Origin of the sequence: Oxynema mangrovii CENA135 (assembly GCF_016632315.1) — a bacterium.
Lineage (GTDB): Bacteria > Cyanobacteriota > Cyanobacteriia > Cyanobacteriales > Laspinemataceae > Oxynema > Oxynema aestuarii.
On record NZ_JAEOXH010000001.1, the window covers coordinates 519,045 to 632,791 of the forward strand.

The following is a 113,747-nucleotide window of genomic DNA, read 5'->3' on the forward strand; positions in this document are numbered from 1 at the left end:
AGCCGTGAATTCCGGTTAAAATTCTCAACCCTCTTAAGATCCAAATCCCTAAAGTGAAAATTAGAAACGCCCAGAAAACATAAGAAAAAATAGTAGCTTTCGATTTTGTCAATTTCGTCATATTTGACTTCCTCTCAATTTTTATTTCAAAATATTTATACGATCTTCAACCGTCCTAACAGAGATCGCGATCGCCTTCAAGTTCGCCAGAGGCGATCGTCCCCCCGAACCCCCCATGAGTTAACTCCCCATTCCCCCCGAAACTTTACTTATGACCCGTCAACGTCACCGTTTAAAATTAGCCGAAATCGAGCTGTCTTATTTAGAGTGGAATCCTGGCGGCGAACCGATTTTACTGTTACATGGGTTGGGAGATTGCGCCGTCGTTTGGTCGCAGTTGGCGGAAACTCTGGGGAGTTCGTACCACGTGGTGGCGCCGGATTTGCGCGGTCACGGGGAAAGTTCCAAACCCGATCGCGGTTACACGGCGGCGGAAACGATCGCCGATTTGGAAGAATTGCTCGATCGCCTCGGGTGGGAGTCGGCGCATATTCTCGGTCATTCCTGGAGTGGCAAGTTAGCCGCAATTTGGGCGCGACAAGCTCCCCATCGCTTTAAAAGTGCGATGCTGGTCGATCCGATTTTTATCACGAAATTACCCGGGTTTCTCAAGTTGAGTTTTCCCATTCTCTATCGGACTTTAGCGTGTTTGAAATTGGGCGGACCGTTTGAAACTTACGAACAAGCGCGCCAACAAGCACGTCAGTTACCGCAATTTGGGGCGTGGAGTCCGTTACAAGAACGGGTGTTTGAGGCGGAAATTGAGGAAAAAGCGGACGGACGCTGGGGGAGTAAGTTTGCGATCGCCGCGCGCGATGGTATTTTTGACGACGTGATGCGAACCTCTGGATTGACCGAGACGATCGCCGTCCCGACCTTGTTCGTCCAACCGCAAGCTGGGGTGAATCGCAGTGAATGGCAGATGAAACCTTACCGAAAATATTTGCAAAATTTGCAAATTGTTCGCGTACCGGGGAATCACTGGCCTTTTTTGGTGGAAAGCGACGTTTTTAACCAGACGATCGCCGATTTTTTAAAGAACTTCTCCGAAGCGAGTCCGGCGATCGCCTAAATAAGCCTGGACAGGTTGACCGTTGGCTTGCTATGTATGGGGAAATTTCTGGGGTGAGGGGTGTGACCCATTATGCGCGATCGCTCTTGTTCGTTTGACTGACCCGCGATCGCGATCTGTTCTACTCAAGCACGGAGAGCGCCACAATGACAGGCACCAACCCAGGCTTTAGGATTGATGAAAATCGGCCTAAAGACAACCCGGAAGACCGAGAAACCACCTTCGAGGAAGCACAGACCCCTACAGAAGGGGAGGGGGAGAGGGAAGGCAAAGATCTTCAAAAAAGTAACGATTCTTCTGTGGAGACGCTAGAGGAAAGCGCTTGGGGCGATCGGCTGGCTGAAATTGGCGAACAACTGCAACAGACCCGGGAAAGACAAGGAATTTCAGCTTATCAACTGCACAGTTGGACGCGGATTCCCCTGCATCATATCGACGCGATCGAACGGGGTTTAGGAGATCGCCTCCCCCCGAAAATTTACGTCTGCGGCTTTATTCGTCGCATGGCGGATGCGTTGGGTTTGGACGGGGATGCAATGGCGGAGTCGTTACCAAAAACCGATCCGGTCAAAACGGCCCTTCGGGTTTGGGAAAAACCCCAAAATCGATTACCGTTCGCCCTCACCCGCGTTCAACTTTATTTAGGATATGCGATCGTTTTGGGACTGATTGCCGTGGGACTGACGTGGGTTTCGATCCGATGGCTTCCCGATTTTAACTCGGGAGAGACGATCGAGCGGCAAGAGTGAGTGCGCCGTGGCGAAGGGGGAACAAAGCCGTCCCGCGATCGCTCTTGCACCTTATCGTCCCCCAGGAGTTCGAGATCCGCGATCGAGGAGGTGCCAACCGGGGCCGTTTATCCCCATCGCCTCAGCTAAAAAGTCGCTTATTTTTGTCCTTAAATTAAATGGGGATCGGACTTCGACCCCAAAGAGATCGCTCGCCAATCCGTCGCGAAATCAAAACGGCCAAAGCCAGAGATTAACGAGCTATGGGCGATCGGTTCTTGTCTCTATCTTGACTCCAAACCGTTGAAAACACTTCTCAACTTTTACTTCTTTATTAGCCCTCTAAACGCTAAAATCTAAACGCTAAAATCCTTTTCACCCATCCGGATGTAAGGGGAAAAAATGGGAAAGCTAAAACTGAATTTCATTGAAAGCAGTTGTCACTGAGGTGAGCAATGCCGGGTTAGGTCAATTGCCGCGATCGGGTGCAAGATCGCTATCCGAGCAATTGCGACCGTTCGCCTCATTTTGGGGGGATTTGAGGCTCCGTACCCCTTGTAAAAGCAAAAACCGTCAGTGTCGGGCTTATCTCAGGCTTTAAAATTCCCATTGACCGATCGGTTCTCAGGCCGATTCTCGCTCAACGATTTGGATAACTTATTGATGATGATAGTGGTAAATGATTTCACGCGCCGGATCGGACGGTTGTCGTTGACAGTGACGAGCTTATCCCTGGCGGCGATAACGGCGATCGCTTCGAGCGCGATCGCGGCGTCTGTAGAGGAAAACCGCCAAACTGCGTTATCGAGTGGAGGATCCGAAAACACCGGATCCGTTCCGGCGATACGCCTTCGGGGTCGGGAAGTTAACGCCAATGACCCTTCCCAACGGTTGTTGGCGCAGCAGTCCGATTGTCCGGGAGGGTTGAAAGTCGAAACCGTGCGAGGAGAGGGTACGGCGACATTTGAGGGACGGGCGATCGCCCAAGGAGATTGCCTCAGCCCCGCGATCGGCACGATCGTCACCGAACCCGGCGTGCGATTGCGCTTGCGCCTAGATAACTATCGCGGCAGTTTGGAAGTTTCCGATGTCAGTCAATTCGAGGTCGCGACCCTCGGAGACGACCAAATCGATTTATTTGTCGAATACGGACAAGTGAGATTTTCATTAGGGCAACTGACCGGGGGACGGGCGGCGTTGCCACCGAGCAATCCCGTCGGCTTGAAAACCCTTGCCTTTTTTGACGATGGCGAGGGGGGACTCGCCCAAGAAGGGGGCGAAGAGTCTCCCTTTAGAGTTCGCACGCCGACGGGAGTCGCGGGGGTACGCGGAACCTCGTTCGGGATCGATGTCGGTCCGAACGGACAAACCGGGATTACCTCTCTCGATGGCAGCGTGTTCGCGATCGCCCAAAATCAAGAAGTGACCGTCGGGCCGGGTCAATATACCTCGATCTCCCCGGGAATGGCGCCGAGTGCGCCGGAAGATCTTCCCGCCGAGTCTAAATTCCGGGTCTTGGTCACGCAACAAAGCGGTTCGCGGACCGTTCGCATCGAAGGAAAAATCGATCGCCCCGACATTCTTCTACTCGATAACGAACTGGTCGAAACCGATCCCGACGGCAACTTCTCCCTGATGGTGCCGCGTCCGGCGTCGCGCAACCTCAAGTTTGTGGTGCGCGGTCCGGCAGTCCGCGAGCGCGTTTATATCGTGCCATTGCCTTAATTGTCGGCGATCGCGATTGGCGAGGCGATACTCCGAGGGAGTCGCTGTGCGATCGCGCCGGAAGTCTTCGAGAAACCACTCCCGAGAACCAGAGAGTTTCGCGAGCCGACTTCCGGCTTCGACTCGGGTGCAGCTCGACCCCTATTTCGGGGAAACCGATCGAACGAGTGAGGAATGATTTTGGGAGTTCGAGGCTGGCTTCGCCGCGCGTTAATACGGGATTATCCCTGGTGGCCCGGTGCCATTGCGGGGGCGGTTTCGGCTGCCATTGCCCTGTTGGGACTGTGGCAGCCTTTAGAACGATTTGGCTACAACCAGTTATTTAAACTGCGCGGTTCGCTCAGTTGGAACGAGCGGATCGTGACCGTGGCGATTGACGAGACCAGTTTGCAAGTGTACGGTCAATTTCCCTGGTCGCGCGATCGCTACGTACAACTGCTCGACGTGTTGAACGATGCCGATCCGGCGGCGATCGGGTTCGATATTCTCTTTCTCGATCCGAGTCCTCAAGATGCCCGCTTAGCGGAGGCGATCGCCCGTAACGGTCGCGTCGTCCTCGCCCGGGGCGCCTGGGGAGAGGAACCTTTACCGATCTTGCAAGACGCTGCCGCCGCCGTCGGTCAAATTCTCCACGAAGCCGACCGCGACGGGATCAGCCGTCAGGCAACCCTGTGGATTGAAGGGATTCCTAATTTGAGCTTGGCGATGTTGCAAGTGTCCGGGGACTTGCCCTCGTCCGACCTGTTAGCCGAACTACCTCAAGGGGCGATCGCCCGCCATCAATCCGGGGTTTGGTATAACTTCTGGGTCAATTGGCCCGGGAAAATGCAAGCGGTTCCCACCTATTCGTTTGTCGATGTGGTCGAAGGTCGTGTCCCGATGACGGCGTTTGCTAATAAACTCGTATTCGTCGGCGCGGTGGCGACGGGGTTAGACCGCAAAATTTCCCCATTCCAAGCGATCGCGGGGGTTTACCTCCATGCAGCCGTTGCGGACAATTGGCTCGAAGATCGGTTTTTACGTCGTTGGCCCGAGTGGGTGTCTCCGTGGGCGGCGATCGCGTTCGCCCTGGGGACCGGGTGGCTGTTGTCCGGTTTGGATTGGAAAAGTCGGGTGGGGCTGGTGTTGTTGTTGCCGTCGGTCTGGGCGGCGATCTGCTTGGGTGCCTTCACTTGGGTGAATTGGTGGTTACCCACGGCGATCCCCATCGGTACGATCGCCTTGAGCGCGATCGCGGTTCAAGTCCGCGAACAGTACCAAAAACAGCAACTGATGCGCTTGTTTGAGACCCAAGTCGCCCCGGAAACGGCCCGCACGATCTGGCAGCAGCGCCATGAAATTTTCCAACACGGATCGGTTCCCCCTCAAGAAGCGATCGCCACGATTTTGTTTATGGATATTCGCGGATTTACGACGATTTCCGAGCAGATGCCGCCGAAGGAATTGTTACCGTGGCTCAACGAATATCTCGACGTAATGTCGAATTGTATTATGAATTGTGGAGGGGCGATCGATAAATATATTGGCGATGCGATTATGGCCTGTTTTGGCGTTCCGTTCGTCCGCAGGACGGAAGCGGAAATTCAACAGGATGCGTTGAATGCGATCGCCGCTTGTTTTCAAATGCACGAACAATTACAAACGCTCAACCGCCATTTTCAAGCGACGGGCAAGCCGCCCATTCGGTTTGGGATCGGCATCCATACCGGCCCGGTCATCGCTGGCAGCGTGGGCGGTTCTCGGCGATCGAATTATTCGGTTTTGGGCGATACGGTTAATATTGCCGCTCGCTTGGAACCGATGAATAAAGAAATTCTTGACAATAATCCTTATAGTTTGCTGATTACCCGCGAGACGTTTGCTTACGTCCGCGATCGCTATCCCGGCCAAAAAGTCGGCGAGTTGCAGTTGAGGGGGCGACAAGAAATAACGGAAATTTATTCTATTCAGAATAGTAAATTTTAAGTTTTTCTGCTTGTAGATCTAGCTAAGGCGTTTCGGTTTAAGTTTTTGTTCAAAAGGTATAGATGTAAACAAGCGAGTCTTTCGATTGCCCACCGAATAACTTTTTCGGTTAAGTTATTCGGTGGGCAATCGAAGCAAAATTGCTCGTTTGATTCATGTCGTGTAAATATCTAATAGCTTATGCATTTAAAGTGATTGTAAGTTAATTCATTAGAGAGATTGAAAAAGACGAAATCAGCGTTCGAGCGTAGGCGATCGCCGATATGAAAACATTAGCGGTTCGAGTGGCGATCGAATTCAACGTCGATCGCCTCGTGACCCTTGCCCGCAAGATCGTCAAGGGGATCTCGACTGAGATAAGACCCATTCCGTTGATGTTGACGACGATCGCGACGGCGATCTACAGGAGCGACAAAAACTTCTAAAGTAAATATTCCCGAAAGAACAAGAAAAACGAGGGCGGCAAATAGATCCTGATAGGAGATTGAATTCACTAGCTTCCCCTGAATAATGGCAACAATCTTTATCCCTTTTCGAGAAAAATTTGCGGCGTTCGGGAAAGATCGAACAGGGAACGCAACAACCCCTCGAACGGTTCCCCCGGACGGCGCTAGTGCGTAGAGTGCGCTTCGCAAACGCGGCGAACCTCATTTATTCCTGAAGTTCCAATCCGGTCGGTGAAAACTCATAGGGAAGACCTGAGTTTGCTCCTAATAGCGGCTAAATTCCTAGCCCTTGGGTTGCTTTGCGTCGGTAGTTCGAACTCGTGCTGCTGGGGTCAACCGATCGACACAATGGCAATTTTTGTCACAGATCCGACAACAGCAGACAGGTGCGATGACGGGCTGGAAGTGGTACGAAGCATCGGCGATCGCGCGATTGGAGCGATCGCTCCCACAATGCAGCTCAAATCTTAGGGTCAATTCGGGTCTCGTTGGCGCCATTCGCCGCCGAAGGTGACTGTAGTCTCAGCGACGCCTTCGACGGGGCGAATGGATCGCCCAAGCCATTTCTAGCCGAGGTCAAGGTGGAGAGTGATTCTATGCAGAGATTTGTGTCGATTCCCGTGGTCGGGAACTTGTTAGCCGACCGCTATCAAGTCATCGAAGTGCTCGACGCGGATGCTTTCGGCAAAACGTACATCGCCGAAGATACGCACAGTTTGAGTCAGCACAAGTGCTTTGTCAAACAACTCTCGTTAGCGCTCGAACGCGCCAATTGCCCGAATTTTACCCGGCATTTATTCGCGATCGAAGCCCAAACTTTAGAACAACTCGGTCACCACGAACAAATCCCCCAACTGATCGATTGTTTCGAGTACGAACAAGAACTCTTTTTAGTTCAAGAGTATATCGAAGGAGAAATACTCAGCAATCAATTACCCACGGGAAAACACCGCACCTGGGCGCCAGAGGAATGCCTCACGATGCTGCAAGATGTCTTGGGGGTTTTAGATTTCATTCACGATCGCGGTCTGATTCATTGCGCGATCGCCCCGGAAAACCTGATCCGACGGCAATCCGATGGCAAATGGATGTTACTCAACTTCGGTGCCATTCGAGGGATTCAAAACACCCCCGCGACCAAACCGGGACAATTTGTGATTACCGTTCCCCTCGGGACGTTCGGCTATTTACCGCCGGAACAACTCACGGGCCATCCCCAACCCAACAGCGATATTTATGCCCTCGGTTTGATTGCCATTCAAGCGTTGACGGGGTTGCACCCCAGTCAAATCGAGATCGAGCCGACTCGGGGGGAGTTGCGCTGGCAGCACGCCGTCCGTGGGGAGGTCGAACCCAAGGCGATCGCGGTCCTCGCCAAAATGGTGAGCAATCACGCCAAACAGCGCTATCAATCCGCATCGGAAGTGTTGAAAGCGCTGCAACTCCCCCATGCAGTTGCGAACCCTACCCTCAGCGTGGTCGGGACGGCGATCGAAGAAACTGAGGAGAACGAACCGATCGAGGCGAACGCGCTTACATCCAGCCAGGTAGGAGACGATGCTCCGAGTGAAGAGTCTGCGGAAGTGGCCCCGGACGCCGCTAGCGAGGATGCGGCGCGACCCTCAAGGGCGAATTCGACTCCAAAGCCCGCTTTTTCCTGGTTTAAAAGCAATCGTCCGATGCCATCGTTGTTTGTGGTCAGCATTTGGGCGGCGATCGCCCTCAACGCTTTGGTGATTACGGGCGGCTTGACGGCTTTACTACATTTGTCTGCCACCGATGACGGCAACGAGGTTCTCGCCCGCGCCCGTCAAGAATACCATGCCGGAGACTTTGAAGACGCGATCGCCCTGGCGGAATCGATTCCGACGTTTAGTTCCGCTTACTACAACGCCCAAAGCGAACTCGAACAGTGGCAAGTCGATTGGCAAAATGCGGCCCGTCAGTACGCGATCGCCGAAAAAGCCTTTCAAGAACAACGATGGCTCGATACGATCCGCGCCGCGCAAACTATTCCCGAAATTATCTTTTGGCAGGAGAAAAGCGCCCCCCTGGTCACCCAGGCGACCGCCGCCGTAGCCGGGCAAACTCCCCAGTGGTTGCAAGAAGCTTACGATCGCGCCAACGAACGGGATTTTGCTGCCGCCTTGAAGCTACTCCAACAAATTCCGCCGGGAACCCCCGTTTACGATACGGCTCAGGCTAAAATTGCCGAGTATGGCGAGAAAGAACGCATCAAACTTAAAGCCGAAGCTCATCGACTGATTCAAAAAGCTTACCAACGCGCTCAAGCTAGAGATTTTGAGGGGGCAATCCAGTTACTCGAACAAATTCCGGAAGCGGCTCCTACTTATACCCTGGTGCGCCAAAAAATTGCGGAGTACCGCGAAAAACAGCAAATGAAGGCCAATCGACTGCTTCAAAGCGCTTACAATCGCGCTCAGGTGAAAGATTATGCCGGGGCGTTGCAGTATTTGAAGAAAATTCCCAAACATACTGCCGCTTACGACACCGCCCGCGTCAAACAGGTGGAGTACACGCGCTTGCGACGACAAAAACGCAAGCGGACTTCGACGGCGATGTTAGATCCTTCCTTCAGAGAGTCGCGTCCTTCCATGACATTCAATCCTGGAGAGCAGTTACAAGAAATCGACTTCTCGACCCCGATCGCCTAAAAATGCCTAAACGTTCCTAAAAATAAGGGAGCAGAACGATTGAGATCTCTTAGTCGATCGGTTCCCAACTCCCTATCTGGACATTGAAACTGATTTATTGCGCTTCGGCGCGATCGACGCTCAGATCTCCCGCCCCCAAGGTGAATTTAACGGGTAAACCCTCGGGATAGGCTTTCGCGACTTCCCGATAAACTTGATAATTTGTGGGTTTGGTGACTTGACGGTTGCCGATTTGGTAGGTCAGTTCGTATTCGACATCTTTTAATAATTCTGGGGTTCCCGGTTTTTCGTTGACTTCGGCGGCGGCTTCGACTTGGTCAACGGTCGGGCGCGGTGGGAGGGCGGGCCACCACAAGCCGCGATCGTCGGGTCCGGTGACGGCGCCGGGAGGTTTCTCGCCGTTGTGATTGACCAAGGTGTTGGAGGCAAAGGTTTCGATGCGGCGGTCTTTACTGGCGACTGGGGTGGTCGTATATTCGACTTTCCAGGTGTAGGTGACGGTGGCGGTGGCGTCGTAGCGTTCGGCGATCGTACTGTTACAACCGACGAGGGTGGTGGCGATCGCCGCGCCGAGCAGTTGGGTGAAGCGTTTGAGGACTGGAGGTCGGCTGTGGCGTAGCCTGTCGCCGCCCGATCTCGTTCGGGATTCTCTTTCGCAGACGCTTTGCGAACGATTCGACTGTTGGCTGTTGGTCGCTCGGGTTATCATACAGAACTCTTGAATCAATGTTAAAAATCTTTCGATGCAATTCGCGCCCCTGTACCCTATCTTATACCGCGTCCTCAAACCCTGTTTCCCGGGGTGTTTGTGGTCGGCGCCGACGGAGAGAACCGCTACAGATCGCTCTTCGGGCGTCGCGCTGACCTTTGACGACGGTCCCCATCCCGAATACACTCCGGCGTTGCTGGACCTGCTCGACTCCCTGGCGGTTCCGGCCACTTTTTTCTGTCTGGGGCGATCGGTCAGCCGTCATCCCCAATGGGTGCGGGCCATTGACGCGGGCGGTCACGGTTTGGGTTTGCACGGCTACGAACACCGTTCGTTCCCGAGCTTGGGTCGCGATCGCCTCCAGGAGAGTTTGGCTCGCACTCGCTCGGCGATCGCCCACGCTTGCGGATGGGATCTAGAGCAGGTCGCACGGCGAGTGCGCGACGTGCGCCCCCCCAACGGCGTGTTTACGCCGCAGGTCTTGCGTTGGCTGCGCGAGTGGAATTATCGTCCGGTGATGTGGAGTGTGGTTCCCGAAGATTGGTGCGAACCGGGGGTGAGTGTGGTGGTCGAGCGGGTTTTAGCTCAGGTGACGGACGGATCGGTAATCGTGCTGCACGACGGCTATTATGGCGGTCGCGACGTGGTGGCGACGGTCGCCGCACTGGTTCCCCAATTGCGCGATCGCGGTTACCAGTTTTGCCTAATCGAGGAGTTTTGGTCGCGCTGGGAGAGCACCCGGGATCGCCGGACTTAGAGTTTAGAGCGCTCTCGACGGGGAAAGAGGCGATCGGTGTGGGGAGATCGCGTCATTTTCCCCGCCCATGCGATTTGACGACCCATTACATCAGCTAACCTGTGTGTCTAGTGTACTAATCGGATTGTTAATCTGGTTCGAGGTTGGGGAATGTTAAGTTATGAAATCATCCCCCTGTCATCTCTAGAGTAGATTGACTAGAATAGCGGAGTGTACACTCATGTTCGTGCAAGCCAATTGTCTTTAAAACTTCAATAACTCCAATTGCGTTCCGCAGAGAACGTAAGTTGACTGAAGATGAGCCAGCCCGATCTATTTTCACATCGGACCCCAGCCCGGTCCACAACGGGGATTTTGGACAGATCGCCGATCGCATCGGTAGAAGAACCACTGAAATATGAGCATCAACAGTCAATCGATCCCCACTGATACGGCGATCGTTCTTGCAGGAAATATGAGTTTGCTAAAATCTCAAACTAAATTTGGAGTAAATCGACAGGATCGGAATCTGAATCGAATCTCTATCTTCATTCCTCCAGGTTAAAGGCCACACTGGACAAGGTGATGGCCTCTGGCGTGACAGTTAACTTATCGAGGAACATCGAATCACAATGGGTGCATTAACACAAACACGATTTTACAGAGGCAGTCCACTGACTAAATTGACCGAAAGCGGTTCGAGTTATCCGCGCATAACTCGATTCGATGGCTTCGCTAAGATGGTAATTGAGTGATTATGCCGAGCGGTAAATTCAAGCATTGTGGTGGATGGGTGAAGCGCTCAGATGATTTCAATGCAGAAAATTTGGAAATATCTGCGTTGCGTCCAATCCCGAGGGTAGGGGTTAACAGGGGAAACGAACGTGCAATATTTGTGAAAAAGGCTACAATCGGAAAAGTCTTTGCGCGATCGCACTAAGCAGATACCGAGAACGCCCTTCTCTTAACCCGTTCTTTTGTTGGGAATTAATGGATCGAATTGAGTCGTCCCATCTGTTGCTCCCCGCTTCCAGACAAGTTCTCAAGTGGGTGTAACCGAGACGATTCGCGTCGGACGCGCTACTCCGGAACGCTCCGGAACCGCCGCGCCGGGTCGATTGCCTTGCCTGTCAGTTGTCAAAGCTCTCAAAGCTAACCCTTTTTTAAGGGACTGAAAAGGAGGCGCGATCGGCTAAAGTTTTAAACCCATTGCCCAACTAAATTTATCCAGTTAGTTGATTGTTTCATAAAGGAGCACGAGGAACGCGGCATGACCCAGGCAAATAACGTACTAGCACCCATTGAAAAGTCCAAAATCGGACAAATTAGTCAATCTCAAAATGAGGTAGACTTGCTCATCGATCAATCGGAAGAAGATTTGGCGGACGACCGCGCCGAAGAAGTGGAAGGCTCGATCGAGGATTTGGACAACCAAGCTGCGGAGAAAGCGGATAAGCTTCGAGCAGCTCGTCGTCGCAATCAAGCCAAGAAAAAGCACTATACCGAAGACTCTATTCGCCTGTACTTACAAGAAATCGGTCGGATTCGCTTGCTGCGCGCGGATGAAGAAATCGAGCTGGCTCGCAAAATCGCCGATTTACTCGAATTAGAGCGCATTCGCGAGAAACTCTACGACGACCTCGATCGCGAACCGAACGATAAAGAATGGGCCGAGGCGGTCGATATGCCTTTACCCGCTTTTCGCAGTCGATTGCATTTGGGACGACGGGCCAAGGACAAGATGGTTCAGTCCAACTTGCGCCTGGTGGTTTCGATCGCCAAAAAATACATGAATCGCGGCTTGTCCTTCCAAGATTTGATTCAAGAAGGCAGTCTCGGTTTGATTCGTGCTGCTGAAAAGTTCGACCACGAAAAAGGTTATAAGTTTTCTACCTATGCGACTTGGTGGATTCGTCAGGCGATTACCCGGGCGATCGCCGATCAATCTCGCACGATTCGCTTACCCGTTCACCTTTACGAAACGATCTCCCGGATCAAAAAAACCACCAAGCTTTTATCTCAAGAAATGGGTCGCAAGCCGACCGAAGAGGAAATCGCAACTCGCATGGAAATGACCATCGAAAAGTTGCGCTTTATTGCCAAGTCGGCCCAACTGCCAATTTCTCTGGAAACTCCGATCGGGAAAGAAGAAGATTCTCGTTTGGGTGATTTCATCGAGTCCGATGGTGAAACTCCCGAAGATCAGGTTTCTAAAAACCTGCTGCGCGAAGATCTCGAAAGTGTCCTCGATACCCTCAGCCCCCGGGAGCGCGATGTCCTGCGACTGCGTTACGGTTTGGATGACGGGCGCATGAAAACTCTCGAAGAAATCGGCCAAATCTTCAACGTGACCCGCGAGCGCATTCGCCAAATCGAGGCGAAAGCGTTGCGTAAGTTACGCCATCCCAATCGCAATAGTATTCTCAAAGAATATATTCGCTAGCCCTCCGCGATCGAGCCTTCTGCTCGGCTCCGACGACACTACTAGGCTCGATCGCCGCATTTGCCGGGACATTTCCCGTGATTTAGACCATCGGGGCGATCGTGCATTCAGACTGAAAATTTTGATATAGAAAAAGGCTGGGAATTCCAATCGGGAACTCCCAGCTATTTTTATTCAGAGATTGACAGAGGTTGGGATGGAAAGTTTAAAGCTAAATTAAACCGAGAAAGTGTAAAATCCCTTGACCGGACACGAACTCGACGATTAAAGCAGCTACGAAACCGAGCATGGCCAAACGTCCGTTCCAGTTCTCAGCTCCGGCAGAAAAACCCCATTTCCAAGCATTACGGTTGTCGTTGTCCACGATCGCTTTACTCCTTTTGTGACTCGGATTTTGTTATTTGTAAATTAATGTAACAAGCATTTGCGAAAATGGCAAGGTTCTGCATGAGAGGAGGGAGGAGGCAAGAGGCAAAAGGTAAAGCTGGGGAGTACGCGGGGGTTCTGATTCCGATCGCTTCGAGACCGCCCACTCCCTCAATCTGAAATCTAAAATCTAAACTCTACAACGGTTCCGAGATTTTCCTGGGATAGATAGCGGTTCCGGTGCGCGAATCGAACAGGTGAATTTTTTCGGGGGCGATCGCCAACCAGATCGACTCGCCGGGAGTGACCAGCCAATCCGGTTCGACGCGAGCTTGAAGGGTTAAGGGGGGGTCTTCGCCCGCGAGATGGACCGTGAGGTAGGTTTCGTGACCGAGGGCTTCGACGAGATCGACCGTAACTTGAAGATTTTTGGTAGCCGCCGGACTGATGGTGAGATGTTCCGGACGAATGCCTAACATTAAGGTTTGACCGTCGAGTTTTTGTAAAACATCGGTCCAATATTCGGGAAGGGTGAGGCGGAAGGCGTTGTGAACGACGAGTAAGGGAGCTTTGAACTGAACGGGGATAAAGTTCATCGGGGGGGAGCCGATGAATTCGGCGACGAAGAGATTGGCGGGACGGTGATAGAGTTCGAGGGGTCGGGCAATTTGTTGAATTTGTCCGTGATTCATGACGGCAATGCGATCGCCCATGGTCATGGCTTCGGTTTGGTCGTGGGTGACGTAGATCGTAGTAATGCCGACCTGGCGCTGAAGTTGGACGATTTGGCTGCGGGTTTGCGCTCGCAGTTTGGCATCTAAATTAGAAAGTGGTTCGTCCATCAAGAAAACTTGGGGGTCGCGGGCCATTGCCCGTCCGAGGGCGACGCGCTGCTTTTGACCGCCGGAGAGTTGTTTGGGGAGACGGTGCAGGAGGGATTCGATTTGGAGTAAGGCGGCGATCGCGCGGACCCGGCGGTCTACTTCCCGTTCGCGTTCGCTGAGATAGCGCAAGCCTTTGGGCAGCGATCGCGTTACACTGACCAAAGCTTCCTCCAACCAAGGGGGAACGGTGCGATGTTCCTGGGAGGAGTGATTTTCGGCGAGACGGGGATTGCGTCGCAAACCGAAAGCGAGGTTGTTGTAGACGTTGAGGTGGGGGTAAAGGGCGTAATTTTGGAAAACCATGGCAATATCGCGCGCCTTGGGGGGCAAGTCGTTGACGCGACGATCGCCGACCCAGATATTGCCCGCACTGAGTTCTTCCAATCCGGCGATCGAGCGCAATAAGGTACTTTTACCGCACCCGGACGGACCGACCAAAACCATAAATTCGCCATCTTCAACGGCGAGGTCGATCCGGCGCAACACCGCGCGATCGCCGCGAGGGTTGGCTGCGTCGTCGCGATCGCCGTGACGAGTGCCGAAGCTTTTATAAACGTTTTCTAAAACAACCCGTGCCACAATACCTGTCCTAATTTTGATTCAAAATTAATTTTGGCTGTATGAATTATACTCTTTGGGCTTTTAATTTTGATTTGGGATTGAAAATTATCTGGTGGTAATTTTTTAAACCCTACGACTCTGGAAAATGCTTGAAGAGGGCGTTAACGACTCGGGCGATCGATTACATTTTTCAAAAGAAATTTACGGGTTATTTTTACAACCCGAAAGCAGGGGAAGCGATTTAGCACGTCAAAAATAGCGGCGATCGCCAACCATAATTTCCGGGGAGAATCGAGAGGATATTTTCGGGTTTACACCCCTGTTTTGCCCCCGAAATTCCGGAAGGGCGATCGGCTTTTGCGAATAAAATGGAACGACGATCGCCCTCTGGATCTCGTCAAGATTAACAAGGTCTTTTTACTTCCTCAGAAAAGTTTGCGATCCGCCCCCTATCGATTCCCCTTCGTGCGATCGTTCGTTTTACTTTTCCGGACATCGAAAAGGTTTTAAGAAAAACTTAGCAGATATTGCCCCCTTTTGATAAGGCTCGATTCAACGGACTTTTAGAGAAAAGTTCGTCAACCGATCGCGCATAAAAACAAGGGGGGCGATCGCGAAAATTTCGGGTAAAGGGAAGGTTCTTACCGTGGACAGTTCAATCGTACCCAATGCAGGGATGCCAGATCGTTTTGCCGGACTCGACCGGATGACCTTACCGGACGATAACAACGATCTTTCAGAAGTTTTAAGAATCCTGCGCAAACGCGCCGGATCTGCCGCCGCGATTGCGACTGCCGTATTTGCCGGGGTCGGACTGTCAACGGTGACTAAAACGCCCGAATATCAGTCAGAAACTCTGATTTTACTCGATAACGAAGCTTCGACGCCGCTAGTTCCCGGAGCGCCGGAGATCGCCACGCGCAAAGATCGTTCGACGGAAATTCAAATCCTCCAAAGTCATTCTTTAGTCGCCAAAGCGATCTCGCGCTTGGAAGATTCGACGAGTCAATTGTCGGTCAGCCAAGTGGTCAGACATTTGTCTATTCGACAAGCTGGGGAAGCCGACGTTTTGATCGTTTCTTATACCGATACGGATCCTTCGCGGGCCAAAGCGATTTTAGAAGCGCTCGGATCGACTTATGTGGACTACAGTTTAGAACGGCAACTGTCGCAAGCGACCAACGCGATCGATTTTATTGAAGAACAACTGCCCAAAGCGCAAGCAGAACTTAACGAAACGGCGCAAGCGATCCAAAAATTCCGGCAAGATTACGGGATCGTCGATCCGGAAAGTTATGCCAATCAAGTTTTAGAACAAAAACAATTATTAGAAAAAGACGGTCAACAACTCGAAATTTCTCTAAGTCGAACCCAGCGTCAGTATTCCGAACTGCGCCGCCAAATGGTTGCGGCGGGACAAAATCCCGATACGGCGTTGGTTAATTCGATGCTGGCGGAAGATTCGGTTTACCAACAACTCGCCAGTCAGCTCAAAGCGGTCGAAGCGAAATATATGGAAGAACGCGCTCGTTTTCACGACACCCATCCGGTGGTGAAAAACTTGCAAATGCAGCGCGACAACTTGTTTAATTTATTGCAATATCGCTCGGCGCGGGTTCTCGGGGATGCGGTGAGTCAGGTGGATTTGTCCGACGTTGCGGGATACGGGGCGATCCAACAGAGTTTGGCGACGCAGTTGTTGCAGTTGGAAACGGAACTGGAGGCGCAAAGGAGCCAATTACAAGAGATCCGCAACGCACAGGGGAAAGTGGCGGTTCAATTCGAGCAAATTCCGCAATTGCAGCAGAGATATGCGGATTTGCAACGGGAGTTTCAGGTGAAGTCTCAGGCGGTCAATCGCTTTTTAGAGAAGTTGCAGGAGTTGCAAATTGCCGAAGCGCAAGAAACGGCGCCGTGGCGAATTTTGGAGCCGCCTTACCAACCTCAAAACCCAATTTCGCCGAATATCAGGCGGAATTTGCTGTTGGGGTTGATTGCGGGAGGATTGCTGGGTGTGGCGGCGGTGATTTTGCTGGAACGCACGGATCAGCGATTGCAGCGCGTGGACGAGGCGAAGGAATTGACCGGGTTACCGTCGTTGGGGGTGGTCCCGAAGGTAAAAGTGCCGTTGGTGGAAGGATCGCGGATGGATGGCGATCGCTATCGGGCCCATGGTTCGCCATTTACGGAGGCGATCCGATCGCTGGCGTTGAATTTGCGCTATTTGGGGGCGAAAGATGAGGTGAAAACGTTAGCGCTGACGTCTTCGACGCCGAGTGAAGGGAAAAGTACGATTACGTATAATTTGGCCCGATCGCTCGCCGAGTTGGGTCAGCGCGTGTTGATTGTGGATGCGGATATGCGCAAACCGACGATTCACGAGTTTATCAAGCAGACGAATGCGTTGGGGTTGAGCAGCGCGATCGCCACCGATCGCCCGTGGCGTAATTTGATTCAGAGCGATCGCTCGGGTAATCTCCACGTCTTGACTTCCGGACCGATGCCGCCGAATCCGGTGGCGCTGTTGGAATCTCAGAAAATGCGGCAACTTCTGCACGAGTGGCGCCAAGCTTACGATTACGTGTTGATCGATACGCCGCCGATTTTGGGGGTGACCGACGCCCAAAGTGTGGCGGCGAATGTGGATCGGATGGTGTTGGTGGCGGCGATGGAGCGATCGACCCGTTCGTCGTTGGTGCAGACGATGGAAACGTTACGCCGCATTCAGTGTAAATTGGCGGGTCTGGTGGTCAATTTGGTCGATTCCACTCACGATGGCTATTACTATCATTCTTACTATACGTACTACCATCGCACGGATGACGAGGATCGCGGCAATGGCAACGGGAATGGTAACGGCAATGGCAACGGTCATAACGGTCACGGTTCGAACAGTCGTACCGAGCAGATTTTAAAAGATTTGCTCGATCGCTCTTGATCGATTTGGGGTTGGGGGCGAACGCCGGGAGCATCGAAAAAACGATTTTGTCCGTGACATCTTGAAACATTTACACCGGGCGATCGGGTCAGTAATGGTAGCTCGTCGCTCAAGCTGGGAATGGGAGAAAGGCGATCGCGGTTTTTCTTTTCTCAAAGTTTGTCCGGATTGTGGGGATCGTTCTTGTATCAGGGGGCAAAACGGAATGCTCTGGCAAGATAGGGACAACTGGGAGTGAGAATCGTCGGCGATCGCGGGTTCTCTGTTATTAGCTGCATCGATCGAATTGGGGTGCGATCGGGTTTTTGTAGATCTTCAGCCTGAAAATTGTGTTTAAAAAATATACCGTTATACCCGATGTAGATGGCTTGAGTTTCGATTTTGAAAATTTTTTGATAGAGATGTTTGTAGGTCATCATGCAAAATGCGATCGCCATCAATCCCATCCAAGACTATAAAAACGATACGGACTTCGCCGAACTCGGACGCACTCTAGTCAAACGCTGGAGTATTGTGGCGATCGTCATGACTTCGGTGTTTGCGACCGTAGCCGTTTCTACCTTGCGAACTACACCGCAATATCGCTCGGAAACTTTAATTTTAGTAGACGATCGCTCGTCCGTTCCGGTCGTTCCCGGTCTCGAATCTCCCTATCCCGGTCCTCAGAAAGATCTTTCTACAGAAATTCAAATTTTACGCAGTCATGCCTTAGTCGCCAAGGCGATCGCCGCTTTAGGCGATACCGACAATCCCATCGGGGTCAAACAAGTGGCCAGTAATTTGTCAATTCATAAGGCGGGAGAAGCGGATGTTTTAATTGTTTCTTATACCGATACCGACCCCGCGAGGGCGAAGGCGATTCTCGACGTTTTGGGCAAAACTTATGTCGATTACAGCCTCGAACGACAAGTTTCTCAAGCGAGTAATGCTATTGAGTTTATTGAAGAACAACTGCCTAAAGCACAACAAGAGTTAAGTGAATCGGCGTTGGCGATTCAAAATTTCCGCCAAACTTACGGGATCGTCGATCCGGAAAGCTACGCCAATCAAGTTCTCGATATTAAACAATCTTTAGAAAAAGACGCACAATCTTTAGAAATTGCCTTAACCCGCAGCCAAAGACTCTATGCAGAACTGCGATCGCAGATGGTCGAGGCGGGTCAAAATCCCGACACGGCGTTAGTTCATTCATTACTCAGCCAAGATAGCGTTTATCAACAACTCGCCTCGGAATTAAAGGCTGTCGAAGCTCAATATACTCTCGAAGCCAGTCGATTTTATGAAACCCATCCCGTGGTCAAAAATTTGGCCATTCAGCGCGACAATTTATTCCGAGAATTGCAACAGCGCAGCCGACGGGTGTTAGGGGATGCCGTTGCTAAAGTCGATCTCGATGAAGTGACCGGATCCGGGGCGATTAAAGAAAATCTGGCGACTCAGTTGCTGCAAGTGGAAACAGAAATGTCCGCCGGACTTTCTCAATTGGCGAGTATTCGTCAAGCTCAACAAGATGTGGCTATTCAATTCGAGAATATCCCTCAGTTGCAGCAACGGTATGCCGAACTGCAACGAGAGTTTAAGGTGAAATCGGAGGCGTTCAATCGGTTTTTAGAAAAACTTCAGGAGTTGCAGATTGCCGAAGCACAAGAAACGGCCCCTTGGCGAGTTTTAGAACCGCCTTACGAACCGCAACTACCGATTTCGCCGAATGTCCGACGCAATTTGTTGTTGGGTCTCATTGCTGGGGGACTGCTGGGGGTGGCGGCGGCGATTTTGGTCGAACGCAGCGACCAACGGGTCAAACATGTGGACGAGGCGAAAGAATTGACGGGATTGCCTTCGTTGGGCATGATTCCGAAGGTGAGTTGTCCGTTAGTGTCTCAGAGGAAGGGGGAAGGGCGATCGCTTCCAAGTTACTACACGGAACCGTTTACGGAGGCGGTGCGTTCTTTAGCCCTGAATTTGCGCTATTTAGGCGCCGAGGACGAGGCGAAAACGTTGGCGCTGACTTCCGCGACCAGTGGGGAAGGGAAGAGTACGCTTACTTACAATTTAGGGCGCGTGTTGTCGGAGTTGGGTCAGCGCGTGTTAATTGTGGATGCGGATATGCGTAAACCGACGGTTCACGAGTTTATTAAACAGCCGAATGTACTGGGGTTGAGTAGTGCGATCGCCACGGACCGCAATTGGTCCGATCTGATTCATCGTTCCGAGTCCGGTCGTTTGCATATTTTGACTTCGGGCCCGACTCCGCCGAATCCGGTGGCGTTACTCGAATCGCAGAAAATGACCCAAATGCTGACTCAGTGGCGTCAAGCTTACGATTATGTTTTAATCGATACGCCGCCAATTTTGGGGTTGAGCGATTCCCAAAGTATGGTGACGAAGGTGGATCGGGTGGTCTTGGTTTGCGCGATCGAACAGGCGAGTCGATCGTCTCTGATGCAGACGATGGAAACGTTACGGCGCACGGGTTGTACCTTGGCTGGGGTGGTGATTAATATGGTCAAGTCGTCCCGGGATGGGTATTACTACAATTACTATTCGTATTACGAACACGACGATCGCACCAATGGCAAGGTTGAGGAACCGTTCGAGGAGGCGATCGCGCGCACTCACTCGATGTTTGACGATTTTATGAATCGAGAGTGAGGAGATTTTTGATGTTTGATTGGGTCTGTTGCGTGGCGCAATGGTGATTTGGGATGTTCTCGACCGCACAGAAGAATGGGGTCATGAGGCGCGATCGGCACTGCAAAAGCGCTACAGTGTAACTTTTGAGAAGGGTAAAAACGATGACAACCGCTTTGATTTGCGGGGTTTCCGGTCAAGATGGGGCTTATTTAGCGAAATTACTGCTCGATAAAGGGTATGAGATTTGTGGGACTTCCCGCGACGCGCAAATGTCTTCTTTTAGCAATTTGGTGCGTTTGGGGATTCGCGATCGAGTCAAATTGCTGTCGATGTCCCTGACCGATTTTCGCAGTGTTTTGCAAGTTTTGAATAAAACTCAACCCCACGAGATTTACAATCTTGCGGGTCAAAGTTCGGTCGGCTTGTCGTTCGATCAACCTGTGGAAACTCTCGACAGTATCGCTACCGGGACGATTAATTTACTCGAAGCGATTCGTTTTATTCAGGCGCCGATTAAGTTTTACAATGCCGGATCGAGTGAGTGTTTTGGCGATACGGGCGATCGTTCCGCCGACGAACTGACCGCCTTTCGTCCCCGCAGTCCCTACGCCGTCGCTAAAGCCGCCGCCTTCTGGGAAGTGGCCAACTATCGCGAAGCTTACGGACTGTTCGCCTGTTCCGGGATTCTCTTCAACCACGAATCTCCCCTGCGTCCCGAACGTTTCGTCACCCAGAAAATCGTCTCTGCCGCCTGTCGCATCGCTGCCGGAAGCCAAGAGAAACTCCACCTCGGGAATATTTCGATCAAACGGGATTGGGGTTGGGCGCCGGACTACGTACAGGCTATGCACTTGATGTTACAGCAAGACCAGCCGGACGATTACGTGATTGCGACCGGGGAAAGCAATCGGCTGCAAGATTTTGTCGCGACTGCCTTCGACTGTGTCGGTTTAAATTGGCAAGATTGGGTGATTACGGATAAGAGTTTGTACCGTCCCACCGATATCGCCGTCGGTCGCGGTCATCCGGCCAAAGCCCGCGAATTTTTGGGCTGGCAAGCACAGTATAAGATGCACGATGTCGTGCGGATGATGGTGGAAGCCAAGCAAGCGCCGAATCTGACGGAATAATTGCTTGTTTTTTTATCTTTGAAGAAGGAATTTAAAGATTATGAAAATCTCCTGAAAGTGGAGATTTTTTTATTAGATTACTGCTAAGGTTTTTCTAGAATTCGGGAACCCGAGGCGATCGGCTGCGTCTGGTAAACAGAATTAGCTGCGATCGATGGCGATATTTGTTTTTATTTTGAAAAAATAAATATAGGCGATCGAAAAAAGACAAAATTTTTCCTGACGAAGCTAAAACCATTTGAAGAACTGAGAGATTGCCATCAATCCCTTGTTTACACGAGGCCATTGAGTCAGTCTAACGAATTTAATTTTGGGTGCAGCAAAAATCATCATCAGGTCGTCAATTCTGTAACCAGAATTACAAAAATCAGCACCCATATTTTATGGTTAACAGCTCGACTGAATTAGTTATTGAAGCAGGCCGTACAGAACGCCAATACTGGCAAGACTTATGGCGCTATCGGGAGTTATTTTACTTCCTCGCATGGCGAGATATCCTCGTCCGGTACAAGCAAACCATTATCGGCATGGCTTGGGCCTTAATTCGCCCCTTCCTAACCATGGTGGTATTTACAATTGTGTTCGGTAAGCTAGCCAAACTCCCTTCCGAAGGCGCACCCTATCCCATTCTGGTATTTGCTGCAATGCTCCCTTGGCAGTTCTTTGCGAATGCCCTTTCAGAATGCAGCAACAGCTTAATTACGAATGCCAATTTAATTTCTAAGGTGTACTTTCCCCGGTTAATTGTACCCGCCAGCGCCGTAGTTGTCAGCTTCGTAGATTTTATGATTTCCGGGATGATTTTGTTGGGGCTGATGGCTTGGTATGATTTTCTGCCAAGTTGGAGAGTTTTAACTTTACCTCTGTTTATTATCATTGCGGCTGCCGCAGCAATGGGTGCAGGTTTATGGTTAGCAGCCCTCAACGTAAAATACCGCGATTTTCGCTACATCGTTCCCTTTATCGTCCAATTTGGCCTGTACATTTCCCCCGTAGGTTTTAGCAGTACCGTCGTCCCCGAACGCTGGCGGTTGCTTTATTCCCTCAATCCAATGGTCGGCGTCATTGATGGCTTTCGTTGGGCCATTTTAGGTGGAGAAACAAAATTATCCTGGCCGGAGTTCAGTTTTTCAGTAGGATTAGTTGCCCTATTATTTGTCAGTGGCATCTGGTACTTCCGCAAGATGGAACGCACCTTTGCCGATGTCATTTAATCAACATGATTTTACGAAACAGCATCCCTATGACTCCTCTTGCAATTTTCAACGTTTTTATTGACTGAAACGAAATTTTCACAACCATTCCAAACACTCCTCATTTAAAACAGCCAATACATATCTATAAAATTTTGGTTTTCTGCGATCGTTTCTTCCTGATGGAATAGCTCAGTTAGGGTCTAAATAGTTAGTAACTTTTCTGAAGTATGTCAGATCCAATCATTCAGGTTGAAAACCTGGGTAAAAAATACATCATCGGTCACCAAAAGCAAGAACGCTATACAGCCCTGCGGGATATCATAGCAAATGGGGCTAAGTCTGTAGGACAGAAGCTGCTTACGCCTATGGGTAAAAAGGTATCTGACCCAACTGTTGAGGAGTTCTGGGCGCTGAAAGATGTATCCTTTGAGATTAAGCAGGGCGACAGAGTTGGGATTATTGGTCGCAATGGCGCTGGAAAATCTACCCTGCTAAAGATTCTCAGCCGCATCACCGAACCAACTACAGGCCGAATTTCAATTAAAGGCCGAGTTGCGAGTTTATTAGAAGTAGGTACGGGCTTTCACCCCGAGTTAACCGGAAGAGAAAATATTTTTCTCAACGGTGCAATCCTCGGAATGAGCAAAGTAGAGATTAAAAAGAAATTTGATGAAATTGTTGCCTTTGCAGAAGTTGAAAAGTTTTTAGATACTCCGGTCAAGCGGTATTCTTCGGGAATGTATGTAAGGTTAGCCTTTGCGGTAGCAGCTCATTTAGAACCTGAGATTTTAGTAGTAGATGAAGTGCTAGCTGTTGGAGATGCACAATTTCAAAAAAAGTGTTTAGGAAAGATGGAGGATGTAAGTCAAGAAGGTAGAACAGTTTTATTTGTAAGTCATAACATGGCAGCCGTAGAAGCATTATGTTCCAGAGGAATATTATTAAAGTCGGGAGAAATTCAAATTTTAGGTTCTATTCGTCAAATCACATCAGAATATCAAAAAAACATACTATCAGCTACAAAATTAAATGAAAAAAAAGAAAATATAAGTTTCAATCAAACAAGAAAAATAGGTATTAAAAATGCTAAAGTTGAAGTCATAAAGAAAGGAATTAAAAGCTACGATTTAAAAGTAGTATTTTATGCTTTTAGTACCCAAAACTTACCCAATATAGGAGTTGGACTCAAAATATCAACTCTGACTGGGGTTGTAGTCTGCAACTTAGCACCTTCTATGACAAATTATGTGATTGAATCTTTAAAAAATGAAATCAAATGTATTTTTTTCTGTCAAAACATAGAACAGTATCTAGCCGGAGGAGACTATTCAATCAGTATTTGGCTCTCCAGGCCAAAAGTTGAATATCTTCTTCAAGTAGAGGATGCTTTATTATTTACGATTCCACCATCCGATCTTTTTGAAACAGGAGTTTATTTCGAATCTAATAAACATGGAATTGTACCCCTACCAATAAGTTACACAGTCCAAGAGTTAAATCTAAGTGCTTAAGTTCAAGGAAGTATAATGATTGTTTGGTTAGCATCATATCCTAGATCGGGAAATACATTTTTTCGTATTTTACTAAATCAACTTTACGGAATAAAAACTTATTCTATTTATAACGATCCTTTGTTTGATAAACTTCCTGGGTCTTCTGATGTTATTGGACATCAAATACTAGAAGAGGATTTAGAAGAACTAAGTGAAAAATCCGAATTGACTTTTATTAAAACTCACGATCTTCCAAGTGATAACAATCCGGCAATTTATTTAGTGCGCGATGGACGGGATTCTTTGGTTTCATATGCTCACTATCTCATTTCATTTCATCAAAACTCAAGACGATTGTCTATTCAAAAAAAGATAAAATCTATTTTTGGTTGGAATGAATACAATGAAATTCTAAAAAAACTGATTATTGAAAATGATAAAAAACATGGAAATTGGAGTGAAAATGTTAAGCAATGGCAAAACCATGACAAAAAAACTCACACTATTAAGTTTGAAGATTTGATAAAAAACCCATTAGATCAACTGGAAAAAGCAGTTAATTCATTATCACCCGAACAAAAATTCTCATTAAATGGAAATGATATTCCATCTTTTGAAGAACTTCATGCTCGCTGGCCTAAATTTTTTAGACAGGGACAAAGTGGAAAATGGCAACAAAGCATGAATGATGAACTTCAAGAATTATTTAAAGTTCATCATGGTTCAGTAATGAAAGAGCTTGGTTATAAGGTATGAAAGTATTAAAACAACTTATTTCTCGCAGATTTATAGATCGCTACCGTCCTCAATGGAATCAAATTAGTTTAGAAACTAAGATCATATTAGCAAAAATAAAAAGACAGTTTTTACGACCTCCATTTCCTCAATGTAAAGAAATAAACCTACATCTAGGATGTGGAAAAATTGACCTTCCTAACTTCATTAATATAGATGGTTTACCGGGAAAGCACATCCATTACATTCGTTCATTAGATGATTTGCGACCTTTCAAAGATAATACTATAGATTTAGTTTATGCATCGCATTGTTTGGAACACTTTTCACATAAGCAGACTTCTAGAATCTTAGCAGAATGGTTTAGAGTTTTAAAAAATGATGGGATATTACGTATTTCTGTGCCTGATTTTGAATTGTTATTAAATATTTACAGGGAAAACGAGAATAATCTGAATACTATTCTAGATCCACTAATGGGTGGTCAAGACTACAAATTTAACTTTCATATGACGGCTTTCAATTATTCCAGTCTAGAGTTACTTTTAAAAAAGTCTGGATTCAGGCAAGTCCAAAAATGGCAACCAGAATCTTGTGAATTTACGACATTTGATGATTGGTCTAATCGCAAAGTCTTAGTCAATGAGAAATACTATCCTGTAAGTCTTAACGTTCAAGCAATCAAGTAGGATTACTGAAATTATTTACTATTTGAGAAATTAACTAGAGAAGATGAATTATCAACAACATTCATTATTTTTTGCATATACCTAAGACAGCAGGAACTACATTAAATGATGTAATTATTCGTCAATACAAATCAGAATGCGTTTTCCAAACTAATAATATTCGAGAATCAAAAAATGAATTAATTAAAATTAGTGATGTTAATAAACAAAAAATTAAAGTTATTAAAGGACATATGGAATTTGGATGGCATAAGCTTCTTCCTCAAAATTCGACCTATATCACAATGCTAAGAGATCCTGTTGAACGAGTAATTTCTTTTTATTATTACATTCTAAATTGTCCTGCACACTATCTCTACGAGATTGTTACACAGCAGAAGATTAGTTTAAATGAGTTCATCAATAGTGGTATGTCAGCAAAAATAGAAAATTGCCAAACCAGGCTTTTGTCAGGAAAGGAAGAATTACTTCAAAAGCCATTTGCAACTTCCCAAAAATGTACTTATGAATGGTTAGACAGCGCAAAAGAAAATCTCAGTAAGTATTTTATAGCTTTTGGGATTACAGAAAGGTTTGACGAAAGTTTAATTTTTTTTCAAGCAACAATTAAGATGGCAAAGCCCATTTTATATAAAAAATGTCAACAAAAATCGTCTTTCTATAAATACTTGTTCCAAAGAAAGTTTACTCTTGATACAGAAAAATAATCAATTAGATATTGAGCTTTATAGATATGCCAATCAACTATTTGATGAAAAAATCAATAACTCAACAGTGAATTTCAATCAAGAACTACGCCAATTTAGAAGATTAAACCAAATTTATGGAGTCAATGCAAATTTAAAACAATACTATTTTCTAATAAAAAATAAAATCAAATCAACGATTGGAAATGACAAATAGATAGTTAGCCAAACTTAGCAAATACAAATAATGTCTCTTTTTTTTGAGATAATTGCCGATAATTTTTTGACACTTTTTTTGTGATTTAATGTTTAGCAACTCTCCTAAGCTTGAAAAGAATCCATCAATTCATTTAATGTCATACATACGATCGCTGTATCATTCACTACAGTTCATCGCATTGCAGGCCACTGGAAAAATTCTCTCTCAGTATATTAGGAAACATCTCTATAGAAAATATTTCGGAATCAGTATCGGTGACAACTCGGTAATTTATAACAGTTGTCACATCAGATCGCCAAGAAATATCACCATTGGCCAAGATACAAGCATTGGCGACCATTGTATTTTAGATGGACGTTCGGGTTTAACAATTGGAAATTCAGTAAATCTATCAACAGGTGCGTGGATATGGACACTACAGCACGATCCAAGCGATCCAGACTTTGGGGTTAAGGGTGGTCATGTAGTCATAGAAGACTATGCCTGGATCAGTTCTCGAACATCGATTCTTCCAGGCGTCACGATTGGACGCGGAGCTGTTGTAGCAACTGGTGCAGTGGTTACTAAGTCTGTGGAGCCATTAGCAATCGTTGCAGGAGTACCAGCAAAAAAAATAGGCGAGCGTCATCGAAATTTAAACTACAAACTTAAATCTTACCAGTCTTTCTTTTGAGTACTTCAACTTCCTTAAACCCAACCTTTTGCCAGAAAAATCTGCGGTATGAATCCTAAAGTTTCAATTTGTCTCCCTAGCCTGAATACTCGTCCATTCTTACCCGAGCGCTTAGACACAATCCTCGCGCAAACCTTCCAGGATTGGGAACTTATCGTCGTTGATAGCTACTCTGATGATGGTTCTTGGGAGCTAATTCAAGACTATGCCAAACGAGAACCCAGGATGCAGATTTTTCAAGAACCTCGTCAGGGAATTTATGCAGGATTTAATTCCTGTATCCGTCGTACCAGTGGTGAATACATCTATATCGCGACTAGCGATGACACCATGACCCCGGATTGCCTAGAGAAAATGGTTGCAGCCCTTGAGCAAAATTCAGATTGTGATTTATGCCAATGTGCCCTGGAATTCATCGACGAACATTCCAAGCCATTGCCAGAAGATAGGCAATGGAATCAACTTGCTATTGGCAATTATTTTAAAGCTTGGTTAAGGTGCAGTCACAAAAGATTTGCACCACACGATGGAGTGCTGCATTTTGCCGTCTTGACCGTTTATACTTCTGTTACCCAACTTCTTATCCGCAAGCGGCTTTTTGATGCAATTGGGTATTTCGAGACTGACAGGGGATCGATGGCTGACTTTGAGTGGGAGATGCGTGCATCTTTGCTTTACAACACGATCTATATTCCGCACGTACTCGCTAGTTGGCGCATCCACTCAACCCAGGCTACGACAAATCCCTACACATCTACAAACCTTAAAATTTTGCTAGGTATGGCACGACAAGCGCTCAATTTTGCCAAAAAGTATGATGCACAAAAAGTCAAAAACATTTCGTTTAACGATCTATCTTTTGTCTACAAAATGTCAATAGTAACAGTGGGAATTAATGAGCGAAAAAGATTGACTGCCAAGCTTTTTTATTTACTGCGTTGCATTTTTGAGCTTCCCGAAGCTACCTCATATTATATCATTAGTAAGCTCTTTTTCAGTAAGAAAAATAGACAACGCGATCCTGTGGCCTGGATTGCAGCCAAGATAGTCCAATTGAAAATTTATGAGCCAATAAAACTGCCATCAGTATAACTAATTAGAGTAATCTAGTCGTGATTCCAAAAACAAAGAATTGTAGTTTTATATTATTAGTTCTTTTAAAGATTTAACTCTAATGTCACTTAGTGCTTTACATTCATGTCCTTATCCGATTAAATACCCTCCTCACGGTGGACTTCATCGCTCAGAGCAGATTGTGGATATTTTAGTAAAAAATGGCATTTGTGTAGCAGAACTACCGCAATCCTATCCTAGAAAAACGAGACCCATTGCCGATCGAATTGTTGGAGTTATTAATAGTATTCAAGATCGAGATTGGGATGCCTTTCGCTTACGCCGTTTAGGTGGAATTGGTCAGATTTTTCATTTGTACGAGAGTGAATTAGCGAAAGGAGATCGTTATGATGCGATACTTTGGGAGACTCTTGGAGAATCAATTACTCCGAAAATGGGGAAGAAATATGGAATACCAGTAATTGCTCTACCGCAAAATTTAGAATCTTTTTTTAAAGTCTATTTTTATCAGCGCAAACCTGAGGCAATTTTTGAATACCTGAGATGGGAAATATATGCACTAAAATTAGCAGATTTTGTTTTCGCTATTTCCGCAGAAGAACAGATTGTTTTAAGAAACCATGGTGTTGATGCCGATTATCTTCCTTATTATCCATCCAGACGACTCATAAGTCTATATTCTGATATTCGCAGAAAACGCAAAAAACACAAAAAAAACAGTTTCATAATATTGGGTTCTGCGAATAACCACGCAACACGAGAAGGGATTATTGAACTTGTAGATTGGCTTCATTACTTTAGAGATAACAGCTTACTTGAAGTAAAGCTTATTGGCAATAAAACTGAATCTCTCAAGGAGACATTGGACTATCCATGGCTAAAAATTTGTGGAACAGCTACACAGGAGGAAATCGAACAGTATCTTCTTGAAACTAAAGCGGTATTGATACATCAAAAGAAAGGACTTGGCGTGCTAACGAGGATTCCTGAGATGCTTATTGCAGGTATTCCAGTAATTACTAATCGTATTGGCGCACGCAGTGCTACCCATCTACAAGGGGTTTACGTTTACGATTCTCCTGAAGAGCTGCATTCCATGCTGGATAAGGAATTTGATGAAGTGCCACCACCACCGCCACCAACAAAGGCAGAGGAAAGATTTATCCGAGCAGTGTTAGCAGTGAAATAGATAAAGAGCGCGTGATAGATTATGAACATCTGGACTAGTCTTCTAAAGAGCCTTAATTCACCAAAATACCGATGTATGCACCCTCGCTCTTGGTTCTTTGAAGGAATTAGGCTAATTCTGAAAAATCGCGTAGCGACTGGCCCATTTCGGGGAATGAAGTATGTTAGGGGAAGCGTGGGAAGCACCCTCTTCCCAAAGCTACTTGGTACCTATGAAATTGAATTACATAAGTTAGTTGAAAACTTAGGTAATCAAAGGTTTGGCAAAATAATAGATGTAGGAGCTGCCGAAGGCTATTATGCTGTTGGATTTTCTTTGATCAGCCCAGTTTCTAACATTTTAGCATTTGAAATGGAATCAAAGGGACGCGAACTGCTATCAGCAATGGCATCCCTCAACGGAGTGGCAAATCGGGTTTCTGTAGAGGGTAAGTGCGATTTAAACAACTTTGCCACCGCTCTTGCAGAATTTGAATCTGCCCTAGTAGTTATGGATGTTGAGGGCTTTGAATCCGAATTACTGAATCCCGATGCTGTACCACAACTACGGCAATGTCATGTTTTAGTAGAGGTTCATGATTATGATTATGTAGTAAGGGAAATTGGAGATCTAATTAAAAAGCGCTTTCTTAATACTCATACAATTCAGCTTGTTCCAGTGAAGGAAAGGCAGATAGCAGATGCACCTGGTCTCCTGAAACGACTTCAGTTTTACCCATTTGATGCTTGGGTGCTTTCATCGCTTAACGAATGCAGACCCCTAAGTATGTATTGGTTATATCTCAAGCCGTTTGATTCTTTATTATTGCAATCTTCAAAGTAGTAGTTCTGTTGGCAAAAACTTCCTATATATTCCGGAACTGAATATTTTTATCCATGAGTTTCAGGCTGCTGGTACAAGTCTTATTTCAAGCCTTTTAGTTGACTAGTAAGTAAAAGTGCGATCGCTAATGAAAACACTTCATCTCCTTGGTGCTGGTGCTTATCTTCCTTGGAGCATCGGTGGAAGCATCGTCTCCTGTCACCGTTTGTGTCAAAATTTGCAAGCCTTGGGAACTGAGGTCAAGGTAGCTATTCATCAGCATCCCTCAGGTAGAGAACCTCTCGGGAATCATATCTATGAAGGGGTTCCCCTCCGTATCCTGCCGCCAATTCCAGATCTTAACCAACGCATTGCACTCTACAAGCGAGAAACTGAGGATGCCGTTGGTTTTCAGCAGTTTCTCGCGGAATATCAACCTGACGTCGTTCACTTTCACGACTTTACAGTCAGTGCGGGAATTACCCACATGCGTTTGGCAAAGGAGGTAGGCTGTAACGTGGTCATGACCTACCACACTCCTGGTAATTCTTGCTCTCAGCATGGCTTGCTTTACCAAGGAAAAAAAGTTTGCAATGGTCAGATTTTGCTCCACCGATGTTCGGAATGTCGCCTTTCTGATGCGGGAATGCATCCAACCCTGGCAAACTTGGCAGCACTCTGGTCACCTACCTGGTTAGAAGCCGAAAATTCTGGCAAACTCAATCGCCTCTTGACCACTCGGAGAATGACGGAGATATTTCGCGATGCTTGGCTGGGAATGGTGGAACTGGTGGATGCTTTGCATGTCCACACTGAATGGGTAGAACAACTTGTCAAGTTAAATGGCGTTCCGCCAAGCAAGGTGTATTTTTTCCGCACGGGTGGACCTAAGGCAATTCAAGCTAGCACCAAAAGGCTACAGACAGATGATTGTTTGCAGGTTGTTTTTGCCGGACGATGTTCTGCCATTAAGGGAATTCACGTTGTCGTTGAAGCGATCGAGCGGCTTCCGAGTGATTTGCCAGTAAAAGTTACCTTCTTTAGTCCGAATTGGGAGGAGGGAAATTACGGTCGCAGCCTGCAACAGCGTATCTCAGGGAACGAGCGCTTTGAGTTAAAGCATGATGTGCCAAATAGTCAATTCCTCGAACAACTGGCCGATTACGATTTATGGGTCGTTCCCTCACTATGGCTCGAAACTGGTCCCCTCACCGTTTTAGAAGCATTTGCCGCAGGCATTCCTATAATCGGTAGTCGCCTTGGTGGGATTGCGGAACTGATTCGAGACGGCATTGACGGTCTGTTGTTTGAGCCGGGAAATAGCCAGGAATTGGCAGCGATCCTCGAACGTTTTGTTTGTGATCGGGAGCAACTTAAAAGACTCAAGGCAAATGTGAAAGCTCATAGAACAATGGCTGATGTTGCTAGAGATTCTTTGAACCTTTATCGAAGATTGAAAAATTTGAATGAAGCTAAAAATTGCATCAGTTATTTCAATAAATAAAGTAGCTTTTCGGGAATTAAGCCAGACTACACCCTGCATTGATCTCTACTAACTCTAGAAATATACCAGAAAAAATGAAATCTCAATTATCTTCTACGAAGTTTTACAAGCGTTGGTTTAACCACAAATCCTGGTTAAACAGGGCTTCTAAATGCACAGCCTTAGTTAGAGGCGGTTTTAATTATTTCCCCGTTCAAAGTCTGCCAGATGTTAATATCCAGCTACCTTTATCTACTCACCGCCACTTTTGGTCGGGACTGCACAAAGACAAACACTTACTGCAATTTTTGCGCGAGGCAATACCAACAGATGGTGTCTTTTTTGATATCGGTGCAAATGTCGGTCTTTACAGTACAACTATGTGGTTGGCTAAAGATGAAAAGATTAAAATCTCTGCATTTGAACCCATTTCTTCTACAGTTGCTGAGCTTCGTAAAACCTTTGCCTTAAATAAGGTAGATGCTCGTATCGAATCCGTAGCTCTTTCCAGTGAAGCTGGAGAATTAGTTCTCTCTGCTTATGAGCAGGGTGCAAACAATTTTTGGATCAAGAATCCTGAAGGAAATAACTCTCCAACCATTTCCGTACCTAAAATGCGTCTAGATGATTGGTGTGTTCGAAATCCGGATTGGATTCCTAATGCTATGAAAATCGATGTAGAAGGTCACGAACTGGAAGTTCTCAAGGGAGCACAGCAAATCTTAAAGACTCATAAACCAGCCCTTGTCGTCGAATGTCATTGTGCATCATGGGCAGATTTAGAAATTTCCCCGACAGAATTTATCAAATTTATCCATTCCCTCGGTTACGCAAAACTACATGATGCTTACGGACGTACCATTAATTTTGAAACTCAAGCATCTACTATTCATTTACTCTGTTCCCCTTAATTGCATTAAAATATAGAGTTTCTCGAATAAATTAAATGTGGTAAGATCTAGAGATTAGTTTGATCACTCGATTAGAACATGAAAGCTTATTCCATAGATTTACTACAAAAAATCATAGATTTCTATCAAATAGAAAAGATTTCTAAATCTGATCTAGCCTTACGCTTTGGAATCTCGCTTTTGTCAGTAAACTTGTAAGGTAGTATCGAGAAACAGGATAAGTCGCACCAAAGCCTTTTAGGGGAAGGATCAAACTGACATTGTAACTGAAAAATCTAAAAATTCTTGCAGAATTAATACAAAATAACAATGACGCTATCTGATAGGAAGTCTGCGATCTACTTAAAGAAAAAACAGGAATTGCAATTAGTCTAGCCACCATGATGAGGATGACTAAAAAGCTAAATTTTACCTGAAAAAAGAAGACCATTCATCCAAGCGAAAAGGAAAGTAGTAGAATCCAAAAGCTCATAGTAAACTTTAATGAGTTCAGAGTTAACTTTATGTTTTTTCAAGTTAAATAGTCTTGTAAAAAAGAAAAAGAGATAGAAGAAACTGTCCTTAAAAGGGAGGAAAAATGTTTCCAGTATAGGGACAATTAGTCAGAAAAGTATTCTATTTTCTCTTAACCTCCTAGGGGCAGCAGATGGGTTAACCTTTGAAGAGTTTGTTGTCAATAAGCTAGTCCCAAAGCTTTGAAAAGGGGTTCATGTAATCGTCGAGAATAGTACCATCCATAAATGGAGAAGAAGTTAAAAAAGCAATTGAGAAAGTAAAAGTAGGAGCCAAACTGGTATTTTTCCCTCCTTACTATCCTGGGTTTAATCCGATTGAGAACTGCTGGTTTAAAGTGAAATCTAGTCTAAGGTCTCTGAAGCCCAAAACTTATCAAGAATTACAAGAAGCTATGGAAAAAGCTTTGTCGGCGGTTTCCGAAAAAGACCGGAAAAACTGGTTCATACATTGTTGTTGTGCTATTAAAGTTATTTGAGAAACACTATATGTGGTTTAAGCTCAATTTATTTCTTCGTCAACGCATCCCATATTTGCATAAGTTTCTCAAGGAAGCCTCTTTGCCTTGGCGTAAAGCAGGGGTTTATGCATTGCCAGTACCGGTTTCTATGGGCGGTGAAGTTTTTCTTTTGCATCCGTCTTTTATGACCCATGGTCAATGCGAACCACATGTGCAATCTTATTTAAGATCTATTCTGAAGCAGGGTGATGTAGTTCTTGATGTTGGAGCCAACTTTGGATTTCACACAATTTTGGCGTCTAGGCTGGTCGGCAGTACAGGCTGCGTTATGGCATTTGAGCCGTCTCCAGAAAATTTAAAGGTATTGAGATACCATTGTTATACTAATTTTATACGAAACGTCAAAATTTTCCCTGAAGCTGTAGGAAATGTCTCGAATTCCTCAGTTGATTTTGTCCTTGTCAATGGCGGAAAGCACTCTAGTAATTCTCTTACTATTACCGACGAAGTTCAGTATATATCGGAACACCAGAAGACAGTCATCCGCGTCCCAATGACCACAATAGATGCATACTGTGGTGCTGGTGGTATACGACCAAAACTAATCAAAATTGATGTTGAGGGAGCAGAGCTTTTTGTACTTGATGGCGCAAGGAAAGTCATTGCCCAGGATCGACCTATTATTCTCCTGGGTATTCATCCATTTTGGCTTGCAAAGGGTCAGACTCCCAGCGATATTGTTGATTTTTTTAATTCTTATGATTACTTGATTAACGACTTTGATGGAAATCTTGTTAATAAGCTTGATTATGGAGATTACGTTGCTACCCCGCGAAAAAGTTAAGCTGGTGAGTGCAGACATGACAAACTTATAAGCAAAACAATGTGACTTTCTTGATTCTCTTGATTGGAATTTCTGTGTAGTATGTTGACTCATCTAAAAAGATTAAATACGATTTGGCTTCATCCCTCAAATCGAGGCAACCGTCTTGGGGCTGTTTCAAGATCTGCCAGATGGTGGCTCGGACCTCAGAGAAGTGGGCGTACCATTGAAGTCGATGCATTTGGTTACAAAATGAAGCTTTATCCAGATGCATTCCAGACAAGGGGAATCATCTATTTCACTCCGTCTAAGGACTACGATATCACGCGATTCATTGAACGTTACCTTCGTCCTGGGGACTCGTTTATAGATATCGGTGCAAATATTGGCATTTATACATTACTTGCCTCTTCACTAGTAGGAAAAACTGGCAGTGTTCACGCATTTGAACCAGTCCCCCAAACTGTTAATCGATTACAAGAGAATGTTAATAGAAATGGACTGAGCCAGGTTGAAATTCATTCAATCGCATTAGGAGAAACTGATAGTGTAATCCAGTTCACCGTAGATTATGATGCTACCAACCATGTCATTTTATCTAATGACATTTCGATGCATAATTGTATTGAAGTCCCTTGTAAATGTCTAGATAATATAGTGGGAGAAAAAAATCATACTATGGCAAAAATTGATGTGGAGGGCTGGGAAATTCCCGTATTACGAGGAGCATACAATATGCTAGCTCGTCATAACCCACCTGTTTTAGTTCTTGAAATAAATGGCTCATTTTGCCGATATGGATTTGATTCTTTAGACGTAATCAAATATTTAGAAAAACTGGGCTATGATAGCGCTTTGTATGATGCTGACACTAATCAACTAACTTTTACGCGAGAAGTATGGGGTGATGTTTTCTTTATTAGTAATGAACATAAAAACTGGGTGCTTGAAAGAATTAATTAGATGTAAAATTTGTGACTAAATTTAAAGAATATCCTGCCAAAAAAATACTAATCGTCCTCACTTCCCTTTGTGCCGAGGGAACACCCGTGCTGGTTTTGGAAATGTGTCGCTGGTGGCACGATCGCGGCTTTCAACTCCTAGTAGTCACTCTCAATGCCACACCTACCGATCTGGCTCCAGAATTTCAACAACTGGGGATTCCAATAGAATGCCTTAACCTGCCCGATCGTGGCTATTGGCGCTACGGTCAGATGGTAACTGATTTTTACCGCCTCTCCCGGCAGTTTAAACCAGATGCCCTGCTTTCAATGCCCTTAGGGTGGCATACCTTTATCGCCTATGGAGCCTGTTTGGCTGGAGTGCGTCAGATAGCTGCTCATGTTGGTAATTACCCTCCCTATTGGACAGGCAGTACGTTTCGTAAATTTCGCTGGCAAATTCAACTAGGGCGTCCCGTGACTAAGAAGCTAATTTGCTGTAGCCATTATGTTCGCCAAGGTACGATCCAGCACTTCGGCGTCAGAGATTCTGAAAGCGTCACCGTTTATAATGGTTGTCCTGTTGAAAGGTTACTTGACCAAGTTGACTTAGGACGTCAGCAAAAACAGGGACGCCCCTTAAGGATTGGTATGGTTGCTCGCCTTGAAAAACATAAAGACCACCCTACACTGATTCGGGCTGCCCGATTGCTAAAAGAACGGAGGCTCGCTTTTAAAGTTCAGCTTATTGGTGAAGGTACCCGTCGCGCAGAATACGAAGCTCTGATCCGCGACCAGGATGTAGAAGATTGCGTTCAACTGCTAGGGATGCGTCGAGACATCCCTAATCTCCTGGAACAGATGGACGTCTTTGTATTTTCCGCCAAACCTGATGAAGGATTAGGCGTAGCTTTGATTGAAGCGATGGCTTCTGGTGTCCCTATTGTCGCTACGGCTGTCGGAGCCTGTCGCGAGGTATTGGAGGAAGGGAAGTTAGGTATTCTCGTTCCACCCCAAGACCCACAACAAATGGCAGAGGCGATTTGCCAGATTGCCAACCATCCGGAGACGGCACAAATCCGGGTGAATAAAGCCAAAGAAAGGGTGTTTCGTGATTTCACTATCGAAAAAATGGCGCACGAGTACGCTCGTCATCTGAACTTGGTGGTATGACAATCAGCAACCCAGGAGACAACCAAAAAGCAACGATTGTCCACGTCCTCAATGGTTTGGCTTTTGGTGGCAATGAAAATTTGTGTCTCCAACTGCTTCAGCACTCACCACCCAATGTAAACAAAATTCTCATTTATTTAGACCCACAGCGCCAGGACATGCTGCAACTATTCGAGCAGGTGCCAAATTTGCTGATTCTGGAGCAGCCTTATCAAAGAGATCAGCGGGTTAAATTTGTCTGGAGTCTCGCTCGGACTCTGAAAAAGCTTCAACCTCAAGCTATTCTCATCTATCCCTTTGGGGTTCATCTCTTTGTTAGCTTAGCTGCTCGTCTTGCTCAAATCCCCACAATTGCGGTACGGGCAGGCAATCCTGTTCCTGACGAACCCTCCATGCAGAGCAAGTGGAAAATACTTGTTATTCTTTCGCGACTATTAGGAACACCAATTCACCCCTGCTCTCATGCTGTCCAGCAGACTTTTCGGGCGTTAACCACACTGCCAAGAGGTTCTTTCCCAATCCCAAACGGCTGTGACGTGAGTGAGATCGCGGCACGGGCAAACATAAGCCGAGAAAATTGCCCTGCTAGGTCCGTTCAAGTAATCGGTATGGTGGCACGGTTGAATAAAATTAAGGATCACGAGACTTTAATCCAAGCTTTTGCACTGGTTCATGGCAAGTTTCCCAAAACTCAACTTTGGCTTATCGGTGATGGCGAAGAGAAAGAGCATTTGCAAAACCTAACCAATCATCTGAATCTACAAGAGGCTATTACTTTTTGGGGCAATCGCAAAGACATCCCGGAACTACTTGGACAAATGGATGTCTATGTCTTTAGTACAACCCAAAATGAAGGGTTTGGGATTGCTCTTGCCGAAGCTATGGCTGCCAGCTTACCTATAGTTGCCACTAATGTCCCTGCTTGTCACGAGGTACTTGGTGACGGTGAGGGTGGATTACTCATTCCCCCAAAGGCTCCTATGGAACTGGCTGAAGCTTTGGAAAAATTGCTCTGTTCCCCGGAGGAGAGAACTTACTGGAGACAACGAGCCTATAAATATGCGGTCACACATCATGGTATTCAACAGTGTGCTAAAAAATGGTATAAAATCCTCTTGAATGAAAAAATCTAGCTATATGGATGAAGTTAAAAGAATTCTAACTCTAGTTGGAGATCCAAACCAAGTTACAACCCGTGGAGGTCAGCCATTCTTTTTTCTCCAAGTCGGTAAGGAGATGGGATTTTTTACTTCTGGCTTAGAACTCAAACCTGAAAAGCTTCAAATTGAGCGTATTTTTTGGAATATATGGTCACTTTTAACCACTGGACAAAAAGGTGGATTTCAATATTCTGATTTTTTTTTAAACCGTCTAATCATGCAGGGAGAGTTGAGCGAACATAGTTTAGATTTGATAAGCTATTTTCCTTTACTTCCACCAGGAAAATGGACAAAAAATTGGAAGGTTAGTTATTACATAGATGCGACCCTGATGCAAAACTTTAAGGATTATGGTCTGGCATCTAAAATTTCTAAAAAAATTCAAAAAAAGGCACTAAAACAAGAGTGCAATCACTATTTATTGGCTCAACGAATTATATGTAGATCGCGGTGGGCTGCGACTTCTGTTATTAATGATTATGGTGTTTCTCCCAACAAAGTTCATGTGGTATTACCTGGTGCAAGCATTGATGAAAATATTATTAATAAGGTTGGAATGAATCCTTCTCCACCTCTAACTCCTCTTCGTCTTGGCTTCATTGGTATGGACTGGAAAAGGAAGAGATTACCCTTCCTTTTAAAAGTTGCAGAAGTGCTTGAAAAAAGAGGTATCTCTGTTGAAGTTGTTGTAATTGGACCAGATCGTCAGGATCTCCCAAGCCACCATTTAATGAAGCCTGTTGGCTTTATCAATAAGCAAAAGCAGATGGAGGAATTTATCAAGCTTGTGCAATCATTTCACTTTGGTTGCTTATTTTCCAGTGTCGAAGGACAAGGCCAGTCAATTTTAGAATCCTTGCGTTTAGGAGTACCCGTTTTAGGCGCTAATGCTAGTGGGATACCAGATGGAGTCCCGGAGGGTCTCGGTTTTCTCTTCGCACTAGACAGCCCACCAGCTGTAGTCGCAGACGTTCTGCAATTTCTTGTAGAAAATCCATCCATGTATTACAGCCTTCGGCAGCGAGTAACAGCCTGTGCTGAACAGTTCTCCTGGAAGAAAACTGTTATTAATTTTATTAACTTATGGCAAGGTTCTGAGAATTTTTTATATGACAAAATTGCTGCAAACTAGAAAATCCTCACTCCGTTTTGTGGTTATCCAAATGGGCGCACGGATGCACTATGCTGTACCAGCGCTACTAGAAAGAGCAGGAATGTTAGAACAGTTATACACAGATATATGTGGCAATCTGGGATCGACAATAGCTCTTCAATATCTCTGGCCAGAATCTATACGTCCTAAAGCAGTAAAACGCTTATTAGGCCGTAAACTCCCACCGGAAGTACCTCATTCTTCAGTTACTACCTGCGCTGGCACAGCTATATTAAACACTGTTTTGAAGAGATTTAATTCAACCGGGAAAACTATATTAAAACCCGTTGAGACTGAAGATAAAGTCAGGCAACAGGTACTTAAAGATCAATTTCTCAATGCTAATGCACTCTATACTCTTATTAATTCTGATATTGCAGTAGTTCGTAAAGCAAAAGAGTGTGGTTTGCTTGTCGTACATGAACAAATTCTCAATCCCAATGTTGGTCATATTATTAGAGAGGAACGCTCTGAATATCCTGGAATAGAAAAGCAGGACAGCCTTGAACTAATTGAGGAAGGCATACAAAGAGACCGCCAACAGTGGGCTATGTCAGACCTTATTTTAGCACCTTCTTCCTTTGTAAGTAAGGAAATTGTTAAAATGGGTGGTTCTCCCGAACGTATTGCTTTAGTTCCCTACGGAATTGATGAAGAATGGCTGGTTTATCAGCCAAATCCACAAAGAGGTCGCGTCCTATTTGTTGGAACTGTGGGACTACGAAAAGGGAATCACTATCTTGCAGAAGCCACAAGGATTCTCCAGAAACGAGGAGTCCAGTGTCAGGTTCGTGTTGTGGGTCCGTACGATCCAGAGGCAATAAAAAAACCAGAATTTCAAGGGCCAATTTATGTGGGTCAAGTTCCGCGAACTGAGGTAATGAAAGAATTTTTGAGTGCAGATATTTTTGTATTGCCAACCTTATCTGATAGTTTTGCATTGGTGCACTTGGAAGCACTAGCCTGCGGATTACCCGTTATAACAACACCTAACTGCGGCTCTGTTGTCCGCGATGGTATGGAAGGATTCATCGTTCCTATTAGGGATGCACAGACACTGGCTGACCGCATGGAACAGTTGCTAATCGATACACATATGCGTGAAAAAATGTCCCAAAAAGCTCGCGAACGTGCTCGGGAATTCACTTGGAAAAAGTATGGTGAACGTCTTATCAATGCTCTTAAAAACCTTGAAAATAAACTTAACTAAATGGGATTCGAGTTTTTTTTATTCCTAACCTTTTTAATCGCTCTAGTTACATTGGGCGGAATCATTATAGCTTATCGTAGAAGCCATGATTCTTTTCATCCGCTGATTTACTTAGGTTTAATGTTCTTTGCTCTTTATTGCTATATTCCCTTAGATCTCTTGTATTCCGATTTGGAGGGATTAAGGTCTTTTTTATCTATCGATCAACTAGAGTATGTTCAGGCTTTAAATCTTCTAGGTATCCTCAGTCTTTATGCAGGAGTTCTTTGCGGAGATGGTAGGATTAATCGTCTCGACTACTCCGGACAGTTATGGAGCTTGCCACCAGTAGTTTGTAAGCGAATTGACCGAGCTGCTATCATCTTGGGCGTCATTGGTGTTGTTTGTTATCTCTATGGAATAGTTAGTGTTGGTGGGATTACAGCGGCTTATGGTCGTTCATACGGTGGGGGCTGGTCTACTTCGGGCTATGCACGGGAAGCAATACTACTGACCCTACCAGCTCTACTATGGATCATGACAACTCACGTCCAACGCCGAATGTCAAAGCTTGATTGGGGGTGGATAACTCTGTTTACCCTGCCCCTATTGATACAGGGACTTTTGGGAGCACGACGGGGACCTACTGCAATGATTTTGGCAGCAGTCTTCATTGGTTGGCATCTTGTGAGATTACGTCGTCCGAGTCTCTCAAAACTAATCGCTGGTAGTATTGCCCTAGGAATGCTAATGCTTTTCCTGGTAACGAACCGTAGTCAAATTTACATCGGGTCAGACTTTAACTTTGAACGAGGGCTAAGTGATTCCTCTATTACTAAAGCCCATTCAGGAAATGAATTTATTTATGGTGGGGGGGTGATTCTGGATGCTGATATTCGGAATAGATATTTTTGGGGAGGACGCTATATTACCGTTTTCTTTATTCGACCGATTCCACGACAGCTATGGCCTTCTAAGTATCAAGATGCTGCTGATTTTTTTGGAATTCCTAATTTGGAAACATCAAATGCGGGTACTGGTGGAACAGCTTTAGCTGACACTGTTGGCTGGGCTGGTTCCGTAGGGGCAGCTCCAGGAATCGTAGCAGATATGTGGATTGAATTTTGGTGGTACTTTGTCATTGCTCTTTATGCGATCGGTTGGGTATATGGAATGTCATGGCGCAAAGTCATTATCAGTGGTGGGCTATGGATTCCTACTTACACCATTCTAACAGCACTCTCAGTCTATCTCATCATGCAAACCTTAGAGGCAATGGCATTTCGGTTTTTATTCACAAGTGCTGCTAACTGGTTGATTATGTACTATGGAACTCGAAATTTTTCCACAAGAAAAACTTTGAATCGAGGAAATTTTCTTCCGTGAAAAGCAGCAATAAAATAGCACTAATACATACTCAATTCGGCCCCTATCATTTTGCTCGTGCCAAAAATTTTATACAAAAATCTCCAGTACCTGTTCGACTCATCCAGTTGGCTTCGCAAGAGGCACAGCGAGAGTGGGTAGTTGATTTCGATACACCAGAGGTAATTACTGTAGCTAATGGAACTTTGGAAGCGTTTGCATCCAAGACTATTGTCCACAAGCTAGTTGAACACCTAAATAAAATTTCTCCTTCTCTAATTGCCGTTGCTGGCTACAGGCACCCTGCTATGCGTGCTGCAACTCGGTGGGCACGCCGTCACAACGTAGCCACAGTCTTACTGTCTGATTCCCAGTATCTCGACCGACCGCGCAATCCTGTGATAGAGAAATTGAAAAGTCTTTGGATACGTAAGAACTTTGATGCAGCTTTTGTTGCAGGAGCGAGCGCTAGTTTATATTTGAGCAATCTAGGTTTTCCACGAAACCGGATATGGCGTGGTTATGATGTCGTAGATAATAACTACTTTTTTAGTAATGCTGAAACTACTAGACAACAAGAAAAAGAGATACGGAAAAAGCTCAGTTTGTCAAAATATTATTTTTTATATGTGGGGCGGTTTTCACCAGAAAAAAACCTGCTGCGTTTATTAAAAGCTTATCAAGCTTACTGTCATAATGTTGAGCAGACAGCTTGGTCATTAGTATTAGTAGGAAGTGGACCCCAAGAGACGGAGTTAAAGACTAAAGCTACTGACTTAGGTTTGAAAAATGTTTTTTGGCTTGGCTTTAAACAGATAAATGAGTTACCCACTTATTACGCTCTAGCCTCTTCATTAATTCTTCCTAGTGTCAGTGAGCCGTGGGGTTTAGTTGTCAATGAAGCCATGGCTTGCGGCTTGCCAATTTTGATTTCAGATCGATGTGGTTGCGTACCAGATTTAGTTTTTCCTGGAATAAATGGCTATCTATTTGATGCCTTCGATGTAGATAGCATTGCTAGTGCAATGATTTCCATAAGTAGGCAGTCCAACGATCGGTGGAAGAAAATGCAGCACTCGTCTAGACAGATCATCGCTAACTATACTACAGAGCAGTGGAGTCAAGCCTTATTAGATGCTATTGAATCTACTTTGAACTCCTAGATTAAAAACGATCTACTACTAGCTCAAGGATATCCGTTGAAGAGGAATTTCAATAGAGAGTAATAAGAAAATGCAAGATTTCATTAATAAAGTCATCAAAGGAAATAAAGAAAAGCATCGAAAAACACGTTTTCATGATGAAAAAGGAAATTTAATCACCTTAGACAGATTTTTGTCTAACGGCCCAAAAGCCGCATTTACAAAAGCTCAAAGCATTATGTCTACTTCTATACTTGAAGTTCCGCAAATTCCCTATACGGCAGCTAAAACAATTCAAAAATACTTACATAAAAATAGTATAGTATTGGAATTTGGATCGGGAAGATCGACTATTTGGCTAGCAAAGCAATGTGCAACGATCTATAGTGTAGATGACAATGAATATTGGTTCAACCGAGTGCAAGAAAAACTCAAATTACTATCATTAAATAATGTTGTTTATGAATTTCGTCCTAGAATTCTTGACTATGTTAATTTTCCCAGTGATTACAACCTATCATTCGATCTTATCTTTATAGATGGTACATGGAGACAAAAATGTTTAGAAAACTCGATTAATCAGTTAAACCCAGGTGGAATAATTTATATAGATGATACTGACAAACACATTGCAGATATCAAACAAACAGAAAAATTGGTTAGAAATATAATTCATAAAAAAGGAGGTGAATTGATTGAGTTTACTGATTTTTCACCAGAGCAACTATTTGTGAAGCAGGGTATTCTTGCTAAAATTCCGTAGAGCAAAATTGGACTCTGGCTATGAAGATTTTAACAATCGCTCCCTATTTGGGTTCTACTTATGGTGGAATTTCTAAAATTGTCACCGAACTAGTGCAAACAATTGGCAATTTTGGTATTACTGTAGATCTGGTAGTAACTCATGCAAATGGATTTAATAACTTAGATGTTCCTCTACATGTTTGGATTCCTGAAAAAAATTATCGCGTACAGTATTTTTCTTGTTGGTATCACAATGATTTAATTATCAGTTCATCTCTAAGTAATTGGCTATTTCATCATGTGACTGATTATAATTTAGTGCATACTCATACTATTTTTGCCCCCCTGATTTCACTCACTCATTGGCTCTGTCAATTTCACCAAATTCCCTATATTGTAACTCCTCATGGAATGCTAGAGCCTTGGGCACTATCCTACAAAGCATGGAAGAAGCATCTTTACTACACTCTTATTGAAAAACAAGCTTTACAGCGAGCTAGCGCCATCCAAGGTACTGCGTCTTCTGAGGTAGATCATATTATGTCTCTTGGCTTTAAGCACACTATCAATATTCCTAATGGTCTTAATCTCAAAGAATTTGAAGTACTGACAGAACCACGAATTTTCTACCAAAATTTTCCAAATACTAAAAATAAAGTACTGATTCTATTTCTTGGGCGCATCGATCCTAAAAAAGGACTGGATTTACTTGCTCCTGCCTTTGCCAAAGTTCATAGTCAGTTTCCTCAGAGCCATTTAGTTATAGCAGGTCCAGACAGTATAGGCTTTCTTTCCACAGCTAAAAGCTACTTTGCTCGGGCAGGATGCTTTGATGCTGTGACTTTCACGGGAATGCTTTCAGGCAAATTAAAGTATGCTGCCCTTGCTGCCGCTAGCTTATATGTGGCACCTTCTTACTCCGAAGGCTTCAGTATGTCTGTATTAGAAGGCATGGCATCAGGACTGCCTTGTGTAATCACTAATGGTTGTAATTTCCCTGAAGCAGCAGGAGCTCAAGTAGCACATGTAGTGAATATTGATGCTAATGCGATTGCCTCTGCTTTGAGCCACTGCCTAGGCAATTCTCAAGAAGCTAAAGAAATGGGAGATCGCGCTCGCAAATTTATCTTTCAAAACTACACTTGGGAGCAAGCTGTACAAAAGCTACTAGAAGTTTATCAAACTATTCTTAAAAATAAAGAAATCAATAAAATACGACAAGCAATTATTAATAAAAAATCATTTGAATAAAATGCATAATAATCAATTTTGCTTACACATAGGTTCCGGATTAGTTGCACCCAAAGAGTGGATTAATATTGATGCTTCACCAAGTCTTTTGGTTGCTAAGATTCCAGTATTAGGTTCTCCTATTTTATCGGCTATAGGTGGACCAAAATGGCCAAATTCAGTCCATTATGGTGACATAGTAAAAGGTTTAAGAATTAGACAAGAAAGTTGCGAACTTATTTTTGCAGCTCACGTTCTTGAACATTTAACTTTATCTGACTTTCACCTTGCAATGAGCAATATTTATTCATACTTAAAGCCTGGAGGAATATTTCGCTCAATTGTACCTGACTTAGAGCAGTATGTGTCTTTATATCATTTTCATCAAAGAAATAATAGTATGTACAGTAAAGCGGCACATGAATTCATGAAAGAATCATCTATTGGATGCCAAGGAAGCAGAAGGAATCTTATCCAGCGACTTCGCCAGGCATTCTCTAATTCAAGACATCAATGGATGTGGGATGAGCCTTCACTTACAGAGGCCTTTGCTCAACATAGCTTTAGGAATATACGACGGTGTCATTATGGTGATTGGTCAGATGAGCGGTTTGCTTCTATTGAGAAAGAGAGCAATTACGTAAGTGCTATTTGTATTGAAGGAACTAAGTGATTAAAAAATGTCAATTTATACCAACTGCTGGCAAATTTTTATTTTATTGGTAATCTTGAGTGATAGCTTGGTATAGCTTGAGTACAAAATACAAATTTTAGTGTTATATATAAATAGACTATTAAAAGTACTAATGTACAAAAATCATCGAATACGGACACAGTCATTATGCTCAACCTCGATTTCATTGCCAAAATTATGGACGACCGTTTGTTGAGAATCCAACTCAACAGCCCATTGACAAAGCCACTCGTTAATTTATTGACAAATTGTTACTTGAGCGTTTGACTCTAGCCGCAATCTCAAATGGAAATGCTATTTTTTAAATAAATTATATTTTTTGCAAAATTTTATGTATATAAAGTAACTATATGCATTAATTTGAGGCAACCATTTTTGCTTGAAAAATAGCTTTCAGAGGTGTAGTATGCGTATGCATAAGCAGAAAAGATCTTGAGATTCAACACTTTTGCAGCTTACCATTCTCCTCGCTACCAAGAAATCGCGACTCTTGGCAGACGGATGGAAGGCGCAGGATTCCCAACACCCAATTTTCTCAAAAGCCATGAAAATACAGCTTTCCAGTGGATAGCTACCCGTTCGATCGCCCCCATCGCATTTTTAAGATGATAGGAATTCTAGACGAGTCAGTGTATATCTTGACTACCGTGCTGTGGATACTACCCACCTTTTTAGCTACTTTATCTGTTTAAATGCCGAAAAATTCAGAATTTTTAGGGAATGAGAGCTAACTTCAATTGGCTTCAAAAGTGGGCGATCCCCAGAAAATAAATAATTGCTAATACTGTTAAAATTATGACTAAATCCGGATTGTGCATAATTGAATAGAAAGATTGATTAGGTTTTGAGCGATCGCCTCTTCTAGAAGGTCGATCGCTCGTCTTTTTGTCGAACAACTCAGGTTTTTTATGCTCGTTTATATGGGTTCCGAACAGCTTCAGGAATCGATCGATCGCTTTGTCTTTGAACGTCGGGTGAAGTTAGCTGTGCGCTTTAGCACGCCGATTTTAATTTGGACGATGGGGAAGGTGGGAACGACCTCGATCGCGCGATCGCTAACGAAAGCTATTCCTCAATTGGGTACAGTCTTTGCAGTTCACTTTATCGACGATGGAACCTATCGATCGCGGATTTTGCAGGAAAAACTTGTGCAACAAGATCGACCGATTAAAATTATCACCCTAGTGCGAGAACCGATCGCTAAAAATATTTCCTCATTTTTTCAGAATTACCGACAGCATACTGGAAAGCCTTTTGTTGAAGATCGGTTCAGTGTACCCGAGCTGACCGATCTTTTTTTGAGGGCAAATTTTCATCACAATGTTTTGAATTGGTTCGATTACCAGATTTTAAATTATCTCAATATTGATGTTTACCAAGTTCCTTTTCCACGCCATCGTGGGGTAGCTCGATTCCAGAAAGATAATTTTGATTTGCTGATTTTAAAATCAGAATTAAATAATAGAGTAAAATCTCGTTATCTTGCATCTTTTCTGAATTTAGATAGAGAGTTTAAGATTACTAATTACAATATTGGATCTCGAAAAACCTATGGAAGAACTTACAACAGTTTCAAGCAATTTGTAAAACTTCCAGAAAGCTATATCGATGAAATGTGCGGATCTCGGTATTTTCAACATTTTTACTCGCCAACAGAAATTGCGAGGGTACGCGATCGCTGGATTCGTCGCTAGGAAAGCTAGGAAAATAAGGGTGTTCGGTCTAAATCACCAATCGATCTCTAATCGTTTCCAGATCCAAAGCTTAGCTGGAACTTTGGGTCTTAAAATTATTTATTTACTTTTATCTTTTCTAAGCAATATTTTACTAGCACGATATTTAAAAAGCAGCGATTATGGCAATTATGCTTACACGATCGCCTGGTTAGGATTACTCAATATTATCTCAGTTCTAGGATTGCCACTCATTATTGTGCGCGAAATTGCCATTTATCGAATGCGATCGCAGTGGGATTTAATTCGAGGATTTTTATTTCGGTTAAATCGTGTGGTTTTGCTGGTTTCTGTGGCTTTAAGTAGTATGGTGGCGATCGCAGCTTTGTATTTTGGGATGCTTGCGAATGAATCGATCTATTCTATCTTATCAATTGCCGCTATTTCTATTCCATTTACGGCATTAACAAGCCTCAGACAATCGGCAATGCAAGGATTAAATAAAGTTGTTACCGGACAACTTCCCGAGCTTTTAATTCGTCCGTTACTCTTCACTGTTTTTATTACAATTTTAGGCTCGTTATTTTCTGCACAGTTCAGTGCTAAAAATGCGATAATTTTGCATGTCGTTTCTACGGTATGCGCTTTTTTCTTTGGCTTTTTTTTGCTGATTCGTGTTCTTCCAAAATCGTCAGAAATCAAAGAAGTAAAATACGGATGGCGTGAATGGATATCTGGTGGCTTTCCTTTGACGATCGCCACTCTTATTAATTTTGTTCATTTGCGGATCGATACTTTAATGTTGGGTGCATTTTTAGGAATGCAATCGGTAGCTTTTTATGCCGTAGCGAGTCGGAGTGCGGAATTAGTTGCTTTACCCCTCGCGATCGCTCGACCTTTACTGATGCCGATCTTTTCTAGTCTATCTGCAAAACAAAATTATCAAAAACTAGAATCGGCGATCGCAAAAACGTCGATATTATTATTTTTATCATCTTTACCTATTGCTATTTTATTATTCCTTTGTGGTCGTTATTTTTTGTTGCTATTTGGTGCCGATTTCAAAATGAGCTATACAGCATTATTGATTTTAACGGTAGGTCAATTGATGAATGCTTCTCTAGGATGGATGAGCCAAGTATCGATCGCCATCGAAAATGAAAAAATAATTGCGATCGTTTATGGTTTGAGTAGTTTATGTAATCTATTGATGAATTTATTCCTTATTCCTCGATATGGTTTAGAAGGTGCGGCGATCGCCAATTGTAGTTCTTTGGTTCTCTCTCGTTGCTCGCTCTTGTTTTCAGTTCGACGATTGATTCAATCTAAATCTAGTTTAGAAGGCGATGAATAAGGATATTTTAGAGTCAGATCGACCAATTTTTATTGTTGGAGCTCCACGATCTGGAACGACTTTAATGCGATACTGTTTGAATCGGCATTCGCGAATTTATATTCCACCGGAAACATATTTTTTTGCAAGAATTTACGGGAACAGAAATTTAATCTTAGAGCAGAATATTCCTCGATATGCTGTTGACATTGTAGAAAGGTTTTTAAATTATCGTTTTTCAGAACAATCCGACCATCATTTAAAAGAATATTTTGAATTTAAATATGAATGGATCGAACAGTTGTCGGAAGGAAATTATTCTTATCGAGATGTAGCAACAATATTGTTTGGAAAGATTGCAGGAAAACGAGGGAAACTGCGTTGGGGGGAAAAAACACCGAGTCATATTTTTTATATCGATTTTATTTTAGAATTATTTCCAAATGCAATCATTATTAATATGCAGCGAGACCCTAAAAATGCGATCGCCTCATACCTTTATTGCTCTCATTTACCGGATAATTTTTTCTTAGCCTGTGGTATCTACGAACTCTCTAGGATCTTTGCACGAAAATATTCTCATTGCCTTTATACGGTGCAATATGAAGAGTTAACTCGCTTTCCCGAAAGAGTTCTAAGAAATCTTTGCAAACATTTGAGAGAAAATTTTGAGCCACAAATGCTAAAACCGGGAATGTGTGATTCTTCCTATAGCAAAAAAGTAATTGAAATTGATGAAAAAATAGGAATTATTCCGGATGAACCTGAAAAATGGAAAAAGTATTTAACTCAACAGCAATCAGAATTTATTGATATTTTATTGAATTTTAAATCTAGAGAAAATCAATGGGGTTACTGGTATGATTGGGTGAAAGTTAAAAGATGGCAGTTTTTATTTTTATCTCGAATTTATAAAAATAGATATGGATATGAAAATATTAAGCATTGGTTGAACTTATGACTTGTTAAGTGAATGGCAGTAACAAATATCCCTTATTTCCATTCAATGGAGCATGGAGCATCCCCCTAAATTCTTCTTAAAAATGGGAATCTTGAGATCGACATTATATCTAGAAATAGCTGTAAAAGATCGATTGTGAAATAGAAAAATATTGTGACTTATTCACTCGAAAAAACAATTAAAAAACTTTTTATTTTTTCAGAATCATTCTCTATTTTTCGATGGAGATGGTTGATTCTCAGTATTTTTCCGTTAGGTTGGTTGGGTTCCCTCGATTATTTTAAAGGAGCGAATAGATTAGAAAGTGAATTTACCGATTTAACTATTATTTCTTTTTTGGTTTCTATGTTGATTTTATGGAAATTACGTGGACGATTTCAATTAGAAGCTAATTTTTGGGTGATTTATTTACTTTTATCCATCGGTCATCACCTTCAACTATATGGGATGCTCTATTGGCATTCTCAAGGCAGTAAAACAATCAATATTTTCCCTTCTGCGTTATTTGATTGGCTCTTAAATCTAGAACATTCTATCGAACTTTATCAAATTTCGACATTTAGTTTAATCGGTTTTGCTTGTGCAGTTTTTTGGTTAACTAAAACCCGATATTTCCGGGAAATGTATTATTTTAATATCGATCGCAAATCCATCGAGTCCTATCAATACTTCGAGAAAAAATGGCTTTTAATTTATTTATTAGCTTTGATTATTATTAGTGGTTCGCTAATTTTCCTACAATTCGATCTCAAAATTGGTGCGCGAGTCGATCCGGTTTCTGGCTTTGGTGCAGCATCTCTTCCCTTTAAATTGGCAGGGATTATTAATATAAGTACGAAGCTGGTAGTCCCTGCATTATTTTTAAACTTAATTTTTATTGCTAATTATGTTAGAAATCGTTTTTGTTTCCACCTAGGATTAATTGCATATATTGCTTATTGTTCTGTTTTTACGATTATTACAACGAGTCGTGCATTTATTCCAGGAGCGATCGTTTTACTTTCAATTATTTGGAGTTTTTCTGGTTGCTTAACTGTAGGAAGGCGAAATTTTTTAATTGCGCTTACTCCTCTCTTCCCTCTGATTTTTGGTATTGCAACGCGGTTGCGGTTTCTTAGAGAAGTCGGTCAAGTGGGACAAATCTCTCTTATTCCTGAAGCTTTCAATCAAGTTATTTACAATAGCGAAGTATGGGATAGTTACCTTTACTTTCCTTTAACTCGAATTAATGGATTGACAACCTTATTTTATATTCAAGCTTACCAACCAAAATTTAACTTGGGAACGATTTATCATAGATTAACTGAGTTTAGCTTCAATGTTAACTTGGTTTATAAGCATGAAATATTGGGGATTAATGATTATGGATTTAGTGCATCTCCCGGACTGACTGGATGCTTGTATTTATTGTCGGGTAGTGTATGGCTAGTTGCTGTCGGTGTTTTTTTGCATACCATTTTTTGGTTTTTGCTTTACTATCAAGTTTTTAAAATGAATTTATATACTAAACCTGTCGCTTTAGCAGAAATTCTTTTATTGTCAGCTTTTTTTACTAGTTCGGGATCTTATCATTTAGTCCCTATTTGTTTGTTGGGTATTGGCTTAACTACTTTATTAGGAGAAGTTTTTATTAGATTCTTATTAAATATTTCTATATTGCCATCAAGATAAATAAAATTCATGAAATTCGATTTTTTTAAAAATACAATAAAACTATTTTTTAAAAAATCAAAAATAACGGCTTTAAATTGCTTGTCTCTATACGATCGCCGTCATATTTATGCCATTTGTCTTGGAGATAGTCATATCAAAATTTTCTCTAAGATCGATCGCGATCGCTCGATTCCGGGGATGTACTTTGAAACGATCGCCGTTCCCGGTGCAACAGCACGAGGTTCGATCAATCCCAACTCACGGACTGACGCTTTACAAACCTTTAAAAGACGAATTGAAAGCGCAAAACCCTGGCAATACTTATTTTTTCAATTAGGAGAAGTCGATTGTGGGTTTTTGATTTGGTATTGCGCTCAAAAATACAAGATACCGATTAGAGACGCGCTGGAAACATCAATTTTAAATTACAGTAACTTTTTAGAATGGGTTCGGACTCGCAACCTTCACAATATTTACATTTTAAGTGTTCCTTTACCGACAATTTCAGATGGTGTTGAATGGGGGGAGGTTGCGAATGCTCGCCGAGGAGTGCAAGCATCGCAGTTAGAAAGAACAGCACTGACTTTAGAATATAACGATCGCCTCAAGCAAGAATGCGAAAAGCGTGGATTTTCTTTTATCGATATTACTTCCGAACAACTCAATCCAGAAACTCAGATTGTCGATCCTCGCTTTGTCAATTCGGATATTTTAGACCATCATTTAAACCCGATCGCCTATTCAGAATCGATCGTTGAAACATTGAGATTTGTAATTGAGTTACCATTCTAGCGTGAAACTTTTATTCTTAATCCCATATGTTTTCGTTCCTCCCAGTTTAGGAAACCATAACTTAACTTTTAATCTACTTAAATATGTCAGCGATCGCGCCGAGTGCGATTTAGCAATCTTAATAGACCATGAAACAGAGCGGGAAACTGTCGCCAAGCGGATCTTAAAAGAATTTCCCAAGATTAATCAGATATTTTTTTTTGAAAAGCCAAAAGCTTTAATTAAATTATTCTATCAAATTCAAGCCTGTTGCTATGGATATCATCCGGCGATCGCCCGCTATAAAAGTACAAAACTAGCGCTTTGGTTGCGCGATCGCCTCACGACAGAGCGGTACGATGCCATCCATTTTGATTTATTTTATATGGCTCAATATCGTCAATATTGTCCGGCTATTCCCACTGTTTTAATTGCTTCTGATGCGTATTCGATGGCAGCGCACAAAATTCGATCGCAGACGTCTAATTGGCAATTAGCAGCAAAATATTACATTAATGAACTGTTTTTAAAAAATTACGAACGTCGTATTTATTCTAACTTTGACTTAGTTTGTAACGTCTCGCCGATCGATACTCAATATTTGAGTAATATCTTGCCTAATTCTACCATTAAAACGATTAAAATTGCGATTGCAAGCGAATTCCTCGATCGCCCGATCGCCCGATCCAATACTCCTAAACTTTTATGTACCTTTACTGGAGGAAAACAAGTGGTTGGGGAGGCAGTCGGTCAATTTTTAAACGATTGTTATCGACGGATTAAGCACGATCGCCCCCAAATCCAATTATTCTTGCTTGGGAGAAATATTCAAGCGGCCAAATGGCAAAAACTTTTAGGGAATCGATCCGATATTACACTCAGCAATCGTGTAGAAGATTATATGAGTTTCTTAAGCCAAGACTGGATTTACATTTACCCGCAAACAAATGGATCGGGACTGAAAACGAAAGTACAACAAGCAATGGCAGTAGGTTTACCTGTGGTTGGTTCGCCGGAAGCCTTTGCAGGATTGCCGATCCAACCAGGGAAACAAGGCTTTATTTGTCATTCGCCAGAGGAATTTTATCGCTCTATCGATCGCCTTTTGAGCGATCGCGCGCTCCGCGAACAAATGGGTCGAGCTGCATCCAATTTTATTCGCAAAAACTTTTCTAGAGAAGTCGCTGGAGCGCAAATTTTAGAACTGTACCGGGAAACGATCGCCCGCTACTCCAGCGCGAATTTGGAGAACAATAACGTCAATGATGAATCTTGCATTACCCCTTCTCGAAGCAATTAAACCATCAGCACGAGCGCTCAAATACTTTAGCTTGCGATCGCTCGCCGAATGGAAAATACGCACCAATCGCGATCGCTGCCACTTTTTAAATCCCCTTCCGTTCGCATTTATTGTCAGTTGCGGACGGTCGGGGACGACGATTTTAGGGGATTTTTTAGGCTCTCATCCTCAAGTAAAATACCTTTACGAACCCTATTATTTGTGGACGGCGATCGATCGCCAAATGGACGTCCATAATTTATTTGAACGGATTGACGGACGCTTGTTAATGGACGATCGCCATGTTGGTGAAGGGAGTCGAGAGCGTTTCGATCGCCTCTTCCGAAGCCAATCGAAAGGCGATCGATCGCGCTTATTTGTCGAAAAAACGCCGCTCAATGCCTTGCGAATTGGATATTTAGAAGCGATCGCACCGGGAGCGAAATTCGTGCATTTAGTCCGCGACGGGGTGCAGGTTTGCCATTCGATCGCGCGGTTGGCGACGGAAAACGAGTATAAAATAGCCGGAAAACCCGCTTTAAATCAGTGGTGGGGGGTCGATAGTTCCAAATGGAAAGCCCTGCAACGCAATGGGATAGAGGCGGGATACTATCCCGAGGAAGCGATCGCACTCGATAGCGATTTGGAAAAAGCGGCTTACGAATGGTTGGTGACCTTGCACGAGATCGATCGCTGGCGCGAACCGTTAGGCGATCGCTTTTATGAATTAACTTATTCTCAATTTCTAGACAACCCACGATCGCATTTGCAGCAATTATGTACCTTTTTAGAATTAGACAGTCCGCGATCGTGGTTGGATGAAGCAGTGGCTCGGATTCGATCGCCGAAAACTCCACAACAATTACATTTGAAGTTACCCCCCGCAATGGCAAGGGCGTTTGACGACTATCAAAAACGTTATCAGTTTGCCAATTTAGCCGAGGTAAAAACTGAGTAATTTTTATGAAAATTTTAATGGTCGTTCCGGCGATCGCTGCGATCTATGGCGGACCGTCTCAGGTCGTCCTTCAGTTAGCGCGATCGCTCGGTCGTCTTGGCATCGAGGTCGATATCGTTACGACTTCTGCGAATGGTAACCGTCATTTAAATGTTCCCTTACATCGATGGATCGATCGCGATTTTTATCGGATTCAGTATTTCGATTTTTGGAATTTTGGCGATTATCGATATATCAGTTTTAAATTGACTAGATGGTTGTGGCATCGCGTTAGAGCTTACGATATCGTCCATACTCATGCATTATTTTGCTATCCGTCCCTACCCGCTCATTGGGCTTGCCAGCAGCATAATATCCCTTATGTGATGACTCCACACGGGATGCTAGAACCGTGGGCCATGGCTTATAAATATTGGAAAAAGTGGTTATTTTTTAAAGGGTTAGAACAGCCCGCGATCGATCGGGCGGCGGCGGTCCAGGCGTTATGCGAGAGTGAAGCGGATCGGGCGCGATCGATCGCGCCGAAAACCCCCGCGATCGTGATTCCTAGCGGGATCGATCGCGCGGATTTCGATCGCCTTCCCGACCCCGAACGATTTTACCGGGTGTTTCCCGAAACTCGCAATAAAACCTTAATCCTCTTCTTAGGTCGCCTCCATCCGAAAAAAGGATTGGATTTACTCGCCTCTGCCCTGCCTCGAATCCGTGCGGAATTACCGCAAATACATGTAGTTGTTGCCGGACCGGATAGCATCGGTTATTTTCCAAAAGTCAAGAGTTTTTTTAGGCAAGTAGGGGGTTTAGATGCGGTAACATTTACAGGAATGCTGCACGGTCAGTTGAAGTATGCGGCGTTGGCGGCGGCAGATCTGTACGTTTCTCCCTCCTATTCCGAGGGATTTAGTCTGTCGGTGTTGGAAGGGATGGCGTCGGGATTGCCCTGTGTCATTACAAAAGGGTGTCATTTTCCTGAAGCGGCGAGCGATCGCGCGGTTTGGGAAGTCAATCCGGATCCGGTGGAAATTGCCGAAGCGACGATCGCGGTGTTGAAAGACCGCCGATTCGCCCGCGAAATGGGCGATCGCGCGCGCCAATTGATCTTTACAGAATACACGTGGGAACGAATCGCCGATCGCCTACGATCGCTATATCTTACCCTCGGCGATCGCGATCGATTCTCCAGATCTGTAAGACAAATTATTCTCTAAGCCAGAAAATTATAGACTCTACAATCACTCATGACTGCTTTACCTTTAAATTACGAATTCCCCTACAAAGACGATCGCCTCAAGGAAACCCATTTTTATTTAATGAAACCGTTTTTATCTTTGCTGGGAGATCCCGTCAGTCAGGAAGGAAAAGCGCTTAGAATTCTCGATCTCGGCTGTGGAAATGGCAGTTTTAGTCATTGGTTAGCGGAACGGGGTTATCACGTGGTTGGGGTTGAAGAATCTAGCCAAGGAGTTGAGATCGCCCGTCGGAGTTTTCCCGATTGTTCTTTCTTTCAAGGAAGTATTTACGATTTACCTTACGAAGAGCTTGGGAATTCCTTCGATCGCGTGATTTCGGTTGAAGTGATCGAGCATCTTTTCTACCCAAAAGAATTAGTGAAAGCGGCGAAACGATGTCTGAAGCCGAACGGTAAGCTGATTCTAACGACACCCTATCACGGATATTTGAAAAACCTGGCGTTGTCCCTTTCCGGGCGCATGGACGCTCATTTTCACGTCGATCGCGATGGCGGTCATATCAAATTTTTCTCGGTTAAAACCCTTGGCGAGTTATTGCGATCGCATGGTTATACCGATCTTGAGTTTGCTTTTGCGGGAAGAGTGCCTTATTTATGGAAATCGATGTTATGTGGTTGCCGTCCGGTGGGCGATCGGGGCTAATTTTTCTCCAATCGAATCGTTAAAATTTCGCTTAATAACTTTTGCCAATATCCAAAATCGCCTTGGATGTTTTATTCTATTTAGGAATACTTTTTTAAGATAACTTGATACGATCTGTCTTTTTTAAAGATCTTATAAGTGACTGGGTATTACCCTATTCTTAAGATTGAGAAATCAGTAAAAATACGGAAGTTTTCAAATATCTTACTTTTTTAAAATCGGGAACTTGATTCTTTAAATAAAGTCTCAGTAATTAGCAAGACTGAAGTAATACTTGGCAAAAATCGAGTTTCTTCAGTTAGTCTATTTATTGGAATTTACCTCTCTTTTGGCGGCAGACAAGTAAGTAAGACAGGATTTTAGCTGGCTTTTAGCCAGCTTTTTTTATGACTCAAAAACTCCCATCGAAAATACACGGATATTGAATTTCAGTGCGTTTACGGATGACGATCGCGGATTAGAAAGGAAAGAATAAGGTATAGAAATCACTCGAAACATCCGATGAAGGCGATCGGAAAGAGTTAATGAATCGATAATTCTCGTTCTGATTGCTGAGTGATGCTGCCCTTTTTAAATCCATCTACCGAGTTAGTAATTCGTCTCCAGAGGTGCTTCTACCAAGCCTCGACAGGCAAGTTTCGCCGATGGAGAAGTGAAAGTAATGGCTCGCGAAAGGACTCTTGTTGTTATCGATCCGGCTGTTGAAAATTATCAAGATTTAGTAGCGGGAATTGACCCGCAAGCCCGAGTAATAGTCCTCGATTCGGAGCGGGATGGAATCGCACAAATTAGTGAAATTCTCGATCGCGTAGCGTCTCCGAAGGAAAATCGCGAAAGCGAAGTTTCGGCCCTTCATATCGTCGCTCACGGCGAAGTCGGTCGGGTTCGTTTGGGCAATTCCGAACTCACTCACGCCAACTTAGAAAACTACGGCGCGCAATTACAGCAGTGGGCTGACGCTTTGAGCGATCGCGCCGACCTTCTCTTTTACGGTTGCAACTTAGCCGCCGGGGAAACGGGAAGCGCCTTTCTCCAGGAGTTGGCGAAGCTGACGGGGGCGGATATTGCGGCGTCGGACGATGTCACCGGGAGTCTATTTCGAGGGGGCGACTGGGAGTTAGAAGTCAATACGGGCAGTATTGAAGCGCGATCGCCGTTTGCGGCAGAATTGATGGCGCGATATCCCGGGTTGCTAGCCCTACCGACGGCGCCGACCAACAATTTAGATGTTTCCGGGGCGACCTACATCGGCGGAAGCGGGGACGACTTCGCTAATGCGGTGGATATTGCGCCGACTGGGGGCATCGTCGTCCTCGGGGGCGACTGGCCCGGTCACGATCCCGGGGGAACCTCGACAGACTTACTCGGCGGCGGGACGGGGGCGATCGTCCGTTACGATAGCGCCACGAATGCGGTGCTATCGACCACCCGGGTACCGAGTAGTGTCAAAGATTTGGAAATCAATTCGACGACCGGGGAAATCGCGATCGCCGGAGATTTCGGGGTCGCGGTGCTCGGTCCGGACGCCCGTACCGTCGTTTGGAGTGCCAATCCCGGCGCCGTGGAACGGGTGGCGATCGACGACAGTGGAACCGTGGCGGCGTTGCGCGATGTCGGCGGCGGAACCGACGAGATCCGGGTCTACAACAGCAGTGGCGTGGCGATCGGCAGTTGGAATACGGGCAGTTCGAGCCGTCATTTCAACGACGTGGCGATTACGGCTCAAAATGGCGGGACGGTGGTGGTCACGGGCTATCACCAGAAAACCAGTCAATTGCAAGTGGCGTTCAATCGGGCGTTGTCTTATGACGGGTCGGCGGTGAAATGGACGGGCTACGATTTCTCGGCATCCGCCATCCAGTCGGCGAATAAAATGGCCGATACCCGAGGCATTCGGGTGGCGATCGGTCGCGACGGTCAGCTTTATATTGCCCATAAGGTCAATGGCGGTACCGGATCGTCGATTTTCTCCCGCGACCCCCTGAATTTGTCGGCGTCGGCGGCGGCGAATACGGTGCAAACCGACAGTTACAATACCCCGAATAATGTCGGTTCGGTGGATATGACCTGGTACGGTCGTTACGATTTGGCCAGTGGGGGGTTGGTGAAAGGTCAGTCCTTGCTGACGCGCTTGAGTAGCGGTTCGGGGAATAGTTTGCGGCGCAACTCGATCGCGGCGGACGAGCAAGGGAATGTCTACATTGCCGGAGATGCATCCTACGCGATCGCCAACCGCGACGGACAGCAACTCGCCGGACAGGCGATCGGACCTTATGCCGGAGACGGTCACGTGCTGATCGTCAAAAACGATTTTAGCGAGCGTTTGGTCTGGACCCCGTTTCCCGGCGGTTCGGGGAAAGCCTTTAATGTCAGAAACGGGATTGCCGCCGCCGCACTGACGGTCAATGCCACGAACGCTCAAGTCACTCACAATGCCTTGCAAACCACGTCCGGCGGCGGTCAAGATGGCTACTTAGCGGTGATTGGCGGCAATAGCGCCCCCGTACCCACCGTAGAGCCGGATAATAGCGATTCCCTCAACGGGACGTTTGGCGAGGATTCTTTAATCGGGGGCAGTGCGGACCAGACGATCGTCGCTCACAAAGGCAACGACTATCTCGATGGCGGCGACGGCAATGACGTACTTTACGGTCATGGCGATAACGATACCTTGTTCGGGGGCGGCGGTCACGACAGCCTTTATGCCGGGTGGCACGATGACAGGCTGTACGGCGGCACGGGCAACGATACACTTTATGCCGATAGCGGCAATGACTGGCTCGAAGGGAACGAGGGAGAGGATAGATTGTTCGGTCAACCGGGGAGCGATCGCCTCGTCGGCGGCGCCGGGAATGACAGTGTTTACGGCGGTACGGGGAATGACACCCTCAGTGGCGTCGATCCGGACAACCCGACCCCCGGGGCGGCAGAAGTAGACCTCTTGCGCGGCGATGGGGGTAGCGATACCTTCGTCCTCGGCGATGGGATGCGCGTCTATTACGACGATCGCGCCCTCTCGACTACGGGAACGCTCAATCTCGCCATTTTGGCCGATTTCAACAAACTCGAAGACCGAATTCAACTGCACGGATCGGCGGCGAGTTACCAACTGGCGGACGTGACGACGGGAACGGGAATTTATTACACCACAGGGCAAACCGCTCCCGAATTAATCGCGATCGCCCGCAACGTCAGCAGTGCCGAATTGAACTTGAACGAGAGTTATTTTACTTACGTGTAATCCCGTTTCAATCGAACTCGGCGATCGGGTCTCGACATCACCCAGTTTTTCAAACAACAGAATCTATTGAGGAGAGTTTTACACAATTCATCCTCGATTTCGATTCGCCTAAAAACCTTCATTCACCTAGTCAATTACGGAGACAGAATCATGGCAATTTTAACCGTTACCACCACCGCAGACAACGGCACCGGGTCTTTGCGCGAAGCCCTCCAACTCGCCCAAAGTGGCGATACCATTCAATTCGATTCCTCCCTGGCCAACAGCCAAATTACCTTGACAAGCGGCCAACTGGACATCAATAAAACTCTGACCATTGATGGAGCCAACGCACCGGGTCTTACAATTAGTGGTAACCATCAAAGTCGTATCTTTTTTACCACGCACGATCTCGATTACAATCCCATCGACGTTACCCTGAGAAATTTAATTCTTGCCGATGGAAAAACGAGTGAAATTGGCGAACCCGGTGGTGGCGGTGCCATTCGCACCATCGGACAAACGAATTTGATCGTCGAAAATAGTGAGTTTAGAAATAACGTGGCTGCCGGAGAAGGGGGCGGGGCGATTTTCTCGGGCTGGCGAAGTAAAACTACCGTTATTAACAGTAAATTCGACAATAATAACGGAGTTTCGTTATCTGCTGATGGAGTCGCCAGTGAGAGGGGAGGCGGGGCGATCGCCGTCAAAAGTGAAAGCGAGTTAATCGTCCGCGATAGCGAATTTACTAACAATAAAGGGATTAACGGCGGCGCAATCAATAACTTGTTGAGCAAACTGACCGTCGAAAACTCCACATTTACCAACAACGACTCGACTCCGGGCGGACCGTTCGGAACCCCGGAAACCAACTACACCCGAGGCTTTGGGGGAGCGATTTACGTCGATGGTGCCAGCAACCATCAAGATGCCTCCACCGCAGGTACAATTCAGGTCTCCAACAGTCGGTTTGAAGGCAATAAGGGCGCCGGACAGGGAGGAGGCTTGTTTTTCTACCTCTACAACGACGACAACGCGATCGTTGAAGGGAGTACGATCGTCAACAACTCAGTGATTGAAGATTCTCGGGGGAGTTCTTACGGTGGCGGATTGCGCCATGGGAATGGCGCGTTGACAATTCGCGATACTACATTTGCCAATAATTCGGCCCTTTCTCAGGGAGGGGGCTTGTGGTTGGGCGAGCGATCGCCCGTGGATATCCTCAACAGTACCTTTTCCGGCAACCGCGCCGCCAATGCAGACGGCAGTGATGGACTGGGCGGGGCGCTCACGGTCAATACCGATGACGGTTACGGGATTAATCTAGTCAATACAACCCTAGCGAATAACTATGCCGCCCGCGTTGGGGGGGCTGTATTCAGTGATTCGCAGCCGATTACAGTTCAAAACTCGATCTTTGACGACAACTCGGCGGGCAACCCTAACAATATCTACCAGCACACTTACCGCCAATTACTCGACGGCGGCAACAACATCCAATATCCCCCTAAAAATCCCAGCAATCCCGACGATGCCAACATCACCGCCAATGTCACCCTCGTCGATCCCCAACTCGGCGCCTTGCAAGAACTCAACGGCGCCCTCGTCCATCCCTTGCTCGCAGGCTCTCCGGCGATCGATGCCGGGGGCAGCGTTACGGGGTTGACCACGGATCAACTCGGCGTGGCGCGCTCCGACGGCCAAATCGATATCGGCTCGTTTGAATTTGTCGGTCCGACCATCACCCCCGACAACAGCGACTCGTTGAGCGGAACCTTCGGCGACGATTCTCTATTCGGCGGATCCGCCGACCAAAGAATTATCGCTCACAAGGGGAACGACTACATCGATGGTGGCGAGGGCAATGACCTAATTTACGGTCACGCCGACAATGACACCCTCTTCGGTTCCGGCGGCAGCGACAGCCTTTATGGCGGCTGGCACGAAGATATGCTCTTCGGTGGCTCGGGTAACGATCTCGTCTACGCGGACCAAGGCAATGACATCATCGAAGGCAATGACGGCGATGACGAGTTGTTCGGTCAACCGGGAGACGATCGCCTCACCGGAGGGACGGGGAATGATAACCTCTACGGCGGCTTGGGTAACGACGTCCTCAATGGGGTCGATCCCAATGCGGCGGCTCCCGGTACGAACGAACAAGATCTCTTGAGTGGCGGCGGTAATAGCGATACCTTCGTCCTCGGCGACGCGACTCGCGTCTATTACGACGATCGCGACCCCTCCACCGACGGCAGCACCGATCTGGCCACGATCGCCGATTTCAACAAACTCGAAGACCGCATCCAACTCCACGGGTCGGCAGCGAGCTACCAACTCGGTGAGGTGACCACCGGAACCGGAATTTACTACACCTCCGGCCAAACTTCCCCGGAACTCGTGGCCGTCGTCCGCGATGTTCCCAGTAGCGAACTCAATCTCAATGACAGTTACTTCACCTACGTTTGAGCCTTGAGTTGACCCCTCAAACGAACCCGATCGCGATCGGGTTCGTTCCCTTTTTTTCGAGGTCGGTTCCGGCGAAAACATCCGGTTCACCCCCGACGGCGATCGAGAAATAACTCAGATTGAATCGGTCTCTACCCTCATTTCCCCATGCGCCTCGATTTATATACGACCCAAAACTATACCCCCGGCGCTCCGTTATGGAAGCAGTTATCCTGGTATTTCATCGGCTCTCGTTTGGTTTCTAGCTCCTGGCTGCCTTTTTCTACGTTCAAAGTTTGGGTCTTGCGCTGTTTTGGCGCCCAAATTGGCTGTAGCGTCCGCATCAAACCCGGCGTTCTCATCAAATTTCCCTGGCGCTTGACCGTCGGCGATTGGGTTTGGATCGGCGAACAGACTTGGATTGACAATCTCGCTCCCGTTACTCTCGAAAGTCACGTCTGTTTGTCTCAATCGGTCTATCTGTGTACCGGAAACCACGACTGGTCCGACCCCCGCTTTACCCTCCAACTCGGCGAAATTTATATCGAACGCGGCGCCTGGATCGCAGCGCGCGCCACTGTCGGACCGGGGGTGCGCGTCGGTCGCGAAGCGGTCTTGACTTTAGGGAGTGTGGCGGCGCGATCGCTCGCTCCCCTGACGGTTTATAGCGGTCATCCGGCCCAAGCGGTCAAAACTCGCGTTTTACACCCCCTCGATCCTCCTCCCGACGGCTTGCCTCGCGAACGCCCTCAAAATAACCCTCAAACGATTTAACCCATCTGCGTTCGTTGCCCTTTTTTCGAGCGGGGCGATCGGCTAAAAAATAATAACAAACGCACTGACGAGAATTTATTCTCGTCGGATCGACTCTGCCAATTTTAATTGTTAAAATGCTATTGTTTGGCGTCACGACGCAATAAAAAGTTACCTCGGACATGGCATCGGTTATCCCGTTTCCGATACCCGTGTCCTGTATGGCTCACTGTAGGATTGTTCCCCCAATCACAATGAAAAAACCCGAAATTGTAAGTATCAGAAAATCTACGGAAAAACCTAAAGAAACTAACCCGGCTGAGGAAGAGCTTCGCGAACGGTCGGAGGCTGGCGAACAACCTCAAGAGTCCTCGGAGACGGAGCGACTCAGCTCCGATACTTCCAAACCGGAAAGCAAACCCAAGCCGAAACCGAAGATCGTTGCGCCTTTGCCGGAATTGGAAGCTGTCAGTAACAGTGAGGGAGAAACTTTTGAGGTCGGCGATAACATCGTCGTTCGTAACTGGAACGGTCAGCCAATTGTCGTTACGATCTCGAAATTATATTCGGATCCGGAAGGCCAGCAAAGTTATGCCGCTTATTCTCACGAGGAAATTAAAGGAGGCTTTACTAAAGCTGAAAAACTGGTGCGAACCAGTCAAGAATAAATATTTTCCTGGGGTTTAAATTTTTGACGGTCTGCCAGTTCGTCCCCTGGGTTTTCTCTTTTTAACTGTTTGCTTCTCTCCCTATTTCAAAATAAAATAGAACGGCCCGGAATCTTTCGGTTTCGGGCCGTTCTATTGGTGAATTTTCTCCGTTCTAGATTGACTCATCCGCTCGGCGCGATCGCCCCGCAAATTTATCGATCCCCCTCTTTGGGTTCCGATTCCGATTGGGGGACGTTCGGGACTTTTCTTGGGCTCGGAGGCAACAATCCCGCAAAAGTCCAGGTGTAGTAAACGGCAAATATTTTACCCAAGTCACGGGATAATTCTTGCCAACGATCTGATGAATTATTCGGGTTTTCTCTGTTGGGTTTTTCGGGATGCATCCTCTCGTCTCCTTACTCGCACGAGCGGCAAAAGTCGGGCTAATTTTTGATGGTCTCTTGACTTCTATTGTCGCCTTTTCTTGGGGCGATCGCCCGCGATCGATCTCAACTTGAAGGGCGATCTAAATCTTTCTTTTGAGCGATCTCAAACACCGATTTCCAGTGACTTCGTGCAGGAGATCGCCCCACGGGCGCGTCATGACAAACCCCTCGACCGAGACTCGGCAGCTCGAATCGCTGAAAATTCGTCACAATGGCCGTTCTACTGGGATGGGGTCGGGGTGACGGCGATCGCACCCTCCCTGCTTGTAGATCTCAGCTATTCCGTGCGCTTTATCACAAAAATTAGGGGAAACCGTGGCTAAGATTGAAATATAGCAAAAATCCTCAATCAAAGAGGGCAAAAAAATGTCCACCACACTTTTAAAAAAACCGGAAACTTCTGTTAGCCAAACTCAACCCCGTCGCGACAACCCGTTGTTCGCTCTCATCGATCGCGCCAAAGCCAGAAAACCCCATCCCTTGACCGCTCATTGGGAACGCGCTCGTGACGGCTCTCTCGTTTGCCAATGGGATCTCGAACCCTGAATGCGTCCTAGCGAAACTCTATTCCGTCTCTACTCGTGTTTGAATGCTTCCCTCACTAACCTCCCCAATCACCGGGAGGTTTTTTAATGGCTTCCAATCCCAGGGGCGATCGCCGCTTCGCCCTAAATTGTAAAGACTTATTAAACCAGTGGGGGGTATAACCCCTCACTGGTTTAATGTAGATCTCAGTAGATGCACCCTGATGGCTTCCCGTTCGATGCGAGCGGGATTTTTTTTCTCTGTTTCGAGAATAGCATTTAGCGCCAATACGGTCGCCCTTTCCAAAAGACGCCGAGGCTAATTCCAATTAAAGACAGGCGAGACAAGGCCAGCAAGAGCGAGGGTAAAGGGAACAGAGATTTCACTCCTACGCCGAGCAGCAGACAAAACACCAACGCCCAAAGAGTAGAACGATTGAAGAAAGAAGGGGCATACCACTGCTCGCCCAGGAATACCCCAAAGGCGCCGAAGCCGACGGCGACACTCAGGGCGATCGCCAGTCCCAAAGGCGGTGCAAACAACAACTCCAAACTGTGTCTGAAACTCGCCGACACTACCGCCACCCAAAAGAGGGTAAAATCGAGGGCGGCCAGGGCCACCGTCGCGACAGCAGCCACTTGCAACAGCGATCGCCACGGTAACTGTTTCAAAGACTGGAACGGACTGCTCATCTCAAGACCCCTCAGTTAAATTTTCCCTATTTTATCGGGGGCGATCGCGCCGTTGACAGTTGCCCGGATGGACAGTAGAGAATTCCCAGAAAAGCCTCGGCGATCGCCGTCCTATCCCCAGGGGGAGGATCGCGATCGCCCGAACGCCAATGTTTTAATAGGGGACAACACGAGAGTGCCGCTCCAGGAGATCCCGAGAGGCACCTGTAAAATGACGGTAAACCGCGTTCCCATCCGCTCGCGATCGCTCCTAGCCATGACCTCTGAAATTGCTGAATCCTTAAATTCTGCCCCGACCTCCGAACCGCTCAAACTCCTGATTGTCGAAGACGATCCGATGATGCAACTGGGGTTAGAGCAAGCCTTATCCACCTACCCCCACCTCGAAATCGTCGGCCAAGCCGAAGACGGCTTTCTCGGTGTCGCCGCCGCCCGTCAACTGCAGCCCGATCTCGTCGTCATGGATATCGGACTGCCCCGCTTGGATGGCATTGCCGCCACCCAACAAATCAAAGAAGAACTGCCGGAAGTGCGAGTAGTGATGCTGACCTCTCACACCACCGAAAACGAAATTATTGCAGCCCTGTCCAGTGGGGCCGATGCCTACTGTATCAAAGGGGCTAGCGTCGATCGCCTCGTCGCCGCGATCGCCGCCGCCTCCGAAGGCGCCACCTATCTCGATCCCCAAATTGCCCGCCTGGTGATCGACCACCTCAAACCCCCCGCCACCCCGACTAATATCGGTCAACTCTCCCAACGAGAACTCGAAGTCCTCAAACTGATGGTCGAAGGCTACAGCAACCCCGAAATCGCTGCCGCCCTCTACCTCAGTCCCAACACGATTAAAACTCACGTGCGCGGCATCATGAACAAACTCGCCGTAGACGATCGCGTCCAAGCCGCCGTGGTTGCCTTGCGCTCCGGCTTAGTCTGAGCGACCTTCCTCTCCCAATCCCCCAACCCGGACGATTTGCGCCCTTTCCCCGCCCTCGACCACCGCCAGACAAAATCGAAACAAACAGTTAAATTTTGTCTTAGGAGAAGCGAGCACTCAAGCGAGTGCGCCCCTTGCGATCCTCCTAGGTCGTCGCCGTGCGATCGCCGCCCCCTGTGTGAGAGGAGAATCCCCCTATGTTCGCCCTTCCCGGCATTACGATCGGTGAGACAATTTACGAAAGTTCCCAGTCCCTCGTCTGTCGGGGCGTGCGCCATGCAGATAACCGACGGGTGATTCTCAAAATTTTGCGCTCCGAAGTGCCGACCGAGGCCGAAATCACCCGCTACCAACAAGAATACGAACTCACGCGCTCCCTAGACCTCGAAGGGGTCGTCAAAGTCTACAGCTTGGAGCGCGATCGCGACCGCCCGATCGCGATCCTCGAAGACTTCGGCGGTCGCTCCCTCGATCGCCTCGCAGGCGATCGCCCCTTAAGCCTCGAACAATTCCTTCACGTCGCCGTCGAGCTCACCGACACCCTCGCCCACCTCCACGCCGCCCACATCATCCACAAAAACATCACCCCGGCCAATATCGTTTTCAATCCCACCACCGGACAAGTCAAACTGATCGATTTCGGCATCGCCAGCCTTTGCACTCGCGACAACCAAGCCCTCGACAACCCCAAAGCCTTAGAAGGCACCCTCGCCTACCTCTCTCCCGAACAAACCGGACGCATGAATCGGGCGATTGACTACCGCACCGACTTCTACTCCCTCGGCGCCACCTTTTACGAACTGCTCGCCCGTCAGCCGATGTTCGACCCCCAAGGCGACCCCCTCCAACTGATCCACGCCCATATTGCCAAACAACCCACTCCCCTCCACGATCTCAACCCCGATCTCCCCCGGGCCATGTGCGAGATCGTGATGAAATGCCTCGCCAAAAGTGCCGAAGACCGCTATCAAAGTGCCTGGGGCATTCACGCCGATCTGGTCATTTGCCGGATGCAACTGGAAGCCACCGGAGAAATCGAAGACCTGATTCCTGGCGAAAACGATATCTGCGATCGCTTTCAGATTCCTCAAACCGTCTACGGCAGACAAGCCGAACTCCAAACCTTACGCCAAGCCTTCGATCGCAGCGCCGCCGCCACCGAACCCGGCAGCAATCGCCACGGCATCGAACTGGCGATCGTCCGAGGGGCCTCCGGTATGGGCAAAACCTCCCTAATTCGGGAACTCTACAAACCCGTCGTGCAACGAGGCGGCTACTTCTTCTCCGGCAAATTCGACCGTCTCGGCGCCAAGCGCCCCTATCAAGCCATCATCCAAGCCTTTGACGAATCGATCGCCCAACTGCTCACCGAAAGTGCCGAAAACCTCGAACTCTGGCGCCAAAAACTCGATGCGGCTCTGGGCGATCGCGCCAAAATCGCCGTCGAAGCCATCCCCCAACTCAAACTCATCCTCAAAAACATTCCCTCCGGCGAACGCGAAAGCGTCTCCAAAGGAGAATCGCCCCCCAACCACGACACCCCCAATCGCTTTCACCTCGTTTTTGAAAACCTGGTGCGCGTCTTCACCCAACTCGAACATCCCGTCGTCCTCTTCCTCGACGATTGGCAATGGGCCGATCCCGCCTCCTGGCAACTGATCCGAGCGATCTTAACCGCCCCCGACAGCCATTCCTTATTCGCCATTCTCGCCTGTCGCGACACCGACCCCCCCTTCGATGCCCGATGGGACGCCACCCTCGCCGAAGTGCGCCAACACGGCGTCGGCATTAGCGAGATCGCCCTCGGCCCGTTGAGCGACACCGCCGTGAGCGAGTGGATCGCCGATACCTTGCGCTGTTCCCCGGACACCGCCCGCCCCCTGGCGGAAGTCGTCCGCGCCAAAACCAACGGCAACCCTTTCTTTATCAAAGAATTTTTAAACTCCCTCTACGAAAACCAATCGATCGCCTTCGACTATCAGAGCATGAGTTGGCAGTGGTCCTTCGATCGCGTCCGCTCCCAAACGATCGCCGACAATCTCGTCGAACTGCTCGCCGCCAAAATTCAAACCCTCTCCCCCCACACCCAACACCTGCTCCAACGGGCCGCCTGTATCGGTACGGAATTTGACCTGTCAACCTTAGCCCGTCTCGAAAACGCTTCGCCCCCAGACACTGCCGCCCATTTGCAAGAGGCGATCGCCGCTTCCCTCATCTTCCAGTGCGGTTCGAGCTATTCCCCCTTACCCCCCTCCAACCCTTCCCAAACCTCCCGAAGCCTCGACTATCAATTCGCCCACCATCGCATTCAACAAGCCGCTTATTCCCTCATTCCCGAACGCGAACGCGCCGCCTTGCACTGGCAAATCGGCCAACTCTGGCAGCAGCAACTTGAAGAGGACGCCGAACCCGAGCGCATTTTTGCCACGGTCAATCAGTTGAATTGGGCCCGGGCCGCAATGCCGACGGACCGCGATTCTCCGGCACAGACCCTAGAGGAACGCCCCCGCCTCGCCGAACTCAATTGCTGGGCCGGACGCCACGCCAAAACCGCCACCGCCTACTCTCTCGGCCTCCAGTATCTGAATGTCGCCCGCGCCCTGTTGCCCGCCGACGCTTGGCAAAGCCATTATGCCCTCACCTTGGCCGTCTACCTGGAAGGCACCGAACTGGCTTATTTATGCGGCGAGTTCGCCCAGATGTCCGAGTGGGCCGCGATCGTTCGCCAACAGGTCCACTCCCCCCTCGATTGCATCCGGGTCTACGAGCTGCAAATCCGAACCCACGCCACTCGCCAGGAATTCGCCGCCGCCGTCGCTTTGGCGTTGGAAACCCTGCAATTACTCGGGTTCCCCGTTCCCGATCGCCGACATCCCGGGCGCTTGTGGTGGTCTTGTCTGCCCCTGGAAGCGGCTTGGCACCGCTACGGGAGCGCCGGATTGCGCGAACGCCCGCCGATGAGCGACCCGCGCACGTTGGCCGCCATGCGGATTCTCGCCAGCGTCTTTCCCGCGTCCTATTTGGGGGCGAGTCACTGGTTTCCGGCGATCGCGATCGCGCCGATTCGCCTGTCATTGCGCTGGGGTCACGCCCCCGAATCGGCGATCGCCTATGCCAATTACGCCACCGTGCGCTGTGCCCTGTTCCAAGACCTCTCCTCGGGAGTGCGCTGGAGTCAGCTCGCCTGTACCCTCGCCGAAGAGAGCGCCAATCCGACGGTCCTCGCCCGGGTCACTCACATCGTCCATACTTTTGTCCGTTTTTGGCACCAGCCCTTACGGGATACCTTGGCCCCCCTCGCCCGCGCTCGCGCCCTCGCCCTCGACAACGGCGATTCCGAATATGCCGGGTACAGCGCTTTTATCTGGGCTGTACACGCTTATCATTGCGGTTGCGAGTTAAACCGCTTGCTCGCCGAAGTCGAGCAGGCGATCGACATGACCCGGGCGATCGCCCACGACCACGCCCGCACTTCATTGCAAGGTTATCGCAAGATAATTCTTTATTGGTTGGATCGAACGGAAGAAATAGAAGACAGTAAAGCGATCGAAGACAGCGAAACTAACGATAAAAGTACCTTATTTTTCCCGTCGCTCAACCAAACTATCCTCGCCTATCGCTTCGGTCGCTACCGCACGGCGATCGCCCACGCCGACACCTGCCGCGCCAATTTAGATTTGGGCAGTTTTGCCCGCACTGTCTTTTATTTCTACGACTCCCTCGCCCAGTTAGCTGTCTATCCCCAAGCCGACGAGGGCGATCGCCGACAAATCCGCCGCCGGGTGAGCGCCAACCAACGCCAACTCCACCGTTGGGCGAAACACAACGGCGCCAATTTCGCCCATCAATACCACCTCGTCGAAGCCGAACGCCACCGGGTTCTCGGTCGTCCTTTCGAGGCGATCGAAGCCTACGAACGGGCGATCGCCCTCGCTAAAACCCACGATTATCCCCAAGATGTCGCCCTCGCCTACGAACGGGCCGCCGAATTTTACCGCGATCGCGAACTGTTCGCCGCCACCTATCGCGAACAAGCCCGATCCTATTACCAACGCTGGGGCGCCACTCGCAAAGTCCGCGAGTTAGACGACGCCTTCCCGGTCGGCCCGACCCCTCCCGCCACCGACGACCGCCGCGCCACCCTGCGCTTTGGCGGCGAAACCTCCCTCGATTTAACCACGGTGATTAAAGTCTCCCAAGCCATCTCGAGCGAGATCGTCCTCGACAAGCTGCTCGCCAAATTAATGCAGAGTTTGCTCGAAAATGCCGGAGCTCGTAAAGGCTGTCTGATTTTATGTCGCGAGGATGGCTTGTTCCTCGCCGCCGAAAGCGCGATCGACTTCGACGGCGTCAGGGTTCACCCCTCTAGTGCGATCGATCGCGCCGACCGTCTCCCCCTGAGTGTGATTCACTACGTCGAACGCACCCTGTCCGATGTCGTCTTGAGCGATGCGAGTCGGGACGGACAATTTACTGGGGATCCCTATATCGCCGCGTGCGAACTCAAATCGGTCTTGTGTACCCCGATCGTCAATGGAGGACGGGCGATCGCCATTCTCTACTTAGAAAATAACTTGACTGCAGGCGCCTTTACCCCAGACCGCCTCGAAGTCTTGCGCCTGCTCTCCGGTCAAGCCGCCATCTCGATCGACAATGCCTTGCTCTATGCCAATTTAGAAGAAAAAGTTCAAGAACGCACTCAAGAAATTAACGAGAAAAACTTGCGTCTGTCTCAAATGTTGGAAGAACTCAAACGCACTCAAGCCCAACTGATTCAAACGGAAAAAATGTCCAGTTTGGGACAGATGATCGCCGGGGTCGCCCACGAAATTAACAATCCGATCGGGTTTATTTACGGCAATGTCAACCCCGCTCGCGACTATATTGCCAATCTGGTCGAACTGATCGATTTATACCAAAAATACTATCCCGAACCGAAACCGGAAATTAGAGAAAAAATTGAGGAGATCGACCTCGATTTTGTAGTGGAAGATTTGCAAAACTTGATTGCTTCGATGAAATCGGGCGCCGAACGGATTCGCAATATTATTTTAGGTCTGCGTAGTTTCGCCCGACTCGACGAATCGAGTATTAAGTTGGTGGATTTGCACGAGGGGATCGAGAGTACCTTGTTGGTGCTGCAATCGCGCTTGCACGCAAACCGCCATCGCGGCGAGGTCGTGGTGGAACGGGATTACTGCGATTGCCTCCCCAAGGTGACTTGTCATGCATCCCAAGTCAATCAAGTTTTTCTTAATATTTTGAATAACGCCATCGATGCGTTGGATTTACTCGGAACGAATTGTCCTTTACTCGATTTACCCGAGGCGGACGCCCGAGATCCCCAAATTCGGATCGCGACGGAATGCACCGACGAGGAATCGGTCGGGATTACGATCGCCGACAACGGACCGGGAATGACCTCGGAGATTCTCAATCGTATTTTCGACCCGTTTTTTACTACGAAACCCGTCGGTTCGGGAACCGGGTTGGGACTGTCTACGAGTTATCAGATTATTGTCGATCTCCACGGCGGTCGGCTCACCTGCGACTCGCAACCGGGTCGGGGAACCGCATTTAGGATCGAAATTCCTTTACAACCGAAACCGCGCGATCGCCCCCCGGAGGCTTAGATCGATGGGGATCTTTTTGAAGTTCCGGTCGCCGCTTTTTTCTTTTCCAGGACTACATCAAACCCGATCGAATGTCTCCCGTTCGCTCTTTTCTGCCTGCCAGAAGTGAAATCTAAACTCTAAAAGCTCGACTCTAAAATTTTCTCAATCGTCTCGCCTCCCTCTAAACTAGATATGGGCGATGCTCCAAGGGAGCCGCTTCGCGAACGGGTCCCGTCTCCAAAGGAGAATCGCCCGGTTGTATTGTTGGCAGTGGGATCGAGTCGAATTCATGGACGTGCAGGAACTGAAATTTTTACTCAAGTTAATCGGGTTTACCGACGCTCGCGCGCCCATCGCGAAACTCAAACCGAATCCAGAAACGAAAGCCTCCCAACGCGATCGGATCGCCCGCCAGTTGCGCGATCGCGATCTGATCGATTATCAGGAAGAAATTCTCAAATTCGCGATCGCTCCCCCCGGAAAATCCCTCTTGCAGCTCGATACCCAGATCCTGCCGATCTCCGAAGCAGAAGTGCAACTGCTGCAAGCCTGCGCCGAACACGGCATTACCCCCGCTCAAACTGGATTGCCCCTCGACCGCCGTGAGTCGGTGATTCAAAGTTTGCTCGATCGCGGTTTGATTCAGGCAGAAAAAACACAAATCAAGCAGGTCTGGCTCACCCGGCGCGGGGAAGAGTATTTGCGCGAAGAATATACCCCCAGTGGCAATACCCCGGTTCTCAGCCTCGATTTGCTGGCTAACTATTTGCGTTTTATGCGAAAATCTCTCGGGGCGTCCGGCGCGATCGCCACTCCCGGCGACCTCCCCTTCGCTACGGCAAGCCCTTCTCCACCCCTGTCGGCGGAAACCCTCACCGATGACGAGATTTTGCGCTGGATTCAAACCTTAGATCGCGAATTAGGAACGGAAAATTATCTGCCAATTTTTCAATTGCGCCAGCAGTTACAACCCCCCCTCTCTCGCGAAGCCTTCGACGGCGCCCTCTATCGCCTCCAACGCAGCGATCGCATCGAACTGAGTTCTTTACAAGAAGCCAGTTCCTACACCCCCGAACAAATCGAAGGCGGTATCGCCCAAGATATCGGCGGACCGCTCTTTTTTATTATCGTCAACGGCTGAAGCGATCGGGTGCCTCCGTCGCACGAACCCGGAGATCGTGACACTCACTCATTCAAGAAACGTCGGTCTGTTCCCCGCCGCGATCGCCGTTTTCCCCCCGAACCGAAGTCAAACCCCTCGATCTAAATTCTAGAAACTAGAGGTCTGCAAGCGTGGCATCCATCGAACAAGTTATTCAACGCGAAACCAATCCCTTCGACGCGGAAACCTTTTGGTCCGGCAATTTTTGGCAAGAAAAACAAAATCCGACCTTTACCGTCGAATCCATCCATCAAGAAGCGGTAGAGGAGATCGACCAATTGATTAATTTAATTGCCCAAGATCGTCGCACTCGCACCATTTTGCTCGAAGGAGAAACCGGATCGGGGAAAACCTATCTCCTCGGTCGCCTCAAACGATTCCTCAACCATAAAGCCTTTTTCGTTTACGTCGAACCGTTTACCGCCAGCGAATATATTTGGCGACATATTTTACGCTACACCGTCGATAGCTTGCTCGAAGTTCCCGAAGGGGAAGAAGACTCTCAATTGCTGATTTGGCTGAAGGGATTGTCTCATTTCGAGCATCGCAGTATTTTAGATTTGATTCGCGGCGATCGCCAGCTTTTTATCCGTCACCTGCGCGATACTTACTCCACCGGAATTTATAACGCCAACGAGTTTTTTGGCGTCCTCTACGACCTCACTAATCCCAAACTGTCCCGCCTCGCCTGCGAGTGGTTGCGCGGCGACGACCTCGACGAGGAAAGTTTGAAAATCCTGCGCGTCCAACATTCGATCGATACCGAAGATGCCGCCCAGAAAATTATGGCGAACTTCGGCAGAATTTCCGCCGAAACTAAGCCGATCGTTCTCTGTTTCGACCAATTAGATAATATCGCTCGCTTGAATGACGGCGCGATCGACTTGCAAAGTTTATTCAGCGTCAATTCGGCGATTCACAATCAAAAATTTAAAAACTTTTTAGTTTTAATTAGTATTATTACCGATACCTGGCGGCAAAATGCATTTCGCATTCAAGCCACCGATCGCGATCGCCTCGATTGCGAAATTCAACTCAAACAAATTAATCTCTATCAAGCCGAGTCCTTGTGGGCCAGTCGTCTCTATTCCTTACACCGCAAATCGGCGACCCAACCCCCGACGAATTTATATCCCCTCGATCGCGAAATCTTAGAAGAAAAGTTTCCCGGCGGTAAAACTAGACCGAGAAATGTACTCATTTTGGGTCGCCAACTGTTTCAAGATCGAAAGTTAGAATTTATGCGGCACGACGCCGCCGCCGACGGGACGGCGATCGCGTCGATTTCGGCTTTGGCTCCAAGCACGAGTGAGCCGGACTCCGACCGCGATGATTCCCAAGTTTCTTCGCTTCCGAGTATCGACGCGATCGCTACATTTAAATTAGTTTGGTTGAAAAAGTTCAAGCAAACCGAAAGTCGAATTAGCCGGATCCGTCAGTTTTCCTCCCCCGAACTGATGGCCATGCTGGCCGAAACGTTAGACGCCCTCGATATCGCCGAAGTTCGACCGCGATTGTTGGACAGTCGCACTTATGCCAGTTATTCCCTCAGTTATCGCGATCCTCGCGGCGATCGTCGCGTTGGCGTCGTTTGGAGTGAAGATCTTAACTTGACCAAGTTTTGTAATTTAATGAAACTCTGTCAGGAGACGATCGAACAAAAACACTGCGATTCTCTCTACCTCATTCGTGCCGAACAAATCGGCAATCCGAATAATATGGGCTATAAAATTCACGCCCAAATTTTTGCCGATCCCGCTCACCGCCATCTCGTCCCCGACCTCGACTCGGTTCACTATCTTGCCACCTATCACGGCTTGGTGAACGATGCTTATTCTGGGGATTTGGTCGTCGGCGATCGCACCCCCAATATCGACGAACTCAAACAACTCATTCAGACTTCAAATCTCTTGGTCGATTGCCCCTTACTCGATGCATTGGGTGCCGTTCGTCGCCCTCTTTTAACTGAGAAAAATAAACACGAATGGCAGCCGATAGAAGACTTTTTGCTCAATCGCGCGATCGACCAGCAGTGTATGGCGCGTCAGCGTCTTTTACAAGAAGCCCTCGGCCAATTTAGCCGCATTGACGAAGCACAAATTAATCAGTTAATCGAACAGTTGTGCGATCGCAAAAATCCGATCGCAATTCTCAATCCCCAAGCTAAATTAGACGACCAACTCGTTTATGTTATCCGAGATTGAGAAACATTGAACCTTTCCCGTCTTTCTCGATCTTTCCCCGAATTCTCCCAATAATCGGTCACCTCCGAACTTTCGATCCCGACTCCCGAACCCGAGGCATTGCCGTGGTATCTATCGATCGCATTATTAAAGAAGCTGTCAATCCTTTCGATTCGACCACCTTCAGACCGGGTAATTTTTGGCAGGAAGAACAAGACCCTCAATTCGATGTCGATTCCATTCATCGCGACATCCTTTTAGAGGTCGAAAACTGCCTCGATTGCGTCGTTCGCGACCGCCGAACTCGCACGTTACTGTTAGCGGGGGACTCCGGTTCGGGGAAAAGTTATCTCCTCGGTCGGATTAAACGCCGCCTCAACCGGAAGGCGTTTTTTAGCTATGTCGGTCCGTGGCCCGAAAGTGATTTTATCTGGCGTCATACGTTACGCAATACGGTCGATAGTTTGATGTTCGTTCCTGAAGGGGAAAAACAATCTCAATTGTTACTTTGGATCGAACGACTTCCGGCGTTTAAATCTCAAGGCTTGATGAAACAAGTGTTTGGGGAACGCAAGTTATTTATTCACCAGTTAAAGGGGATGTATCCTTCGGGGATTTATAATGCGAATGAGTTTTTTGGCGTTCTCTACGACTTGACCGATCCCGAACTCTATCCGATGGCCTGCGAGTGGTTGAAAGGGGACGACCTCGATGAGGAAAGTTTGAAAGCGCTTCGGGTAAAACGGGCGATCGATACGGAAGATGCAGCTCAGAAAATGCTCGCTAATTTTGGTAAAATTGCCGCAGCAACTCAGCCGATCGTTCTGTGTTTTGATAATTTGGATAATATCGATCGCGCCTTAGATGGATTTATTAATTTACAGGCATTATTTAATGTTAATTCGATCGTTCACAATCAAAAGTTAAATAATTTTTTAATTGTTATTAGTATTATTACCAATACTTGGAAACAGCATTCTAAGCGGGTACAAGCGGCGGATCTGGCTCGGATCGATGTTAAATTGCGCCTGCGACCGATCGACCTCGACCAAGCAGAAGCCCTGTTGGCAATGCGTTTGCGATCGCTGCACGCCCAAGTAAAAGAGCGACCGCGATCGCCGATTTATCCGATTTTAAGAGAAGATTTGGAAGCGAAGTTTCCCGGGGGAAAAACATTACCTCGATTTGCGTTAATGTTGGGTCGCGATCGCTTTCAAGCGGCGAAAAACCGCGATCGCCCCTCTCGACAAAGTTCTCCGCGCGATCGTCGGAAAACCCTCGAACCACCCCCCGTTTCTAGCCCCTGCGACCCCCTCGCCGCTTTTAAATTAGTCTGGTTGCGCGAATTCGATAAAACGCGATCGAAAATTACCCGCGTCCGCCAATTTGCCGCCCCCGAACTCGTCCAAATGTTGCGCGAAGCGATGGAAGCTCTTCAAATTCGCGGCATTCAAACGAAGTTGTTGCCGAGTCCGACTTATGCCAGTTATTCCCTCAGCTATCATCTCCCGGAACAACTCGGTCGCATCGGGTTGGTCTGGACGGAAGACCCCAATTTAATCGGCTTTTTTCACGTGATGAAAGCTTGTGAAAAAGCCCTCAAGCAAGGAAAGTGCAAAACGTTGTATTTAGTGCGCGCCGAACGTTTGGGAACCCGAAAAAATCAAGGAAATAAGCTCTACAGTCAGATTTTTACCGGATATCCCCACCGTCATATTTTGACGGATATGCTCTCGGTTCATTATTTGGCGACTTATCATAGTTTGGTGAATGCCGCTTGTGCAGGGGAGTTGGTGGTCGGCGATCGCACTCCTAATTTACGTCAATTACAAGCTCTCGTCCGCGAGTCGCAAGCTTTGCACGAATGTCCGTTATTACAAACCCTCGGCCTGTTTGCCGGATATACCCGCATCATCGGCGTTACGGGAATGCCTCACAAGCAGTTGGGGACTCCAGAACAAGATCGAAAACTCGATCGTCAAGTGAAAGAGTTTTTACTGGCGTTGGTGAAAACTCAGCAAATTATGGGACGTCATATTTTGTTGCAAAATGCGTTGGATCAGTTCCCGGAAGCTGACGAATATCGGGTCGATCGCTCGATCGAGCAATTGTGTCGCGAGAATGAAGTTTTAATCTTAGATGAAAGTGTCCCCCCGCGCGCTCAACTCCTCTGTGTTTTAGATGTTTTTAAACGATAGGTATCGATTTTAGATTTTAGATTAATTCTCGCGACTTCCGACTCCTGACTAGTCCCTACCCCGATGCACTATTCTCTGCTCAGCCACTTTGAAGGTACTCTACTCGCCGCCCGTGTTGGAGAGCAATTGGCTCGCACTGGCAACACTTCTACTCGTCAGGATTTCAGCGAAATGGCTGTAGCGACAACGCGGCATTTGATTCGTGAAGGGTGCTTGAATTTGGAATCCTGGGAACGCGAGATCGCTTCGTTCGATCGCCCTCCCTCGTCCCTCGCGATCGCTTCCTTCGTTCCCCTCTCGCTCTATTTTCACGAAGACGATCTATTATTAAAGAGAGCTGTATATCATATTTGCAATACTTTGTCAATCCCTCCGACGATCGCGAGTGGTTTGGCAGGGGTGGCGGGCGCGATCGCCCGTGCTTTGCGAGAACCGCCCGCTCTCGACCGGGCGATCGGCCACCCGCGCGGCGATGGTGACGATGGCGACGGGGCGATCGCGGCGGGGTTTGAGTGGGTGGCTACGGCGTCGAGCAAGGGCGCCAGTTGGGAGAGCTGCCAACGGCAAATATCTGCATGGCCCGCTTTGTCAACGTTTGAAGAGAATCGGGTATTGAGGGCGATCGCCCGAGCCTGGTTCTGTTTTTGCAGCACGCCCCAAGATCTGCGACTGTCGCTGTTACGGGCGGCGCGATCGCCACAAGACCCGGTTTTGACCGCCTTTATTGCAGGGAGTCTCTCCGGAGCTTACAACGGCAGCGAAGGCATTCCCCTGGGATGGCAACGCCCTGGCGATCCCCTCGTCGGGGACGGTTTTCTCGACCTCAAATCCTGCGCCCGCGAGTTGTTAGAAACTTGGTCTGGGGTTTACGATCTACAACAGACCCCCAAAACCGCAGGCGCTTTTCTGGCAGTGGCGCCCCCGAACGGTCTTCGACCCCGTTAACTCGTCGTCGGCAGCAGCACGGAACGATGACCCCCGAGTTTTTGCTCCAAACCCCCAAGCGATCGGCGATCCCCGCGTAAAGCGATCGGGGGGGTTAGGGGTTTGACCCACCTTCTATAATGGTGCCTATGTGGGCCATGCCTTCTCAAGCACCGTTCATTTAGTCTGTAATAGGCACGACGGATGAAATCTATTGACTCGCTGACACGGCAACTCGAACAATGGCGGCGAGGGTTGTCCGCTAATGCTAGGCACGCTCTATCCAGTCTGCGCGGTAGGGAAGCGGGATCGAATCGAGAAGGTTCGACCCTCGAGCGGGGGACGATCGCCCCCGACCCCTCCCTGACGTCCGCCCCCGAGTCTCCCCTGTGGAAGCAAAGAATGGGACGTCGCCTCAACCGCACGGGTCACTCCCCACTGTCGATGGTGTTGGCAGTCGCCTGTTTGACGGCGGTTTTCGGCCATCGTTTTTACAATCAACCCCAACTCGATGTCGGGACCGTCGCTCCCCAAACCTTTGTGGCTCCCGAAGATGCCCGCGTCGAGGATACCCAAACCACTCAAAAAAATCGAGAAGCCGCTCGCAGTGGCGCCACGGCGATCTTGACCATCGATCGCCCGGTCAACCAGCAGATCGAGAAAGTTTTAGACGGCGTTTTGGCTCGAGGCGATCGCCTGCGCGAACTCTCCGGCGGCTTTCCCTTCCTCGATCCGGAGATTTTATCCCCCACGGTACAGCAATATCTCAGAGAAGCTCAAGCCTGGGAATTGCGCGCGGTTTTGGCCGCCGCCGCCGAAGGGCAACCCCTCGACAATCTGCCCCCGGCAGTCGGCAGCGCGATCGCCCCGTCTCCGGAACCCGTCCCGACTCAGACCCCCGGCGCCAGCGAACCCCCCCGCGCCGTTTGGGCCGTCGAACGGGGCTTGTTAACCCCCCAAGGTCAGCAAGCCGTCGCCGAAGTCCAGCAGTATCGCGAAAATAACAGCCCCGAAGCGTTCTCCGCTTTGGTCGAGGCGATCTCCGACGCCCGCCAAACCTACGCCACGGCGATCGGCGCCTTAGTCACAGACTCAAATTCTTCCTTGCACGGCATCTACGATCCGAGCTTGTTCCAACTCGACGATCGCACCTGGGAGGCGACCAAGGAAAGTATTAAAATCGCCTTGCGGCGAATGCTCGCTCAAGGGATCCCCCCGGGATTGCCGAAAAACTTACTGCAAAACGCCGTGGCCATGCAAGTTAAAAGCGTGGTTCCCCAAAAGGCCGAACCGTTGGCCACCGATCTCCTCCTCGCCGTCGTTCAACCCAACCTCAAGGAAGACCGCGAACGTACCCAAAAACACGCCGAACGGGCGGCCCAAGAAGTGAAACCCGTCTTCGTCACCGTCAACCAAGGGGATGTTATCGTCCGCGAGGGAGAAGTGATTTCTCACGCTCAATTTATCCTGCTCGATCGCTTCGATCTCAGTCGCCGCGAAATCGACGGGTCCGGACTCGCTGGCTTCGGTCTGGCGGTCAGTGTCGCCGTAGCCGTGTTTTGGCTCGTCGAACGACGCTCCCAACCGAAGTTGAGACGGCGCGATCGCGTCTTGGTTCTTTTACTCAGTCTCACCGCCCCGAGTTTGATCTTATTGGGCATTCCGTTTACGAGCTTGAGCGCGATCGGCTTGCTGTTAGGCAGTTTCTACGGTTCTCGTTTGGGCGCTACCACCGTCACGTTGCTCTCGATCCTCTTACCCATCGGAACCGCCATCCCTTTGACTCACCTGATTGCCAGTGGCGCCGGAGGCGTGGTCGGCGCGATCGCCGCCGGAAGACTGCGATCGCGCGAAGAACTCGCCCTCCTAGGCGGTTTCGTCGGCCTCACCCAGGGCTTGGTTTACCCGATCGTCACCCTCATCCTCACCGCCTCTACCGGCCCGGTCGGTTACGCGATTCTCGGCGAAGCCGGACTGCAAGCCCTCTCCGGCGTCGCCTGGAGTATCGTCGCCCTCGGCTTGAGTCCCTATCTCGAACATGTTTTCGACCTGATTACGCCGATCCGCCTCGCCGAACTGGCCAACCCCAACCGCCCCCTGTTAAAACGATTGGCGGCTGAAGCCCCCGGGACGTTCCAACACACCATGTTCGTCGCCACCCTCGCCGAAGCCGCAGCGAAAGAACTCGGCTGCAATGTCGAACTGGTGCGCACCGGAACCCTCTATCACGATATCGGTAAAATGCACGACGCCCTCGGCTTTATCGAAAACCAAATGGGCGGACCGAACAAACACGACGAAATTAACGACCCTTGGATCAGTGCCGAGATTATTAAGAAGCACGTGACCGAAGGATTGGTGATGGCGCGCAAGTGCCGTTTGCCTAAAGCGATTCAAGCGTTTATTCCCGAACATCAAGGGACGATGGCGATCGCCTATTTCTATCACCAAGCCAAACAACGCGCCGAACAACAGGGGTTACCCCCGGTCGGCGAACAAGCGTTTCGCTACGACGGTCCGATCCCTCAATCGCGCGAAACCGGGATCGTCATGCTCGCCGATTCCTGCGAAGCGGCTTTGCGATCCCTCGACGAGGCGACTCCCGAACAGGCTTTGAATATGGTCAATAAGATTCTTAAAGCCCGTTGGAATGACGATCAATTGGTCGATTCCGGTCTCACTCGCGAGGAAATGCCCAAAATTGCCGAAATCTTCGTGCGGGTCTGGCAGCAGTACAATCACAAACGGATTGCTTATCCGAAGGCGGCGATCGCCTCTGGGAAAAGAACTTGAGCGAAAAGAGTCTCTTCCAGTCAGCTCTTTTTACCCCCAAGCCTGTTTTTCTCTCGCCACTGCCGATCCCCTCAAGCTAAAATCTCAACGCCAAACTCTAAACTTCGATCGTCATCCCTTCACCCCACTGCCGACATCGGTGGTGACAATATAACGCTGTAACCCTACAAAGATCGCGAAAACGGGTGCGACGGACACGATCGACCCCGCCGCGATCGCCCGCCAATCTAGGGAAAATGTCCCTTCTAACTTCGCTACTCCCAGGGGGAGGGTGTAGAATTCTTCGGCATCAATGACGATTAACGGCCATAGAAAATCACTCCACGACCCGATAAATACGAATAATCCCAGGGTGACCAGCGCCGGACGTACCGCAGGCAGCATGATATGCCACCAAATTCCTAATTCGGAACAGCCGTCGATCCGCGCCGCTTCTTCTAACTCTTTGGGCACTCCTTGAAAGGCTTGCCGCAATAGGAAAATCCCGAACGCCGACGCTAGGGACGGGAAAATGATTCCTAAATAGGTGTTTTTCAAGCCGAGTTGTACGGTCAAGATATATAAGGGAATCATCGAAATTTGAAAGGGAATGGCGATCGTGGCCACGATCGCGCTGAAAATCGCCTGCCGTCCCCGAAATTGCAACCGAGCTAGGGGATACGCCGCTAGGGAGCAAAATAATAGATTCAAGCTCACGGTCAGCACCGCGACGATCGTGCTGTTGAGCAGGTAACGCCCGAAGGGATTGGTCTGCCAGACTTTGACGAAATTCGCAAAGGTCGGCTGTTCGGGGATCGGTTGCGGTGGAAACGCAAAGATATTTTCACTCGGCGATTTGAGGGCGGTACTCAGCAGCCACAGCAAGGGGAGCAACATCACGATCGCGATCGCGCTCAGAAGCGCGTAAGTTCCGAGGATTTGCCATTTGCTTTTGGCGCTCACTTTGGATCGGGTCATAGACAGCAACGGGAACAACTATCCGGTCGGATCGGATCCTAGCCTGTTTCGATCGCCCCTGGGCGGCTTCCCGCCGCTCCGGGCTTTGATTTCACGATCGATCGTCTCCGTAACTGGCGCGATCGATCGCGTTTTGAGTCTCTATTCATTCACTTAACGATCGCATTGTTTACTTTATTTTTTATGTAAATAAATATTAAAAAAGTATTGCACTGGCAAATTTTTCCTTTATTATAGTAATTGTATTTTTTTCTCTTGATTCCTATGTTTCATGGGAGTTGAGGCGCGACGGACAATAGTCCGTCGCGCGGCGATCGGAGGGTACACTGAGAATCTACTCGATCGCCCGGAACTGCTTCTCGCTACAAACCCCCTGGAGGGGAAGATCCCAAGCTTCTATCGGTAACTCGGGAAAAATAGCGAAATCGAAGACGATCGCGATCGTCGGTTTTTGTTGCCATCGAGGATCGGCGAGCAAGCGATCGTAAAAACCGCCGCCATATCCCAAGCGATAACCGCGTTCGTCGCAGGCCACCGCCGGAACCAAAATCAGATCCACCTCTTCCGGGGCGATCGCCGCCGCCTCGGCGGAAGGTTCGAGAATGCCGTAAGCGCCGCGATCGAGCCGATCGCCCGGTTGGTAGTGGTGCCAGTGGAGCGATCGCCCGACACAGCGCGGAAAGCCCCAGCGCCGCCCCCGATCGGCAAACAGGGGGCTTAAATCCGGTTCTTGGCGAAAGCTGAAATAGCCCAGAACCGTCCGAGCTTCGGCGAAGACGGGAGACCGCGCCAGGCGATCGCACAGGAGTTCGCTGAGATCGCGCCACTGCTGGCGGTCGATCGATCGTCGTCGGTCGAGCAGCGATCGCCGCAATTGGGATTTCCTTGCGGCGATCGGTTGAGGTGAACGGCTTTGACTCATGGTTCCAAATCTTCGAGACCTCTACGATTTCCAGATTTCAGATTGTAGGAGATCGCCCCTTGCTTCTGCCGCAATTCGGTTAAATTCAGGCTCCAATTCCAACAAAATTGAAAGCCGCGCGATCGCCCAGTTCGCGCTAGATCGGTTAACCTGTATAAAGTTCGGCAATCAACGCCAATCGAGTTAAAAAATTCTCCCTCTCCTTGCTTCCCACTTTTGCCATCTTGCCTGTTGCCTTTTCCCCCTCCTGACTCCTGACTTAGGGCCGATGATTCCCCACCAACTGACTCTGAAAAATTTCCTCAGCTACCGCGAAGCCACCTTAAACTTTCAGGGGTTGCATACCGCTTGTATTTGCGGATCGAACGGGGCCGGGAAATCTTCCCTGCTAGAGGCGATCGCCTGGTCGATCTGGGGAAATAGCCGCGTCGCCACCGAAGATGACATCATTCGCGCCGGGGAAAAAGAAGCCCGAGTCGATTTTATTTTTCAAACCAACCAACACATTTATCGCGTCATTCGATCGCGCCAACGGGGCCAATCCGCCGCCCTCGAATTTCAAATGGCCACATCGGAAATGCCGGAAAATTATGCAGCAAGCGATCTCGTCGATCGCCTCGCCTTTCGATCGCTGACCGAACGTGGAGTGCGCGCGACCCAAGAGAAAATCATCGAACATGTCAAACTCGATTACGATACCTTTGTCAACTCCTCCTACTTGCGTCAGGGACGGGCCGACGAGTTCATGCTCAAGCGTCCTGGCGAACGCAAACAAGTGTTAGCGCGCCTGTTACGCCTCGATCGCTACGACGAACTCTCCGATCGCGCCAAAGAGCGATCGCGCCAAGCGAAAGCCAACGAACAGGCGATCGAACAGAGTTTGGAAGCGATCGCCCATCAGTTGCAAGATCGGGCCGAGATCGGCGATCGCCTCGCCCAAGTAGAAGCCGACATCGCCGAAGTGCAAGCCGCGCAGCAGCGCGATCGCGATCGCCTCAGCGAGTTGCAAACCCGGCAACTCCAACGCCAAAACTGGCAAAATCAGTTAAAAAATTGCCGCCAGCGCGACGACCAACTCGCCGGAGACTGCGATCGCCTCCAAGGCGACCTCTCCCTCACCGAACGACGCTTGCGCGAACTCGACGCCTTATTGCAACAAGCCGACGACATTAGCGCCGGATATGCCGAATTCGAGGGACTGCAAAAGCGCGAGGAAAGCGAAGCCGCCAAGTTCCACGCCTACCAAGACGCCCAACACCGCCGATCGCAACTACAACAAGAACTGCGCGATTATTTATCTTCGTTAGAAACCCAACTCGCCTCAGCCCGCGCCAATTACGACAGCCTCGAAGAACGAAAAGCCGAACTGCACCAATCCCTCGACCGTCTCCCCGAAGTCGAAAGCGCGATCGCCCAACTGCAAGCCGCGCGCGATCGCCTCGCCGTCCTCGACGAACTCAAAGAACGGGTGACCCCCGCGATCGCCCGCCGACAAGAATTACAAACCCAGCTCGATCGCCTGCAAGCCCGTCTCACGGCGCGGTTGGAAGAAATTAACGGCCAAATCCACCGCCTGCAATCGGAAGTCCAAACCAGCCAAGTGTTACGAGAAACCGCCCTCGAAGTCGGCTACCAAATCGAAGAATTAGAGAAAAAACGAGTCTACCAGCAGCGCGTCCGCGAAAAAGGACTCGAACGCCGCCATTTTATGGAACGCTTGCAAGCTCACCAGCGCGACTACGAAACCCAACTGGCCGAGTTAGACCGCAAAATCGAGATGCTGCAAGTTCCCGACGCCATCTGTCCCTTGTGCGATCGCCCCTTGGACGAACACCACTGGGATTTAGTCGTCCACAAACACGGCAAAGAACAGCAAGAAATTATCGATCGCCTCTGGGTGATTCGCGAACAACTCGCCGTCTCCGATCGCGAAATCCAGATTTTACGGGACGAATACCGCCAACTCGACCGCCAACTCGCCGATTACGACCGCCTGCGCGAACGGCGCGGTTCCCTACAAGCTCAATTAGACCAAGCCGACGATCGCCGATCCCGACTCGAACAACTCGAAATCGAACGACAGCAGTTAGAGCGATCGATCGCCTCCGGAGACTACGGCGGCGAATTGACCCTCGAATTGGAGCAACTCGATCGCGCGATCGCCCAACTGAATTACAACGATCGCGACCACGCCCTCGCCTTCAACGAAGAAAAGCGCTGGCGCTGGGCCGAAATCAAACAAGCTCAATTACAACAAGCGCGCCGGGAGTTAGAGAACCTGCAACAGCGCCAACCCGAACTCCAGCGCCAAATTGCCGAACTCGAAACCGCCTTAACCCGCGAACGCGAGGACTCCGACCTCGACCGCGAACTGCAGCAGCTAGAGCGATCGATCTCCGCCATTGCCTACGATCGCCGCGAACACCAAGCCCTACGCGAAGCCCTGCAACAAGCCCGCCTCTGGGAACCGCGCATGGCAGAATTGCAACAAGCCCGACAGCGCCAGCCCGAATTGGCCGATCGATCGCGCGAACTCTCCGAACGCCTCCAGGGGCGATCGCGCGATCGTCAGGCGATCGTCGCCCAGATCGAACAACTCCAGCGCCAACTCGCCGAAACCCCCGACGCCACCGAGGAAATCGACAACATTTCCAGGCAGATCGAGCGATCGAATGCCCAATTGCAACAACAATTCGGCACCCAAGGACGCCTCCAACAACAGCAACAACACCTCGATCGCCTCCAAGAAACTTACGAACAAAAACAACGAGACCTCGCCGACACCAGACGCCAACTGCGGGTTTATCAAGAACTCGCCACCGCCTTCGGTAAAAATGGCATCCAAGCCCTCACTATCGAAAACGTTTTACCCCAATTAGAAGCAGAAACCAATCAAATTCTCGCCCGACTCAGTGGCAATCAACTTCACGTCCAATTCGTCACCCAACGAGTCGGGAAAAGCCGTAGAAAATCGGCTAAGAAAAATCCTAAACTAATCGACACCTTAGATATTTTAATTGCCGACGCCCGAGGCACCCGCCCCTACGAAACCTATTCCGGCGGCGAAGCATTTAGAATTAATTTTTCGATCCGTTTGGCATTAGCCCGCTTACTCGCCCAACGATCCGGAACGGCCTTACAAATGTTGATCGTCGATGAAGGATTCGGAACCCAAGATAATCAAGGATGCGATCGCCTCATTGCCGCCATTAACGCGATCGCTCCCGAATTTGCCTGCATCCTCGCCGTCACTCACATGCCCCAATTTAAAGAAGCCTTTCAATCGCGCATCGAAGTTCGCAAAACCGAGAAGGGATCGCAATTAAGTTTATCATTTTAAAAAATTGTGCAACAGTGGAACGGGCATCTTGTCCATTTCTTAGCTCATCATCATTTTAGAGCAACATGACTCTCTCAATCTCTCAATCTCTGAATCTAAACTCTCAACTCTAAAATGTCCCTGTAGGTAAAACATTTACAAATTCCTTAAATCTCGTTTATTATTTCTTAATAGTCTCCTGTCTTCTCATCCCATGACTTCTCAATTTTCCACCTTATCCGGCAGTTGGTTCGATTGGTTCGCCGTCACCGGGTATATTAGCTTTACCCTGTTGATCATGGCCTGTATCTTCGTGAGTTCCAAAAAGTAAGACAATTAACACAATCAAGACAATTAAGAACTCGTAATACATCATTCCTTCGATCCTAGTTGGATCGAACTAAAAGCGTCGTTTTTCGCGTTCCTCCTCCTGTTGTTCTAACAACTTTTCAGCCTTTTTCTTCCCATCTTTAGCATCGTCGTAATCCGGATCGTAACGCAATGCTTTGTCATAAGACTCGATCGCCTCGACATAGCGTTCCAAACTCGCCAAAACTTGACCGCGACTGTACCACGATTCGGCGCGATCGGGTCTGACATAAACCGATTCATTATAAGAAGCCAACGCATCGCCATACCGCTTTAACTGATAAAGCGCATTGCCGCGATTGTACCATCCTAAAGCATCTTGCGGATTCAAATCGAGAACCTTATTATAAGCTTCGATCGCCCGTTCGTAACGGCGCAACTGGTGCAAAGCCCACCCCAAACCGTACCATGCTTCTGTAGAATGGGGTCGCAACTCCACCGCCTCGCGGTAAGCCTCCAGCGCCTCTTCGTAACGGCGCGATCGCGTCAACGCACTGCCCTGACTGTACCAGGCTTGATAATAATTTGGGGCAAAACGAACGGCTTTCTCATAAGAGTCTACTGCCTCTTTTTCCTTGCCCATTTTCAACAAAACATTGCCGCGATTGTACCATGCCGACGCCGCATCAAATTTAATCTCTACCGCGCGATCGTAAGCCTTAAACGCCTCTTCATAGTTTTCTAATTGATGCAACGCCCAACCGCGACTGTACCAACTTTCATAAGAATCCTTTTTAAACTCGATCGCCTTATCGTAAGCGGCGATCGCCTCTTCATAACGTTGTAAATGTAACAGTACATTCCCTTTCCCATTCCAGGCGCGCGCCGCCGTCGGTTCGATCTTCAAAGCGCGATCGAACGCCGAAATCGCCTCTGGAAAGCGTTCCAGTTTTTCTAACATCACCCCCCGTCCGATCCACGCCTCTAAATCGAGAGCATTTAACTGGATGATGCGATCGTAAATTTCCAAGGCGCGGTCGAACTGTTCGAGTCGATCGAAGGTTTCCGCTTGCGCTTTTAAAACTTGCAGGTCGTCCGGCTGAATTTGCAATGCCCTCGTGTAAGTCTGTAAAGCTTCTTCATAACGATTTAACTTAAATAAAGTTTGTCCGCGACCGTACAACTGCGCCGCATTCGACGCATTAATCGACCGATAAATCGACCATCCGCCCCACGATCCCAATCCTAAAATTGTCGCACAAATGACCGCGATCGCCCCCGGTTGGAGAGAACGGGCGATCGCCGAACTTTGAGGAACCGTTGCTAACACCGGAAGGGTCGGCGAATTGGGCATTTCCAAACTTTCCACCGCCGCCAACGCTTCCACCGCCGAAGCATATCGTTCTCGAAAATCGTAGCGCACCATTTTATCGAGAATCCGCGCCAACTCCTCGCTGACTTCGACCTTATCCCGCCAAATCATTTCGTCAGTTTGCGGATCTTTTCCCAACTGATTCGGCGCCAAACCCGTTAACCCTTGAATCGCCAAAATTCCCACCGCATAAACATCGCTACTCGGTTTTGGATGTCCCGTCGCTTGTTCCGCAGGAAGGTAACCCGGCGTCCCGATACTGACCGTTACCTCGGTCTGTCCTTGAGGATTGACCACTTGGGTCGCGATCTGTTTGACGGCGCCAAAATCAATTAAAACTAACCTCCCGTCCCCTCGACGCCGAATAATATTGCGCGGGTTGACATCGCGATGAATGATATGCTGTTGGTGGACGAACGCCAAAACCTCCAAAATTTCTCGAACTAAGGCGATCGCCTCTCCTTCCTCTAATGACTTACCTAAAACTAACTCTTCGGCGAGATTTTGACCCTCGATAAACTCTTGAACTAAATAAAATTCTTGGTTTTCTTCAAAATAAGCAAATAACCGGGGAATGCGATCGTGATGTCCTAATTGGTAAAGGACTTTCGCTTCCGTATCGAACAAGCGACGGGCAATTTGTAACGTCGCCGGATCGGTAGAGACGGGTTTGAGTTGTTTGACTACACAATACTGTTGTCCCGGAAGGTGGGAATCTTCTGCCAGAAATGTGGTTCCGAACCCTCCCGAACCCAGAGATTTAATCAGTTGGTAACGACCGCCGAGTATGGTTCCAAGCATAGGGAATGGATTCGTGAGTGAAGCAGATCGCCCCTCGTTCAAACCCGATCGATGCCATGATTTGAGTTTGACATCAGTCGAGGGAATGTTGGCAAAATCGTGGCGATCGCAGCATCGATCTTATCCACTGACAATTATCAGTTGACTGACATTAGTTTAGCAACTCAAATAGGGGATCGGACCCTAAATCTCGTTTTCGGTAAATGATTTTGGCAAAAAGACAAAAAGTGTAATTGTCCCGCTTCCCCCTACGGTCAAAGTGGTAAAATCACCCCAAATGTACTCCCTTCGCCAGGTTTCGAGCGGACGGTGACCGTCCCTCCCATCCCTTCGACTAAGGTTTTGACGATCGACAAACCCAATCCGGTACCGCCTGTGGCGTGCGATTCTCCTGGGGAGACGCTTCGCGAACGCGCTTCGTCCACCCGGTAGAAGGGCTCGAAAATTCGGCCTTGTTGGGCCAGGGGAATCCCGACACCGCGATCGCAGATTTCGACGATCGCCCGATCGCCGAACGATCGCACCCCGACTTTAATTTCCGTATCCGACGGCGAATATTTCACCGCATTATCGATTAAATTGAGTAACACCTGTTTGAGTCGGTTGCGATCGGCACTCGCTTCGAGCAAGTCCTCCCCACAGACGATCGCGATCTCCCGATGGCTATATTGTTTCGCCATTTCCACCACTTCGGCGACCAAATCGCCGATTAAAAGCGGTTCGAGTTGAAAGTGCAGGTAACCGCGATCGGCCCGCGCCAGATCGAGCAGATCTTGCAATAATTGAATCGTTCTTTCCGCTTCGCTGGCGGCAATTTCGAGGGCTTCGCGTTGGGGTTCGCTCAAGTTCGTCGCCCGTCTCAAGGTACTTTGTAGATATCCGGACACCAGGGTTAACGGCGTTCGCAGTTCGTGAGAAACATTACTGACAAATTGCCGTTGTTGTTCCCAGGACTGGGCGAGGCGATCGAGCATCGTGTTGCAGGTTTGCGCCAGTTGGCGCACCTCCGACGGCGCGTTTTGCAGTTGGATCCGAGCCGTATCCAGTTCGCGAACGGAGATGCGGTCGGCGAGTTGCCCGATTTCGAGAACCGGACGCAGCGATCGCCTCACGTAGAGCGCGATCGCCACGGTCATCGCCGCGATCGCCGCCCCACTCGCCAAGGCTAAAGTGCGAATCAACCCCTCCAAGATTCCCCGATCGTCGGTAATATCCGCAGCAATATATAACTGTCCCAAATAGGTTCCCTTCACCGTCAACGGGCCGCTACACCACACCCAAAACCGACCGCCGATCTCGCTCACTTGCGGCATCATTTGTTTGGCGGGTAACCCTAACAAACCTTTGCTGGTGTCGTCGTCGCGCCCGCTTAAGGGCATCGATTGGGCGGCGATCGCCCCGTCCGGTCGCTTCACCCACAGCAGCACGCGATCGGCGCTGAGACTGTCGATCGCGGGCTGCAAGCCCATTTCAGCCGGATTGCGCTCGCTGTAGTGCATGACATCGCGATCGAAGCGATCGAAAATATACTTAATCGTCTGTTTGTGTGTCGCCACTAACTGACGCTGCATTTGCCAACTCGTGGCGATCGCCAGGGTGCCGATCCCCAACGCGGAAACGAGCGCCATTCCCACCGTCAAGCGGATTTGCAGGGAATGGGGATCGAATTTCGGTAACCAATGCACGGGCCGTGCAATCCATCGGCGAATCAGAGTCATGGCAGAGATCGAGGCATCACTTCCTAGGGTAGTGAACAATGCTGAGAGCGGACTGAGAATTGCACATGGGGGCAATCGACCATCGGAACCACGAGTCCCTCAATAAAACTGCTGCGCGTGAAATTGGGCGTAACGTCCCTCTTGAGCCAATAATTCACCGTGAGTTCCCGATTCGAGAATTTGTCCGTTTTCGAGAACGACAATGCGATCGCATCGCCGAACTGTCGTCAACCGATGGGCGATAATCAACACCGTCCGCCCTTGCATCAACCAATCCAACGCTTCCTGAATCGCCCCTTCCGATTCCGAATCGAGGGCGGAAGTGGCTTCGTCGAGAATTAAAATCGTCGGATCGAGCAGGACCGCCCGGGCGATCGCGATCCGTTGTCGCTGTCCTCCGGATAAATTAACCCCCCCTTCGCCGACCCAACTGCGATACCCCTCACTCATTTCGGTGATAAACTCGTGGGCATTGGCAATTTTGGCCGCCGCTTCGACGCGATCGAGGTCGTAGTCGAGTTGTCCGAAGGCAATATTTTCGGCGATCGTCCCGGTAAACAGTTTCGTCTCTTGAGGGACGATCGCGATCTGACGGCGCAAACTGGCGAGGGTAACGCTTTTGACGTCGATGCCATCGATCGCCACTTGTCCGCTTTGCACGTCGTAAAAACGCGGTAGCAGGTTCACTAAGGTACTTTTTCCGGCGCCGGAGGGCCCGACCAGGGCGATCGCCTCTCCGGGACTCACGGTTAAATTGATATCTTGCAAAACTGGACGGGGGTAGCGACCTTTGCCGTGGTAGGAAAAGGTAACGTCGCGATAGTCGATCTGACCTTTCACCGGAGGAAGGGCGATCGCCCCGGGTTTATCGGTGACTTCCGGTTGTCGGGAGAGCAACTCGAACACCCGTTCGACGGAGGCTTCCCCTTGTTTGAAGTCGTTATAATTACTCGTGGTAATGGCGATCGGGTCGATCGACAGCGCCACCGCCGCCACGTAACTGACAAATTCACTGCCCGTGAGGTTATTTTGAGCAATTTGCCAGCCGCCGAGCAGAAATAAGAGTAAAACACTCAACGCTTCGAGAAAGCCGACCACGGGAAATTGAATCGCTTTGAGCTGTTCGGCGCTGAATCGAGCTTGACGGTTGCGTTCTGCCGCTTGACGAAAGCGATCGAGGGTGTAGTCTTCGGCGCAAAACCCTTGTACGAGGCGAATTCCACCGAAAACTTCGGTGACGATCGCCGACAGGTCGGCAATACGAGACTGGCTGTTATGGGAAAAGACCCGCAATTTTTCCCCAAACCAGGCGATCGACAGGGCCATCAAGGGGGCGACAATCGAACTGGCGAGGGTCAGTTGCCAGTTGAGATAGATCATGTAACTGAAAACGACGATCAGTTGCAGGATGCACGGGACAAATTGGTGGAAGATTTTGTTAATGACTTCGCCGATGCGATCGATATCTTCGGTGAGGCGATAGGAGAGGTCTCCGGTTTGGGTATGGCTGAAGTAGCCCAAACTCAAGTGCAGTAAGTGCGCGTAAACGCGTTGGCGCAGGTCGAGGGCGATCGCCAACGCCGCTTTAGCCATCAGTGCGTCTTGACCGTACTGCACCGCACCGCGCACGAGAAATACTACTGCCGCCGATCCGGCGAGTTGGGAGATCGTCGCCACATCTCCCGCACCGATGGAAGCGGCCATGTCCCCCGCCAAACGGGCTAAAATCGGCCAAAATGCGGTAAAGCCCAGGGTGCAAGCCAGCGCCTGGGCGATCGTTTTCCATTGGGGTTTGAGGTAGGGCAGCAGCAGCCCGTAACTAGAGCGAATCAAGGTTGATAGTTGCTAAATACTCCTTTCAATCTATCTTCAAATGTTGCTATTGAGAACTCGGATAGAGGGTTAAAGATAGAGGAGCAAGTCGCGGCGATCGCCCTAAACGGGCCGATCTCAGTCCCTATTCACCGAAGAAATCGTCATCCATACCGCCTCCGGGTCCCATTCCCCGGCCATTTCCGGGACGGTTTCCCTGGCGGTTGCCCCGGTTTTGATGCCGTTGTTGCATCTGTTGCGCCCATTGTTGTCGTTGTTCGGCACTCAATACTGCGCGAATCTCCAGCATTTGGTCGAAACGCAATTCACCCATCCGTTGGTGAAGTTTCATCATTTCGTCGTGTTTGGATCGTAATTGACTGTCGGATCCATTACCCACCATCAGGTCTTGCATTTCTTGACGCAATTGCATCATTTGCGTGTAGGTGCTTTCGGCTTCGCTGCGGTAGCGATCGCGGATTTGTTGAATCCGTTGCTGTTGGTCTTGACTGAGATCGAGCTGTTCGATCCAACGCTGTCCCCCTTGTCCGCGACCGCGACCGGGACCGCCGGGACGCTGGGCGACGATTTCAGGATTGCCGAATTCTGGGGGCGCGGCGTAAGCTGCCGTCGTACCGAGTAGAACGCTTAAAGCGGTTAAGGCACACAGTTGACGACGATGCATTCTGCCTTTCATGGTGTCATCCTCTAATGTATGAGTCAATTGATGGTTAAACGGTGGTGTGTTTTGAGGCGCGGCTTATTCGCTCTCTTCTGGGAAGAACCAATCGGAACTTTCGGTGAGGGAAGTTTCGCCGAGTACCCCGTCCCAGGTTGTTTCCATATAGGTTTCGAGTTGGGCGAGTTCTTCGGTACTCGGTTGGGAAGGGACTGGCGATCGCGTACCGTTCCACGCCACGACCAGTCCCGCAGCAATCCCCACGGGAACGAGCCACAAGGGGCGTAATTTCGCGCGATTCACGGGGATCGGTCGGGGGCGATCGTCGAGGGCGTCGATCGTGCGATCTTCTAATTCCGGAGAAGGAGGTGGCACGTCCGGGGCATATTCCCGCAGAAATTGGACGAGACGGCGATCGGGATCGTTGGGTTGATTCATAACTGCACTCCTTCCCCTTCGAGAAATTTCCGCATGGCACTGCGCGCGTGAAACAAACGGGATTTGACCGTACCGACGGGAATTTGTAAGATTTCGGCGATCGCCTTTTGGGGTACATCTTCCAAGTCGTGGAGTACGAGGACGCTGCGGTGGTCGAAACTGAGATGGGAGAGTCCGCGTTTGACTAAATCTTGGTAGTGTAAGGTCATCAAGTCGGTTTCTGGGGAACCCGCGCGGTCGCGATCGGGTAAAGTACCGATGAGACGTTCCTGTTTTTGGTGTTGTTTGGCGTAAGCCTGACGGCGATCGCTCGCCACGTTCCAACTGATGCGATACAGCCACGTCCCGAAATGCGCGGGTTGTTTGAGTTTGGGTAAGCCTTTCCAAGCTCTGAGAAAAACCTCTTGCACTAAGTCATCGATATTGCTCAACCCGCATAATTGGTAAAGGGTCGAGCGCACTTTTCCGTGATAGCGTCGATACAGTTGGCGAAAGCTAGCGCGATCGCCTCCCTGACATCGAGTCACTAACTCGGCATCGGTTTCGGCTTCTTCGGTCGCATCGGTCGGCACGGTTAACCCCTATGGCTTTTCCCTGGCGCTTTTGTGATTTTCTGTAGATTTAGACAGACCCTCCCTCGAAACGGTTCAAGGCGATCGGCTAAATTTTTCCTCGAAACTCCTCAAAAGCTTACAGACATTGGGTTTCCAAGGTTTTTAATTCTCTAGCTCGAAAAAAATTTCCTTGAGGACTAGACATCTCTAGTAAATCTGCTAAGATAAGAAATGCGCGCGAAAAAGCGCCAATCGCACGGCTCAGTAGCTCAGTGGTTAGAGCAGGGGACTCATAAGCCCAAGGTCGCAGGTTCAAATCCCGCCTGAGCCATCCACTCCATAAGGCTTTCAGCCCTTCATCCTCCAAGGAACCCGTCATTTAACGTCACTCGACAGAATGCGGGTTTCGACGTTTAATGACTCTAAGTGACGCTGGAATTTAGATCGAATTTAGGTCAAATCTAGGGCAGGATGAAAAGGCTAGAGGAGTCTCTCAAAGAGATTAACACCGAACTCAAATCAGTTCGTGTTCGAATCAGTATCCGGAAACGCGGAGATCGCCTCTCCCTACGCGGCACCTTTCCCCACAAGACTCAGGAAGTGGCAAAACCCAATCTTCTCAGCAGCTGCCATAATCGTTGTGGCATTCACCTTTCCCTGTTCCGTCCCTTCGAGATCGCCCTTCATTCCGAAATGATTTCCCTCAACCCATTGTCAACCGTCGAGACCCCTCCTAGCTGGCGACTTCTCGGAGATTGGCCTTGTCGTCGTTCCGATCCGGATATATCCCTCTGCGGTCACTCTAGGAAAACCCTTGTCTTGACTTAATTCTAGAACGCTTACAGGGTCGGCGGTCGCGACGAATTTTCCTAATAGAAACTCAAAAATCGGGTCAGCGCCGTCTAGGTTTCTCCTGATAAGCGATACGGCGATCGCTATCTCCGACCATGACAGAAGAGGGATATAAAAGCGATCGCCAATCCAGGAATTTTCTACCTGGAAGCGATCGCTTTTTTAGCACACTTGCGTGACGGATTTAACGGGGGGTGAGCAATGTTTTCGTATTCGATTCGCCTGCAAGACGCAATTGTTTGCGGAACTTCCAGGTCAATCCGGCGATGATGCTCAAATGTCCTAAAAAACCAAAAAATAAGGTCATTTGACTGGCTTTTTCTACACCGATAAAGGGTAGGATCGAGAATAGAAAGCCTAGGGGATAGCTAATGTTCGCGGTGTCGAGAATTCCTAAAACGACCACGGGTAACACGAGCAGGGCGCCGACAGTTCCCATGGCCCAAAAAGCGCGTTTTTGGTGTTTCATGAGCAATAGTAGTTGGGCGACGATCGCGCAGATAACGAGAAAGCCGATCCCGAACAAACTCGACCAAAGTGCAATCATTTTTTCTTCTGCTACCGTTTCCGGCCATGACATCAGCCACGGGAGAAATATCAGACTGGCAATAGCTAAATTGAGGGCGATCGCGATCGGAGCCGGACTTTTTTCTCCGTAGATTAATTCATCGAAAGAAGAACGGCAAAATTTAAAGTTAGACTGGCGTTTTTCGCGATAAACTCCCTTGTTTTCGTAGCGGTAGCGCGCCCAATCTTGGAGGGTTTGACGGTGAGGAGAGAGGGCGGCGATCGAGGCCAAGCACCACACCATATTCAAAAAGCCAATTAAATAGAAATGCTCGGGAAGGTGATAATGATATTTCCATTCCGGACTCAGTAACTGAACGGAGAAACCTAACAACAGCAGTTCAAAACAGACCGTTAACAAATAACTCTGTTTCTTGCTAAAAATTGTGGCGCTGGGATTGTGGAAACGTCGGTGTAAAGCTTGCCATCCCCAAAAACTCCACAGGGCGCAATTGGCTAAGATGAAGCCTCGAAATAGGAAGAGATTCTCGGAAATCAATAAGTTGTAGAAGTCATCGATATAGGCATAGCCGGGAGTCATTAAATCGCGATCGCAGTGCAAGAGAATCCACATGAAGCCGAAAGACAAGCCGGAACCAATCCACCCTTGACTGCCTCCCATTAACGCGAAGACGGCGGACACGGTGAAGGTCAACAAAGCAACCCCTGCTAACAGTAGGTAAAAACTGAGGATGGCGCCGATTCCCATTCCGGCAGAACTGGCGGCGTGAAAGTGAAAGGGAAGCGCGAGTAAAGCGCCGAGATAAATTAAAATCGGAACGCCGAGGAGTTTGCCGCTTAAAATGCTCAGACTCGATTGGGGACTCAGACGCAAGAAATTCAACGTCCCGCGTCGTTCTTCTCGGGCTAAGTCGGAGATGGTCACGTAGGCGATACCGACGACGAGGGCCAGACCGACGGCCCAATAGAGGCTTTGTTCGAGATCGAACCACCATTTAAGCCAATCGACGGTACAGAATTCTCCCTCGCCGATACAGTAGCGACTGTATTCGGTATCGGGAGTGGGTAATTGAGCGCTGAAAAATAACCAGGTCAGGAACTCGAAACCGAGGACGACGATCGCCACGAGGGAGACATTGCGCGCTTTTAGGCGTCCTTTAAGTTCCCGAAACAGTTGGGGATTCCATTCGCCGAGGCGATCGATGACAGAGGTATTCATAAGGGTAAATCGTTTGAGGTTGAACGGAAATGACGATCGCGCTCAGTCACCTTGTTTGGGATTCAAGGAGGACGGAGCGATCGCCCGGGGGTTGACCCACTGGGTTAACTTGAAGATAACTGCTACAGTGAGGCTCGTTTGCAAGAGTTGACCGATCGCAACGGCGATCGTGGTGCTGAAACTAAGCATCTGAGCCGTGCTTGTTTCCCATAAGGGCAACTGTAACCACCCCTGAAACAGTAAGGTGGGGATTGAAAGGAGTGCGATCGTCGTCGCACACACGGTCAATGCTTTTAAAAACTGTTTAGAAAAACATGCGGTTATCCAATAAAACACCAGAGCGGATAAGACAAGATTGATGTTGGAGAGAAGAGCCAATAAAGATTGGAGTTTGAGGATCGCGGCGATCGGGTAGAGCGCAAACCACGGCAACCAGACGATCGCCACAATCGCTGATTGTTTCCGAACCAATTGCCACCAAGACAACCTTGACGAAGACCAGGAACTTACGGACACGGTGGCTAAACAAACAACCAGGCAAGCCGCAATAAAACCGACTTGCGCGATACTATCGGCGAACTCGGTTTGAGATGCATCGATCCCGTTGAGAGCGTGCCATTTCCAACCCAGAAACCACAGTTGAAAGATGGTTTGAACGGCGATAACTTTGCCTTGACTCAAGTGCAGTTGCGGTCTGCTATTGCGAAAGCGGCGATCGAACACCCATCCGAAGCCGCGAGCCAATAACCCGACATGAAGGGTGACGGTCAGCATCCCTAAATAAGGATTGCTACCGACGGGTAAGTTAAACCAAGTTTGTGGATAGCCCCCATAGCTTAACTCCGGCCAATCAAACGCCCTAAAAATGAAGAAGGCGTATAAAATACCGACAAATACGGACAGAGTAAGGGTGGTTAGGGGATTCGTCGGAGTTTTGGCATTTAACGGCATTAACAGCGCCATGCTATAAAAAAAGCCGCATCCGAGGGCGAAGAGCCAGGCGATACTGGGCAACCAGATAAGCGGTATCCCGGCTTTGACCTGGGCGAGTAGTTGCAAGGGCACGGCCAGGGCGATCGCCCAATAGAGTAGAATCGGCACGCCGAGGAGTTTGCCCCAATAAAAACAACGGCTCGATTGGGGACTCAAGCGTAGGAAGTACAGGGTGCCGCGACTTTCTTCTTTAGCGATATCTTGATGGATCAGGTAAGACCCTAAGATAAACAGGGCGATCGCTTCGAGCCAATAGAGACTTTGGATCGGGCTCAGCCAATCGGTAAATCGATAGAGGACGAGCTGCACGAAACCGGAAAGGGCGCCGACTGCAATCAGATTGCGCCGTTGTAGGCGTCCTTTCAGTTCGCGCAGGAGTTGGGGATTGAGGTCGCCGAGGCGATCGATGACAGAGGTATTCATAAGGGTCAATCGTTTGAGGTTGAACGGAAACGACGATCGCGCTCAGTCACCTTGTTTGCGATTCAAGGAGGACGGAGCGATCGCATTGAATTGGACAAACTTTGGCAGTTGGCAACAGGCGACAAGGGTGAGGCTAAATTGCAGCAGTTGACCGACGAAGACGGCGATCGCGCCGTTAAAAGTCGGCAGATCCCATGTCGCCATATTCCATAAAGACAACTGGAAAACCGAGGAGAAAAACAGGGTCGGGATTGAGAGCAGCAAAGCGACGATCGCGATCGCCCCGAGTCCTCGTAACGGGGCTTTAGAGAGGAAAACACTAAGCCAATAGCACACCAGGACTGTCAACAAGACATTAACGTAAACAAAAATTCTCGCGAGGGCTTGAAGTTTAAGCGGGGGAGCAAGTGGATAGAGAACTAACCACGGCAACCAGACGATCCCCGCAATCCCCAGTTGAATCCATACCGACCGCCACCAGGGGGACCGCCACCAGGGGGACCGCCACCAGGGGGACTCCAGTCGCGCTTTGACTGAGTTGGCAGGGTGTCCGATAGAGACGTTCGAGAAAAATAAAATCGCGCAACAGGTGATAAAACCGAGTCCCATCAACGTATCGGCGAACTCGGATGGTGACAGGGTTGACGCTTTGAGGTCGGACCACCCCAACCCGAGAAGCCAAATTTGAAAGGCGGCTTGTACCCAGCAGGCGCGACGTTGAGTCCAGTGGAATTGCCGGGCGCTATTGCGAAAGCGGCGATCGAAGACCCAGCCCACACCGCGATTGAGTAATCCTAAATGAAGGCTTGTCGCCAACAAAGCCAAATAAGGGTTATTTCCGACGGGTAATCCGAACCATTCCAGGGAGCCACCGAAATAGCGCAGCTCTAACCAATCAAACGCAGTCATAATAAGGACTGCGTAAAAAACGCCTAAAAATGCTGAAAGGGCGACGGTGCCAATTGCATTCGTCGGATTTTTGGCGTTTAAAGGCATTAAAAGTGCCAGAGTATAGAAAAAGCCGCATCCTAGAGCCAACAGGAGGTCAATACTCAACCACCAAGTCAGAGGAATGCCCGCCACCAGCACCGAAACGGCTTGCAAGGGAATCGCCAGGGCGATCGCCCAGTAGAGTAAAATCGGCACGCCGAGGAGTTTTCCCCAATAAAAACAACGGCTCGATTGAGGGCTCATGCGAAGAAAAGTTAAGGTCCCGCGCTCTTCTTCGACCGCCATATCTTTATTGAGCAGGTAAGACCCCAAAATGAATAAAGATAGAGCTTCGATCCAACACAGGGTTTGGAAGAGGTCGAGCCAATCTAAGGAGCTGGAGAGGACGAGCTGCACGAAACCGGAAAGGGCGCCGACTGCAATGAGATGGCGCCGTTGCAGGCGTCCTTTCAGTTCGCGCAGGAGTTGGGGATTGAGGTCGCCGAGGCGATCGAGTAGGGTATCGTACATGAGCGGGTTTCCTCTGGGTTGAGGCGATCGCGTCTCACGGGGTGGCGCTTATTTCCCCGTCAACAGGGGTTTGGATTCGGAGACTCCGGCGCGATTGAGTTGACGGGAGAGGGTGAAGTGCAAGCTCAAGGCGATCGCCAGTTGGGCGACGAATCCGGAGACGATGCTCGCGATCGAGGCTTCTTGTAAAATCAGCCAATAACTGCCGAATACGGAAGTCATCCATAAGGTGTGGGGTTGAGTGGAGACCGAACCGAACAGCAATCCCAATAAGGTCGGCGGTAACAAGATCGCGGTGGCGACCGTTCCTAGAGCCCAGTGACCTGCTTTAGAACTTTTAATCAGTAAGGCAATTTGGGCGATCGCGGCGTAAATCCAGATGAGAACGACGCTGGTTCCCAATCCGGCGATCGCCTGTAATTTGGCGGTGACTTCCACTCCGGACATCGAAACCGCTACGGTCCAAATCGCTGCAAATATAGCTAAATTGAGGGCGATCGCCACCAGCGCCGGACTTTTTTCGCCCCAGACTAACTCGTGCCATTTCGACACCGGGCGATCGCCCCCATCCAACGAACCGCCCGTGTCTTTGACGTAGCGCGCCCAATCGAATAGAGCTTGACGACCCGGAGAAATCCCGGCAATTACGGCTAAAAACAGCACTAAATTAATCGTCGAAACGACTGCCATCAAACTCAATACATCTGGCGTCCAATTCGCCCCCATTTCTGCGAGAGCAGGCCAAGTCAAGCCCAACAACCAGACTTGAAAACTCCCGACCAAACCATAGCTTTGCTGTTTATTTAATAAAGTGGCGTGGGGATTACGAAAACGGCGATTGAGTGCCTGCCACACCCAATAATTGGCGACGCCGACGGTCACGATCGCCCAGAGAAAAGCGAGTAAAGGCTGATGGCCGAGGTCGAAGCTAAACCACTGCCAGTCCAGTTGGCGGTAAATCAGTTTACGAAAATCAAAAAACGACAAAATCGCGTTAATATAAAACGAGCCGAGCCACAACCCCAAAAAACTCGACGCGATCGCCAAATAAGCCGTTTGGGCTAACAACGTATTGAGCAAAGCACTGGTGTAGATTAAATAACATCCCGCCCCCATTAACGTCGTAAAGCCCAATACCCAAGTTAATGGAACTCCGCCCCCGATCGCCGCCACCACAAATAGGGGAAATACCAACAACGTTCCGAAATACATCAGACTGGGAACGCCCAAAAGTTTGCCATTTAAAATGGTTTGGGAAGAGCGCGGCGACAGGCGAATAAAATTGAGCGTTCCCCGGCTTTCTTCTTTCGTGAAATCGGCCACTAATTGATAAACGCCAATACTGATTAAGGCGATCGGAAAGATCCAGGCGATCGCCTGCACGATCGTCGTCCATTCGATGCTCCAATATCCCTCGCGACAGCCGGAGGCGCCGACATCGAAACGGCTGACACACACGTAGTCGCTATTCGCGGCAACAATCAGAAATTGGAGGATTGCAGAAATGACGATCGTGCTGTAGACATGGCGCCGATTCAGTCGTCCTTTTAATTCGCGAAACAGTTGGGGATTCCAATTCCCCAAACGATCTAATAGATTAGCAAACATGGGTTAAGTCTCCAGATCCATACCACAAAGCGACTCTATTTTCTATCAGTTAGCGCGACCCGTTCCCCAACGGCGATCAAGAGGCTTGCTGGTGACCGAGTTTGAGGAAAATGGTTTCGAGATCTTCTTGGGTACAATGAAACTCCGAGAGTGGAATTCCTACAGCGACGAGCGATCGTAACAACTCGGCACTGTCTTCCGGAGTTCCCGAAAAATGAACCCGCAAGCCGTCGCCTTGTTTGTCAAGTTCCCAGCTCTCCACGTGAGAACAATTTCTCAATTCGCTTTCTAATGCCTCTAGCTTACCCAAACTGCGGATGATAATTTGCTGACGGCTCAAGCGTTTGTAAAGTTCTTTGAGCGAAGCACTTTCCACCAAATATCCCAATTCCATAATGCCGACGGAAGTACACAGTTCGGCCAAATCGCTCAATACATGGGAAGAAATTAAAATCGTCATGCCTGCTTCGCGCAAGACTTTAATAATCTCGCGAAACTGCATCCGGGCGATCGGATCTAAACCGGAAACGGGTTCGTCGAGTAACAATAAAATCGGTTCGTGAATAATCGTGCGCGCCAAACTCAAACGCTGTTTCATCCCCCGAGACAGGGTAGAAATCAAACTGTTGCGTTTGTTCCCCAGTTGCACCAATTCCAACACTTCGTACAGTCGTTGTCGGCGTCGCGGTTGGCGCAAGTAGTACAGGCGTGCAAAGTAATCGAGATAGTCCCAAACGGTTAAATCGTCATATAAAGGGAAGTCGTCGGGTAAGTAACCCAGATGGCGTTTGAGAGTGGGATTGTCACTGTCGCGGCGCAGGTGTTCGCCATTGATATAGATTTCACCTTTGGTCGGTTCTTCTGCGGTTGCCAACATCCGGATTAAGGTCGTTTTTCCGGCGCCGTTGGGTCCGATCAATCCGTAGACTTCGCCGCAAGCGACTTGTAAATCTACGTCGTTGACCGCGATTTGACGGTCGAATTGTTTCGTCAATCCGCGCGTATCGATGGCCAGTTCTGGTGTCATAGCTGTTGGGGGAATCGCTCGTGCATAGCGCATACTGACGCTAGCCTAGCCTTTGCATCTGGCGATCGTCACCGGGATGTGCCAGAAATGCAACCGGAAGGGACGCTTTTGAGCGACGACCCCCGCCAGGCGCCTCGACCGGGTTCCCTTGCAGCGATCGGTTGGGGAAGGCGCCCCGCTCCAAAAATATATAAGTTTTAATAATCGAGATTAAGTTTTTCTATTAGAAAAACCTTGATCTATACGGTCGTGCTTGTTAAATTGAGATTAAAGCAAACAAAAGTTCGTTGTAAGGAGACTAAAGATCGTGCAAACGATTCAACCGATGAACCAACAACCCGCTCTCTTCCAAAAAGCTCAAGAATTTCTCGACAATCTCAAAATTGATAATCCGAAATTGGCTCGTGTTTTATGTCAGTTGATTCCGGCGCAATGTCCGTTCGAGCGCGATATTACCCTCTTAGGTCGTCGTTTGTTGCACATTCCGCCCTTGTGTAAGCTCAATCCTTTTTACGAGCAGTTTGTCGGTTTGCGCTTTCGTTCGTTATGTTATTTAGCCGATGAATGTGGCGAAGATATCTCGCAATTTTTGGTCTAATTTGACCGATATTGTGACGATCGGCAACGACGATCGCCTCGAAATCAATCGATCGAAAACGAGTGAAACATGTTTTCTCAAGCGACACAACTGGCGATCGAGGAATGAGTCCGTTAATTTCTCCCGTTTTCTCTGCGTGCATGGGCTTCACACGGCGGTCAAACCTACGGCGATCGCCCGGACTAAAAACTCCTCTCACTCCAAAAAAAAGCCCGCCCGCACGAGTGGGGAGGCCAAGATTTTTCTCAACGGATCGAAGGGTCTAGGGAACGGGTTCGATAAAGAATGAATGAGCGCGAATAAAACAGTTTTTCCCCTGAACTTGGACCGCCATCCACGGTTGTCGTTGGGGGTCGATTTGAATCGGTTCGGAATAGGCCGAACTGGGAGAAATAGTCTGATTTTTATATAACTTACCCACCACGGAAAAATCGACGCCGGGAGCGCGACGACAGTTCAACCCCTCCGGATCGGGATCGATGACGCGCCAGAACTGGTGAAGGCGAGCGTTCCAATAATTCTCCTCGGGGTCGCTATCGGCGACATCGACTTCGGACAGTCCGGCGATCGCCTGGACGTACTTGCGATGGGCGCGAACCCAGCACCGGGTGCCGTCGTTCAGTCTCACATTTAACCAAGGATTGCCATTTTGCAGGGCAATTTCGCGGGTATCGCGATCGCGCCCGACGGCTTCGACGCGCGTTCCCGCAGGCAATCGCGCTAAAATGCGGTCTCCTCTCGGGTGTCCGATCGGATGGGTGCGACAGTTCAATCCGGCAGGGTCGGGATCGACGACACGCCAAGTGCTGTGATATTCCCTTGCAGGCATGTAATCGCCGTCTGCATTGGGACTCGGGAGCGCCCAGATCGGACTAGCCAGACCAATCGACGCGATCGTTAGGGGGAGTGCTTTAAAAATTTGCTTGAGCATCTGATAGCGCTAACTCGACAATAGATCGGGGTCGATGGAAACAGACCCTTTCCCGTATTTGAGCTATCAATACGGGGATCTGACTTCTCTAGCTATGCTCCATTCGTTCGAGGGCGCGATCGCTCCGGATAAAGTTTCAGGGGAGGCAAAAGTTTAGAGTTTAGAATTTAGACTTTAGAGTGAGGGAATCGGGAGTGGGGGAAGAGATGGTTTGGATCGGCGATCGATGGGCGCCGATGTGACTCGCCCCACAAGATTTTAGTAGGTCGCTTCAACAACTGCATTCGCGCCTTTGAGTAAATAAGTTTGTCCGGTGAGGCGATCGCGCAATTGGACTACCGTTTCCACGGACGAACCGACCTCCCAGGTCGGACCGCGACGGACGATCGCTTCGTTCAACTCTGGCGGATTGTTTCTCTCTTCTCCGGTCGGCTGAGTTTCCCAAACCCGATCGCCGTTGACCAACCAGACCCGATCGATCTCCACATTATCCGGGAGGCGATCGCCTTGTACGGTCCGCAATGTTAATGTTCCTTGCAACTTCGTATCTGCCATCGGCATGAAATCGCGCCAGAGAAAGACATCGAGCCTAATTTCTCTCCCCTCGATCGCGATCGTGTCCGGGGTCGAGAGCAATCGCGTTAACACTCCCCGTTCGGGGTCGAGGCGATCGGCGCCGCAATAATAAATCTCACTCAGTGCCGGACGGCTCCAGTGATTGGCGGGAACGTCGGTATAGGGCAACGGCAAACTCGCCGTTTGGCCGTCGCGACAGGCGGCGATAATTTCGCTCAAGCTCGGTTGTCGTAAGGGTTCGGCGTCTCCGACTCCCGCAGCCAATAAGGGAACCAGTCCGGTAAAGGCGATCGCGTGTTTCCATTTCCCATCCATCACCGTCTACTCCAATTTGCAAGCTTCGATTTCGATTAAACCGTGCAAGGATCGGTGGTTGCGATCGCCCGTTGCCGCTTTTTCAAGCGTCATCGTCGCCGAGGGAGAACCATACGCCTTTCGCCTAACAAAGGACGGGTTCGGATAACCGCCGATAGAGGGTATCGCGTTGGGCAAACGGGCGACCGATGGAGGCGATCGCCCCTTGTAGGCGTTCCGGTTCCATGCAGGTGCCACCCCGGGCTCCGGCCATCGTGGTAATGTGTTCTTCCATTAACGTCCCGCCGAGATCGTTACATCCCCACTGGAGGGCTTCGGTCGCCCCGTCCAGTCCGAGTTTGACCCAACTGGGTTGGTGGTTGGCGATCGCCTCGCCGAGGAAAAGACGCGAAACCGCCGTCAGCAATAGAGTCGCGCTCAAACTCGGTTGCTCCCGTCCCACCCGCCGTCTGAGGCTGCTGGGAGCCTGGGCGCCGACAAACGGCAGTAAAATAAATTCGCTGATGCGGGCGGCAGACAAACGGGCGATCGCGCGCTGTTGCAACGATCGCAGGCGATCGAGATGGGCGATTTGCTGTGACGCCGTTTCGATATGACCGCACAACATCGTACTGGTGGTTGGCATTCCCAACCGATGGGCCGTTTCGACGATTTCGAGCCACGTTTGACTGTCGAGTTTTTCCGGGCAAATCACCCGTCGCACGAGATCGTCTAGCACTTCCGCCGCCGTTCCCGGCATCGAATCGACCCCGGCTTCGCGCAAGACAGCGATCGCGCAATCGTAGGAAATATCGTCTTCGCGGGCGATAAATTCGATTTCTTGCGGCGAAAAGGCGTGCAGGTGTAATGTCGGCAACTCGGTTTTAATCGTGCGAACCAGTTCGACATAATAGGGCAAGGATTTGCCGTCGATTTTCGCTTGGGGATTTAACCCCCCTTGCATACAGATTTCCGTCGCCCCTCGCCGCGTCGCGTCCGTCGCTTTTTCTAAAATTTGCTCGAAATCGAGCCAAAATGCACCCTCGCTATCTGCATCTCGTCGAAAGGCACAAAAGTTACAGTGTTGTTCGCAAATATTGGTGAAATTGATATTGCGATTGATAACATAAGTGACGGTCTCTCCCGCTTGTCGTTGGCGCAGGCGATCGGCACTGTGGCGAATCTGGGCGATCGCCTCCGGTTCGGTTTGTTGCAGTAAGATGACGCCGTCTTCTGGAGAGATCGGCTCTCCGTTCGCGGCGCGATCGAGGATAGTTTCTAACGGGCGGGTCATGGCGAAGGGCGGCATCGAAAAACTCATCTATTGTAGAAAAATTCAATCGGGATTTGGGATGTTTGGATTTTAGATTTTAGATTTTAGATTGACAGCAGGGAGAGAAGCACTCGCGTACAGTACGCTACGACCTTCTGACTCCCGAGTTCTTCTATTCTCCAACTATGCGCCTAACCTCTCTTGACGTTTTTCGCGGTCTCGCGATCGCCAGTATGATTCTCGTCAACAACCCCGGTAGTTGGCAGCACGTTTATCCCCCTTTGCGTCACGCCGAATGGCATGGCTTCACCCCGACCGATCTGGTTTTTCCTGCATTTATCTTTATCTCCGGGGTGGCGATCGCCTTTTCTTTTGCCAAGTTTGGCGATCGCGAGGCGATCGATCCGTCGGTCTACTGGAAAATTGCCCGTCGCGTCCCGATTCTGTTTGTCCTCGGTCTACTACCCAATATCTTTGTCATTGTCGTGCAAGCGTTACATCACGGCGAGGCGATCGATTTGAGTACCCTGCGAATTATGGGTGTTTTGCAGCGTATTGCCCTCGCTTACGGGATCGGCGCGATCGCCATTCTCCGCCTCAACCGTCGCCAACTGGTCATTTTTTGCGCGGCGATCCTCCTGGGCTATTGGGCGGCCCTCACCTGGATTCCCGTTCCCGGTTACGGCCCCGGAGATCTCTCCCCCAAGGGAGAAGGGACCCTAGTCGCCTATCTCGATCGCCTCTTGCTCACTCCTTCCCATCTCTTAGGGAAAGGGAACTTCGACCCGGAAGGGCTGTTGAGTACCTTACCCGCCACGATTACCCTGATTTTCGGTTATTTCACCGGGGATTGGTTGCGCCAGCAGCCGATGACGAGTCAAACCAGTCTGCAACTGGCGATCGCCGCTTTATGCGCCCTCGTGGTCGGTCGTTTGTGGGGCGTCTTCTTCCCCATTAACAAGCAGTTATGGACGAGTTCGTTTGTCCTCTACGCGGCGGGATGGTCGTTACTGCTACTCGCCTTGTGTTACGAACTGATCGAAGTACGGCGCCGACGGCGGTGGGCGTTTCCCTTTGAAGTGATGGGCTTAAACTCGATTTTTCTATTTGTCGCCTCCGCATTCCTCGCCCGGATTTTACTCCTCGCCCGCGTCGGTTCCGGGGAGGAGGCCCCCAGTCTCTATACCTGGATGTACGAACATCTTTTCGTTCCTTGGGCGGGGGAGTTGAACGGGTCGCTGGCGATCGCCCTGACCATGGTTCTGTTTTGGTGGGTCGTCCTCTATTTGATGTACCGACGGCGGTGGTTTCTCAAAATTTGAGTGGGTCTCCCCAGGAGAATCGCCTCGGTCAAAATACCTACAAACCCCTCTAAATCGGGCGATCGGCCTTCAGTTTCTCGAAAATTGATCATTCTTAACAAAACTGTCGATCGACCCGGGCGATCGCCCGTCACTGCCGTTAAGTCTTCGACAATCCCCCTCAAACCCCAGTCACTCAGAGGGCTTTTAAGTGGAAATTCGGAGGCGGGCGATCGGGCGATCGCCCTTCTCATGACCCTCCCAGCGCTTCCCTCGTCGCCCCCTCAGCCCAAATCAACGGCTCGGCCTTTTGGGGGCGATCGTTTATTTTTTATATTGTAACTCTTTTTATTAAAAAAAGTACTAAAAATAAATTTTAAAGATAAAAATAAATTTAAAAATAGATAAAACAGCAATTTGTACCTTTATGATTCTACTTATCATTCCCAAGACCTTCTAAAGCGCTCAAACAGAATCAGAAGCCCTTTACCTGAAACAAAAAATCGGACAATAATGCACTCAACGAGAAAAACAGCCCCCTTTCCCAGGAAGGGATTCAAGGCGATTCAAACTTGATTCGACAGCGATCGCAATTTTGACAAGCAAGCATTAAGGAGAAGCACAGTAGTGAAACTCGCAGTTTACGGAAAAGGCGGCATCGGCAAATCCACCACCAGTTGCAATATTTCAGTAGCCCTGGCCAAACGCGGCAAAAAAGTCTTGCAAATTGGTTGCGACCCCAAACACGACAGCACCTTCACCCTCACCGGATATCTGATTCCCACGATCATCGACACCCTGCAAGAAAAAGACTTTCACTACGAAGACGTCTGGCCCGAAGACGTCATCTACAAAGGCTATGCCGGAGTCGATTGTGTCGAAGCAGGTGGACCCCCGGCGGGTGCGGGTTGTGGCGGCTACGTCGTCGGGGAAACCGTAAAACTGCTGAAAGAACTCAACGCCTTTGACGAATACGACGTCATCCTCTTCGACGTTCTCGGCGACGTCGTCTGTGGCGGCTTTGCGGCGCCCCTCAACTACGCCGACTACTGCATGATTGTCACCGACAACGGCTTTGACGCCCTATTCGCCGCCAATCGGATCGCCGCCTCCGTCCGCGAAAAAGCCCGGACTCATCCCTTGCGTCTCGCCGGACTGATCGGCAACCGCACCTCGAAACGCGACCTGATCGATAAATACGTCGAAACCGTCCCGATGCCCGTGTTGGAGATTTTGCCCCTGATCGAAGACATCCGCATTTCCCGGGTCAAAGGCAAAACCTTATTCGAGATGGCGGACAGCGATCCCTCACTCAAACCCGTGTGCGACTACTACCTCAACATTGCCGATCAAATCCTGGCCCAACCCGAGGGCGTCGTTCCCAGCGAATCTCCCGATCGCGACCTGTTCAGCTTGCTGTCCGACTTCTACCTCAATCCCGCCAAAGCCCCCGCCCCCGTCGCTGAAGAAGAAGATCTGATGATGGTGTAATCGATTCAGCTTAATTTAATTTCAGGATCGAAGGGTTGCTGAGAAAGCAGTTATGATGCAGGACAAGAGTGTGCGTCTTAAAACACTAAAAACGCTCGATCGTCATTGATTTCAGCAACCCTGGGAAATAGAGATTATGGCTTTTTTTGAAGACTTTACTGCCGCCCTCAAGCAAAAGTGGGTGCAGTATTTCCAAGACAACCGCGACTGGTTGATGCTGCACTTAAAATCGGCAGCAGTGAAGACCCCAGATGGGGGTCGGCGACCTCCTTCCTACTTCATCTTGGGAGTCATGAACGTCCTGGAACCCAAGCTAGCGCAGTTGATGTATCCCTTCTCGCAACTCAATCCCGAAGCGGACAAGCTGATTGAAGTATTGGGATTGAACTTCGACCCCGATCTCGCTAGCGGCAGAACCCCAGAACCATCGACCGAAGCGGTCAGCCCTCCGCCCAGCATCGAAGCAGAAATGCCAGAGATGGCCGAGGACAGTTGGCCGACGGAGGATGAGGGAGAAGAAGGCGAAACCGATACGGCGGTTGCCGTTGCCACTGCGGTATTTGGTGACGTCGCCAGCGATGAAGATTTCGAGGAAGAGGCGATCGAAGGGTTTGGCGAATCGGAAGTCGCCTCCTTTGAAGAGGAATCCACAGCTCTCGAAGGTTTAGAGGAAGAGGAAATCGACGGGATCGAAGAAGTCGTCGCGGTCGGTGTTGAAGAAACTTCCGAAGACGAAGGCTTTGGGGATATGGACCTCGGCAGTCTCGAAGAAAGCGAAACTTCCGAAGAAGAAGCCTTTGGGGACATGGACCTCGGCGGTCTCGAAGAAAGCGAAACTTCCGAAGAAGACGAAGGCTTCGGCGATATGGACCTCGAAGGATTAGGCGAGTCCGAGTCTGAAGACGAAGGCTTTGGGGATATGGACCTCGGCGGTCTCGAAGAAAGTGAAACTTCTGAAGACGACGAAGGCTTCGGGGATATGGACCTCGGCGGTCTCGAAGAAAGCGAAACTTCTGAAGACGACGAAGCCTTTGGGGATATGGACCTCGAAGGATTAGGCGAGTCCGAGTCTGAAGACGAAGGCTTTGGGGATATGGACCTCGGCGGTCTCGAAGAAAGTGAAACTTCTGAAGACGACGAAGGCTTCGGGGATATGGACCTCGGCGGTCTCGAAGAAAGCGAAACTTCTGAAGACGAAGGCTTCGGGGATATCGACCTCGAAGGATTCGGCGAGTCCGAGTCTGAAGAACCTGGATTTGATGAAAATCCGTTTGGAATGTCCGAGTCTGACAACGACGATTTCGGCGATATGGACTTGGATGCGTTAGGGGAATCCGATTCGGACGAGGATGACTTGAGCGATATCGATTTAGATGCGTTAGGCGAATCCGATTCGGACGAGGATGACTTGAGCGATATCGATTTAGATGCGTTAGGCGAATCCGACTCGGACGACGATGACTTTGCCGATGTGGATCTCGACGCCCTAGCTGATGAAATTGAGTCCGATGACGACGATCGCGATATGTCGAATATGTTGTCTGACTTGTAAGTTAATTGAGCCAATTTTTGGCTAGCCATTTGTACACGAGAGGAGAATTATTCCATGAGTGTGGCCCAATCTGAAGCGCTGACCTTTGAGTGCGAAACTGGCAATTATCACACGTTTTGTCCGATTAGCTGCGTGGCGTGGCTTTATCAGAAGATTGAAGATAGCTTTTTTTTGGTGATCGGAACCAAAACCTGCGGCTACTTCCTCCAAAATGCGATGGGAGTGATGATCTTCGCCGAACCGCGTTATGCAATGGCGGAACTCGAAGAAGGTGATATTTCCGCTCAACTCAACGATTATGAAGAGTTGAAACGCTTGTGCTTGCAGATCAAACGCGATCGCAATCCCAGCGTCATCGTTTGGATCGGCACTTGCACTACTGAAATTATTAAAATGGACCTCGAAGGTCTAGCGCCGAAGCTGGAAAGCGAAATCGGAATTCCGATCGTGGTGGCCCGTGCAAATGGCTTGGACTATGCCTTTACTCAAGGCGAAGATACCGTACTCGCCGCGATGGTGCAACGGTGTCCGAGTAAGGTGGATAAAGAAGAAGAGAAGCAAGAGCGCAACGCCATTCAAAAACTGCTCAGCTTCGGGCGCAAAAACGAACAAGACTCACCGGAAACCGAAACCGAATATGGCAATCACCCGCCTTTGGTTCTGTTTGGTTCGCTCCCCGATCCGGTGGTCACCCAGTTAAGCTTGGAACTGAAGAAACAAGGGATTGCCGTTTCCGGTTGGTTGCCGTCCAAACGCTACACCGAACTCCCGGTTATTGAAGAAGGATATTATGCTTGCGGCGTCAATCCTTTCCTCAGCCGTACCGCGACGACCTTTATGCGCCGTCGCAAGTGCAAGTTAATCGGCGCGCCGTTCCCTATCGGACCCGATGGAACGCGGGCGTGGATTGAGAAAATTTGCTCGGTCTTCGGGATCGAACCGCAAGGGCTGGAGGAACGGGAAGCTCAAATTTGGGCGAATTTAGAGGATTACGTCCAATTGATTCGCGGTAAGTCGGTTTATTTTATGGGCGATAATTTGTTAGAAATTTCCCTCGCCCGTTTCTTGATTCGTTGCGGGATGACTTGTCCGGAAATCGGCATTCCTTATATGGACAAGCGCTACCAAGGTGCGGAACTCAAGTTATTAGAGGAAACGTGCCACCAAATGGGGGTTCCGGTGCCGAAGATTATCGAAAAACCGGATAACTACAACCAACTGCAACGGATTCAACAGATGCAACCGGATTTGGTGATTACGGGAATGGCCCACGCGAATCCGTTGGAGGCGCGCGGAATCAGTACGAAGTGGTCGGTAGAGTTTACTTTCGCTCAGATTCACGGCTTTACGAATGCCCGGGATATTCTGGAGTTGGTGACTCGTCCCCTACGCCGCAACAACAATCTCAAGGATCTCGGCTGGGATCGGTTGGTGAAGGAAGAGGCGAAAGTGTAGCGATCGCGCTCCGCGTAAAGTAGAACGAGTAGAGTTGTTGTTTGTTCTCAGTTCAACTCAGTTCAAAAAAAGAGGAGAGTTCGCATCACTCTCCTCTTTTTTGGATCCCCCGGTTTTGGATCGCCCGGTTTTGGATGGCTTATTGCGGAATATGGCTCGTCCGCGATCGGGTCGAAGCAATTTTTCGGGAAATTTCTAAATTGCTCAAAAGCTTGTCATCTTTGACTTTCAGCCTTTAAAGTGTCGCGGAAAAGTTGCCAAAATCAGGAATTTTCCCAAAAAAAGCAAATTTAGGGGTTGTCAAATCAGAAAGGATTTGGTTATACTAGCTGAGGCGACGCGGGATAGAGCAGTCTGGTAGCTCGTCGGGCTCATAACCCGAAGGTCGGTGGTTCAAATCCGCCTCCCGCCACTTACTTGAAGAAACCCGGTAGCGATAAAAAGCTGCCGGGTTTTTTGCATGGGCTGATTTTGAATTCGCTTCGGGGCTTGGGACGATCGCCGGAACGATCGCCCCAAGCTGTCACCCGTTAGGTTTCGCCGTCGCCGTCTACTTCCGGGGCCGGATCGAAGGTAATCCAGTCTAAATAGTGGGGGTCTTCGATCAGCAGTTCGGACAGCAGAAAGCCGGAAATCGTCCAAGTTTGATATTTTCTCGCTTCTTTACCGATTAAGCGCCCATTTTTACCGTCGTAATATTCGGGCCACTCGTCTTTTTGCAGCCGATCGCCCGCGATCGCGATCGCCCGTTTCGCTAAGTCGGCGCGATCGGTTTTGATGGCGGCGGCGGTCAACATCCACAACAGGACGGGCCAATTGCCGCCATTATGATAGGACCAGGGGCGGTTTTTCGGGTCGCATCCGGTCAGTAACTCCCAGTCGCGGTCTTTTAACGCCGGAAAGCACATTTTCACGGGCATCTGACCGATTAAATCGCTCCAGCGTTGCTCGAAAGTTTTCATAATTCCCTGGGATTGGGCGATCGTGGTCATCGACGCCATCACCGCCATCAAGTTTCCCGCACTGAAAAACCGACAGTCTAACAGGGACGGACCTAAGTTTCCCGCTAAATACCCGCCGCCTTCGGGTAACCAGCGACTGAGTTGGTCGTAAGGAATCGAATTGGAATAAATATTAAACTGATTGAGGGCTTCTTCGCCGTATTCTTCCCCTTTATAGCGATAGATAATATTTAATCGTTCTAAATCCAGCCAATAATGATGGCGCAAGTGATGGGCGAGGGGTTTTAAGCGATGTTTGACCGCTTGATTGGTATAGGAGTTTTGTTCGTTATCTAATAACAGTTCTCTGGCGGCTTGTAAGGCGGCGAAAAAGAGGGATTGAATCTCGACCGGATGCCCGTTAATCCCCATGCGGCGGTCAATGGCGCAGGCACCGTCGGGAACGAGTAAGGTGGGGTATAAATCAAACCGCGCGATCAAGCACAGTTCCATAATTAAGCGGATGCCCCGTTGAAAATCTGGCTGGTGGGCGAGGGATATTTCTCCGGTGGCTTTGACGTAGGCGCGCAAGAGGAACATCCACCACAAACAGGAGTCTACCGGGGTGACTCGACCGATCGCGTGGTCGCCAAAATCGGCTTTTAAGACTTGTTCTTCTTTGGCGTGGACGACTTTAAAACTGGCGGGCATTAAACCGCGACCGGGTTCTAAAAATTCGAGTTGTCTCTCTTTGATTTGCAGTTTTAAGGTTTGGATGAGGAAGTTTCGGACAATTTCAGTTTGTCCTTTGAGCAAAAAGACTAAGGCAGAGGAGACAAAATCGCGGATGAAGCACTGATCGTAGTTGAGTGCGGATACATGCGGATCGCAGGCGGCAACGGTTCCGACGGGGCGATCGTAATAATAAATAATCGAGTCTTGCAATCGTTCCCAAGCTTGTTCGAGGAGGGTGCTACTGTTGCCCATTGACCAGTGAAATAGTGAATTGCACTTTTAGCTTATAGTAGAGTGCTGGTTGCTTTGGCGATCGCCCGCTCAAAATCAGCGATCCCCTTCGCCGAGATGGCAAAGGGGAAGATCGGGCGATCGATCGCGCCCGGCTGGATCGGGGCTTTAGGCGAGGGCGGGGACGGGTTGGAAGTGCGCGGCGATTTCGGTGGCAAATCCGACGAAGGAACTGTAATCGCGGGCGACAATGGCGACGTTTAAGCCGCAGGTTTTGGCGTGGTGGGCGGTGTAGGGACCAAAACAGGCGATCGCGTAGGGGTTTAGGTCCGATGGGGAGACGACGGTTAATAGGGCTTCGATTTCGGCGCTGCTGCTGAAGGCGATCGCGTCGAGTTTACCGGATTTCAATAATTCTAATTCGACTTGATAACAGGCCGGATCGATGACGGCGGTGGTGTAGGCGTTGACCCGAGTCACTTGCAAGCCGAGATTTTCCAACCCGGCGATGAAGTTGGGCACGACTTCCGGTTCGCGAAAGCCGACGATTTCGGGGACGGGAACGAGGATGTTCTGTCCTTCGATGTCGGCGACTTTCCCGAGTTCGGCGACGATCCCTCCGGGACTGGATTCGCCGGGAATCAGATCGACGCTCAATCCAAATTCGGCAAGGCGTTCGGCGTCTTTGGCAATGGCGCAGGAACAGGGACGGTCGAGGTGGCGCAGGGGAATGTGCAGGGCCTGCATCCGTTCGTAAACGGCTTCGATGCTGTTGCGACTGGTGAAGGCGATCCAGTCGAAGTCCGGCAGGTGTTGTAAGGCGTCGTCGAGGGCGTCGGTGCAGCTTAAGGCCCGGGTTTCGATGGTGGGCATCAATAGGGGAAAGCCGCCGCGACGGGCAATTTCGGCGGCGAAGCGAATGGCGTAATTGCGCGGGGCGGTGACTAAAATCCGTTTGCCCCACAGGGGGAGTTGGGAGGAAGGAATCAGAGGGCTAATATCTGTCATGGCAGGTGCGATCGAGTTGAGCGAGGACGGGCGATCGCCGAGTGCTGGATCGAGCTGCGATCGCGAGGGAAGGCACGATTGCTTCCCATGCTATCGGAAAACTCATCAAACGCACCTGCAAAAAAACTGATGCAGATCTTAAAGATCTTAAGGTGGTTGGAGATGGCGTAGGAAACGGCGGGGTCGCTTTCGGGAGGGGCGATCGTCGGGACAATTTTATCAAGCAACTCTCGATCGCGAACATCTCAAAAAACCTCGTAGGGGTTTGGTCACCCAACCCTGGAGGGGGAGGGGTTTGGAAACCAAACCCCTACAGGACATTCCTTCGGGTTTTAATCCCCTTGCGGGGAGTCAGGTAGGGTGTGTTAGGCGGCGATGATTTGTGATTTCCCAGGGTTAATTTATCTGTCCGCCGTAACGCACCATTTTCTAATTCTAAGAATTGGTGCGTTACGCGGGAATCTAATTTACTGGACTTTCGCCGGATGTTTTTGCCC

Annotated in this window: 87 protein-coding genes and 2 tRNA genes (1 of these 89 only partly in view); 64 read left to right on the forward strand and 25 right to left on the reverse strand. The window is 48.9% G+C overall.

Features of this window, described 5'->3' with window-relative positions; translation table 11 throughout:
- Positions 1 to 121: the 5' portion of a hypothetical protein gene (locus JJD41_RS02060; protein WP_200664490.1), read on the reverse strand. 77 nt of this gene lie to the left of the window's left edge; only the first 121 of its 198 coding nucleotides appear in the window; it begins with the start codon at positions 119 to 121; its stop codon lies off the left edge, out of view.
- A gap of 150 nt (positions 122 to 271) precedes the next feature.
- Here JJD41_RS02060 and JJD41_RS02065 point away from each other — a divergent pair, with 150 nt between their 5' ends.
- The 7 genes from JJD41_RS02065 (at position 272) to JJD41_RS02090 (ending at position 8,671) form a co-directional block, all read left to right on the forward strand.
- The gene (locus JJD41_RS02065; protein ID WP_200664491.1) at positions 272 to 1,132 is read left to right on the forward strand and encodes an alpha/beta fold hydrolase; all 861 of its coding nucleotides are present in this window, start codon (positions 272 to 274) and stop codon (positions 1,130 to 1,132) included.
- Between the two features lie 146 nt (positions 1,133 to 1,278).
- Positions 1,279 to 1,881, forward strand: coding sequence for a helix-turn-helix domain-containing protein (locus JJD41_RS02070; RefSeq protein WP_200664492.1), 603 nt, complete (start codon positions 1,279 to 1,281; stop codon positions 1,879 to 1,881).
- A gap of 642 nt (positions 1,882 to 2,523) precedes the next feature.
- A complete protein-coding gene (locus JJD41_RS02075; RefSeq protein ID WP_200664493.1) occupies positions 2,524 to 3,585 on the forward strand; it encodes a FecR domain-containing protein in 1,062 nt (353 codons plus the stop codon).
- A 174-nt stretch (positions 3,586 to 3,759) separates the two neighbouring features.
- On the forward strand, positions 3,760 to 5,550 hold the full coding sequence (locus JJD41_RS02080) for a CHASE2 domain-containing protein (protein WP_200664494.1): 1,791 nt from the start codon (positions 3,760 to 3,762) through the stop codon (positions 5,548 to 5,550).
- Between the two features lie 263 nt (positions 5,551 to 5,813).
- Positions 5,814 to 5,975 carry a hypothetical protein gene (locus JJD41_RS02085; protein ID WP_200664495.1) on the forward strand — a complete coding sequence of 54 codons (162 nt, stop codon included), beginning with the start codon at positions 5,814 to 5,816 and terminating at the stop codon, positions 5,973 to 5,975.
- A gap of 369 nt (positions 5,976 to 6,344) precedes the next feature.
- Complete coding sequence (locus tag JJD41_RS25180; RefSeq protein WP_255547202.1) at positions 6,345 to 6,467, forward strand: hypothetical protein; 123 nt, start codon at positions 6,345 to 6,347, stop codon at positions 6,465 to 6,467.
- Positions 6,468 to 6,592: 125 nt separating this feature from the next.
- Complete coding sequence (locus JJD41_RS02090) at positions 6,593 to 8,671, forward strand: serine/threonine protein kinase (RefSeq protein WP_200664496.1); 2,079 nt, start codon at positions 6,593 to 6,595, stop codon at positions 8,669 to 8,671.
- 94 nt (positions 8,672 to 8,765) lie between these two features.
- On the opposite strand, the gene JJD41_RS02095 is transcribed toward JJD41_RS02090, so the two are convergent.
- Positions 8,766 to 9,380: a hypothetical protein gene (locus JJD41_RS02095; protein WP_234488470.1), complete on the reverse strand. Its 615-nt coding sequence runs from the start codon at positions 9,378 to 9,380 to the stop codon at positions 8,766 to 8,768.
- Positions 9,381 to 9,414: 34 nt separating this feature from the next.
- On the opposite strand from JJD41_RS02095, the gene JJD41_RS02100 reads away from it, so the two are divergent.
- The gene (locus JJD41_RS02100; protein WP_200664497.1) at positions 9,415 to 10,137 is read left to right on the forward strand and encodes a polysaccharide deacetylase family protein; all 723 of its coding nucleotides are present in this window, start codon (positions 9,415 to 9,417) and stop codon (positions 10,135 to 10,137) included.
- 1,249 nt (positions 10,138 to 11,386) lie between these two features.
- Positions 11,387 to 12,559 carry an RNA polymerase sigma factor RpoD gene (gene rpoD, locus JJD41_RS02105; RefSeq protein ID WP_168570662.1) on the forward strand — a complete coding sequence of 391 codons (1,173 nt, stop codon included), beginning with the start codon at positions 11,387 to 11,389 and terminating at the stop codon, positions 12,557 to 12,559.
- A 211-nt stretch (positions 12,560 to 12,770) separates the two neighbouring features.
- Here the strand turns inward: rpoD and JJD41_RS02110 are convergent, their stop codons facing one another.
- Positions 12,771 to 12,923 carry a chlorophyll a/b-binding protein gene (locus JJD41_RS02110; protein ID WP_200664498.1) on the reverse strand — a complete coding sequence of 51 codons (153 nt, stop codon included), beginning with the start codon at positions 12,921 to 12,923 and terminating at the stop codon, positions 12,771 to 12,773.
- 199 nt (positions 12,924 to 13,122) lie between these two features.
- A complete protein-coding gene (locus JJD41_RS02115) occupies positions 13,123 to 14,388 on the reverse strand; it encodes an ABC transporter ATP-binding protein (protein WP_200664499.1) in 1,266 nt (421 codons plus the stop codon).
- Positions 14,389 to 15,046: 658 nt separating this feature from the next.
- Between JJD41_RS02115 and JJD41_RS02120 the strand changes: the two genes are divergently transcribed.
- Positions 15,047 to 17,308, forward strand: a complete 2,262-nt coding sequence (locus tag JJD41_RS02120; RefSeq protein ID WP_200664500.1) for a GumC family protein — start codon at positions 15,047 to 15,049, stop codon at positions 17,306 to 17,308.
- 188 nt (positions 17,309 to 17,496) lie between these two features.
- Here JJD41_RS02120 and JJD41_RS02125 read toward each other — a convergent pair whose 3' ends face one another.
- On the reverse strand, positions 17,497 to 17,727 hold the full coding sequence (locus JJD41_RS02125; RefSeq protein ID WP_200664501.1) for a hypothetical protein: 231 nt from the start codon (positions 17,725 to 17,727) through the stop codon (positions 17,497 to 17,499).
- Between JJD41_RS02125 and JJD41_RS02130 the strand changes: the two genes are divergently transcribed.
- From JJD41_RS02130 to JJD41_RS02325, 39 genes are all read left to right on the forward strand, one after another.
- On the forward strand, positions 17,726 to 19,960 hold the full coding sequence (locus JJD41_RS02130; protein WP_200664502.1) for a GumC family protein: 2,235 nt from the start codon (positions 17,726 to 17,728) through the stop codon (positions 19,958 to 19,960). The two genes, JJD41_RS02125 and JJD41_RS02130, sit on opposite strands and share 2 nt — an antisense overlap.
- A 143-nt stretch (positions 19,961 to 20,103) precedes the next feature.
- The gene (locus JJD41_RS02135) at positions 20,104 to 21,072 is read left to right on the forward strand and encodes a GDP-mannose 4,6-dehydratase (protein ID WP_200664503.1); all 969 of its coding nucleotides are present in this window, start codon (positions 20,104 to 20,106) and stop codon (positions 21,070 to 21,072) included.
- 383 nt (positions 21,073 to 21,455) lie between these two features.
- Entirely contained in the window at positions 21,456 to 22,286 is an 831-nt protein-coding gene (locus tag JJD41_RS02140; RefSeq protein ID WP_168570656.1) for an ABC transporter permease, read from the forward strand.
- A gap of 209 nt (positions 22,287 to 22,495) precedes the next feature.
- Positions 22,496 to 23,779, forward strand: a complete 1,284-nt coding sequence (locus tag JJD41_RS02145) for an ABC transporter ATP-binding protein (RefSeq protein ID WP_200664504.1) — start codon at positions 22,496 to 22,498, stop codon at positions 23,777 to 23,779.
- A 15-nt stretch (positions 23,780 to 23,794) separates the two neighbouring features.
- A complete protein-coding gene (locus JJD41_RS02150; RefSeq protein WP_200664505.1) occupies positions 23,795 to 24,517 on the forward strand; it encodes a sulfotransferase domain-containing protein in 723 nt (240 codons plus the stop codon).
- Positions 24,514 to 25,185, forward strand: coding sequence for a class I SAM-dependent methyltransferase (locus JJD41_RS02155; RefSeq protein WP_200664506.1), 672 nt, complete (start codon positions 24,514 to 24,516; stop codon positions 25,183 to 25,185). Before JJD41_RS02150 ends, JJD41_RS02155 begins: the two co-directional genes overlap by 4 nt.
- Positions 25,186 to 25,256: 71 nt before the next feature.
- Complete coding sequence (locus JJD41_RS02160) at positions 25,257 to 25,892, forward strand: sulfotransferase family 2 domain-containing protein (protein WP_200664507.1); 636 nt, start codon at positions 25,257 to 25,259, stop codon at positions 25,890 to 25,892.
- Positions 25,893 to 26,176: 284 nt separating this feature from the next.
- Complete coding sequence (locus JJD41_RS02165) at positions 26,177 to 26,764, forward strand: acyltransferase (protein WP_234488471.1); 588 nt, start codon at positions 26,177 to 26,179, stop codon at positions 26,762 to 26,764.
- Positions 26,765 to 26,812: 48 nt separating this feature from the next.
- Positions 26,813 to 27,856: a glycosyltransferase family 2 protein gene (locus JJD41_RS02170; RefSeq protein WP_200664509.1), complete on the forward strand. Its 1,044-nt coding sequence runs from the start codon at positions 26,813 to 26,815 to the stop codon at positions 27,854 to 27,856.
- A 163-nt stretch (positions 27,857 to 28,019) separates the two neighbouring features.
- On the forward strand, positions 28,020 to 29,027 hold the full coding sequence (locus JJD41_RS02175; RefSeq protein ID WP_200664510.1) for a glycosyltransferase family protein: 1,008 nt from the start codon (positions 28,020 to 28,022) through the stop codon (positions 29,025 to 29,027).
- 174 nt (positions 29,028 to 29,201) lie between these two features.
- Entirely contained in the window at positions 29,202 to 29,849 is a 648-nt protein-coding gene (locus tag JJD41_RS02180) for a class I SAM-dependent methyltransferase (protein WP_200664511.1), read from the forward strand.
- Between the two features lie 127 nt (positions 29,850 to 29,976).
- The gene (locus JJD41_RS02185) at positions 29,977 to 31,332 is read left to right on the forward strand and encodes a glycosyltransferase (protein WP_200664512.1); all 1,356 of its coding nucleotides are present in this window, start codon (positions 29,977 to 29,979) and stop codon (positions 31,330 to 31,332) included.
- A 74-nt stretch (positions 31,333 to 31,406) separates the two neighbouring features.
- The gene (locus JJD41_RS02190) at positions 31,407 to 32,222 is read left to right on the forward strand and encodes an FkbM family methyltransferase (protein ID WP_200664513.1); all 816 of its coding nucleotides are present in this window, start codon (positions 31,407 to 31,409) and stop codon (positions 32,220 to 32,222) included.
- A 736-nt stretch (positions 32,223 to 32,958) separates the two neighbouring features.
- Positions 32,959 to 33,213 (forward strand): transposase, encoded by a 255-nt coding sequence (locus JJD41_RS25605; RefSeq protein WP_370583817.1) that lies wholly within the window; start codon positions 32,959 to 32,961, stop codon positions 33,211 to 33,213.
- A gap of 10 nt (positions 33,214 to 33,223) precedes the next feature.
- A complete protein-coding gene (locus JJD41_RS02200; RefSeq protein WP_200664514.1) occupies positions 33,224 to 34,039 on the forward strand; it encodes an FkbM family methyltransferase in 816 nt (271 codons plus the stop codon).
- 81 nt (positions 34,040 to 34,120) lie between these two features.
- Positions 34,121 to 34,981, forward strand: a complete 861-nt coding sequence (locus JJD41_RS02205; RefSeq protein WP_200664515.1) for an FkbM family methyltransferase — start codon at positions 34,121 to 34,123, stop codon at positions 34,979 to 34,981.
- Positions 34,982 to 34,992: 11 nt separating this feature from the next.
- A complete protein-coding gene (locus tag JJD41_RS02210; protein ID WP_200664516.1) occupies positions 34,993 to 36,132 on the forward strand; it encodes a glycosyltransferase in 1,140 nt (379 codons plus the stop codon).
- Positions 36,129 to 37,265, forward strand: a complete 1,137-nt coding sequence (locus JJD41_RS02215; RefSeq protein ID WP_200664517.1) for a glycosyltransferase — start codon at positions 36,129 to 36,131, stop codon at positions 37,263 to 37,265. Before JJD41_RS02210 ends, JJD41_RS02215 begins: the two co-directional genes overlap by 4 nt.
- The gene (locus tag JJD41_RS02220) at positions 37,252 to 38,424 is read left to right on the forward strand and encodes a glycosyltransferase family 4 protein (protein ID WP_200664518.1); all 1,173 of its coding nucleotides are present in this window, start codon (positions 37,252 to 37,254) and stop codon (positions 38,422 to 38,424) included. Before JJD41_RS02215 ends, JJD41_RS02220 begins: the two co-directional genes overlap by 14 nt.
- Positions 38,327 to 39,655, forward strand: coding sequence for a glycosyltransferase family 4 protein (locus tag JJD41_RS02225; protein WP_200664519.1), 1,329 nt, complete (start codon positions 38,327 to 38,329; stop codon positions 39,653 to 39,655). The genes JJD41_RS02220 and JJD41_RS02225 overlap by 98 nt, the downstream gene beginning before the upstream one ends.
- Entirely contained in the window at positions 39,656 to 41,020 is a 1,365-nt protein-coding gene (locus tag JJD41_RS02230) for a hypothetical protein (protein WP_200664520.1), read from the forward strand. It abuts the gene before it with no gap.
- Entirely contained in the window at positions 41,017 to 42,162 is a 1,146-nt protein-coding gene (locus JJD41_RS02235; protein ID WP_200664521.1) for a glycosyltransferase family 4 protein, read from the forward strand. Before JJD41_RS02230 ends, JJD41_RS02235 begins: the two co-directional genes overlap by 4 nt.
- Before the next feature lie 70 nt (positions 42,163 to 42,232).
- Positions 42,233 to 42,904 (forward strand): O-methyltransferase, encoded by a 672-nt coding sequence (locus JJD41_RS02240; protein WP_200664522.1) that lies wholly within the window; start codon positions 42,233 to 42,235, stop codon positions 42,902 to 42,904.
- Positions 42,905 to 42,924: 20 nt separating this feature from the next.
- Complete coding sequence (locus JJD41_RS02245) at positions 42,925 to 44,136, forward strand: glycosyltransferase (RefSeq protein ID WP_200664523.1); 1,212 nt, start codon at positions 42,925 to 42,927, stop codon at positions 44,134 to 44,136.
- Position 44,137: 1 nt separating this feature from the next.
- Complete coding sequence (locus JJD41_RS02250) at positions 44,138 to 44,788, forward strand: class I SAM-dependent methyltransferase (RefSeq protein WP_200664524.1); 651 nt, start codon at positions 44,138 to 44,140, stop codon at positions 44,786 to 44,788.
- 1,049 nt (positions 44,789 to 45,837) lie between these two features.
- Positions 45,838 to 46,503 (forward strand): putative capsular polysaccharide synthesis family protein, encoded by a 666-nt coding sequence (locus JJD41_RS02255; protein ID WP_370583700.1) that lies wholly within the window; start codon positions 45,838 to 45,840, stop codon positions 46,501 to 46,503.
- Positions 46,418 to 47,836 (forward strand): flippase, encoded by a 1,419-nt coding sequence (locus tag JJD41_RS02260; RefSeq protein WP_200664526.1) that lies wholly within the window; start codon positions 46,418 to 46,420, stop codon positions 47,834 to 47,836. Before JJD41_RS02255 ends, JJD41_RS02260 begins: the two co-directional genes overlap by 86 nt.
- Positions 47,829 to 48,776 carry a sulfotransferase family protein gene (locus tag JJD41_RS02265; RefSeq protein WP_200664527.1) on the forward strand — a complete coding sequence of 316 codons (948 nt, stop codon included), beginning with the start codon at positions 47,829 to 47,831 and terminating at the stop codon, positions 48,774 to 48,776. The genes JJD41_RS02260 and JJD41_RS02265 overlap by 8 nt, the downstream gene beginning before the upstream one ends.
- A 153-nt stretch (positions 48,777 to 48,929) precedes the next feature.
- A complete protein-coding gene (locus JJD41_RS02270) occupies positions 48,930 to 50,447 on the forward strand; it encodes a hypothetical protein (RefSeq protein ID WP_200664528.1) in 1,518 nt (505 codons plus the stop codon).
- Between the two features lie 9 nt (positions 50,448 to 50,456).
- Positions 50,457 to 51,221: an SGNH/GDSL hydrolase family protein gene (locus tag JJD41_RS02275; protein WP_200664529.1), complete on the forward strand. Its 765-nt coding sequence runs from the start codon at positions 50,457 to 50,459 to the stop codon at positions 51,219 to 51,221.
- Complete coding sequence (locus JJD41_RS02280; protein WP_234488472.1) at positions 51,205 to 52,500, forward strand: glycosyltransferase family 4 protein; 1,296 nt, start codon at positions 51,205 to 51,207, stop codon at positions 52,498 to 52,500. The genes JJD41_RS02275 and JJD41_RS02280 overlap by 17 nt, the downstream gene beginning before the upstream one ends.
- Positions 52,463 to 53,437, forward strand: a complete 975-nt coding sequence (locus tag JJD41_RS02285; RefSeq protein ID WP_200664531.1) for a sulfotransferase family protein — start codon at positions 52,463 to 52,465, stop codon at positions 53,435 to 53,437. The genes JJD41_RS02280 and JJD41_RS02285 overlap by 38 nt, the downstream gene beginning before the upstream one ends.
- 5 nt (positions 53,438 to 53,442) lie before the next feature.
- Positions 53,443 to 54,645, forward strand: a complete 1,203-nt coding sequence (locus JJD41_RS02290; protein ID WP_200664532.1) for a glycosyltransferase — start codon at positions 53,443 to 53,445, stop codon at positions 54,643 to 54,645.
- 30 nt (positions 54,646 to 54,675) lie between these two features.
- Positions 54,676 to 55,329, forward strand: coding sequence for a class I SAM-dependent methyltransferase (locus tag JJD41_RS02295; RefSeq protein ID WP_200664533.1), 654 nt, complete (start codon positions 54,676 to 54,678; stop codon positions 55,327 to 55,329).
- A gap of 661 nt (positions 55,330 to 55,990) precedes the next feature.
- Entirely contained in the window at positions 55,991 to 58,570 is a 2,580-nt protein-coding gene (locus JJD41_RS02300) for a DUF4347 domain-containing protein (protein WP_200664534.1), read from the forward strand.
- Positions 58,571 to 58,720: 150 nt separating this feature from the next.
- Complete coding sequence (locus tag JJD41_RS02305) at positions 58,721 to 61,018, forward strand: choice-of-anchor Q domain-containing protein (protein WP_200664535.1); 2,298 nt, start codon at positions 58,721 to 58,723, stop codon at positions 61,016 to 61,018.
- 147 nt (positions 61,019 to 61,165) lie between these two features.
- Positions 61,166 to 61,771, forward strand: coding sequence for a WcaF family extracellular polysaccharide biosynthesis acetyltransferase (locus JJD41_RS02310; protein WP_200664536.1), 606 nt, complete (start codon positions 61,166 to 61,168; stop codon positions 61,769 to 61,771).
- 233 nt (positions 61,772 to 62,004) lie between these two features.
- Positions 62,005 to 62,418 (forward strand): hypothetical protein, encoded by a 414-nt coding sequence (locus JJD41_RS02315; protein ID WP_200664537.1) that lies wholly within the window; start codon positions 62,005 to 62,007, stop codon positions 62,416 to 62,418.
- 794 nt (positions 62,419 to 63,212) lie between these two features.
- The gene (locus JJD41_RS02325; protein ID WP_200664539.1) at positions 63,213 to 63,392 is read left to right on the forward strand and encodes a hypothetical protein; all 180 of its coding nucleotides are present in this window, start codon (positions 63,213 to 63,215) and stop codon (positions 63,390 to 63,392) included.
- A gap of 257 nt (positions 63,393 to 63,649) precedes the next feature.
- On the opposite strand, the gene JJD41_RS02330 is transcribed toward JJD41_RS02325, so the two are convergent.
- Positions 63,650 to 64,063: a peptide chain release factor 1 gene (locus JJD41_RS02330; protein ID WP_200664540.1), complete on the reverse strand. Its 414-nt coding sequence runs from the start codon at positions 64,061 to 64,063 to the stop codon at positions 63,650 to 63,652.
- 256 nt (positions 64,064 to 64,319) lie between these two features.
- Here JJD41_RS02330 and JJD41_RS02335 point away from each other — a divergent pair, with 256 nt between their 5' ends.
- The 7 genes from JJD41_RS02335 (at position 64,320) to JJD41_RS02365 (ending at position 79,872) form a co-directional block, all read left to right on the forward strand.
- On the forward strand, positions 64,320 to 64,997 hold the full coding sequence (locus JJD41_RS02335; protein WP_200667007.1) for a response regulator: 678 nt from the start codon (positions 64,320 to 64,322) through the stop codon (positions 64,995 to 64,997).
- A 197-nt stretch (positions 64,998 to 65,194) separates the two neighbouring features.
- On the forward strand, positions 65,195 to 70,630 hold the full coding sequence (locus JJD41_RS02340; RefSeq protein WP_200664541.1) for a trifunctional serine/threonine-protein kinase/ATP-binding protein/sensor histidine kinase: 5,436 nt from the start codon (positions 65,195 to 65,197) through the stop codon (positions 70,628 to 70,630).
- 271 nt (positions 70,631 to 70,901) lie between these two features.
- Positions 70,902 to 71,753 carry a hypothetical protein gene (locus tag JJD41_RS02345; protein WP_200664542.1) on the forward strand — a complete coding sequence of 284 codons (852 nt, stop codon included), beginning with the start codon at positions 70,902 to 70,904 and terminating at the stop codon, positions 71,751 to 71,753.
- A gap of 152 nt (positions 71,754 to 71,905) precedes the next feature.
- Entirely contained in the window at positions 71,906 to 73,978 is a 2,073-nt protein-coding gene (locus JJD41_RS02350; protein WP_200664543.1) for a P-loop NTPase fold protein, read from the forward strand.
- A 104-nt stretch (positions 73,979 to 74,082) separates the two neighbouring features.
- The gene (locus JJD41_RS02355; RefSeq protein WP_200664544.1) at positions 74,083 to 76,155 is read left to right on the forward strand and encodes an AAA family ATPase; all 2,073 of its coding nucleotides are present in this window, start codon (positions 74,083 to 74,085) and stop codon (positions 76,153 to 76,155) included.
- Between the two features lie 171 nt (positions 76,156 to 76,326).
- A complete protein-coding gene (locus tag JJD41_RS02360; protein WP_234488473.1) occupies positions 76,327 to 77,100 on the forward strand; it encodes an ADP-ribosylglycohydrolase family protein in 774 nt (257 codons plus the stop codon).
- A gap of 183 nt (positions 77,101 to 77,283) precedes the next feature.
- Positions 77,284 to 79,872, forward strand: a complete 2,589-nt coding sequence (locus tag JJD41_RS02365) for an HD family phosphohydrolase (protein ID WP_200664546.1) — start codon at positions 77,284 to 77,286, stop codon at positions 79,870 to 79,872.
- 111 nt (positions 79,873 to 79,983) lie between these two features.
- Here JJD41_RS02365 and JJD41_RS02370 read toward each other — a convergent pair whose 3' ends face one another.
- Both JJD41_RS02370 and JJD41_RS02375 read right to left on the reverse strand, forming a co-directional pair.
- A complete protein-coding gene (locus tag JJD41_RS02370) occupies positions 79,984 to 80,829 on the reverse strand; it encodes a carbohydrate ABC transporter permease (RefSeq protein ID WP_200664547.1) in 846 nt (281 codons plus the stop codon).
- Between the two features lie 334 nt (positions 80,830 to 81,163).
- Positions 81,164 to 81,751, reverse strand: a complete 588-nt coding sequence (locus JJD41_RS02375; protein ID WP_200664548.1) for a 5-formyltetrahydrofolate cyclo-ligase — start codon at positions 81,749 to 81,751, stop codon at positions 81,164 to 81,166.
- 268 nt (positions 81,752 to 82,019) lie between these two features.
- On the opposite strand from JJD41_RS02375, the gene JJD41_RS02380 reads away from it, so the two are divergent.
- Positions 82,020 to 85,091 (forward strand): AAA family ATPase, encoded by a 3,072-nt coding sequence (locus tag JJD41_RS02380; protein ID WP_200664549.1) that lies wholly within the window; start codon positions 82,020 to 82,022, stop codon positions 85,089 to 85,091.
- A gap of 379 nt (positions 85,092 to 85,470) precedes the next feature.
- On the opposite strand, the gene JJD41_RS02385 is transcribed toward JJD41_RS02380, so the two are convergent.
- The 6 genes from JJD41_RS02385 to JJD41_RS02410 form a co-directional block, all read right to left on the reverse strand.
- Positions 85,471 to 87,552 (reverse strand): serine/threonine-protein kinase, encoded by a 2,082-nt coding sequence (locus tag JJD41_RS02385; RefSeq protein WP_200664550.1) that lies wholly within the window; start codon positions 87,550 to 87,552, stop codon positions 85,471 to 85,473.
- Positions 87,553 to 87,806: 254 nt separating this feature from the next.
- Positions 87,807 to 89,270: a sensor histidine kinase gene (locus tag JJD41_RS02390; RefSeq protein WP_200664551.1), complete on the reverse strand. Its 1,464-nt coding sequence runs from the start codon at positions 89,268 to 89,270 to the stop codon at positions 87,807 to 87,809.
- A gap of 99 nt (positions 89,271 to 89,369) precedes the next feature.
- Positions 89,370 to 91,103, reverse strand: a complete 1,734-nt coding sequence (locus tag JJD41_RS02395) for an ABC transporter ATP-binding protein (protein WP_200664552.1) — start codon at positions 91,101 to 91,103, stop codon at positions 89,370 to 89,372.
- A 124-nt stretch (positions 91,104 to 91,227) separates the two neighbouring features.
- Positions 91,228 to 91,779, reverse strand: coding sequence for a Spy/CpxP family protein refolding chaperone (locus tag JJD41_RS02400; protein ID WP_168570251.1), 552 nt, complete (start codon positions 91,777 to 91,779; stop codon positions 91,228 to 91,230).
- Positions 91,780 to 91,842: 63 nt separating this feature from the next.
- Positions 91,843 to 92,199, reverse strand: a complete 357-nt coding sequence (locus tag JJD41_RS02405; protein ID WP_200664553.1) for a hypothetical protein — start codon at positions 92,197 to 92,199, stop codon at positions 91,843 to 91,845.
- On the reverse strand, positions 92,196 to 92,771 hold the full coding sequence (locus JJD41_RS02410) for a sigma-70 family RNA polymerase sigma factor (protein WP_200664554.1): 576 nt from the start codon (positions 92,769 to 92,771) through the stop codon (positions 92,196 to 92,198). Before JJD41_RS02410 ends, JJD41_RS02405 begins: the two co-directional genes overlap by 4 nt.
- A 240-nt stretch (positions 92,772 to 93,011) precedes the next feature.
- On the opposite strand from JJD41_RS02410, the gene JJD41_RS02415 reads away from it, so the two are divergent.
- A tRNA-Met gene (locus tag JJD41_RS02415) sits at positions 93,012 to 93,084 on the forward strand.
- 705 nt (positions 93,085 to 93,789) lie between these two features.
- Here the strand turns inward: JJD41_RS02415 and JJD41_RS02420 are convergent.
- The 5 genes from JJD41_RS02420 to JJD41_RS02440 all read right to left on the reverse strand — a co-directional run bounded on the left by JJD41_RS02420 (position 93,790) and on the right by JJD41_RS02440 (position 100,864).
- On the reverse strand, positions 93,790 to 95,352 hold the full coding sequence (locus tag JJD41_RS02420; RefSeq protein WP_200664555.1) for a hypothetical protein: 1,563 nt from the start codon (positions 95,350 to 95,352) through the stop codon (positions 93,790 to 93,792).
- A gap of 42 nt (positions 95,353 to 95,394) precedes the next feature.
- Positions 95,395 to 96,768, reverse strand: a complete 1,374-nt coding sequence (locus JJD41_RS02425; RefSeq protein WP_200664556.1) for a hypothetical protein — start codon at positions 96,766 to 96,768, stop codon at positions 95,395 to 95,397.
- A gap of 42 nt (positions 96,769 to 96,810) precedes the next feature.
- Positions 96,811 to 98,229, reverse strand: coding sequence for a hypothetical protein (locus tag JJD41_RS02430; RefSeq protein WP_200664557.1), 1,419 nt, complete (start codon positions 98,227 to 98,229; stop codon positions 96,811 to 96,813).
- A 48-nt stretch (positions 98,230 to 98,277) separates the two neighbouring features.
- Positions 98,278 to 99,837, reverse strand: a complete 1,560-nt coding sequence (locus JJD41_RS02435) for a hypothetical protein (protein ID WP_200664558.1) — start codon at positions 99,835 to 99,837, stop codon at positions 98,278 to 98,280.
- Positions 99,838 to 99,913: 76 nt separating this feature from the next.
- Entirely contained in the window at positions 99,914 to 100,864 is a 951-nt protein-coding gene (locus JJD41_RS02440; protein WP_200664559.1) for an ABC transporter ATP-binding protein, read from the reverse strand.
- A 307-nt stretch (positions 100,865 to 101,171) separates the two neighbouring features.
- Between JJD41_RS02440 and JJD41_RS02445 the strand changes: the two genes are divergently transcribed.
- A complete protein-coding gene (locus JJD41_RS02445) occupies positions 101,172 to 101,462 on the forward strand; it encodes a Mo-dependent nitrogenase C-terminal domain-containing protein (RefSeq protein WP_370583701.1) in 291 nt (96 codons plus the stop codon).
- A gap of 262 nt (positions 101,463 to 101,724) precedes the next feature.
- Here JJD41_RS02445 and JJD41_RS02450 read toward each other — a convergent pair whose 3' ends face one another.
- The 3 genes from JJD41_RS02450 to cofH form a co-directional block, all read right to left on the reverse strand.
- Positions 101,725 to 102,393 (reverse strand): SH3 domain-containing protein, encoded by a 669-nt coding sequence (locus JJD41_RS02450; RefSeq protein WP_200664560.1) that lies wholly within the window; start codon positions 102,391 to 102,393, stop codon positions 101,725 to 101,727.
- A 258-nt stretch (positions 102,394 to 102,651) separates the two neighbouring features.
- Complete coding sequence (locus JJD41_RS02455) at positions 102,652 to 103,284, reverse strand: hypothetical protein (RefSeq protein ID WP_200664561.1); 633 nt, start codon at positions 103,282 to 103,284, stop codon at positions 102,652 to 102,654.
- 124 nt (positions 103,285 to 103,408) lie between these two features.
- Complete coding sequence (gene cofH, locus JJD41_RS02460) at positions 103,409 to 104,584, reverse strand: 7,8-didemethyl-8-hydroxy-5-deazariboflavin synthase subunit CofH (RefSeq protein WP_234488474.1); 1,176 nt, start codon at positions 104,582 to 104,584, stop codon at positions 103,409 to 103,411.
- A 137-nt stretch (positions 104,585 to 104,721) separates the two neighbouring features.
- Here cofH and JJD41_RS02465 point away from each other — a divergent pair, with 137 nt between their 5' ends.
- The 5 genes from JJD41_RS02465 (at position 104,722) to JJD41_RS02485 (ending at position 110,747) form a co-directional block, all read left to right on the forward strand.
- Entirely contained in the window at positions 104,722 to 105,858 is a 1,137-nt protein-coding gene (locus tag JJD41_RS02465) for an acyltransferase family protein (protein ID WP_200664562.1), read from the forward strand.
- 606 nt (positions 105,859 to 106,464) lie between these two features.
- Positions 106,465 to 107,328, forward strand: a complete 864-nt coding sequence (gene bchL, locus JJD41_RS02470; protein WP_168569775.1) for a ferredoxin:protochlorophyllide reductase (ATP-dependent) iron-sulfur ATP-binding protein — start codon at positions 106,465 to 106,467, stop codon at positions 107,326 to 107,328.
- Positions 107,329 to 107,464: 136 nt separating this feature from the next.
- Positions 107,465 to 108,880: a DUF5331 domain-containing protein gene (locus JJD41_RS02475; protein ID WP_200664563.1), complete on the forward strand. Its 1,416-nt coding sequence runs from the start codon at positions 107,465 to 107,467 to the stop codon at positions 108,878 to 108,880.
- A gap of 54 nt (positions 108,881 to 108,934) precedes the next feature.
- Complete coding sequence (locus tag JJD41_RS02480; RefSeq protein WP_200664564.1) at positions 108,935 to 110,335, forward strand: ferredoxin:protochlorophyllide reductase (ATP-dependent) subunit N; 1,401 nt, start codon at positions 108,935 to 108,937, stop codon at positions 110,333 to 110,335.
- Positions 110,336 to 110,673: 338 nt separating this feature from the next.
- Positions 110,674 to 110,747, forward strand: a tRNA-Met gene (locus JJD41_RS02485).
- Positions 110,748 to 110,865: 118 nt separating this feature from the next.
- On the opposite strand, the gene JJD41_RS02490 is transcribed toward JJD41_RS02485, so the two are convergent.
- The 3 genes from JJD41_RS02490 to JJD41_RS02500 form a co-directional block, all read right to left on the reverse strand.
- Complete coding sequence (locus JJD41_RS02490) at positions 110,866 to 112,263, reverse strand: glycoside hydrolase 100 family protein (protein WP_200664565.1); 1,398 nt, start codon at positions 112,261 to 112,263, stop codon at positions 110,866 to 110,868.
- A 147-nt stretch (positions 112,264 to 112,410) separates the two neighbouring features.
- The gene (locus JJD41_RS02495) at positions 112,411 to 113,250 is read right to left on the reverse strand and encodes a uroporphyrinogen-III synthase (protein WP_234488475.1); all 840 of its coding nucleotides are present in this window, start codon (positions 113,248 to 113,250) and stop codon (positions 112,411 to 112,413) included.
- Entirely contained in the window at positions 113,247 to 113,477 is a 231-nt protein-coding gene (locus JJD41_RS02500) for a hypothetical protein (protein WP_200664566.1), read from the reverse strand. Before JJD41_RS02500 ends, JJD41_RS02495 begins: the two co-directional genes overlap by 4 nt.
- Between the last annotated feature and the right edge of the window lie 270 nt (positions 113,478 to 113,747).

Coding starts and splice junctions, on each gene's coding strand:
- JJD41_RS02065 (WP_200664491.1), top strand. CDS start 272: ATGACCCGTCAACGTCACCGTTTAAAATTAGCCGAAATCGAGCTGTCT.
- JJD41_RS02070 (WP_200664492.1), top strand. CDS start 1,279: ATGACAGGCACCAACCCAGGCTTTAGGATTGATGAAAATCGGCCTAAA.
- JJD41_RS02075 (WP_200664493.1), top strand. CDS start 2,524: ATGATGATAGTGGTAAATGATTTCACGCGCCGGATCGGACGGTTGTCG.
- JJD41_RS02080 (WP_200664494.1), top strand. CDS start 3,760: ATGATTTTGGGAGTTCGAGGCTGGCTTCGCCGCGCGTTAATACGGGAT.
- JJD41_RS02085 (WP_200664495.1), top strand. CDS start 5,814: ATGAAAACATTAGCGGTTCGAGTGGCGATCGAATTCAACGTCGATCGC.
- JJD41_RS25180 (WP_255547202.1), top strand. CDS start 6,345: ATGGCAATTTTTGTCACAGATCCGACAACAGCAGACAGGTGCGATGAC.
- JJD41_RS02090 (WP_200664496.1), top strand. CDS start 6,593: ATGCAGAGATTTGTGTCGATTCCCGTGGTCGGGAACTTGTTAGCCGAC.
- JJD41_RS02095 (WP_234488470.1), bottom strand. CDS start 9,380: ATGATAACCCGAGCGACCAACAGCCAACAGTCGAATCGTTCGCAAAGC.
- JJD41_RS02100 (WP_200664497.1), top strand. CDS start 9,415: ATGCAATTCGCGCCCCTGTACCCTATCTTATACCGCGTCCTCAAACCC.
- rpoD (WP_168570662.1), top strand. CDS start 11,387: ATGACCCAGGCAAATAACGTACTAGCACCCATTGAAAAGTCCAAAATC.
- JJD41_RS02120 (WP_200664500.1), top strand. CDS start 15,047: ATGCCAGATCGTTTTGCCGGACTCGACCGGATGACCTTACCGGACGAT.
- JJD41_RS02130 (WP_200664502.1), top strand. CDS start 17,726: ATGCAAAATGCGATCGCCATCAATCCCATCCAAGACTATAAAAACGAT.
- JJD41_RS02125 (WP_200664501.1), bottom strand. CDS start 17,727: ATGATGACCTACAAACATCTCTATCAAAAAATTTTCAAAATCGAAACT.
- JJD41_RS02135 (WP_200664503.1), top strand. CDS start 20,104: ATGACAACCGCTTTGATTTGCGGGGTTTCCGGTCAAGATGGGGCTTAT.
- JJD41_RS02140 (WP_168570656.1), top strand. CDS start 21,456: ATGGTTAACAGCTCGACTGAATTAGTTATTGAAGCAGGCCGTACAGAA.
- JJD41_RS02145 (WP_200664504.1), top strand. CDS start 22,496: ATGTCAGATCCAATCATTCAGGTTGAAAACCTGGGTAAAAAATACATC.
- JJD41_RS02150 (WP_200664505.1), top strand. CDS start 23,795: ATGATTGTTTGGTTAGCATCATATCCTAGATCGGGAAATACATTTTTT.
- JJD41_RS02155 (WP_200664506.1), top strand. CDS start 24,514: ATGAAAGTATTAAAACAACTTATTTCTCGCAGATTTATAGATCGCTAC.
- JJD41_RS02165 (WP_234488471.1), top strand. CDS start 26,177: ATGTTTAGCAACTCTCCTAAGCTTGAAAAGAATCCATCAATTCATTTA.
- JJD41_RS02170 (WP_200664509.1), top strand. CDS start 26,813: ATGAATCCTAAAGTTTCAATTTGTCTCCCTAGCCTGAATACTCGTCCA.
- JJD41_RS02185 (WP_200664512.1), top strand. CDS start 29,977: ATGAAAACACTTCATCTCCTTGGTGCTGGTGCTTATCTTCCTTGGAGC.
- JJD41_RS02190 (WP_200664513.1), top strand. CDS start 31,407: ATGAAATCTCAATTATCTTCTACGAAGTTTTACAAGCGTTGGTTTAAC.
- JJD41_RS02200 (WP_200664514.1), top strand. CDS start 33,224: ATGTGGTTTAAGCTCAATTTATTTCTTCGTCAACGCATCCCATATTTG.
- JJD41_RS02205 (WP_200664515.1), top strand. CDS start 34,121: ATGTTGACTCATCTAAAAAGATTAAATACGATTTGGCTTCATCCCTCA.
- JJD41_RS02215 (WP_200664517.1), top strand. CDS start 36,129: ATGACAATCAGCAACCCAGGAGACAACCAAAAAGCAACGATTGTCCAC.
- JJD41_RS02220 (WP_200664518.1), top strand. CDS start 37,252: ATGAAAAAATCTAGCTATATGGATGAAGTTAAAAGAATTCTAACTCTA.
- JJD41_RS02230 (WP_200664520.1), top strand. CDS start 39,656: ATGGGATTCGAGTTTTTTTTATTCCTAACCTTTTTAATCGCTCTAGTT.
- JJD41_RS02240 (WP_200664522.1), top strand. CDS start 42,233: ATGCAAGATTTCATTAATAAAGTCATCAAAGGAAATAAAGAAAAGCAT.
- JJD41_RS02245 (WP_200664523.1), top strand. CDS start 42,925: ATGAAGATTTTAACAATCGCTCCCTATTTGGGTTCTACTTATGGTGGA.
- JJD41_RS02250 (WP_200664524.1), top strand. CDS start 44,138: ATGCATAATAATCAATTTTGCTTACACATAGGTTCCGGATTAGTTGCA.
- JJD41_RS02260 (WP_200664526.1), top strand. CDS start 46,418: ATGAAATGTGCGGATCTCGGTATTTTCAACATTTTTACTCGCCAACAG.
- JJD41_RS02265 (WP_200664527.1), top strand. CDS start 47,829: ATGAATAAGGATATTTTAGAGTCAGATCGACCAATTTTTATTGTTGGA.
- JJD41_RS02275 (WP_200664529.1), top strand. CDS start 50,457: ATGAAATTCGATTTTTTTAAAAATACAATAAAACTATTTTTTAAAAAA.
- JJD41_RS02285 (WP_200664531.1), top strand. CDS start 52,463: ATGATGAATCTTGCATTACCCCTTCTCGAAGCAATTAAACCATCAGCA.
- JJD41_RS02290 (WP_200664532.1), top strand. CDS start 53,443: ATGAAAATTTTAATGGTCGTTCCGGCGATCGCTGCGATCTATGGCGGA.
- JJD41_RS02295 (WP_200664533.1), top strand. CDS start 54,676: ATGACTGCTTTACCTTTAAATTACGAATTCCCCTACAAAGACGATCGC.
- JJD41_RS02300 (WP_200664534.1), top strand. CDS start 55,991: ATGGCTCGCGAAAGGACTCTTGTTGTTATCGATCCGGCTGTTGAAAAT.
- JJD41_RS02305 (WP_200664535.1), top strand. CDS start 58,721: ATGGCAATTTTAACCGTTACCACCACCGCAGACAACGGCACCGGGTCT.
- JJD41_RS02310 (WP_200664536.1), top strand. CDS start 61,166: ATGCGCCTCGATTTATATACGACCCAAAACTATACCCCCGGCGCTCCG.
- JJD41_RS02315 (WP_200664537.1), top strand. CDS start 62,005: ATGAAAAAACCCGAAATTGTAAGTATCAGAAAATCTACGGAAAAACCT.
- JJD41_RS02325 (WP_200664539.1), top strand. CDS start 63,213: ATGTCCACCACACTTTTAAAAAAACCGGAAACTTCTGTTAGCCAAACT.
- JJD41_RS02330 (WP_200664540.1), bottom strand. CDS start 64,063: ATGAGCAGTCCGTTCCAGTCTTTGAAACAGTTACCGTGGCGATCGCTG.
- JJD41_RS02335 (WP_200667007.1), top strand. CDS start 64,320: ATGACCTCTGAAATTGCTGAATCCTTAAATTCTGCCCCGACCTCCGAA.
- JJD41_RS02340 (WP_200664541.1), top strand. CDS start 65,195: ATGTTCGCCCTTCCCGGCATTACGATCGGTGAGACAATTTACGAAAGT.
- JJD41_RS02345 (WP_200664542.1), top strand. CDS start 70,902: ATGGACGTGCAGGAACTGAAATTTTTACTCAAGTTAATCGGGTTTACC.
- JJD41_RS02360 (WP_234488473.1), top strand. CDS start 76,327: ATGGCTGTAGCGACAACGCGGCATTTGATTCGTGAAGGGTGCTTGAAT.
- JJD41_RS02365 (WP_200664546.1), top strand. CDS start 77,284: ATGAAATCTATTGACTCGCTGACACGGCAACTCGAACAATGGCGGCGA.
- JJD41_RS02370 (WP_200664547.1), bottom strand. CDS start 80,829: ATGACCCGATCCAAAGTGAGCGCCAAAAGCAAATGGCAAATCCTCGGA.
- JJD41_RS02375 (WP_200664548.1), bottom strand. CDS start 81,751: ATGAGTCAAAGCCGTTCACCTCAACCGATCGCCGCAAGGAAATCCCAA.
- JJD41_RS02380 (WP_200664549.1), top strand. CDS start 82,020: ATGATTCCCCACCAACTGACTCTGAAAAATTTCCTCAGCTACCGCGAA.
- JJD41_RS02385 (WP_200664550.1), bottom strand. CDS start 87,552: ATGCTTGGAACCATACTCGGCGGTCGTTACCAACTGATTAAATCTCTG.
- JJD41_RS02390 (WP_200664551.1), bottom strand. CDS start 89,270: ATGACTCTGATTCGCCGATGGATTGCACGGCCCGTGCATTGGTTACCG.
- JJD41_RS02400 (WP_168570251.1), bottom strand. CDS start 91,779: ATGAAAGGCAGAATGCATCGTCGTCAACTGTGTGCCTTAACCGCTTTA.
- JJD41_RS02405 (WP_200664553.1), bottom strand. CDS start 92,199: ATGAATCAACCCAACGATCCCGATCGCCGTCTCGTCCAATTTCTGCGG.
- JJD41_RS02420 (WP_200664555.1), bottom strand. CDS start 95,352: ATGAATACCTCTGTCATCGATCGCCTCGGCGAATGGAATCCCCAACTG.
- JJD41_RS02425 (WP_200664556.1), bottom strand. CDS start 96,768: ATGAATACCTCTGTCATCGATCGCCTCGGCGACCTCAATCCCCAACTC.
- JJD41_RS02430 (WP_200664557.1), bottom strand. CDS start 98,229: ATGTACGATACCCTACTCGATCGCCTCGGCGACCTCAATCCCCAACTC.
- JJD41_RS02435 (WP_200664558.1), bottom strand. CDS start 99,837: ATGTTTGCTAATCTATTAGATCGTTTGGGGAATTGGAATCCCCAACTG.
- JJD41_RS02440 (WP_200664559.1), bottom strand. CDS start 100,864: ATGACACCAGAACTGGCCATCGATACGCGCGGATTGACGAAACAATTC.
- JJD41_RS02450 (WP_200664560.1), bottom strand. CDS start 102,393: ATGCTCAAGCAAATTTTTAAAGCACTCCCCCTAACGATCGCGTCGATT.
- JJD41_RS02455 (WP_200664561.1), bottom strand. CDS start 103,284: ATGGATGGGAAATGGAAACACGCGATCGCCTTTACCGGACTGGTTCCC.
- cofH (WP_234488474.1), bottom strand. CDS start 104,584: ATGAGTTTTTCGATGCCGCCCTTCGCCATGACCCGCCCGTTAGAAACT.
- JJD41_RS02465 (WP_200664562.1), top strand. CDS start 104,722: ATGCGCCTAACCTCTCTTGACGTTTTTCGCGGTCTCGCGATCGCCAGT.
- JJD41_RS02475 (WP_200664563.1), top strand. CDS start 107,465: ATGGCTTTTTTTGAAGACTTTACTGCCGCCCTCAAGCAAAAGTGGGTG.
- JJD41_RS02480 (WP_200664564.1), top strand. CDS start 108,935: ATGAGTGTGGCCCAATCTGAAGCGCTGACCTTTGAGTGCGAAACTGGC.
- JJD41_RS02490 (WP_200664565.1), bottom strand. CDS start 112,263: ATGGGCAACAGTAGCACCCTCCTCGAACAAGCTTGGGAACGATTGCAA.
- JJD41_RS02495 (WP_234488475.1), bottom strand. CDS start 113,250: ATGACAGATATTAGCCCTCTGATTCCTTCCTCCCAACTCCCCCTGTGG.